The sequence below is a fragment of the Pannonibacter sp. CBAS1226 genome, assembly GCF_055685825.1.
This window is the reverse complement of sequence record NZ_JBVOUO010000006.1, coordinates 167,814-275,639: the sequence shown is the minus strand read 5'-3', so window position 1 is coordinate 275,639 and position 107,826 is coordinate 167,814. Positions and strand designations below refer to the sequence as shown.

Sequence of the window (107,826 nt, the reverse complement as noted above, 5' to 3'; positions counted from 1 at the left end):
TCGCCTGCGGCGCGCGAAATCGCGGCGCTGGCGGCCGAGATCGTGCGCCTCGGCATCGGGAGGGTCGCGCCATGACGATCCTCACCGGCGATTGCCGCGAAGAAATGCCCTGGCACGCACCCTACGACATGATCCTCGCCGATCCTCCCTACGGCGACACCTCGCTTGCCTGGGATCGGCGCGTCGAGGGCTGGGTTGCGCTCGCGCGCGCCGCCCTCCGACCGACCGGCTCGCTCTGGGTTTTCGGCTCACTGCGCAGCTTCATGGCGACTGCCGACCGCTTCGCCGATGCCGGCTTGCGGATCGCCCAGGAGATCGTCTGGGAAAAGCAGAACGGCACCGGCTTTCATGCCGACCGCTTCAAGCGTGTGCATGAACTGGCCGTCCAGTTCTACCCGGCCGAAACGGCATGGCGGGACATCTACAACGACGTCCAGACCACGCCGGACGCGACGGCCCGCACCGTGCGGCGCAAGCAGCGTCCTCCCCATACCGGCCAGATCGACGCCGGCCACTATGTCAGCCACGACGGCGGGCCGCGCCTCATGCGCTCGGTCATCTATTTGCGCAACTGCCATGGCCGCGCCATCCACCCGACCGAGAAGCCGTCGGCTCTGCTGGAAATCCTGATCCGCACGAGCTGCCCGGAAGGCGGTCTGGTCGGTGACTGGTTCGCCGGGTCCGGCGCGGCCGGGGAAGCCTGCCGGCTTTCCGGCCGGCGCTATCTCGGCTGCGAGATAGACCCCGACATGGCCGAGCGTGCGCGGGCGCGCATCGCAACCGTGCTGCCGTTCCATGACGGAGTTTCGTCATGACGGCCCGCAACGGGAAGCGCGGCTTCGCCGCCCGTCCGGTCGATCCTGATGGCTGGATCAGGGCCGATGACACGCCGCCGAAACGCAGCGGCGATGCCGCGGTCTATTCCGCCCGCCTGACGATCGACATCACGCCCGAGCTTCGCGGACGGATCAAGATCGCCGCGATCAGGCGCGGCGGCACCGTCACCGACATGCTGCGCGAGCTGCTCGCGCGCGAATTTCCCGACACATCAGGAGAGCGCTCATGATTGGCGCCGCAGCCCATGAAGATGATCTGACCCGCGTGGAGCTGACGTGGGTGGAAAAGAAGATCGAGTACTGGATCAGGTTCGGCCACGCGACTGGTGAGCAGATTCTCGACCGCAACCGCCGCATCGTTTCCTTCCGCCCCGGCGCCGTCTTCGCATTCGTCCGCTGGGCGGCGAACGACTACGGCACCGTGATCTCGCGGGTCGACATCGTGCGAACCGTCGCGCCGGGCAATGCCTATCAGACGCTACCCTTTGTGCGTCCCGGCGGCGAAATCCTGCTGAAGGCGGAAAGCTGGCGACACGTCGAGGATGTCCTTCGCCATGTCGATGCGATCGAAATCCTCGGCGTCGATCCCGCAGACGCCGATCCGGATCACTGGCGCCATGTCGCCCACTGGATGAACGCAGGCGAGACGCCGCGTCCCTACACGACAGAGCGCCATCAGGCGTGGCTCCGGCGCCGGGAGATCGCACGATGACGCGCGCCCGCCATGTCATTGCGACGGCGGCGGCTGTGTTCGCCGTCATCATCGCCAGCGGCATTGAGACAACGCCCCGGCTGGTCTGGAACGCATCGGCCAGCGTGCCGGTCGGGTTCTACACCATCGCGCCGGCAGACCGGCTTGATGTGCTCGATCTGGTCGCCGTGATGCCGCCCGAACCGTTCGCCTCCTTCATGGTCGAACGCGGCTATGTCGGCCGTGACGTGCCAATCCTGAAGCACGTCGTCGGTCTGCCGGGTCAGCGGGTGTGCCGCGACGGCCGCGCCATCACGGTCGACAACCTTCCACTCGGCGCCGCCCGCGATCGCGACAGCCGGGGCCGCGACCTGCCGGTCTGGCGGGGCTGCCGCGTGATCGCCGACGGCGAACTCTTCCTCATGAATCTTGAAGCCGCCGACAGTCTCGACGGCCGCTACTTCGGCCCGCTCCCTGCCGCGGCGGTGATCGGCCGGGCCACTCCGCTTTTCACCGACGAGGACGGCGATGGCCGCTTCGTCTGGCGCGCGCCGGTGCGGTGACGGCGCGCCCATAGTGGGGCGTGCGAACGGCCCGCGTCTTCTCCACCGCGTAGGAAAGGAACCTCCAATGGCACAGATCGGACAATTCACCCGCACCCCGTCCGGCTATTCCGGGCGTGTGCGCACGCTCGCGCTCGACGTCGAACTGACATTTGTTCCCACCGAGAACACGGATGCCGAGAAGGCTCCCGCCTATCGCATTCACCTCGGCGATGACGATGGGCCGGAAGTCGGCGCGGGCTGGAAACACTCCGGCGAACGCGCGGGCACGTTCATCTCCGTGCTCCTCGATGATCCCGTCTTCGAGCAGCCGATCCGCGCCCGCTTGTTCCAGTCGGACGAAGACGGCCGCGACTGGGGCCTGCATTGGACCCGTCAGAAGAAGCGCGACGAACAGGAATGATCATGCGCAATTCCTGTCCTCGCCCCGTCACCGGGAGATGCGGCGCCCGTCGCCGCATCCTCCTCCTCCTTCTTCTTTCCGGCCTGTTCATCCCGGCTGTCGCCACGCCGCCCGTTCTGGCGCAGACCATCGTGCCGGCGCGCGCGACCGCAGCGCATCCGCATGACACCCACATCGCCGAAGCGGCGCAGCGCTTCGGCATCCCGGTGACATGGATCGCCGCCGTGATGCGGGCCGAAAGCGCGGGCGATGTGCGCGCTTTATCCTCCGCCGGCGCGATGGGCCTGATGCAGGTCATGCCCGACACCTGGGCGGAGTTGCGCAACCACCATCGCCTCGGTCGCGACCCCTACGATCCGCGCGACAACATCCTCGCGGGCACGGCCTATCTGCGCGAGATGTGGGATCGCTACGGCAATGTGGCCGCGATGCTCGCGGCCTACAATGCCGGTCCCGGCCGCTACGACGAATACCGCCTGGCAGATCGTCCGCTGCCCGCCGAGACGCGCGCCTATGTCGCTTCGCTTGCGCCCATCCTGCTCGGCGAGCGGCCCTCGGGCGGCGCTTCTGCTGTCGCCCGGCCGCTCGACTGGCGCGAGGCGGGGATCTTCGTGGTCCGCGAAGATGATGCTTCCGCCGCCGATCCGGCGTTGCCCGATCCCGCGCCGGATGACATCCCTTCGTCCCTTCCGGCGACACCCGACGCCCTCACGGCCTTGCAGCCGGAGGGCCTCTTCGTCGCCCGCAATGCCGGTGGGGACCGGCCATGAGCGGCTCCGCGGTTTTTCGCACTGCATCGGGCTCCGGCGCATCATGGAGGGTGCGGGCGGTGGCGGCAGGCACCACGACCGAAGGATGGCGAGATAAAAGGCCGCACGGTGCGGCTGTGGCGGGCGGTTGTTTTTGTTCAGGTTTCCGGCGCGTTCCGCACCGTGCGGCGCTGGCGCGCACCGTGCGCTGCGCGCCCATCTTCCTGATTTTCCATGATGATTTGCACGGTGCGGGGCAACGCCATGTCAGATGACAGCGAGTTCCGCATCCGTCCTGGGCGCATCCGATCGACCCGCGCGCAGCAGGCCCGGCCGTTCATCGCCCAGGCTCTCGCTGCCGCCCAGAAGGCCGGCGGACGCGTCTCGCGCTCCGGCAAGATCACCTCGGGCAACCGCTCGCGCTTCGGGCGCGGTCAGCGCGCCAGCATCCAGGCCAACCGGCTTCTCACCGGACGTTCGCGCATCGTCGTCATCAAGACCCGCGTGGTTCGCCATACGGTGCGCTCGGCTCCGCTCGGCGCGCACCTCGATTACCTGCGCCGCGATGGCGTGACCCGTGCCGCGAACGAAGTGAGCAATGGGCAGCAGTACGAAAAGGCGCGGATGTTCGGCCCGGAAGGCGACGACATGGACGTACGTGCCTTCGCCGAGCGCTGCCAGGATGACCGGCATCATTTCCGCTTCATTGTCTCGCCCGAGGACGCGCCGGATATGGCCGACCTGAAAGCCCACACCCGCGAGGTGATGGGGCAGATGGAGAAGGATCTCGGCACAAAGCTCGACTGGGTGGCGGTCGATCACTGGAATACCGACAATCCCCACATCCATGTCATCCTGCGCGGCCGCGCCGACGACGGCCAGGACCTCGTGATTTCCCGCGACTACATCAAGGAGGGCATGCGCGCCCGTGCGCAGGATCTTGTCACGCAGGAACTCGGGCCCCGCACCGATCTGGAGCTCCACCGCAATCTGGAGCGGCAGGTCGAGGCGGAACGCTGGACGCAGCTCGACCGGCAGCTTGTGCGCGAAGCCGGCAGGTCCGGCATCATCGACCTTGCCCCGCTCGCCGACCGCAAGCCGGACGAGTTTCATGCGCTGAAGGTGGGGCGGCTGCGCACCCTCGAAATCCGCGGGCTGGCCGGACAGGTCGGGCACGCGCAATGGTTCATCAAGCCCGAAGCCGAGACCGTGCTGCGCGAGATGGGCGAGCGCGGCGACATCATCAAGCGTATGCACCGCGCCCTGACCGAACGCGGCATCGAGCGCGGCTCGGCGAGCTATGTCCTCGCCGGCGAAAGCCTCGACGTTCCCGTCATCGGCCGCCTGGTCGAGCGCGGCCTCGACGACGAACTGAAAGGCACGGCCTATGCCGTGGTCGACGGTGTTGACGGGCGCACCCACCACATCAAGCTGCCGCATCTCGACGCCGCCGGCGACAGCCCGCCCGGTTCCATCGTTGAACTGCGATCCTGGGAGGACCCGCAGGGGCAGCGCCGCGTCGCGCTCGCCGTCCGTGCCGATCTCGATCTTGGCGCACAGGTGGGCGCCACAGGCGCGACCTGGCTCGACCGGCAGGCCGTGGCGCGCGAACCCATCTCTCTTTCGGACAGCGGTTTCGGCGCCGAGGTCCGTCAGGCCCTGGACGAGCGCGCGGAGCATCTGATTGGCGAGGGCTTTGCCGAGCGGCAAGGCGGGCGTGTCGTCTTCGCGCGCCGGCTGCTCAGCACCTTGCGCCAACGCGAACTCGACAGTCTCGGCGAGAAGCTCGCGACCGAGACCGGCATGTCCCTCGAGCGCGCCGCCAGCGGCGAATATGTTGCCGGCTCTTATCGCCAGCGTTTCGCGCTCGCCTCCGGCCGCTTCGCCATGATCGACGACGGCCTCGGCTTCCAGCTCGTGCCCTGGTCGCCCTCTCTCGAAAAGCAGATCGGCCGCCACGTCTCCGGCGTCGCCCGCGACGATGGCGGCGTCGATTGGGAATTCGGGCGCAAGCGCGGTCTCGGTCTCTAGCCTCAATCGGAAAGGAACTACGCCATGTCCGCGACCAAGATTCTCTGGGGACAGATCACAGTGGTCTTCCTCATCATTCTCGCCACCACCTGGGGCGCGACGCAGTATGTCGCCTGGAGCCTCGGCTATCAGGCGCAGCTCGGGCCGTCCTGGTTCGTGCTGTTCGGCACCCCGATCTATTATCCGCCCGCGATCTTCTGGTGGTGGTATTTCTATGAAGCCTATGCGCCGCCGATCTTCGCCAAGGGCGGGATCATCGCGGCCTCGGGCGGCTTCATCGCCATCGCGGTCGCCATCGGCATGTCCGTCTGGCGGGCGCGCGAGGCGAAGAACGTCGCCACCTATGGCTCGGCGCGATGGGCCGGGAAAGGAGAGATCAAGGCGGCGGGCCTGCTCGATCCCGATGGGGTCGTCCTCGGCCGGTATGATCGCGAGTATCTGCGGCACGATGGCCCGGAGCATGTCCTGTGCTTTGCCCCGACACGTTCGGGCAAAGGCGTCGGCCTGGTCGTGCCCTCGCTCCTCACCTGGCCGGGCTCGGCCATCGTTCACGATATCAAGGGCGAGAACTGGCAACTCACCTCCGGCTTTCGTTCACGCCACGGCCGGGTGTTGCTCTTCGACCCGACCAACCCGAACTCCTCCGCCTACAATCCGCTGCTCGAGGTGCGCCGCGGCGAGTGGGAGGTGCGGGATGTCCAGAACATCGCCGACATCCTCGTCGATCCGGAAGGCAGTCTCGACAAGCGCAACCATTGGGAAAAGACCTCCCATAGCCTCCTCGTCGGCGCCATCCTGCATGTGCTTTATGCCGAACCCGACAAGACCCTGGCAGGTGTGGCCAAATTCCTGTCCGATCCGAAGCGCCCGGTGGATTCTACGTTGCGCGCCATGATGAAGACCGCGCATCTGGGCGAAGCAGGGCCGCATCCGGTCGTGGCCAGTGCGGCGCGGGAGTTGCGCAACAAGTCCGAGAACGAGCGGAGCGGCGTCCTGTCGACGGCGATGTCGTTCCTCGGCCTGTATCGCGATCCGGTCGTGGCCGAGGTCACGCGCCGCTCGGACTGGCGCATCAGGGACATTGTGGGAGACGATCAACCGACCACGCTTTATCTCGTCGTGCCGCCCTCCGACATCAACCGCACCAAGCCGCTGATGCGATTGCTGCTCAATCAGATCGGTCGCCGCCTGACCGAGGATCTGCAGGCGAATGCCGGCCGGCACCGCCTGTTGCTGATGCTCGACGAGTTTCCGGCGCTCGGCAGGCTCGATTTCTTCGAGACAGCGCTGGCTTTCATGGCAGGGTACGGCCTGAAATCGTTCCTGATCGCGCAGTCGTTGAACCAGATCGAGAAAGCCTATGGCCCGAACAACTCGATTCTCGACAACTGCCATGTCCGGGTCAGCTTCGCCACCAACGACGAGCGCACCGCGAAACGTGTTTCCGATGCCCTCGGCACCGCCACCGAGATGAAAGCCATGAAAAACTACGCCGGGCACCGGCTGTCGCCCTGGCTCGGGCATCTCATGGTCTCGCGCTCGGAAACGGCGCGCCAGTTGCTGACGCCGGGCGAAATCATGCAGCTTCCCCCACACGAGGAGATCGTCATGGTGGCGGGTATCCCCCCGATCCGGGCGACGAAGGCGCGCTACTACGAGGATGCCCGGTTTCGGGAGCGCGTACTGTCACCGCCTGAATTGAAAGGTCCCGAAGAAACGCGGCCTGACGACTGGACCACGCTTCCGATCCCGGCGCGACCGGAAGGCGCCACGGATCACGATGACCAGAGGACCGATGGCGAAGATCCGACTGAATCCGAACGCCGGTTGCAACCTGAACTCAGCCGCGTAAAGCCCGTGGAGAAGAAAAAGCCGATCGAGAACGAGTTCGAGATCGCGCTGCCCGATGACGTCGATGAAGACGCCGCCCAGAACCGGCGCATGGTTCGGCAGGTGCAGGGCATTGCCCGACAGGTTGCCATGGACCCGAACGACGGCATGGAGTTGTAGCGCCATGGCCAATCACCGGAAGAAGAAAAAACTCACCGTCTATCTGGACCCCGATGTCGAAAAAGCCCTGACCGAGTTTGCCGCGCGGCGGGATCGGTCGCAGTCGATGATCGGCGAGGCGGCCATCGCCTCCTTCCTGTCTCCCGACGATGCCGAACGTCGAGAGGCCATAATCGCCAAGCGCCTCGATCGACTCGATCGCCGCATGGACCGACTTGAACGAGACGTCGGCATCGCCGTCGAAAGCCTGGCGGTCTTCATCCGCTTCTGGATCAACACCACACCGGCCTTGCCTGAGCCGGCGGCAAAGGCCGCAAAGGCCAAATCGGCGGAGCGATACGAGGCGTTCATCACCGCGCTTGGCCGCCGCCTCGCACAGGGACCGAAGCTCCGGCAGGAGGTTTCGGAGGATATGGACGGATCAGAGAGTTGAATTCGGCCGCCTTAGTCGTTGACACGAGTTCCCGCTCCCGGTTGGCTGAGCAGTAACAAGGATCGGCCGGAAGCAGCCTTCGCGACTGTCGCGGTCTTTGGGATTTTCGCGAAATATCCTAAGGTGATGGCTGTATATTCACTCGACTTTGGAGGAACAGCCTTGAGACTTGCCATTGCCAGCCTGTTCGCCATCGGTCTCGCCGTCCCTGCCTTCGCCCAGACGGAACCACCCGCAGATTTTGACGAAGCCGCATGGCAGGCCGAATGGGACGCGGGCGACACGGATGGCGACGGCAAGCTGAGCCGGGAAGAGGCGAAAGCCGGGAATCCGAACATGACCGATGAAGTCTTCGACCAGATCGACACCGATGGCGACGGTTTCATCAGCCCCGCGGAAGACAAGGCCGCGCTCTTCGAAGCACGCGGCAAAACCACAAATGAATAGGGTATGGGCGGGGGCTTTTGGCGCAACGGTGTTTGTCGCGGCAGCATCCGTGGCAGGCGCGGAGACGCCCGACCCCGCAAGACCGGCCGGGTTGCCTGAGAACTATGTTCCTGAAATCCCCTCGCATGAGATGGAGCCGGACACCGGCCCGCTTTCGGCCGCCCTACAGGAGCGTTTCCGCGACCGTATCGCCGGTATCTTCATCGAGCGCGAGCCCGATTTCCATGTCGTCGTCAGGCTAACGGGAGACCGGGATGCGGGCACGCTTCAGTACCAATTGGGCGAAGATCGGGTGCGTGTCGAAGTCCTGACAGGCGCATCCCATACCGTCGATCAACTGGTCGCCGCGTTGGATGACCGCCAGATGATTACGCGCGTTCTTCCCGATGGCTACGGCGGATATGTCGATGAGCGCACCGGATATGTGGTTCTTACGGTTCTCCCCGGAACAGAGCTTGCCGGTGGCAGCGAAGCATCCCTTTCGGCTGCTTTGGGCGTGCCGATCCGCATCATCGAAGGGGAACCCGCTACAATCGGTCCAGCACCACAGCAGCGGGAAGAGCGGTAATCCATTGCGGCCCGGATTCCGGGCCGCGACGTGTCGCAAAAATCAGTCGCACAATTTTGACTTTCGCACGCGACATTTGCGACAGAAATTCCCCTGAAAATTCAACGTTGGCCTGACCTGCTACAAAAATCAGGGATCTTCGTGACGGCTTCTCAAAACTTATCGTTGCTTCCCGCTTCTCCTTTGATCGGCCCCCATAACAGCGCGACGAGGGCGAGATTGGCGATGGCGAGAGCTGCCAGCGCCACAAGAGTTTGATCGGTGCCCCCGACCGAAAGCAGGATCGCACCCACGGTTGGGCCGGCAGCTTGGGCGACGAGACTGGGCCGGGCAAGCCGCCCCATGATCGGCGCATAGCGGGAAGGTCCGAACAGGGCGAGCGGGAGCGCACCCTTGGCGATCGAGAAGATGCCATTGCCGGCCCCGTAGAGGATGAGCGACAGGCCGATGATGGGAAAACCTGCCGCGAGCATCGTCACCCCTGCCGCGCTCAGGACGGAGGCGGCCGCGAGCGTCCAGAAGGGATGATGCCTCCCCCCGCTCGCCATTTCGCCAATTCGGCCGGCGACTTGGGCCGGGCCTATCAGCGCGCCGAGGGCTACAGCTTCGCCCAGCGACAGCCCGCGTTGCTGCAACAGGGTCAGCAGATGCACCGATATGATGGTGACGCCCAATCCGGCCAGCACCACGATCGCCATCATGATCAGATAGGCCCGACGTTCATGGTCGCGCAGCTTGATCGCAGGAGCTTGGTCTTTGCCACCGATCGGCCTGGGCTTGCCGTTGCTCGGAAGGACCAGCAGCACGAGCGGCAGGCAGATCGCGAGATGAATGCCGGCATAGGCCATGCAGGCCCCGCGCCATCCAAGATGCTCCAGAAACAAGGCCGAGAGCGGCCAGCAGACCGTGCTTGCGAAGCCGCCCCACAAGGTCAGTGTAGTGATGGCGGATCGCGCGGAACGGCCATAATAGCCCCCGAGCGTGGCAAATGCCGCATCATAAAGGCCGGCCCCCATGCCGATACCGAGCACGATCCATCCGGCGACGAATACCCATAGGGACGGCGCAGCCGCAAGGACGACGAGACCCGCCGCCAGCAGCAGGCAAGCCAGAGCTAGGATGGGACGCCCGCCGTGCTGGCCAATGGCGTCACCCACGCGCGGGGAAACGACGCCGGCCGCGAGCAGGCCAATGGAGAGAGCGCCGACGATCCATGAAAGCGGCCAACCCGTATCGGCCGCGATCGGGGCGGCGAGAACGGCGAGCAGGTAATAGGAGCTGCCCCATGCAAATATCTGTACGATGCCGAGCGCGGAGATGACGGGCCACCTTCTTGGCCCAGATGACATACCTGTATGCGCCGGCAGGTTCGTCATCACCGGACGCGCTTGAGCGCCATGCGCTCGTCCAGCTTATCGGCCGTTTCCTTGCGTTCGCTGTAGCGATCGGTGAGGTAGGGAGCGACGTCGCGGGTCAGAAGCGTGAACTTCACCAGTTCCTCCATCACATCGACCACCCGGTCGTAATAGGATGAAGGCTTCATTCGACCCGCTTCGTCGAACTCCTGATATGCCTTGGCGACCGAGGACTGGTTGGGGATGGTGATCATCCGCATCCAGCGGCCGAGGACGCGAAGTTGGTTGACGGCGTTGAAACTCTGCGAGCCGCCGGAGACCTGCATTACCGCCAATGTTCGGCCTTGCGTTGGGCGAACTGCGCCGATCGCGAGCGGTATCCAGTCGATTTGCGCTTTGAGGATTCCGCTCATGGCACCGTGGCGTTCTGGGCTGGTCCAGACCTGCCCTTCTGACCATTGCGACAGTTTCCGAAGCTCCTGCACCTTCGGATGATCAACGGGCGCACCATCAGGCAGCGGCAGGCCGTGCGGATCGAACACACGGGTTTCCGCGCCGAAGTGGTTGAGGAGCCGTTCGGCTTCGAGCGTGAGCAGCTTGCTATAGGAGCGTTCACGCAACGAGCCGTAGAGCAGGAGAATGCGCGGCGGATGAGCAGAGGGCGTCGTTCGTAGGCGTTCAGCCGATGGGCTGTCGAGCACCGCGCGGACCACATTAGGAAGGTCGGAAACCGTCATGGCTTGGCCTCGGCCGGAACGGCAACGGGCGTCCCCTTCTCGGGAAACCACTTCGCGCCGAGCCTGAGCGCGACATGGACAAGCAGGATCAGTGCGGGCACTTCCACGAGCGGGCCGATGACGGCGGCGAAGGCCACCGGCGATGCGAGACCGAATGCCGCGATGGCGACCGCGATGGCCAACTCGAAATTATTGCCGGCAGCGGTGAAGGCGATGGCCGTGGTGCGCGGATAATCCGCCTCGATCAGCCGGCCCATCGCGAAGCTGATGAGGAACTGGATGACGAAATAAAGCGCCAGGGGAATGGCTATGCGCAGGACATCGAGAGGCAGCGACACCACGTCCGCGCCCTTGAGGCTGAACATGGCGACAATGGTGAACAGCAGCGCGGCTAGCGTTATCGGGCTGATGCGCGGCAGAAATTCGTGCTCATACCAGCCCGCGCCTTTGCGAGCGATGAGGATGCGGCGCGTCAGGAACCCGGCGAGGAAGGGAATGCCGAGATAGATCAGCACCGCTTCGGTAATGGTCCAGAAGCTCACGTCTATGACGCTGCCCTCAAGGCCGAAGAGGGGCGGCAAGACGGAAAGGAAAAACCACGCATAGGTGGAGAAGAACAGAATCTGGAATATCGAGTTGAAGGCAACCAGACCGGCGACATATTGATTGTCGCCGCGCGCGAGTTGGTTCCAGACCAGCACCATAGCGATGCAGCGGGCGAGTCCGATCAGGATCAGTCCTGTCATGTATTCCGGGTGGTCGCGCAGGAAGATCACCGCCAGGGCGAACATCAATGTCGGGCCGATGATCCAGTTTTGCACCAGCGAGAGGATCAGCACCCGCTTGTCGGAAAAGACCCGGTGCAGTTCTTCGTAGCGGACCTTGGCGAGCGGCGGATACATCATCAGGATCAGGCCGATGGCGATCGGTATGTTGGTCGTGCCGACCGACATGGCGTTAAGAGCTTCCGGCAAGCCGGTGAATATCGTGCCAAGCACGACGCCGAGCGCCATCGCGGCGAAAATCCACACCGTCAGATAGCGGTCGAGGAAACCAAGGCGGGAAGCTGGCTTGAGGGAAGCCATCGGTATTCTCCAATCACAGGCTGAAAGTCAGGCGGAAGCGACGTGCCGTCCATGTTCGTCAATGATCCGCTCGCCGTCCTCTTTCACGAACTCGCCCCGTTGTGGGGGCAGCAGATCAAGAACGGCTTCGGACGGTCGGCAGAGCTTGACCCCTTTGGGGGTGACGACGAGGGGGCGATTGATGAGGATCGGGTGCGCCATCATGGCGTCGAGCAATGCGTCATCGCTCAATTCTGGATCGCCAAGGCCGAGGTCGGCATAGGGCGTTCCTTTCTCCCGCAAGATTGAGCGGACCGTCAGGCTGGCGCGCTCGATGAGTTGCACGAGCAGCGCCCGTGAGGGCGGGGTTTTCAGATATTCGATGATATGCGGTTCGACGCCGGAATTGCGGATCAGGCCGAGCGTATTGCGCGAGGTGCCGCAATCGGGATTGTGGTAGATAATGACATCCATGGATTGCCTCACGCCGCGCCAGAGCGGGGCCAGGTTGCCCCTTCGGATTGACCGATTTCGTTGAGCTTCACCTTGAGCGACGATTTATCGAGGCTGGCGACGGGCAAGGCCACGAAGACTGAAATCCGATTTTTCATGTAGCGAAACGCCGTGACAAAAGCGGCCATGCGCTGAATCTCGGTGCCCTCGACGGCGGCAGGGTCTTCGATACCCCAATGCGCGGTCATCGGCTGGCCCGGCCAGACCGGGCAGGCTTCGCCGGCCGCGTTGTCGCAAACGGTGAACACGAAATCCATTACCGGCCCGGAGAATTCTTCCCATCCTTTCGATCGGAAGCCTTCAGCCGGGTAGTCGTAGCTTTCGAGTACCTTCAGGGCGAGCGGGTTTACTTCGCCTTTGGGCTGGCTTCCAGCCGAGTAGGCCCGGAAGCGACCCGCACCATCCTTGTTCAAGATGCTTTCGGCGAGGATCGAGCGGGCGGAATTTCCGGTGCAAAGAAACAGCACGTTGAAGATTCTATCGGAGTGATTGGTCATAGGCTCAGGCATGGGTGACGCCTTTCGTCGGTTCGCAGCAGGACAGCGCGGCGACTGCCGGGTTGCACACGTCCGGGTGGCCTTGGCAGCAATCGCGCATGAGAAATTCGAGCAGGCCGGACAGCGCCGGATAGGAGGCGCTGTAGATGATCGAGCGCCCGTCGCGCCGCGACTCGATGAGGTCGGCTTGTTCAAGGTGGCTCAGGTGGAAGGACATGCGCGACGACGATGCGCCGTCCATCGCTTCCCCGATCGCGCCGGCCGGCATCCCTTCCGGCCCGGCCGTGACCAGCAAGCGCACGATGCGCAGGCGGGTTTCCTGCGAGAGCGCCGCGAACGCGGAGAGGGCTTGCTTTTCGTTCATGTATGCCTCAACATCTCAAGAGTAATTGAATCATGGATACACGGACATGAACGCTCACGCCAGCCCCTCAATTACAGAATTTCCTGATGATGCCTCGCTCGGGGCGATCCTCGATATATTGGAGGGCCATGCCGACAAGGCTCTTGTGCTCGCCTATGGCGACGGGCAGCAGGTGCAGGCCGGCTATCACATCACGGAGGTCAAGGCCGGTTCCTTCGTCACGCTCGATTGCGGCGGCAATCCCGATGCGTGGCGGGAGACGGTCTTGCAGGTCGAGGATATTCCCCCCGACCGAAGGCAGCATGCCGATGACCGTCGCCAAGTTCCGGTCAATCTTGGGAAAGGTCGGCAGCAGGGTCCAGCTTGACACGGACGTGCGGTTGACATGGGAGGTGAGCCGGCCCGGTAAGCCGATGCAGGTCTATGACGGGGCCGGAATCGAGATCGAGAAAGACCGGACGATTGTGCGTCTCAGCCCACGTTCCGCAATCTGCAAGCCGAGGCATCGCGCGCAGCAGACGAGAGCGTCTGCCTGCTGCGGCTGAGCCCGCCCGAGCCATTGCCATGTCGCACTACTTCTAAAGCCCGCTACGTTGCAGGTTCCGGGAATTTTGCGGCGATAGTTTCGGATAGCTGGCGAGGGCTTCTGTTCATGCAGCCTTTGTTTTGCCTCGTGCCAGAACGCTCTCCACCAGCAAAAGCCCGACCCCACAAACAATCGCCACGTCGGCAAGGTTGAAGGCGGGCCAATGATAGCTGCCAATGTAAAAATCCAGGAAATCCGTCACGGCACCCTGCCGGAGCCGGTCGAGCAGATTGCCGAGCGCCCCCCCAATCACGAGCCCGAGGGCGGATGCCGTCAGGCGGCTGTCGCTTCGATGGATCCAGATAAGGAGGCCGGCGACTATTGCGAGCGTGAACGCCATCAGGAGCCAAGCCGGCGCTTGGCCGAACAATCCGAAGCTCACGCCGGTATTGAAGCCGAGCACGAGATTAAAGAAGCCGGTGACGGGGATGACCTGAGGCGGGTTCATAACATGGTTCAGGACCCACCACTTCGTCGCCTGATCAAAGAAAAATCCGCCAAGGGCGAGGGGGAGGCCGAGTCTGAGCATGTCCAAATGTCCTTTAAACTCCGGCTTAGCCGATCCGACCGAGGGCCGGGAACGTCTGGAGCAGCCATATCGCAAAGCTGGTTAGATGGCCGGTGATCATGGCGATGCCCATCACCACCATCACCCCACCAGCGACGATTTTGAGCACCCGGCCAGTACGGCGCATCGACATCATCCGGGCCATGAACCCGCGCATGAACAAAGCGGCCAAGATGAAAGGGAGGCCAAGGCCGAGCGAGTAGACGGCGAGTAGCGTCGTTCCGCTTGCGACCGTGGCGTTGGCGGCGGACAGGGTCAGAATCGCGCCCAGCACTGGTCCGATGCAGGGAGTCCAGCCGAACGCGAAAGCGAGACCGAGGAGATAAGCCGCCCCGGCGCTTCCGCTGCCCGGATTGGCATGGAACCGCGCTTCACGATTGAGCCAGGGCATTGGTACGAGACCTGTCGTGAACAGACCGAAGAGGACGACGATCACGCCTCCGATCAGGTTCGCTTCGAAAAGATACATGCGCAGGAGCCGGCTCAACACGGTTGCGCTGGCCCCAAGGAGGACGAACACGGTCGTAAAGCCGAGCACGAAGCAGAGGCTGAGGCCGAGAGTTCGGCTTGCCGCCTTGAATTCGGCATCGGCCGCAGTGCCATCCGGGCTAATCGTGCGGCCTGCGACGTAGGAGATATAGCCCGGCACCAGCGGCAGAACGCAGGGCGACAGGAAGGATACGACGCCTGCGGCGAAAGCCGTCGCTATTCCGATACTGGAGAACTCCATCAGCCAATCTCGCCCGCCAGGCGGCGGAGCTTCTGCAATCGAATCTCACGCGGCTCGTGCATGTCGAGCGTGCCGACGAATTGGCTCTCGGCATCCATCAGGTAAACGCCGGCGGTATGATCCATTGTGTATTCGCCCCCTTCCAGAGGCACTTTTCGCGCATAGGCCGCAAAGGCCTTCACCACAGCGTCCGTTTCCTGTCGATTGCCCCGCAGTGCGAGGATGCGATTATCAAAGGCTGTCATGTACTGAGCAAGCAATTCTTGTGTGTCCCGTTCGGGATCGACGGTGAAGAACAGGACGTTGAACTGGTCGGCCACCGGCCCGAGCTCGTTCATGAGATCGCTCAATTCATAGAGCGTCGTCGGGCACACATCGGGACAATGGGTGAAGCCGAAGAAGGCGAGATAAGGCTTTCCGGCCAGCGCAGCATTGTCGATCGTCTCGCCTCGATGGGATGTGAGTTGGAACGGGCCGCCGATGGCTGCCGTGCCTGTCGAGGACGCGACCGTCACGGTTTGCTGTTGCCAAGGCTTGGATACGGACAGGCCGATGAAAAGCCCGCCAACAACGGCGACGGAGACCCATGCAACGAGTCGGAAAAGTTTGACGCCGCTCATTGGGCGGGCTCCCCGTGCCCGTCATGCTCGTTCGCAGATGCCGGACGAGCACCCATGTTCTGCACAGCGAACTCAACGTCGATGGCACCGGCCTGCTCGAACACAAGAGTCGCGCCAAACCGCTCCCCATCCTTCAAAGGGCGCGATGGCTTCAAGAACATGATGTGCATACCGCCAGGTTGAAGCTCGACGGTCTCGCCAGCTCCAATTTCGATGCCAATTTGCACTGGTCTCATGCTGGCAACCCCGTCGCTCACGGTCGACTCGTGGATCTCCACCCGGTCTGACAGGGGTGATGAGATCGAGATCAGGCGGTCGGCAATGTCGCCATCGTTCGTCAGCGTGAGATAGCCGCCGGCTACCGGCGTGACCGGCGGAGTCGCGCGTGACCACGGGTGATTGATGGTGATCGAACCAGCTTGGAAGTCGTGACCCACAGCAGGAGAGATCGACACTGCAAAGGCAAGGAAGGCGGCGGATAGGGCTCGCAAACTAGTCATGTTCCTTTTCTCCTTTTCCAGCTTCGCCGGCCTTCTCAAGGATTTCGAAGCCGCTTCTGACAACGACTACAACCACACCCAAGCCAATGATCAGATCCGGATAAGGCGAATTGAAAAGAATTACTGCAAGACCAGAAACAGCGATCGCCGAGTTCACCAGCATGTCGTTTGTCGTAAAAATCCATGAGGCTTGCAGATGCACGCCGCTTTCCCGATGAGATTTCAGGAACCACATACAGACCATATTCGTCAGGGCGCTCGCGATCGCCACGGCGATCATGACCGGCCCGATCGGATCGGAGCCAGTGAAGAAGCGTCGGCCGACCTCAAACAGAAGCAAACCGGCGAATAATATCAGCAGCATACCCGACAGCCGCGCAACGCGAACCTTCGCCACCAGTCCGCGCCCTACGACAAAAAGGCTGATGGCGTAGACACCTGCATCGCCAAGATTATCGAGCGCAGAGCCCATCAATCCTGTTGACTGAGCCCACCACCCTAATCCTCCCACAATGGCTGCTTGGGCAGTATTGATCGCAAGTACCCATGCGAGCGCCCATTGTTCGCTCTTCTCGGATGAATTGGCACTGCCCTGGGACTGATTACTCATAAATTACACCTCGGCTTTCTTGGCGAGAAGTGGAAGCCGCGACCTGCATGTGCGCACTGTTCAAGCTCATTTGTCGCGGGTGCCGCGCCAGGTCAGCAGGCGCAGCGCATTGGCCGTAACGAGGACCGTAGCGCCCGTATCGGCGAGGATCGCCATCCAGAGTGTGGTAATGCCGAATAAAGTGGTCACGAGGAAGACAGCCTTCAGACCAAGCGCTATTGCGATATTCAGCCAGATATTGCCGAGCGTCGCCTGCGACAATCCGATGAGATCAGCGATACCTGTCACCCGGTTTCTTAGCAGCGCGGCATCGGCGGTCTCCAGAGCAACGTCGGTGCCCGCACCCATGGCAACGCCAACGGAGGCAGCAGCGAGCGCCGGAGCGTCGTTGATACCGTCTCCCACCATGGCAATCGGTCCATCAGCCCTGAGGCGGCCGATCTCGGCGAGCTTGGCGTCGGGCAGAAGTTCGGCGCTCGCCTCAAGGCCAAGATGAGCCGCGATGGCGTCGGCCGTGCGCTTGTTGTCGCCCGTCAGCATCAGAGGGCGCACGCCGCGATCTGTCAGCCGCTTCACACCTTCGATAGCGTCGTCGCGCGGCTCGTCGCGCAATGCGATCAATCCCTCGATGGTCTTGTCCTTCATAAGCACGACGACCGTCTTGCCCTGGCTCTCCAGCTCGGTGATCGTCTCAACGATGCCCTCTTCGAGGCCCGTTTGTTCGGCGGCGTGACGGGGAGACCCGACCGAAGCGAAGCCGTCCTTCAACCGCGCTGTGACCGCTTTGCCAGGTGTGGCAACGCCGCCCCCGAAGGTGGCGGGCAGTTCGAGCCCCCGCACCTTTGCCGCCTCCACGATTGCAATCCCGAGAGGATGGCTGGTGCTGCGCTCGACGGCCGCTGCGGTGGCAAGGACGGAGTTCTCATCACCGTTGATCGGCACAATGTCCGTCACTTGGGGATGGCCACGCGTCAGCGTTCCCGTCTTGTCGAAGGCAACGGTTACGACCTTGCCAAGTGTTTCCAGCGCCGCGCCGCCCTTGATCAACAGTCCCTGACGCGCACCGGCGGCAAGACCCGAGGCAATAGCCGCCGGTGTGGAAATCACGAGCGCGCAGGGACAAGCAATCAGCAACGTCGCGAGACCCCGATACACCCATGTCATCCAGTCACCGCCGAAGGCGAGCGGCGGCACGACAACAATCAGAGCCGCGACGACCATCGCGCCCGGCGTATACCAGCGGCTGAAACGGTCGATCATACGCGCCGTTGGGGCTTTTGATTCCTGGGCTTCCTCGACCATGTGGATAATGCGGGCGATGGTGTTGTCGGCCGCGACATGGCTGATCGCTACGCGCAGCTCTCCATTGGCGTTGATGCTGCCGGCATAGACGTTTGCGCTGGCTTCTTTCAGCACGGGCACGGATTCGCCTGTCACGGGCGCCTCATCGACCTCAGATACACCGTCAATCACCGTGCCGTCAGACGGCACACGGTCCCCTGGCCGAACGACCACGACATCGCCGATGGCCAGATCTTCGGCGTCGATCTTCTCAACGGCACCATCACGTTCGCGGAATGCGACGCGGGGCACCAGATCGATCAGCGCCTCGATGCCAGCACGCGCACGGCCCGCCGCGACCGTTTCAAGCAATTCGCCCACTGCGAACAGGAAGATCACGACAGCAGCTTCTTCGGCCTCGCCAATGGCGACCGCGCCGAGTGCCGCGACCGTCATCAACGTCTCGATGGTGAAGGGTGAGCCTGACATCGCGCCGGCGACCGCCCGCCTCGCAAACGGGATGACGCTGATCAATGCAGCGCCTGAGTATAGCCATTGCTCCGATTCGGGCAGGACACGCGCGAGGGCGAAGGCAAGGATGAACAACGCGCCGGTAAGGAGCACAAGCCGACCCTTGTTGCCTTTCCACCATGCCTCTGTGATGCGTTTCCGAGGTGGGCTCGCCTTTGCCTCGGTCTGCTCGATCACTGGTGTGTAGCCGAGCGATCGGATCTTTTGCTCAATGGTGCCGAGGGCCGTACGGTCTTCATCGAGTTGCAATGCAAGCGTCTCGTTGGCGTAGCTGACATTGATGTCGCTAACGCCCGGCAAGCGTTGCATCGCCGTTTCAATTTTCAACGCGCAAGAGGCGCAGTCCATGCCTTCTACGCGCAGTCTGTAAGGGTTCGCTGCCGCCATGATGTCACCTCGACTTTCCCGATGTGACATTGTAGATAGACCCTGTAGTCACTATAGGGTCAAGAGATGAACGACAGAATTCTGATGATCGGCCAATTGGCTAGACGAACGGGGACCAAGGTCGAGACGATCCGGTTCTACGAGAAGAACGGTCTCCTGCCCGCACCCTCGCGTACCGATGGCAACTACCGTGCATATGAGCCGGGCCACCTCAACCGCCTCAGCTTCATCAGGCGTGCGCGCGAGCTTGGTTTCTCGCTCGATCAGATCAGGGAGTTTCTCAAGCTGGCCGACGATCGTTCGCAGTCCTGCGCGGCGATTGATGCGATCGCAAAGGAGCACCGGAAGGAAGTCGAGCGAAAAATCGAAGACCTAACTGCGCTCAAGTCGGAACTGGACAGGATGATAGACCAGTGTGGATGCGGGCTGGTCGCAGATTGTAGGATAATAGAGAGCCTGTCTCCGCTGCCAGCCAGAACCTAATGACTGCTCACCGCAGCGCCGGGCCTCTCGATGCCAAAATCTTTGCGGCGATCGGTGACGTAATCATCTGGATCACAGCGAAGAAGGCGGCAGGCACGGCGATTTCCGAGGGCAACCCGGACGCCGCTACGAACGCCGCCGCAATGGAGAACTCCTTTTTGCTCACCGTGAACAGGTAGGCGATCAGCTCTTGCCGGTCGGCCACAAAGACTTTTGCGATGGACCCGACCGCATAGCCGATCAGGTTCAGCGTGAGCGCGGCCAGCGCGATTAGGAGGGCGAACCAGCCATAGCCGAGGATTGTTTCGGCGTTTGGACCCACGACCGCCAGAAGCAGGAGCAGGTAGAGCACCGAACCAAGAGAGGGATAGAGGCCATCGTGTCGGCCGACCGCTTCCGGGTATCGCGTGCGTAGGTAGACCCCGATCACGGTCGGCAGCACCACGATCAGCACTAATTCCATGATGACCGCCCCGATGGGAACTTGCAGCTCGATTCCGGTGAGAAGCAGGAACAGGATCGGCACGATGAAGGGCGAAAGCACTGTGTTGACCGCATTGAGGACCGCCGCGAGGGCGACATTGCCGCGTGCGAGCAGGACCAGCAACGGAGCGGAAACGTCAGTCGGCAGAGTGCCGACAAGGGTTTGACCGGCGGCCAGCGGCCCAGAGCCGAAGAACAGCCGCCCGGTGAGCCATCCGGCGAGCGACATGGGACCATAGACGAGGCCAAGCGCCCAAAGCTGCCGGCTCGGCTTCCGGAAAACCAGCTTTACGGCATGAGCGTCAAAGGTCAGGCTGATGACTAGCATCAGCAGGGCCAAAAGCGGGCTTATGCCGCTTTCAAGGATGATTCCGACCGAAGGCACCAGCAGGCCGAGCGCGGCCGTCGCGACGGTCAGCAGCAGAAGGTTGTTTTCAACGAAAGCGAGGATTTTTTGCACGGCCAGTTCTAGTCGCAGCAGATCGGCCCGGTTGGGCGACCCTCGCATTTTGCGAATAGGGCAATCGCTTGATCGCAATATTTGCAGTGGCCCTCGCAGCAGTCGTGCATGAGAAAGGCGACGAGATCGGAGAGCGCCGGCCAGTTGGCGCTGTAGATGATCGACTTGCCATCTCGCCGCCCCTGCACGAGTCCGGCACGCTCCAGTTCCTTGAGATGGAAGGAGACGCGCGACGGCGGCGCATTATCGAGCGCGCCGGCGATGGCACCAGCGGCCATGCCGTCAGCGCCGGCGACGACCAACATGCGGATTATCCGCAAGCGGTCCTCGTGAGAGAGCGCGGCGAAGCCCGCGAGCGCGTCGTTTTCGTCCATATCATTTCAACGTTTCATGTTTTGTTGAAATTATTGCTTATAGATGGAGCGCGCACGCGTCAATCTCGCGCAATTCCTGAAACCCGCAATAGATCGGCTGCACCCGGAAAGTCGCGGCTTTTCGTTTCACAAGTCTTTATCGCAAGTGCTAAGCCACTTGCGACATGATTTCCGAGAGCGGACCACCTGGGGCGAACGCCGGCTCGGTCCCGGCGAGGCGGCCTGACGCCACGAGCCAGTCGAATCAGTCGAGAGCATGCCGGTGTGCCTGCGGATCATCCGACTGCTCAGACACACCGCCGTTCTCCTGTAATTTTATCCCACACTACTACGACGACCGAAACTTGTTGAAACGACCTGTTTTGTGTCTCTTTTAGTGATCCCCATCCGGGGATCGTCTCTCGCCTCCCCGGTGGAACGGGGACGAGATGGCAGGCATCAACCACAAACAGGCAAATGTGGACCGCGGCGCGCGCATGCTCCGGACAGCGCTCGGACCTGCCATCTCAACCTTGCTGCAAGACCCGTCTGTCGTCGAGGTCATGCTGAACCCCGACGGACGCATCTGGGTGGACCGGCTGTCCGAAGGGCTGGCCGATACAGGCGAGATACTGTCCGCCGCTGACGGCGAGCGCATCGTGCGGCTGGTCGCCCACCATGTCGGCGTCGAAGTCCATGCGCGCAGCCCGCGCGTCTCGGCCGAACTGCCCGAAACCGGCGAGCGCTTCGAGGGGTTGCTGCCGCCGGTCGTGTCCGCGCCCGCCTTCGCCATCCGCAAGCCCGCGGTCGCCGTATTCACCCTTGATGACTATGTGGCCGCCGGCATCATGTCCGCCGATCAGGCGGAAACGCTCCGCGCGGCCGTTTCTTCCCGCGCCAACATCCTCGTTGCAGGCGGCACCAGCACCGGCAAGACCACGCTGACCAATGCGCTGCTCGCCGAGGTAGCGAAGACACAGGATCGTGTCGTCATCATCGAGGACACCCGCGAACTGCAATGCGCCGCGCCTAATCTGGTGGCGATGCGGACCAAGGATGGCATCGCCACTCTGTCGGAACTGGTGCGGTCTTCGCTGCGCCTGCGTCCGGATCGTATCCCCATCGGCGAGGTGCGCGGCGCCGAGGCGCTCGATCTCCTCAAAGCCTGGGGCACCGGGCATCCCGGCGGCATCGGCACCATCCATGCCGGTTCCGGCATCGGCGCGCTGCGCCGCCTCGAACAGCTCATCCAGGAAGCCGTCGTCACCGTCCCCCGCGCGATGATCGCGGAGACCATCAACCTCGTGGCCGTCCTCGCAGGTCGCGGGGCTGCGCGCCGCCTGGCCGAGCTTGCCCGCGTCGAAGGGATCGGGCCGGACGGCGACTACCGGATTTCCCCCGCTTTCTCAGAACCAGACACCGCTCACAACACTGGAGAACCTGCATGATCCGTCGTGCCTTCCGTATCCGCCACCATATCGCAACCGCATCGGCCTTCGCCTGGGTGAGCCTCACGACGTCCCCGGCCTGGGCCTCCGGCTCTTCCATGCCATGGGAGGCCCCGCTCGAGTCCATTCTGCAATCCGTCGAGGGCCCAGTGGCGAAGATCGTCGCGGTGATCATCATCATCGTCACCGGATTGACGCTGGCCTTTGGCGATACCGGCGGCGGATTTCGCCGTCTGATCCAGATCGTCTTCGGCATTTCCATCGCCTTCGCCGCCAGCTCCTTCTTCCTCAGTTTCTTCTCCTTCGGCGGCGGGGCGCTGGTCTGATGGCGGTGAGTTTTGAGGCGCTCGACACGGTGCGGGGCTTTTCCGTTCCGGTCCATCGCGCCCTGACCGAGCCGATCCTGCTCGGCGGGGCGCCGCGCTCCGTCGCGATCCTGAACGGTACGCTGGCCGGGGCCGTCGGCCTCGGTCTTCAGCTCTGGCTCGCCGGCATCCTGATCTGGGCGGTAGGCCATATCGCCGCCGTCTGGGCAGCCAAGCGCGATCCGCTCTTCGTCGAGGTCGCGCGCCGCCATCTGCGTATCCCCGGCCATCTCTCGGTGTGAGGCACGAGCCATGATGAACCTTGCAGAGTACCGCCGCACCGCATCCCGCCTCGCGGACTATCTACCTTGGGTCGCGCTGGTCGGGGAGGGGGTTGTCCTCAACAAGGACGGTTCGTTCCAGAGGACCGCCAAGTTTCGCGGTCCCGATCTCGACAGCGCCGTCGCGGCCGAGCTGGTCGCTGTGGCCGGACGGCTGAACAACGCCTTCCGCCGTCTCGGCTCGGGCTGGGCGATCTTTGTCGAGGCGCAGCGGTCGGAAGCCGCGACCTATCCCGCCAGCCAGTTCCCCGATCCGGCCTCCGCGCTGGTCGATGCCGAGCGGAAGGCCGATTTCGAGGAGGAAGGCAGCCACTTCGTCTCGGGCTACTTCCTGACCTTCCTGTGGCTCCCGCCCGCCGAGGATGCCGCCCGCTCCGAGTCCTGGCTCTACGAGGGCCGCGAAACCTCGGGCGTCAATCCCTGGGAACTGGTGCGCGGCTTTATCGACCGCACCGATCGCGTGTTGGCGCTGCTCGACGGCTTCATGCCGGAATGCCGCTGGCTCGATGACGCCGGGACGCTGACCTACCTGCACTCCACCATCTCGACCAATCGGCATCGTGTCTGCGTGCCGGAAACTCCGGTCTATCTCGATGCGCTGCTGGCCGATCAGCCGCTGACCGGCGGCCTGGAGCCGCGCCTGGGCAATCAACATCTCCGGGTGCTGACGATCACAGGCTTCCCGAGCACGACCACCCCCGGCCTGCTCGACGAGATGAACCGGCTGGCCTTTCCCTATCGCTGGTCCACCCGCGCCATCCTCATGGACAAGACCGACGCGACGCGGCTGCTGACGAAGATCAGGCGGCAATGGTTCGCGAAGCGCAAGAGCATTGCGGCGATCATCAAGGAGGTGATGACCAACGAGCAATCCGCGCTCGTGGACACCGATGCCGCGAACAAGGCGGCTGACGCGGACATGGCGTTGCAGGAACTCGGCGCCGACATGGCCGGCATGGCCTATGTCACGGCGACCGTCACGGTCTGGGACGAGGACGCCCGCGGCGCCGACGAAAAGCTGCGGCTGGTCGAGAAGATCATCCAGTCCCGCGACTTCAGTGTCATGGTCGAGACGGTCAATGCCGTCGACGCCTGGCTCGGCAGCTTGCCCGGACATGCCTATGCGAATGTTCGTCAGCCTCCGGTCTCGACGCTCAACCTTGCCCACATGGTTCCCTCAAGCGCCGTGTGGGCGGGGCCGGAACGGGACGATCACTTCAGCTCGCCCCCGCTGCTGTATGGCAGGACCGAAGGATCGACGCCGTTCCGGCTCTCCCTTCATGTCGGCGACGTGGGCCATACCCTCGTCGTCGGCCCGACCGGCGCGGGCAAGTCGGTGTTGCTGGCGCTGATGGCCTTGCAGTTCCGCCGCTATGCGGGATCGCAGGTTTTTGCCTTCGATTTTGGTGGCAGCATCCGCGCCTCCGCTCTGGCCATGGGCGGCGACTGGCACGATCTCGGCGGTGAACTGACCGATGCGACCGAGACCTCGGTTTCGCTGCAACCGCTGGCCCGCATCCACGAGACGGCCGAGCGGGCCTGGGCCGCCGACTGGATCGTCGCTATCCTGATGCGCGAGAACATCCAGATCACGCCCGAGGTGAAGGAACATCTCTGGACGGCGCTGACCTCGCTGGCTTCCGCCCCGGTCGGCGAACGCACCATCACCGGCCTTGCCGTGCTGCTTCAGTCCAATGACCTCAAGCAGGCGCTGCGCTCCTATTGTGTCGGCGGCCCCTATGGACGCCTTCTCGATGCCGAGGCCGAGCATCTCGGCTCAGCCGACGTGCAGGCGTTCGAGATCGAGGGCCTGGTCGGCACTGGCGCGGCGCCCGCTGTCCTGTCCTACCTGTTTCATCGCATCGGCGACCGGCTTGATGGCCGTCCGACGCTGCTCATCATCGACGAAGGCTGGCTCGCGCTGGACGACAAGGGGTTCGCGGATCAGTTGCGGGAATGGCTCAAGACCCTGCGCAAAAAAAACGCCTCCGTCATCTTCGCCACGCAGTCGCTGTCCGACATCGACAATTCCGCCATCGCCCCGGCCATCATCGAAAGCTGCCCGACGCGGCTCTTGCTGCCGAACGAGCGCGCCGTCGAGCCGCAGATCACGGAGATCTATCGCCGGTTCGGCTTGAACGACAGGCAGATTGAAATCTTGGCCCGGGCCACGCCCAAGCGGGATTACTACTGCCAGTCGCGGCGCGGCAATCGCCTGTTCGAGCTGGGCCTGTCCGAAGTCGGCCTCGCGCTCTGCGCCGCGTCCGCCAAATCCGATCAGGCACTCATTGCCGAAATCCTCACCGAGCATGGCCGTGACGGGTTCCTCGCCGCCTGGCTGCGGGCGCGCGATGTCGAATGGGCGGCCGATCTCATCCCCGACCTCAGCAATCTCGCGACCGAAAGCGAGGATCTGCCGTCCGTCATTTTCGATGACGACGCGTTCGAGTTCACCCTGGAAGAAGAGGAAATTACCCCATGACGCGCACAAAGACCCAGATTTCCCGCATGGCCAGCGCTTCGGCGCTCGCCCTTTCGCTCGCCGCGCCGCTGGCGCTCGCGCCGGTCTTCATCACCCCGGCCAATGCCTTCTTTGGCGGATTCGGCAGGATCGTCTATGATCCGACCAACCACGCGGAGAACCTGCTGACCGCCGCCCGTACGCTGGAGCAGATCAACAACCAGATCACCTCGCTTCAGAACGAGGCGCAGATGCTGATCAATCAGGCCCGCAATCTCGCGAGCCTGCCTCACAGCTCGCTTCAGGCGCTTCAGCAGAACGTCCAGCGGACCCAGCAGCTTCTCGGGCAGGCCCAGAACATTGCGTTCGACGTTCAGAACATCGACCAGATGTTCCAGCAGGACTATGGCAACCTGTCCCTCACAGCCACCGATCAGCAGCTCATAGCGAATGCTCGGTCCCGCTGGGAAAACACGGTCGGCGGCTTGCAGGACGCCATGCGGGTGCAGGCCGGCGTCGTCGGCAATATCGACAGCAACCGCGCCGAAATGTCTGCACTTGTCGGCCAGAGCCAGGGCGCGACCGGTGCGCTTCAGGCAACCCAGGCTGGCAACCAGCTTCTCGCCCTCCAGTCGCAGCAGCTTTCCGACCTGATCGCGGTGATCTCGGCCAATGGCCGGGCGGACGCCTTGACCGAGGCCGAACGCGCCACCGCAGCCGAACAGGGACGCATCCAGCGCGAGCGCTTCCTGACCCCGGGGTCCGGCTACCAGCCCGGCAACGCGCGAATGTTCAACTGAGCCGGGAGGGGAAGTCATGGACGGGAAGGTGCTGGCACGGATCGCGGCCATCGTATTTGTCGCCGTGGCCATCACGGCGACCATCATCGAGATGACCCGCGAGGACGTCTCCGTCCCGGCGCCTTCCGCTCCCTCGCTCCAGCCTCCGGTCGATCCCTTGCGCGAGGGGCAGCGCCGCTGCCAGCAGATGGGCGAAGCTGCGGCCAACAACACCGATTGCCTCGCGATCTGGGCCGAGACCCGCAACCGCTTCCTCGGCCGCACACCTGCGCCAGCGACACCCGAACAGAACGGGAGGCCGTGAGCACATGGGCGGAACGGGGGTCATCGACAACTTTCTCGGCATCTTCACCAGCTATATCGATTCCGGCTTCGGCCTGCTCGGCGGCGAAGTAGCCTTTATCGCCACGACGCTGATCGTCATCGACGTGACGCTCGCCGCACTGTTCTGGGCCTGGGGCACCGACGACGACATCATTGCACGACTGGTGAAGAAAACGCTGTTCGTCGGCGTCTTCGCCTATCTCATCAGCAACTGGAACAATCTCGCACAGATCGTCTTCGAGAGCTTCGCCGGGCTCGGGCTCATGGCGTCCGGAACTGGCTTCTCGGTTGCCGATCTGCTGCGCCCCGGCCGCGTTGCCCAAACCGGGCTGGACGCCGGTCGCCCGCTGCTGGAATCCATTTCGGACCTGATGGGCTGGATCGCCTTCTTCGAGAACTTCATCCAGATCGCGTGCCTGCTGTTCGCCTGGGCGCTGGTGGTGCTGGCCTTTTTCATCCTGGCAATCCAGCTTTTCGTCACGCTGATCGAGTTCAAGCTGACCACGCTGGCCGGCTTCGTGCTGATTCCATTCGGCCTGTTCGGAAAGACCGCCTTCATGGCCGAGCGGGTGCTGGGCAATGTGATCTCCAGCGGCATCAAGGTGCTGGTTCTTGCCGTCATCATCGGCATCGGGTCGACACTGTTCGGGCAGTTTACCGCAGGCTTCGGCGGTGCGACCCCGACGATCGACGACGCCATGGCGATTGTGCTCGCCGCACTCTCCCTTCTCGGCCTGGGCATCTTCGGTCCCGGTATCGCCACCGGCCTTGTCTCCGGCGGCCCGCAACTCGGCGCAGGCGCTGCCGTCGGCACTGGCCTTGCGGTTGGCGGCGCGGCCGTTGCCGCAGGCGGTGCGACCATGCTCGCCGCCAAGGGAGGTGCAGCCGCGCTATCGGGCGGTGCAGCGTTGGCGCGTGGTAGTGCTGTGGCAGCCGGTGCGGCTTCGTCCGCCTATACCCTTGGTTCCATGAGCGGCTCCGGCGCGGCCGGGGTCGCCTCCGGCCTTGGAGGTGTGGCACGCGCCGGAGCCTCCGCGACCGTTTCGCCCCTGAAACGCGCCGCCTCCCGAGCCACCGACAGCCTCAAATCCAGCTATTCCGACGGTGCAAGAGCCGGGTTCGCTGCGTCCGGCGGCAGTTCCTCTATGGGCACGGTCGGCGCAAGCGCATCTGCCGAGCCATCAACTTCGCCATCTACCGATGGGCCAGCCTGGGCACAGCAGATCCGCCGCGGCCGGGCCATGAGCCACGGCGTTACCGCTGCTGCTCATGCTGTCCGATCCGGCGACAGCCGCGGCGGCGGCTCCTCCGTCAGCCTTTCCGAAAGTGACCGCTCATGAATCTCTTCAAACGACCGACGACCCATTACGGCAAGGTGCCGGAACCCGAGACCCCCTATCAGCGCGCCGCGCAGGTCTGGGACGAGCGCATCGGCTCGGCCCGCGTGCAGGCGAAGAACTGGCGCTATATGGCCTTCGGCTGCCTGATCCTCGCGGCCGGCTTCGCCGCCGCGCTCGTCTGGCAATCGGCGCGCGGAACCGTCGTGCCTTGGGTGGTGCAGGTCGACAATCTCGGACAGGCGCAGGCAGTCGCGCCGGCAGCGGCCGATTATCGCCCGACCGATCCGCAGATCGCCTTCCATCTCGGCCGCTTCATCGAGCAGGTCCGCGCGATCCCGGCGGACGCGATCATCGTCCGGCAGAACTGGCTTCGCGCCTATGAGTTCACCACCGATCGTGGCGCGGCGGCGCTCAACGACTATGCCCGCGCCAACGACCCGTTCACCAAGGTCGGCCGCCAGCAGATCGCTGTCGAGGTATCGAGCGTCATCCGGGCTTCGCCGGACAGTTTCCGCGTGGCGTGGACGGAACGGCATTACGAGAGCGGCCAGCTTTCTACCACCGAGCGATGGACCGCCATCCTGACCATCGTGATCCAGGCTCCGCGCGACGCCGAGCGGCTGCGCGCCAATCCGTTAGGCATCTATGTCAACGCGATCAACTGGTCGCGGGAGATGAGCCAATGACCCGCACGACTTTCCGTAAAGCCGGGCTACCGGTTTTCCGTAAACCCCCTTTCGCGGCTTTGCTGCTTTCCGCGACCATACTTGCGGGATGCGCGACCAACCGAACACCGCAATTCAGCTACGATGACAACGTTCCGCCGCTGCCCGCCGTGCAGGCGGCCGCCACCGACGACCGGCCCCGGCCGCTGCATGTCCCGCCTGCCTTGACAGTCGCGCGGGGCGGAACCGCTGCCAGCACACCGGCAGGCCGTGTCGAAAACGCCAATGCCGCCGCCCGCGTCGAACCACGCCGCGAAGGCTATTACAACGCCATCCAGATTTATCCGTGGAGCGAAGGCGCGCTCTACCAAGTCTATGCAGCCCCCGGTCAAATCACCAATATCGCGCTGGAGCCGGGCGAAAGCCTGACCGGCGCGGGACCGATTGCGGCCGGGGATACGACACGATGGATCATCGGCGACACCGAATCCGGTTCGGGCGCGACCCGCCGTGTCCACATCCTCGTGAAGCCGACGCGACCGGACATTTCCACGAACCTTGTCGTGACCACCGACCGGCGCACCTACATGATCGAGTTGCGCGCGCGGGAAGCGCTCTACATGCCCTCCCTGGCATGGGCCTATCCCGCGCCACCGGCAGGCCTGCGCCAGAGCGTTCCGACCGCACCCGTCATCCCGGCCGAAGCGGCCCGAAACTATCGCTACGGATTGCAGGTGCGAGGCGATAGCCCGCCATGGCGGCCCGTTTCCGTCTTCGACGATGGACGCCGCGTCTATGTCGTCTTCCCGCGCGGCATCGTGCAGGGCGAGATGCCGCCGATCTTCGTGCTCGGCTCCGATGGCGAGCCGCAGATCGTCAACAGCCGTGTCCACCAGAATGTCCTGATTGTGGACCGCCTGTTCAGCGCGGCCGAACTGCGCCTTGGCAGCGGCGACCGCCAGCAGGTGGTCAGGATCGTTCGCATGGAACAGAGGCAGGCCGCAGCCCAGCCGGCCCGCACGACCACGGGAGCATCGTCCTTATGAGCGATACCGACACCGCCGCGCCCATGCGCCTGCGCGCTGAATCGCCCCGCGTTACCCGACTGTCTCGCAAGGTGCTGGCGGGCGTCGGTGCGATTGCACTTCTCGGCATCGGCGGCGCGCTGATCTACGCGCTCCAGACCCGCGACATGGGACCGGGCGGCGAAGAACTCTATTCGACCGAAAACCGACCTACGGCCGACGGGTTATCCGACCTGCCGCGCGACTATACGGGCCCGATCCTGGGACCGGCGCTGCCGGGCGATCTCGGCCGCCCGATCGTTGAGGCTCAGAACCGGGGCCAGCCCATAGCGACACCTGCCATTACGACGCCTGCCGTCGATCCCGAAGAGGAACGCCGGCGCGCCGAGGAAGAGGCGGCCCGCCTCAGCAACGTGTTCTTCCAGTCCGGCCCGCGCTCTGGCGGGACACCGGGAACGGCCATGCCCGGCCTCGCCGGGCTTGGCGGACAGCAACAGGACGCGTCCGGGCAGAACAGGCACGCGGCTTTCCTCAATGGCCCGGTCGACCGGCAGACCGTTTCCGCGGATCGCGTCACGCCGCCCGCTTCGCCCTATATCCTTCAGGCGGGCGCCGTCATTCCGGCCGCGCTCATCACCGGCATCCGTTCCGATCTTCCCGGCCAGATTACGGCGCAGGTGACCGAAAACGTCTATGACAGCCCAACCGGCAGCCTGCTTCTGATCCCGCAGGGGACACGCATCATCGGCCAATACGATGACGGCGTGACCTTCGGCCAGCGCAGGGTGTTGCTGGTGTGGAATCGCCTGATCCTGCCCGGCGGACGCTCCATCGTTCTGGAGCGCCTGCCGGGCGCGGACGCCAGCGGTTACGCTGGCCTTGAGGATGGCGTCGATTATCACTGGTGGGATCTGATGAAGGCCGCAGGGCTGTCCACGCTGCTCGCGGTCGGCACGGAGCTGGCGACGAGCGACGAGGACCGGCTGATCCGGGCTATCCGCGACGGCGCACAGGATACCGTCAATCAGGCCGGGCAGCAGATCGTGCAGCGCCAGTTGCAGGTCGCGCCGACGCTCACCATCCGGCCGGGCTTCCCGGTCAGGATAATTGTGACCCGAGATTTAGTATTTGACAACGGAGGAGGTTGACCATGACCAAGCTGAAACTCGGCCCGCTGCCCGACGACAAGCCGGTCAAGGTCACGGTGGAGCTGCCGGGGCCGCTCCATCGCGATCTTGCCACCTATGCCGAAGTACTGGCCCGCGAGACGGGCCAGCCCGCCGCTGATCCTGTCAGGCTGATCGCGCCTATGTTGGAGCGCTTTATCGCCACCGACAGGGGATTCACGAAAGCACGGCGCTCCGTCCGGTCTCCGAAGTCGCAGGTCTGACGGCCATTGCTTTCGCCAGACTGAGAAACCGACGGAAGGCGGGATTGTCGTTGCTCGCCGACCAGACGGCCGAAAAGGGCAGGATCTCACCGAGGACCGGCCGGTAAACCACACCCGGAAATTGTGCGACGGTCATGGCTTCGCTCACCAGAGTCAGCCCTCGACCGAGTGCGACAAGCGGCACCAGATTATCCCGACCGACATATTGCACCTGGATCTCGGGATGCCTGCCGAGATCCGCGAGCCGCCGCACCAGATGATCATGGATTTCCTGTCCCGGAGCAGTCTCGCTGACGATAAAGGATTCGTCGGCCAGATCGCGCCACACGACCTCCTCTCTGTTGGCTAAGGCATGATGGCCAGGCAAGACCACGAACACACGCTCCGACCACAAGAGGGCGCGTTCGCAATCCGGCCAGTCTCGTGTTCCAGTGATGAAGGCGACGTCGAGATTGAGTTGCCGGATCGCTGCGACATGCTCTGCGGGGTTCCCGTCAGCCACTTCGATTCTGACCGCGCTATGTCGCCTGCCGTAAACTTCCAGCAACTCCGCCAAAAAGCCGGAAGCGATCGACGAATAAATACCGATTCGGACACGTCCCTTTTCAGAACGACCTGCGGAGGCAACCTCTTGAGCGCCTTCTCCAACAGTCCTGATGACCCTGCGGGCGTGTATGAGGAATCGCTGGCCGGCATAGGTTTGCGATACGCCCCACGTGTGCCGGTGAAACAAGGAGGCGCCGATCTCGTCTTCCAGCTTGGCAATGGACCGACTGATCGCAGCTTGCGACCGCCCAACCGCAGCGCCTGCTTTACGAAAACTGCCATGCTCGGCCGCCGCCACGAAATAACGGAGATGGCGAAGCTCGACTTTATCCGAACACTTGACCCCTTTCCGCATTATGCGGCCACCTTGCTTCTGGTCGCCAACATCAATGTCTGGAGAAAGCCCAAACGAATCCGTATGTCGGCACCATCATCGAGGTCCGCGGCATCATCTGCATAAACGTACCCTTCCGCGATCAGCGAGCCGAATAATTTGTCGACGGACGAACGGTTCTTCGCTTGGTCTTTCATTTCTGCCGCCTTGCATTGACGAAACGGGTATCAAGCAAGATCGTGCGGCCTCCAACCATTGGAAGGTCAAGACCGAAATTGCTTAAGTCATCGGGTAATTTGTGGCCGCTTCCCTCGGAGCTGAAATGGCTCACACTTCTGGCTGTCGAAAGCTGAAGGAAGGAAGCAGCCATGAAACACTATGCCGGACTGGACCTGTCGATGGAAACCACGCAGGTCTGCATTGTCGATGAGAATGGCGGGAAGATCGCCTCGATGAAGGTCGAGAGCGCTCCCGACAAGATCGCACAGGCGTTGCGCGAGGTTGGTGGCGTCAAACGGGCGGTGATCGAAACCGGCCGCATGTCGCCGGCGATCTGTCACGGTCTGCGTTCTCTCGGCGTTCCCGTCGTCTGTATCGATGCACGGCAGGCGCATCAGAGTCTGAAAGCATTGAAGGCGAACAAGACCGATCCTCATGACGCCGCCGGTCTGGCGCAATTGGCCAGGACCGGCTTCTACAAAGAGGTGCATGTCAAATCGCCCGCTGCTCATGGCGTGCGGAGCGTCATCACGGCACGCAACCATCTGGTCGAAGCCCGGGTACGGCTCGACAACATGATCCGGGGCTTGTGCGCGACCTTCGGCTTTAAACCCGGTCCCGGTCAGGGCAAGGCGTTTATCGACCGTGTGATGGAGGCTGCCAATATACCTGGCCTCGGCCAGAGCATTACCGCGTTGCTTGCCGTGAGAACCGGGCTGATGAAGCAGATCAAGGAAATGGATCTGGTGCTGCGTGAGTTCGCCCACCGATCGCAATCCTGCAGGCAGCTCATGAGCATCCCTGGTGTCGGTGTCCAGACTTCAGCAGCATTCGCCGCAGCAGTCGATGAAGCTGGCCGGTTCCGGCAATCACGAACGGCTGGAGCCTACTTCGGACTGGTCCCCCGACGTCATCAATCCGGAGAGGTCGACTGGACAGGCCGCATTACCAAGCAAGGCGACAGTATGGTGCGCAAGCTGCTCTACGAAGCGGCCAACTCGATCCTAACGCGCAGTCGCGGCAGCTTCGCCCTCAAAGGGTGGGCCATGAAGATCGCGAAGCGGCGCGGGCTGAGAAAGGCGCGTGTCGCGCTTGCCCGCCGTCTTGCCGTCATCATGCACGCCATGCTGCGCGATGGCACTTTGTTCGAAGCATGAAGTGAGGTAGAATCTGATTGCCAGCGGTGAAGCCCAGAAGCTGATCCGAGGGCGGTGTCCCGAGAGGGAACGCAGGGACGGACGATCTGCGAAGGTTACCGGATGGGCAAGTGAGCCCGCTTCGAGTCAATGCAACGTTCGGCCTTGTGAAACCCGATACAGCACGACCGCTGCTCGCAGCCGTCAGTGCGGACAGATCCTTGAAACCCTCAAGGGAAACACCGCCAAGCTCTGCAAATTACAGATCCCGGTCTTAACCGCAGCGTGAAGATTGCCGTGTCGGCGATAAGTGCTGCTGCCTGCGTCAACGAACGCATTAGAGGCCCGCTCTTCAGCGGTACAGGCATCACATCGCCAAGAAGCCTTGTTTGTCAGTCATCAAAGTGCTCCTCGTCGATATGGGTCGCCATGTCGATCAGCATGTCGCTCACGTGACTGTCTGCCACTTCGTAGAAAACCTGCTTTGACCGACGCTCCCCCCTGACGAGCCGTGCACCTCTGAGCAGGCGTAAATGGTGGCTAACCAGTGTCTGCGACAGTTCCAGGCTCTCAACAATGTCGCCGACGGACTTTGGACCCGGCAGACAAAAGAGCAGAATTCTCAGCCGTGTGGGATCGCCCAGCAGGCGAAAAGTCTCTGCCAGTACGGTTACGTCGTTCTGCGACAGGGACGGGGCTTGCTTCAACGTTCATGCTCCTGCTTGCTGTGGACATGCTCAGGCCCATGGTTGTGGTGATGCCCATCATGGTCGTGTGGATCCCCATGCGCGTGCCCGGTCAAGGCAGAGGCTTGCGACAGGCTGCACGCGTCCGCATCGTCATTCCAGTCGATGGCGATGGTCGGATGTTCGATCGTAAACTGTGACTTCAACTCACGCTCGACCGCGCGCACCACCGAGCGGGCATCGACATCGGCTTTCGGCCGCACATGTAGGGTGGCCAAGGTCCGCCCGGACGTGATCGACCAGACATGGATGTGGCTCACCGACGCCACGCCAGCGATGTTCTCGACAAGATGGCGTTCGATCTTCTCGGGCGTCGCGTTATCTGGCGCACCTTCAAGCAGGATATGTATCGACTTGCCGAGGAGATTCCACGCGGCGCGCAGGATCAGCAGGGAGACAAACACCGAGAGGATAGGATCGATCGGCGTCCAACCCGTGTACATGATCACGATGGCCGCTGAAACCGCTGCCACAGAGCCGAGGAGGTCGCCCAACACATGAAGGATGGCACCCTTGATGTTCACGTGCTCGGTATCTCCGCGCGTCAGAATCCAGAACACGAGAATATTGATGAGGAGCCCCGCAATGGCGACGCCAAGCATCGGACCCGCGAGGATAACATGCGGTTCCTGAAAGCGCTGCCAGGCTTCATAGACAATCCAGACGACGATCGCGAATAGCGTGATTGCGTTGATAAAACCGGCAAGGACCTCGAAACGCAGATAGCCAAAGGTCCGCTTGGAGTCTGCCGCCCGCCGTCCGAACCGAAAGGCGGCATAAGCTAGCGCCAGCGCAGCCGCGTCGCTCAGCATATGTCCAGCGTCGGCGAGCAGCGCCAGCGATCCTGAGATCAGACCGCCGATCACCTCCACGATCATGAACGTGAGGATCAGGAAGAACGAGAGAAGGACCTTGCGCTCATTATCGCTCGTGACGGTCGGCGCATGGGAGTGATCATGGGAATGGTCATCATGAGAATGACCATGGCTGTGTGAATGGGACATTTCAGGGCTCATGCGGTTGACATACAACACATGAATATGTGTTCATATGTTGTATGTCAACCGCTCCGCTTGCAATTCGTCCAAGCAGGCGTCTGCGCAAGGCCTACGGCGGGTAGCGCGCCACGGAACCGCGCCGTAGGCTTAATGACTATCCTGTCAATGGACAGCGATCGTGCCGGTAGAAACCTGTCCCCTCTTAGCGTTGACCAGAACCGCGGCAATGACTGCGGCAATCACGAGGGCAGCTCCAGCTCCCGCAAGCGCAAGACCATAACCGTGGATCAGCGCATCGCTGGCCGATCTCACTAGCCCGGCGTCACCCGTCTCCCGCCCGCGATAGAGGGCGGCGAGTGCACCCGGCAACCTGCCAGCCGTGGCAGAGACTGCGATGGTCGAAAGGACGGCCAGCCCCAAGGCGACGCCGATCTGTTGCGAGGCGTTGAAGAGCGCCGATGCGATGCCCGTCTCCTGTGTCTGCACGCCTTTGACGGCGGTCAGCGCCAGTGCAATCACGGCCCCCACGAAACCGAAAGCGGTGAGGAAGGCCGCGGGCATGAAGTGCCACATATAGTTGAGTTCCTGTCCGATATTGGCGAGCCAGAACAAGGCAGCGCCACCGATCAGTGCGGCGGGCGCTGCCACCTCGCGCGGCGCAAACCGCGTGACAAGCTTGGAACTGACAATGGCCCCAACGATAATACCCGCACCGAATGGCAGGAACGCCAGCGCGGTCATGATCGGGCTGTAGCCGAGGATGTGCTGCAAATAGAGCGTCAGCAGATAGATCATCCCCATCGGACCGAAGCCCAGCAGCAGCATGGCGAGGTAGGAACCCGCCCGGTTGCGCTCCTTGAACAGACGTAGCGGCAGAAGCGGGTCTTTGCTGCGCGACTGCAAGATCAGGAACAGCGGCAGCAGGATCGCGGCGGTAGCGAACGAGGCGAGCGTGATGCTGTCCGTCCAGCCATGTTCGCCGCCACGGGTGATCCCATAGACGAGCGCGGCCATGCCCACAATGCTGGTGAGCGCGCCGGTGAAGTCCGGGCGGCCTTTGTGCAGTTCCGCCTCGACAAGCGTTCTTGACCCCGCCAGCACAGCCAGGCCGATGGGAATGTTGATGAAGAAGGCCCAGCGCCAGCCCAGCAGCCCCGTCAGCAGCCCGCCGAGGATCAGCCCGGCGATGATACCAAGGCCGGACATTGCTCCGTAAACGGCCATCGCTCCGTTGCGCGCCTTGCCTTCGGGGAAGGTCGTCGCGATCAAGGCAAGAGCATTGGGGGCCGTCAGCGCCGCACCCACGCCCTGTAGACCGCGTGACGCGATTATGCTCATGCTGTCCTGGGCAAGCCCGACGAACAGGGAAGCAATGGTGAAGATCGCCATGCCCGCCTGCAGCATGCGCCGCCGGCCATAGATATCGCCCAACCTGCCGCCGAACAGCAGCAGTCCACCAAAGGCGAGAACGTAGGCGTTGATCACCCAAGGCAGGCTCGCAGCCGACATTCCGAGTTCGTTCTGGAGTGTCGGCAGGGCGATGTTCGCGATGGTATCGTCAAGCACCACCATGAGCTGAGCCGTCGCAATGACGGCCAGCGGCAATGTCGTGCTTGCAGGTGACGAAGCCACCGGAGGCTTCGGCGTTTGGGGGGAGAGCGTAGACATCCGGAGTTCCTGTTATTTTTCATGGGGCGTTCAGATGTCGCAGACCCCTAATCCTTCCAACGGCTGGAAGGTCAAGAACAAATTGCTTCCCAAATCCGCTGAAACTTGATCTATAAGCCGATGAGCTGCACATCGCCCACATTTTGCATGCGAGAAGCGCCGATCAGGCAATGGCGATCAGTGGTCTAGCTGGCCATGACATGACCAGATTCGTCGTTCACGGACGGGCCGAGCGGCCTGGCGCGGCAGGAACGGGCGGCGGTCAGACGGTCCTAGCAGCAAATTCGCCGGAACAAGGTTCGTCTTGACATGCTTCCTTCCTGATCCATTGCACCCCAGATGGGGCTTCCAACAATGGGAAGGTCAAGGCCGCCTTGGCCGCGATATCATTTTTCCTCGTTGACCCTTGACCTTGCCAACGTGGCAAGGACCAGATTTGTCCGTGAACGCCCAACAGAGGAGAGTTCGCATGTTCCGATTCACTGCTCCCGACATGACTTGCGGCGGCTGCGCGCGCCGGGTCAACAACGCGCTTCTGAGCGTCGATCCGGCGGCTGATGTCACCACCAATCCACCCACCCGCGAAGTGACGGTCACCACGAAGGTGGACGAGCAGGTACTCCCCGCCGCCTTAACCGAGGCAGGCTATCCGGCCGAACGCAAGGACCAGTCGGCGGCCGCGTGAGGCTTCTGGGCGCGGTGGCGGCTCGGCTGCGCCCCTTCGTCTCCGCCATTCTCAACAGCTCGACTCGACGTGCAAGTACACTCAAGAACCGCTCCACCAGAGAAATGCGCCGGCGACAAAGAGATAGCGTGCCGCTTTGCCGATCGACACGAATATGAGAAAACGAGAAAGGTCAACTCGCAGTGCTCCTGCCACAACTGTCAGCGGATCGCCGATAATCGGCAGCCAGGACAAGAGTAGAGACCACACGCCATAACGTCCGTACCAATCTGATGCACGGCTAAATGACCTGTCGTCAATCGGAAACCAGCGATGGTCTCGAAACCCTGAGAGGAACCTGCCCAGCGCCCAGTTCACCAAGGAGCCGAGCACATTTCCTGCCGTTGCGACGCCCACTAGGGTGACGAGGTTGGCCTGTCCCATTGTTAGAAGAGTCAGGAGCGCTGCCTCGGACGACCCTGGTAGGAGGGTCGCCGACGTGAACGCGCTTACGAAAAGGGCGGCATATGCGACAAGATCAGTTCCGATGTCTGCAACCAATGCCGTGCTGCCTCGAAGTTCGTCATGCACGCCGGCTCTGCTCATCGACGCCAATAGCTATTCTCAATTCTCAAGTCTGGCGCCAGAGCTGTTTCGCTCCGGCGCCGCGCTGCTTACTGGTTCGATCCGGCGTAGACTATGCCGTTCGGGCGATCGCCGACCGGCACGGTCTTGAGCACTTCCTGGCTCGCCACGTCGATGATCGAAACGCTGTCATCGGCAATGTTCGTTACGAACACGAATGCCCCGTCAGCCGATGCCGAGACGCCGTGGGCGCCGCTCCCGGTGGTGATCGTCTCGATCACGTTTCCGGACTCAATCTCGATCACGGAGACCGTGTCGTTCGGTTCCGCCTCGGTGCCCTGATTGGCCACATAGACGTAGGCTCCATCCGGGGTGGCGAACATCTGGATCGGGTTCGGCCCGACGTCGATCCTGTTCGTCACCTCGCGGGATGCGGTGTCGATGACGGCCACCCGGTTCTCGTCTCGAAGAGAGACGTAGACCTGATCGCCCGAGGGCGTGAACCCGACCTGAACAGGCGCTGCGCCCACCGGAATGCGCGCAACCTCGGTCAGCTCCTGCGTGTCGATGACGGAGACCGAGCCGTCCTCGACATTGGCCACATAGAGCTCGCTCTCATCCGGGTTGAGGCGCAGCCCGTGCGGATAGGCTCCGGTCGTGATGTGCTCGATCACCGAAGCCGCTGCGAGATCAACGACCGCAATCTCGTTCCCGCCGGACAGCGAAACATAGGCGCGGCCGCTACGATCGGCGACGACATGCGCCGGATGCGCACCGACTTCTACAGTGCCGACGGGTTGTGACAGCTGCTGCGGATCGAGCACCACCAGAAGCCCGTTGCCGGCATCGGCATGTCCCTGGTCATCCGATCCGTGAGCGTGATCGGAGGCAGCGCTCCCGACGGCGAGCAACAGCCTCCCGTCCGGTGTCCGATCGACATTGTGCGGTGAGACTCCGATCTGCACCGTCTCGACCGAACCCGTGCCGAGTTCGATGGCGCTGATCGAATTGTCGCCCTCGTTGGCGGAGTACACGGTTCCGCCTGTCTCGACCAAGCCGGCAGGCTGCTGGCCGGCATTCCTGTCCAGCCACGCCTGCATTTCGGCGATCTCACGTTCCTGTGCTTCAATGATCTGAGACGCCCACTCTCTTGTCTGCGGGTCATCTCCGTATCGCTGCACGATCTTCGCCATGTCGACCGCACCCTGATGGTGCGGGATCATGCCCCGGATGAAAGCGACGTCCGGGTCCTCGGCCATGACGCCCTCCATCATCGGACCGTGCATCTCCTCCATCGCATCGACATAGGCCTTGGTGAAGTCGGCGACATCGGCGTCGGCTGGAGCCGACTCTCCGCCTTGGGGAGCGGCCATCCCACCGTGCATCATGCCGCCCTGCATCATCTGCTGCATGGCGTCCATGCACGCTTGGGGCATGGTCTCCATCATGGCCCGGCATTCCTTCGGCATGTCCTGCATCGAAGGCATCTGTCCTGAAGGGGACATGGAGGCAGGGGCCCGTTCCTCTTGGGCCTGCGGCGTCTGAGGGTGATGGGCGTCATGCTCTGCCTGCTGCGCCAGAGCAGCGCCGGAGACTCCCATCAAGAGACTGGCAGAAAGGGCAACTATTGTTCGGTACGTCATGGTTCATCCTTTGGCACCGGAGAGCCGCGTCTAATTTCTGGACGCGCGCCTACCGTGGCTTCGTCTGACTGTTTGCTGCTTGAGTGCCGAGAAGAACACCTCCCGGCCGATGCGTTCACTACGCAGGGGCGGTCAGACGCGGTGGTGTCAGGAGGACTGAAGGATTTCGGCCCAGATCGCTGGCCTGGAAACCGAGCAATGGCTCGCCGTCCGAGGATGGCATCACAGGCGGCGCCTCGGGTAGCAGGGCAACAATGGTGCAGAGCTGGCCGCAATCGCGGTCCGGCGCCGTTTCAGTGTGACAGCATCGTTCGTCCGCAGCCTTGCTTCGGTCGTCGGAGTAATTCGAATGGGCCTCATGCTGTGCACCCGCAACGGTCTGATCCTGATACGAGCCGTGTGTGCCCGGGCTGGCATGCGCCGCTGCCAGGAAAACAAAAGCGCTGAACGCAAGCAGCAGCAGGCCTGTCAGGAACTGGCGGAGCCAGTCGCCTTTCGATCCGAAAGCCGCAGTCGAGCTCCTGCTCATGGCTTGGCTTCTTTGTCGAGGTCGGGATGGAGAGTTGCCACGCACCAGATGACATCCTTGCGGCCGTCAGTATCCGAGCCCAGGCAACCAGAGCTCCTGACAAAGGCAGGGTCTGCCCCGCAGGCCCGGTTCTGGATCGGACTGATGGCGACCGGATGGATCATGAGCACCGTTCCACTCAGATCTCCCGCGCGCCGCGGAAACGCCCGAAGGTTTTCTGGACGGAAGGGCCGAACAGGAACACCTCGTATGGCTCGGGGACCACGCCGGGAAAGTCCATGCCGGGGGAGCCGGCGGGCATTCCGGGAACCGCAAGCCCTGTCGCGAGCGGGCGCGCGGCCAGGAGGCGGCGAAGCGCGGCGGCCGGCACATGTCCTTCGATGACATAGCCGTCCACTTCGGCCGTATGGCAGGAGTACAACGCCGCCGGGACGCCGAGCCGCTGCTTGAGGCTTTCGACCTCGCTCGATTCCACGACGCTCACCGGGAAGCCGGCCGCCTCGATATGCTCGACCCATGCGCCGCAGCACCCGCAATTCGTATCCTTGGTGACGGTCACCAGAGGCAGTCCTGCCGAGCGAACCGTTCCCGCCGTTGAGAGCAGGAGGGGGAACGCGGTGGCGCTGGCGAGGAAGGAGCGCCTGCTGATCATATGGATGGTTTGCATCTCAGTTCCTCCATCTGGGCCGCAACTTCGTCAAAGCTGGATCACCGGAAAAATACGTATTTGATCAAAGCGGCGGCGGTAAGGAGCACGAGCACCAGAAGAACGATGCCCCACATCATCCCGCCCGACATCATGACATTGCATCATGGCCTGTTCTGCCCTTCCGTCGCAAAGATACTCATAGCGGCCCCCTTCGCCGCAGACTTTGACTTAGCGCAAGGATGGGACGGTATCCGGGCTGTTGGCGCCACCATCGTCACCAATTTTTCCAGATGGAGGACCTTCGCCCACGTCAGCCTCCTACAATCTCGTGACCCGCAGCCGGGAGGCGTTCGCGATGACGCTCACCGACGACAGCGCCATGGCGGCGGCCGCGATGATCGGCGACAGCAGGATGTCGAAGAACGGGTAGAGCACCCCGGCCGCCACCGGCACGCCGAGCGCGTTGTAAATGAAGGCGAAGAACAGGTTCTGGCGGATGTTGCGCATGACAGCCTCCGAGAGCCGGCGCGCGCGGACGATGCCCGTGAGATCGCCCTTGAGCAATGTGACGCCTGCGCTTTCCATTGCCACATCGGTACCGGTGCCCATGGCGATGCCCACATCGGCCGCCGCCAGCGCCGGTGCGTCGTTCACGCCGTCGCCTGCCATCGCCACCACCTCGCCTGCCGCCTTGTGACGCTGCACGACCGCGCTTTTCTGGTCGGGCAGGACCTCGGCCTCGACCTCGTCGATGCCGAGCCGGCGGGCGACCGCCTTGGCCGTGGTCCAGTTATCACCCGTAAGCATGACAACGCGGATTCCCTGCGCCTTCAGCGCGGCAAGCGCCTCGGGCGTCGAGGGCTTGACCGGATCGGCGATGGCGAAGATGGCAGCGATGCGGTTGTCCACTCCCATGAAGATCGCGGTTGCCCCGTCCTCGCGCAGCCGGTCGGCCTCATCCGCCAGTGGGGCGACATCAACGCCTTGCTCGGCCAGGAACTTGGCATTTCCAAGGGGAATGCGCTTGCCTTCGACCGTGCCGTAGGCGCCTTTGCCGGTCGGCGAGTCGAAATCCGCGACCGGTGCGGTCACGATCCCCCGCTCCTCGGCAGCGCGAACGATGGCCAGCGCCAGCGGATGCTCGCTGGCCCGCTCCACGCTGGCGGCAAGCCGCAAAGCCTCGTCCTCGGTGAACCCCGGCGCCGGCACGATTGCGGTGACGGCGGGTCGTCCCTCGGTCAGCGTACCGGTCTTGTCGACTATGATGGTATCGACCTTCTCCATATGCTCCAGCGCCTCGGCGTTCTTGATCAGCACGCCCGCCTGTGCGCCACGCCCGACGCCGACCATGATCGACATCGGCGTTGCCAGCCCGAGCGCACAGGGACAGGCGATGATCAGCACGGAAACCGCCGCGATCAGACCGAAGGAGAAGCGCGGCTCCGGACCCCAGATCGACCAGGTTATGAAGGCAAGGATTGCGACCACGATCACCGCCGGCACGAACCAGCCCGACACCTGATCGGCGAGGCGCTGGATCGGCGCGCGACTACGCTGCGCCTCGGCGACGAGCTGGACGATCTGCGACAGCATGGTGTCGCGGCCGACCTTCTTCGCCTCGATCACCAGCGCGCCGGACTGGTTCATGGTGCCGCCGATGGCGGTGGCGCCGACCTCCTTGGTGACCGGCATCGACTCGCCAGTCACCATCGATTCATCGACGGCGCTGCGTCCTTCCAGAACTTCGCCATCGACCGGCACCTTCTCGCCGGGACGCACCCGCAGGCGGTCGCCGACCCGAACGGTGTCGAGTTGAACCTCCTCCTCGGTGCCGTCGTCACGAATGATCCGGGCGGTCTTGGGGGCGAGGTCGAGCAGCGCCCGGATCGCGCCGCTGGTGCTCTCGCGCGCCCGCAATTCCAACACCTGCCCGAGCAGCACGAGCACAGTGATGACCGCGGCCGCCTCGAAATAGACCGCGACCGAGCCGTCATGCTGGCGGAATGCATCTGGGAAGATGCCCGGCGCCAGCGTGGCGACGACGCTGTATATCCACGCCGTTCCCGTGCCCATGGCGATCAGTGTAAACATGTTGAGGCTGCGGTTGACGAGCGACTGCCAGCCACGCTGGAAGAACGGCCAGCCCGCCCAGAGAACGACCGGCGTTGCGAGGATCAGTTGCAGCCAGTTCGAGACCTGCTGCCCGATGGCATGAGTCAGCCCGAACAGATGCCCGCCCATCTCGAGAATGAACACCGGGATCGCCAGAACGAGGCCGATCCAGAAGCGGCGTGTCATGTCGATCAGTTCGACATTGGGCTCGGCCTCAAGGCTGACCAGTACCGGCTCCAGCGCCATGCCGCAGATCGGGCATGATCCGGGGCCGTCCTGCCGGATCTCAGGATGCATCGGGCAGGTATAGACCGTCCCCTCGAGAATCGGTACTACCTCCGCCGCCGCCGGATCGAGATAGCTTTCGGGCTCGGCCAGGAACTTCGCGCGGCACCCGGCCGAGCAGAAATAATAGGGCCGGCCCGCATGCTCGGCCTTGTGCTGGGCCGTGTGGGGATCGACAATCATGCCGCAGACCGGGTCCTTGACCTTGTGCGTGTCGTCCTGCGCGACGGCCCCGTGATCATGCGCATGACCTTGGGCGGAATGAGCGTGACTCTGATTCTGGTGATCGTGTTCGGTCTTGCTGGCCATTTTCACGCCTCCTCGGCGTCTTATCCTAAGCTTGCTCTTCGCCTATTCTGCGCCTTCCAACCGTTGGAAGGTCAAGAGGTGATCGGAATCCGGGGTTCCTGCCAATCAGTGATTGTCGTGGATCTTTCCGATGCTGGTCCGTTCTTGCCCCGTCTGAGACTGCATGATGTCAATCTCGGCCGCAGAGTCCTCGCCGTCGAGGCAGTATTCCTCGATCTGCAACGTCGAGAAGTAGATGTTGAAACGCTCGCGCAGGAGATTGCTTGCTTGTCGCAGCACCCGTTCGCCTTCCTGAAAGTCCCCAACGCAGACGTGGCTTGAGAATACATTGCGCCCGGATGTCAGACTCCAGGCATGGACGTGGTGCACGTCGGTAACCCCCTCTAGCTGCCGTATGGCCTCGATGGCGGCCTCCAAGTCGAGGTCTTCGGGCGTGCCTTGCAGCAGGATGTGCAATGCCTCGCGCATAATACCCCAGGAAGCCCAGAGCAGCAGCAGTCCGAAGGCCATGCCAAGCAGCGGATCGATGGCCACAAAGCCCGTGAATCGGATCACCAGCGCCGAGACGATGATGAGGAAGCTGCCGACGAAGGTCTGCAGGATGTGCCAATACGCACCCCGCATATTCAGGTTGTCCTTCTGGCGCTCGTACATGAGCCAGAGCGCGACAAGCTCGGTGGCGATGCCGCCCGCTGCGGCGATCAACATCGGCGTCGTGGCCAGTTCGATGGGCTCCATGAGGCGCATCGCGCCCATCCACAGCACGTAGAGAGCCATGGCGACGAGGAAGAGGCCGTTGAAGAGGGCCCCCAGGATCTCCGCCCGAATGTAGCCGAAGGTGCGCGAGGGGCTGGATTTTCGCTCACCCAGACGCATGGCGACCAGCGCAATGAGCACGCCGCCCACGGCCGAGAAGGTGTGGAAGGCATCCGACATGACGGCGACTGAGCCCGTCCAGATGCCGATCCCGAGTTCCACGATGAAGTAAAGGCCGGTAAGCCAGCCCGAAATGACGAGCGCTTTGCGATCACCACTCGCCGGCATGTGGCCGGCATGACCGCCGTGAGACATTGACATAGGGTTCACCTCCTTGTTGCACAGGAGGACGCCGGTGCCGGCGTCCTCCTGCCAGCACGCTGCCTATGCGCTGACCGCGAATTCGGTCATCATGCCTGTTTCAAGATGCGGCATGTGATGGCAATGCAGCATCCAGCGCGCGGCTTCTCCGGCATCGAGTGCCACGTCGACCATCGACATCGGCGGCACATACACCGTGTCCCGCTGCGCGCCCGTGACCGCACGTCCATTCAGCCCGACGACCTGGAACACATGGCCGTGGAGATGCATCGGGTGACCCATCATCGACATATTGTGGAAGGACAGCACGATCCGTTCGCCGCGCCTCGCGGTAACCGGGCGATGCTGGCCCCAGACGGCACCGTTGATCGTCCACACATAGGGCTGCATCGAGCCGCCCAGCATCACCATGTGGCTGCGGTCCACCGGCCGCTCCGGCAAGGATTCGGAAGCGATCAGGCGCGTCTCCTGCGCAAGGTCGGTGTCAAAGGCCGGTGCTTCGGTCTCTGCCAAAGCATCAATGTGCCGTATCTCGGCGCCCGGAGTGGCAAGGATCAGACCGGTGCGCTCCCGCGCGCCTTCTCGCAGCGCGAGGATCGGCCAGGCACCGCCCTCCGAAGGCAGGTCGATCTCAAGGTCGAGCCGTTGGCCCATGGCCAGACCGAACCTCGTGCCGGAGAGCGGCTGAACGGCATGGCCATCAACCGCGACGAGCCGGGCCTGCGCTTCGCCGGTGTCGAGCCAGAACACCGTCGCCGCAGCGGCGTTGATGACCCGCAGGCGGATACGCCCGCCGCGCTCGACCTGCACCACTTCCGGGTCCGAGAGCGTACGATCATTGGCAAGATAGGCGTCCCAGTCGTAGTCGTTGAGGTCCATCGTCATGCCGTCCATGGTCCCCATTCCCATCATGCCGCCCTTGGCGCCGTGATCCATGCCAGTCATCGGCATGTTTCCCATCGCGCCGTGGTTCATACCTGACATTCCGCCCGTGCCTGTGCCTGTGCCGCTTCCGTGATTGCCCGTGGCACCATGGCCGGACTTGATCTCCGCCATCACCTCTTCGGGTGCCTTGAATGAGAAATCATGCAGAAACAGTACCACCTCCTGCCGGTCAGCGGCGACATCCTCGGCGCTGCGCACGATCAGGGGCGCGGCCAGAAGGCGCATCTCGTGCAGCGGAACATGCGCGTGCATCCAATAGGTGCCGGGCAGCGGTGCGAAGTCATAGGCGCGAGTCTCGCCGGGGGCGAGCATCGGCAAGGGCATGTCGGGCACGCCATCCTGCGCATTGGGCGGGATCTGGCCGTGCCAGTGGATCAGTGTGGCGGTGTCGAGTTCGTTCGTTAGATCCACCCGGAACGGCATGCCGGGATCGAGTGTCAGGCCCTGTCCGGATGGCCCGGCAAGGCCCCAGACAGTGGCGGCGCGTCCGTCGATGTCGAGCGTGCGGCTGGCGGCGCGAAGCGATAGCGGCGTGGCGTCCTGCGCTGCCGCCATCCGGGGCACCTGAGCGTAGGCCAGCATGGCCGCGCCAGCGGCGAGAAAGCCGCGTCGTGAAAGGGTATTCATGGTCGTCTCCTCGGGACCGCAGTCCCGTTCCTCAAAGCTGTCGGAAGGCCGCGGGCCGAATGCCCGGGCGCGATCAGAGGAGACGGATCTTCGGAGGGCGTTCGTTCAGTCCGAGCGCCCGACCGGGAATGCTGGCATCAGGCGGCAGAACATAGGCGGTTGACGTGTATTGGTTTCCAGAACCACCGCTCGGTGATACGAGAAAGATTGAAAAACCTGCACAAACCAGTTCACAGGTTCCCGCATCCATGTCTGCCGATCCGCAGTGTTTGCTGGTGCATGCAGGCTCAATGCCGGCTGCAGAGTTTGTAATCTCGCCCACATGCACAGCCTGTTCCGGCGGTATGCTCATTCGTGCCGCGTGCGCGGAGAATGCCATCGTCATGACGGCGACGCCGATTATGGCAAGCATGGAGACAACGCGCGCAAACATACTGGAACGATAGGTACTACTCACCGGAATGTCTATTGCAAATGGTGTCGCACCACTGGCAAATCCTCCTTGCCATCTCGTGCGTTGCAATTCCTCGTTACTGAACATGCGTGCCATGCGAAAGAAGCTCCTAAATACATTCTGGGCAGGGTCGCTCCTCGCAGGTGCGATCGTGGCGACATTGGCTGGGTGGCATTACGCCCGTTCCGAATCCATCGCTGCGGCATCAGCGGAGGTCGTCGAGCAGGGCCGACAAGTCTATGCGGATCAATGCGCGTCTTGCCACGGTGCGAATCTCGAAGGGCAGCCGGACTGGCGCTCGCCGCCTCCCTCCGGTCGGCTGCCCGCACCGCCGCACGACGAGAGCGGCCACACCTGGCACCATGCCGATGAGATGCTGTTCCGCATCGTCAAGGAGGGTACAGCGGCCATCGTCGGAGGGAGCTATGAGAGCGACATGCCTGGTTTTGCCGATGCCCTGAGCGACGGCGAGATCCGGGCTGTCCTCGCTTTTATTAAGAGTACCTGGCCGGAACGAGAGCGCGGATATCAGGAGGAGGTCTCCCGCCGCCGCTGAGTTTCGGAGTCCCGCCTACGCGGGCAGTTGTTGACCTGCGAAGTCGGCATTGACCCGTCCCGTTTCCGGCTCATCCATCCTTGGGCCTCATTGAACGGATGATGTCCTAGTGATGCCGCTGACATTTTTTCGGAGGCACAGGAAGTTCTCCGATAGCCAGATAAGCTTGAGACAACGGCTTGTGCGAAGCTGCGACGCCGAGCCCTCGCGCATCAATCAGTTCAAGAGCCTGCAATAGCTTCTCGGCAACTTCCATGTCGCCGTCCGAACATGCCCGTTTGAACAGGTGCAGGATTTCGCCGGCAAGCGTCATGGCTATTGCTCCCTGGCACCGTGACCGCTTCTTTCCGCCTTCGCCGACACGACGGGCCTCGTGTGCTCGAACCTGTTCCCTGTCGCGCCGGAACGATCGCGGGTGTGTGTGGGGCTGGTCTCAGGGTCATCAGTCGTCGCCAACTCATCGATGATCGGGCAGTCCGGCCGGGCATTGCCCCGGCAGTTCTCGGCAAGGTGCTTGAGCGTCATGCTCATCTCCCTGAGTTCACGCGCCTTCCGTTCAAGTTCTTCGACATGCTCGAGCGCCACGCGCTTGACGTCCGCGCTCGCCCGGTCTCGGTCTCGCCAGAGCGCAAGCAGTTCCGTCATTTTCTCGACCGAGAAACCGAGATCGCGCGCACGCCTGATAAAACGCAACGTATGCACGTCCTTATCGGAGTAATCCCGGTATCCGCTATCCGTCCGCGACGCTTCCGCGATCAATCCGATCGATTCGTAGTAGCGGATCATCTTCGCCGAGACGCCTGATGCCGCCGCTGCTTTACCGATGTTCATCGCTGGTTCCTTTCTTCGACTTATGTAGGCGCTTCTTCGGGCGTAAAAAACACGTCCGCATGTATGTCCTCGCCGCGCAAGCCCAGTTCGCGAAGCATGATGCCGGAAGCATCGATCATGGCAGGCGGTCCGGCCATATATGCCTTCCAGCCATTGAGGTCCTGCACGTCACTCACGATCGCATCCGTTACCAGGCCGGTTCGGAAGTGATCGGATCGGCTCACCTCCGAAAGCACGGGCATGAAGGTGAGGTTGTCGTAGGTGCTCGCCAGAAGACTGAAATGATCGACGAGATAGAGATCACGTTCCGTCCGTGCCCCGAAATAGAGATGGATCGGCTGCCGCAGGCCGCTTGCCAGCGCCGTTTCGACAATCGACTTGATCGGCGCCAGTCCCGATCCGCCGGCGACCGCCAGAATTGGACCCGTATGCTGTTCGCGCAGAAACGAACTGCCGAGCGGCCCGCGAACCGAAACCTCGTCGCCGACCTTGAGTGACCTGGCGACGTGTTCGCTCGTCGCTCCACCGGGCACATGCCTGATGTGGAATTCGAGATGGTCTCGACCCGGCTGGTTCGCCATCGAATAGTCGCGCGCCGGAACGCCATCGAACGTCACCTGCGCATACTGGCCCGCCTTGAACGCGACGGCCTCTCCCGTTTCGACCTCCAGCCTGATTTGCCGGATGTCGTGGGTTGCGTCATCGATCGCGACAACCCGCGTGCGATAGGTGCGGACGGGAAGATCAAGCTGTTCTTCCTCCTCATCGAGCCATGCGACCGTGCAATCCGTGAGCGGCTGCGCGCGGCATGCAAGGATCAGTCCCTGAGACCGCTCATCGTCCGTCAGGGCAAAGCGCGTGTGCGGCAGAAGATCGACCTCGCCGCTGACCAGTCGGGACTTGCACGAGCCGCAGCGGCCCGAACGGCATCCATGAGGATATGCGATCCCTTCTTCTAGCGCTCTCTCCAGAATGGTTCGGCCATCCGGCACGTCGATGATGCGCCCCGCCTGCCGAATTTCGATTTGTCTTCCCATGACAATCTCCCTCAGGCGGCGCCCGATGACAGGGCTTCCGCCAGACGAGGTTTCTGGTCAGCAAAGGTGCCATAGAAGACCTGTTCGTTGACAATCGTGATCGGGGCAACGCGCACGCCGGTCCGCGCTTTCGCCTCTTCGGCGATCTGCGGATCTGACAGGTCACGCTCTTCGAATGGGACACCCTGGTCAGCAAGCCATCGCTTGACGGCATGGCAATCGGGGCAGGTTGGCGTGGTATACAGCACCACTGACGGAGTTCCCGTATTGGTCATCGCTTCATTCCTTTACATGTGGCGAGCCTGCCGAAGCAGGCTCGCCTGTTTCTCATTCCGCAGGCGCAAGTTCAGGCTGACGGGGCCGGACTGCGCCGCTTTCCGCCTGCGCGGGCGCGCGGAAGGTCTTGAGCCTCAGCGCGTTGCCGAGGACGAAGACGCTCGACAGGGCCATCGCGCCGGCGGCAAAGACCGGCGACAGCAGGATGCCGTAGGCCGGATAGAGCAGACCGGCGGCAACGGGGATCAGAGCCGTGTTGTAGGCAAAGGCCCAGAACAGGTTCTGCCGGATGTTGCCGATCGTCGCCTTGGACAGTGCGATCGCGTTCGGCACGCCTTGCAGGCTGCCCGACATCAGCACCACGTCGGCTGCCTCGATGGCAATGTCCGTACCCGTGCCGATGGCAAGGCCCACATCCGCTTCGGCCAGCGCCGGAGCGTCGTTGATGCCATCGCCGACGAAAGCGACCTTGCCATGCTGGGCTTTGAGGCGGCGTACAGCGTCGACCTTGCCGTCCGGCAGCACTTCCGCCACCACCTCGTCGATCCCCAGCCGAGCCGCGATGGCTTTTGCCGTGCGGGCATTGTCGCCGGTGATCATCGCGACCTTGAGGCCGAGATCGTGCAGCGCCTTGATCGCTGCGGGCGTCGTCTCCTTGATCGGATCGGCCACGGCGATAATCGCCGCGAGCTTGCCGTCGATGGCGGCATAGAGCGGTGACTTGCCCTCATTGCCGAGACGTTCGGCAATCTTGGCGAAGGCAGCTACGTCGTGGCCGAGGTCTGCCATGTAGCGGTCAGCGCCAATCTCGACTTGGCTGCCGCCGACCATGGCCTTGACGCCGAAACCCGTCACCGACTCGAAGTCCGACACGGCCGGCAGCGGGATGTCCTCCCCGGCGGCCGCATCCACGATCGCACGGGCGATCGGATGCTCCGACTTCGCTTCGACGGCCGCAACCAAACCGAGGACATTTGCCCGGTTGAATCCGATGGCCAGTTCCAGATCGGTGAGCGCAGGCTTGCCTTCGGTCAGTGTGCCCGTCTTGTCGACGGCGACGACCCTGGCGTCCTTGAGCAGCTGCAACGCTTCGCCCTTGCGGAAGAGCACGCCCAGTTCCGCACCGCGGCCCGTGCCCACCATGATCGAGGTCGGCGTCGCCAGACCCATGGCGCAGGGGCAGGCGATGATCAGGACGGCGACGGCATTGACCAGAGCGAAGGTCAGCGCGGGCGACGGGCCGAACCACATCCATGCGGCGAAGGTGAGGATCGCTACCGCAAACACCGCCGGCACAAAATACATCGTGACCTTGTCGACCAGCGCCTGGATCGGTAGCTTTGAGCCTTGCGCTTCCTCGACCATGCGGATGATCTGCGACAGCACCGTGTTGCCGCCGACCGCCGTCGCACGGATGGCAAAGGCGCCCTTCTGGTTCACCGTTCCGGCCACGACCTCGCTGCCATTCGTTTTGGACACCGGGATCGGTTCGCCCGTGATCATCGATTCGTCGACATAGCTCTGGCCTTCGATGACCTCGCCATCCACCGGGATGCGATCGCCGGGACGAACCTCGACGATGTCTCCCGACAGCACGGCGTCGATCGGCAGTTCGATCGTCTTGCCGTCCCTGCGCACGCGCGCCATCTTGGCCTGAAGGCCGACGAGACGCTTGATCGCCTCGGAGGTGCGTCCCTTGGCACGAGCCTCCAGCAAACGGCCGAGCAGGATCAGCGTCACGATGACGGCGGCAGCCTCGAAATAGACGTTCACCGTTCCGGCAGGCAGGAAACCGGGCGCGAAGGTCGCGACCAGCGAATAGCCATAGGCGGCGAGCGTGCCGACCGCGACCAGCGAGTTCATGTCGGGGGCGAGCCGCCACAGGGCGGGCAGCCCCTTGTCGTAAAAGCGGATACCCGGAACGAACAGGACGATGGTCGTCAACACGAACTGGATATACCAGTTCGTCTGCATGCCGATGGTTGAAGCGATCAGGTCATGCATGCCCGGAATGACGTGTGAGCCCATCTCCAGGATGAAGACAGGCACCGTCAGCACCGCCGCGATGGTGAAATCGCGGGTCAGTTCACGACGTTCCGCTTCCTTCTTTTCGGTACGATCATCCGTCTCGCCCTGGCTGGTTCCTGCCGCCGTGGCGATCACCCTGGCGTCGTATCCCGCGCCCTCGATGGCAGCCACCAAAGCCGCCGCATCGGCGCTGCCCTGGATCGTGGCCTTCTCGGTCGCGAGGTTGACGACGGCATTAGTGACGCCGGGTACGGCCTTGAGCGCCTTTTCGACGCGTCCCACGCAGGATGCGCAGGTCATGCCCTCGATCGCCACTTCAAGCGAGGCTGCCGTCGGCGCGGAGAAGCTTGCCGCAACCTCATAGCCTACATCCTCCACGGCCTTGACGAGAGTGGCAGGATCGACCGCAGCGTTCGTGGTGATGCTCGCCTTTTCGGTCGCCAGATTGACGACCGCATCGGCGACGCCAGGCACGGCCTTGAGGGCTCTTTCGACACGACCTACGCAGGATGCATAGGTCATCCCCTCAATGGGGAGTGATATCGTTCCAGACAGGTCTGTTGCTCGAACGGGGGCATTCATAGCCGCCTCCTTTTTTGTCCCGAAATTCCAGTTCGGACAGAAGATGGGATTTCCAACCATGGGAAGGTCAAGAGGACAAACAGAGAAAAATCGCCATTGACCTTCCCATGGTTGGAAGCCCCACATTTGGCAACGTGAGACCAAACAAGGAGAATTCTCATGGAACTCAGAATCGAGAACATGACCTGCGGTGGCTGCGCAAAATCCGTCACCAAGGCGATCCAGTCAGTCGACCCCACCGCCAGGGTGGAGACGAATCCGGAGGCGCGGGCGGTCAAGGTTGAGACGACTGCTAGTGCGGGGGCTATTCAGCAGGTTCTCGAAGAAGCCGGCTATCCTGCAACTGTAAACTGACCAGGAGCTGTGTCATGAACAAGCTCACCCCGATCTTCATTGCCGGCGCGTTCGTCATTGCTGGCGGACTCGCCTACGCACAGTCTCAGATGGACGAGCAAGGCCAAGGAGCGACCATGAATCACGGCGAACATGCCGGACACGGCGCCACCGCGCCTTCGGATAACCCTGTCATTCGCGCCTACCAGCAAGTCAACGACAAGATGCATGCCGATATGGCGATCGAGTTTACGGGCGATGCGGATGAGGATTTCATGCGCGGCATGATCCCCCATCACCAGGGCGCCATCGACATGGCTCGTGTCGTTCTCGAACACGGATCAGACCCCGAGGTGCGAGCACTTGCTGAGGAGGTCATCTCCGCCCAGGAGGCGGAAATCGCGCAGATGCAGGAATGGCTGGCCAAGCGCAGCCAATGAGACGGTGAAGGGCGGATCAATTCCGCCCTTTTCCTTTGCCGGTCATCAGCACGAGGACGGTTGCCACCGCGAAGGCGACAAGCGCCCCATCGGTGCGCCTTCGGTCAAGGCAAACGGCTCGCGTGGACGCTGAACCACGTCTGGAACCCTGTTTCGAAAATGGTGATGCGTCCGCGGGCCTCGACCAGGGATAACAGCGTATCGGCCAGATCCCTGACCGCAAGCAACCCGACCCGAAGCTCTCCAACTGCGGCGATCAGATTCTCGGCTCTGATCTTCATGTCCATCTCCTTCGTTTGGCCCTCCAAGATGAGGGTTCCAACCATTGGAAGGTCAACCCCACTGATGATCGCGACAATGGTGCAAAGCAGACAGAAAGCGCCGGCGAGATTTTTTGATCGGAGGGAACCAAGATGGCTCTCGAACCTTAAATATACCCATACGGGGTATTTTACGGCCATGTGCCAGAAGGACAACAAAGCCCTCCGCGCGAGGCTCAAGCGAATCGAAGGACAGGTGCGAGGGGTCAGCCAGATGGTGGCCGATGACCGTTACTGCATCGATATCCTGCATCAGATCCACGCCATCAAGGCGGCGCTGGCCAAGGTCGAGACCGAAATCCTCAAGACCCACGCCGCTTGCTGTGTCGAGGAAGCGATAGCGGCAGGTGATGCGGACGCGCAACGCCGCAAATTCAGCGAGTTGGTCGAGGTGTTCGCAAAAGCAAAACTCTGAAATCGAAGGACTGACGACATGGCCACTTCCACCGCAAAACGCGCCGACCTGCACAGGATGGTGACCCACGAACATACCTGTCCCTACGGTCTCAAATCGCTCGACCTCCTGAAACGGCAGGGCTACGAGGTCAACGATCATGAGCTGACGTCGCGCGCCGAGATCGATGCTTTCAAGAAAACGCACGGCGTCGACACCACACCGCAGACCTTTATCGGCGGCAATCGCATCGGCGGCTACGACGATCTTCTCGCCTTCTTCGGCAAGGAGGTAAAGGACAAGGACGCCACCACCTATACGCCGGTGATCGCGTTGTTCGCGATGGCTGCGTTGATGGCGCTAGCGACGAGTTGGGCCGCGTTCGGTACCCTTGCGACCGTTGCGGCGGCAGAATGGTTCATTGCCATCGCCATGTGTCTGCTCGCCCTGCAGAAGCTCAAGGACGTGGAAAGCTTCGCTACCATGTTCCTCAACTACGATCTGTTCGCCCAGCGCTGGGTGCGCTACTCCTACGTCTATCCGTTCGCCGAAGCGCTGGCGGGCATCCTGATGATGGCCGGCGCGCTGATGTGGCTGTCGATCCCCGTTGCCCTCTTCATCGGCACTGTCGGAGCCGTATCGGTCTTCAAGGCGGTCTATATCGACAAGCGCGAACTCAAATGCGCCTGCGTTGGCGGTGACAGCAACGTTCCGCTCGGCTTCGTCTCGCTGACGGAGAACCTGATGATGGTCGGAATGGCGATCTGGATGCTACTCAAGCCCATGGGCATCGGTCTCGGACATTAAGCGAAAACCAAGGAGCCACGAGATGACCCAATCGTCCCATAATGGCAAGCACGAACACGCCGATCACGGCGAAGGACGTCCCTACCTGATGTTCTGGATCAACATGGCGCTCGGCCTGATCGTCATGTACGTCGTCATGTTCTCGATGATCGACGGATTTCAAGATTTCCGAAACAATCTCAACATGTTCTACATGGCCGTGACCATGTGGGCGCCGATGGGCATCTTCATGCTGGCAACGATGCCCGGCATGTTTCCGCGAAAAGGGCTCAATATCACCCTCTACGCCGTCTTCCTCGTCTTGACGATCGCCTCATTCGCAGCCACACGAAGCCAAACCCTGATCGGTGACGGGCAGTTCATCGATTCGATGATCCCGCACCACTCGGGCGCGATCCTCATGTGCCGGGAAGCAGACCTGCGCGATGCTGAATTGCTGACGCTTTGCGAAGAAATCATCGCAGCCCAGCGCAGCGAGATCGAGCAGATGGAGACAATTAAGGCTCGTCTCGATCAAAGGCCCTAAGACCTGTTGCCTTGCCCAATAGCGTCCGAGAATGGCAGGCTCAATGAGGATTGCATGACAAAACATCATGAGGATGGTCGCAGCTTCGTCACGGTCGTCAGCAAAAGCCAGCCGTGCCGGACCTGCGGCGGCTATTCGAGACCTTGAATGCCGCTCACGAGGGCTTCTCTTGAGATCTCGCCCATGTGTACCGATTGCAGCGTCCCGTCGCTCTTGAGGAACAACGTAGCCGGCAGGCCCGGTACCTCGTAATGACGACCGAACTCACCGAGTCCGTCGAGCACCACATGCTCAAGCTCAAGATTCTCGGCTGTGAGGTAGCGCTGAATGATCTCCTGGCCTTCACCTTGGTTGACGAAGACAAGTTCGGCAGCGTCCGTATTTGCGGCAACGTCCGCCATCATCGGCATTTCACGGCGGCAGGGCGGGCACCACGTCGCCCACAGGTTGATGACCACAGGTTGACCTTCGAGTTCACTTGGATTGAACCGTTCTCCGGCCAGCGTGCGGTAGATGTCTCCGGTCGGCAGCGGTGTCGCCGGCACGCCGGCGCTGAGCTGCAGTACGAAGAACGCGACATAGGCCGCAGCGGCGCTCGGCAGGGCCGTCCACAATGTGAGCCGCAATTCGCGCCGGAAGCGAAAGAACGTGTAGGCGAACGCCAGCGCAATGCCGGCTTCGATCATGAAGCCGCCCTGCCACATGTAGAATACGCGCAGCGGCTCGGCGAGGAAACTGCTCGCGTGCTGGATGACGTGCCCGACGCGCGCGCCGACCACGAAAGCGACGGTCGCGCCCCAGGCCCAGGACGAAAAGCGCTGATCGACCTTGCGGGCGAGGATCTCGCTCAGCAGGAGAAAGGCGGCGATGGCGAGGATCGCGGCGAAGCGGTCGGGTGCGAAGACGAAAGGCCCGATGGCGACTGCGTTCATCTCACTGCCTCGCCTGAGAGACCGATGTCAGCAACGTATCGGTTGTCACATCGCCGATGAGGCGGGAGCCGTTTGCCTCCGAGGCATTTCGGTTGAAGAAGATCATGGTCGGTGGGCCGACCACAGCAAGATCGCGCATCAGACCCTGACTGGCCTCATCCAGTCCGGTCAGATCCACCTTGACACGCTGGAAGTCGTTCAGTGCGGCAACGATTTCCGTGCTCGAAAAGACGTCGCGTTCGATCGTCTTGCAGATGACGCACCAGTCGGCCGTGAAATAGACCAATGTCGGACGTCCGTTGGCAGAGGCAATCGCTTGCTCGACCTGCGGCGTCGAGTTTGCCTCGATGAATGTCATCTCGGACTGGGCGATCTGCTGGCCCGAACCGGTCATGACGAAGTGGGCGAGCGGACGTAGCGGGTCGGTCCCGCCCGACGCCGCCCCGATCGCCAGGATGACGCCGCCGAGGGAAACCCCAAGTCCGGCGGCTTTGCGGAAACGTGGCCAGGCACCCGCATCGGCCAGGAGCCGATCAGCGACGCCGATGAAGACCGCAACAATCAAGAGGAGGCCCGCCCAAAGCGCCAGCGTCACTTGCGGCGGCAGGATTCGGGAGACCATCCAGATCGCCGCGCCGAGAAAGACGAAGCCGAACGCGTATTTGACCTGCACCATCCACGCCCCCGCACGCGGCAGAGCGCGGCTCCCCATCGTGCCAAAGGCGATCAGCGGAATGCCTTGGCCGAGCCCGAGGGCAAACAGCGCACTCGCGCCGATCCAGGCATCGCCCGTATGTGCGATATAGAGAAGTGCCGCGGCGAGCGGCGCGGTGACGCAGGGACCGACGATCAGCGCGGAAAGGAAGCCCATTCCGGCGGCTCCGCCCACCGAGCCGCGCGTGCCGGCCTGTACCCCTGCCATCCGGCTGACCCAGGTGGTCGGCAGTTGCAGTTCGAACAGGCCGAACATCGCCGTCGCCAGCACGACGAACAGCGCTGCGACGGCGCCAATGGCGTAGGGCGATTGCAGCACCATCTGGAGGTTTTGGCCGGACCACGCGGCAACCACGCCAAGCAGGCCAAACGCTGCGGCCATTGCCAGCACATAGGCCAAAGACAGGATGAAGCCGCGCCGGGCCGTCAATGCCTCGCCCTCGCGCGCCAGGGTCGCGCTCAGGATCGGATACATGGGCAGCACGCAGGGCGTGAAGGCGAGCAACAGCCCGAAGGCGAGGAAACTCACGATCACCCAGATCGCACCGCCGCTGGCGAGAAGCGAGCCGACCATGCCGCCGTCCTGCGTGTCCTCAGCCAGGCTGAAGCCGCCGTTTCCCGTCCCTCCGGCAGGGGCGGCCGGAGTTGGACCTATGCCAAAGCCGACAACGGGTTCGGAAACCTGAAGGTTTGCCGTGTTGACCGTCAGGGTCAGCGGCGGATAGCAGATCGAATCCTTCTTGCAGCCCTGATAGGTGACTGCGACCTGCCCGGGCGCTTCAGTGCCGAGACGTGCCACCGCTTCAAGATAATAGACCTCCGAAGGACCGAAGTTGGCATCCTCTGTCTCCACGACGCCCGGTCCAGTCGACAGCGGGATCGGCTCGCCGGTCGCGGCATCCTTCGCTTCCAGATGATCGCGATAGAGGTAATAGCCTTCCTCGATTTCCCACCGGAGTTGGATCTGCTGATCCGCATTCCGCTCAACCGAGAAACGGAAGGCTTCCTCGGCTTGCAGGAGATCCTCCTGTTGCGCCGCGGCGGGCAGCGACAGGAAGACGAAGAACAGGCCAGCAAGGAGGCGGAGTATGGGCATTGAGGACATGAAATTACTCGGATGATCGCGATCGGGATGCATCAAGACGCTTCGCGAGCGTCTGCGACAACCTGGCGGAAGCCGTCCTCGTCGAGGGCGGAGGCGACGAGAAACCGACCGATCAGAAACACGGGCGTGCCACGCAGACCGAGCCCCTCGGCCTGCGCGTTATTGCGCTGAAGCAAGGCGGTGATCTCGGCGTCGCGGCGGTTGGCTTCGGTCTCGAGACCCGCCGTGTCGAAGCCGGCACCTTCCAATGCCTGTCGCATCTGCTCTTCTGGCACCCGCGACCCTTCGATACCCATCAACGCCAGATAGGCTTCCTCGTAGCGGTTCTGATACCCGGCCGCCAACGCCAGCTTTGCGCCATAGACCGAAGACTGCGCGAGGATCGGCCAGTCCTTGTAGACGTGACGCACATTGCCGTCCGATTCCAGCACCGTATTCAGCGGCTCGACGGTGCGCTTGCAGAAAGGACAGTTATAGTCAAAGAACGAGACGATCGTCAGGTCGCCGTTCGGGTTGCCGCCGACCGGCGCCTCCGGGTCGTTCAGGATCATCTCGGCTGACATGTCGTCGGCACGCACGGGCATGGCAAAGCCGGCGGCAGCGAGCGCCGCCAGGCCCGAGAGCAAGGTCCGCCGACTCAATGCACCGCGGAACGGCGGCCTACCCATAGCGAAAGGATGAGGTCTACGTGTGCAGAGGCGCCGATCGTGCATGGTCTCAAAGCTCCAGATCATGGATATTGAAGCGAGCGCACTCTCCCGAGCTTAAGACAGTCTTAAGGACCGCATTGAGCCGAAGATGCGACGGCAGTTTATCCTGACTCCGGACTATCGGGTGAACGGCCGCAACCGCCGCATGAGATCGCGCCTGCTGAACGGTCCGACCGAACGGGTGCCGTTGTATTCCTGTCCGGTGGCTGCATCCACGACGAAGAATGTCGGCGGGCCGCTCGCTCGAAGGTGGGAGAGGAGCTGGCGGTTTCCCTCGTCCATCGCCGTGACGTCCACCTTGACGAGAGGGACAGCCTCAAGGTGTTGCAGCACAGCAGGGTGGGCGAGGATTTCCCGCTCAATGCGGTGGCACACCGCGCACCAATCCGCACGGATGTCGATGAGCGCGAAGCTATGTGTTCGTGCGATCTGCTCCAGTCTCTCCCGGTAGGAAGCGACGTCCGTGACCATTGCAGCCGGATTGGCGGCGGCCATCCCGCTGGGAGTCGCCAACAATCCTACCGGCACCACCAGGCCCCCGAGCAGAAGCTCGCGGCGGGTCCATTGGTCATTCTTGCGTCGAGCATCAGCATCGATGCCGCATCCAACACCTTCCGCGGACGCTACGGCGTTGTTTCTTAAAAGTCGCGTCCGCATCCTCGTCTCCTTCACAGGACCGGCGGCAAAGCGGGCGTTCCTTAAGGCCCGCTTAAGGGCGGAAAAGTGCTCCTCGCCTGCGACGCAAGCCCGCGTTTCCAACAAAGTGCCCCCACCCAATCGAAAACCTGTTCGGCCGGATCACTTGAGCCGCAGGCCGGCGCCTGAAGTCCCCGCCGCTTCGCTATCTTCGGCCGCGCTTACCTTAAGCTGCTCTTAAGATGGGCATCGTGCTGTGCGGCCTGATTGATCGCAAAGCAGAGAGCGTATGAAACGTGAGCAAGCTACCGACACCCGCAATCGCGCGACGCGCTTTCCTCATTGGCGCCAGCGCAATGACTCTCGCCGGATGCGTTTCCACGAGGCAAACACCGCAAGTCGCGCAGCCGGTCTCGATGCCTCCTCCGCCGCCGACGCCCCCGATGTACTACGCACTGCCGAACGAGCGCTTCCCGATCCCGGAAGTCGACGTTTCCAAGGTCGATCCGAAATGGTGGCGGACGGAAGTCGACTATCCAACCGATGAACGAGCCGGAATCGTCATCGTCGATACGCCAAACCGTTACCTCTACCACGTTCAGCCTCACGGCCGCGCAACCCGATACGGTGTGGGTGTCGGCAGGGACGGTTTTTCGTGGGCTGGTCGAGGGCGTCATATCGCATACAAGCGGGAATGGCCGCGCTGGACACCTCCCGATGAAATGGTTGCGCGCCAACCCGAGTTAGAGCCCTACTCAATCGCCAATGGCGGCATGGACCCGGGGCTGAAAAATCCACTTGGAGCACGCGCCCTCTACATTCATGAAGGAAACCGGGACACGATCTATCGCATCCACGGAAACCCGGAATTCTGGACCATCGGCCAGGCCGTTTCATCAGGATGCATCCGGATGATCAATCAGGATGTCATCCACCTCGCCGACAACGTTCGCGACGGGAGCCCGCTGGTTGTGATAGCAGATCCGGCTATGGGGCATCTTTTGGTGGGATAGCTTCGTCGCGCGGCGAGAAGATCACTCCCTGCGTTGGCGCATCCTGCTGGCACTCCATCTTCTTGAAGATGAGTTGGCTGCGCCCCGCACCATGTATGTGCAACGGGTCACGCGGCGTTCGCCATCACCGCTTGCAGCCCTCCGCAATCGCGATTCTGAAGTCGTAGGTGCCAACCACTCCGCCCGAGCGCCAGTTCGACGATCGCGAGACCGAGACCGCTGCCGACCGGTACTTTGTTGCGGCCGCGAAAGAAGCGTTCGGTGACGCGGGCCAACTCCTCCTCGGGGATACTGGGACCATCATCCTCGATGATCATCTGGCCCTCTTCGGCGGGGCCGGCCACACGACACCTGACGACGCCTCCGGGCGGCGAATGGTTCACAGCGTTCTCCATCAGATTCCGGGCAGCAAGAGCGAACAGATCCGGCTCGATGTCCAGCTCGATGCGGTCAAGATCAGGGGAAACCTCGACCGCAACGCCCCTGGTCGGATCTGCTAATTCGTCCGCGAGCGCTCTCAGTATACTCCCGGGCCATACCTTCCCACTACGCTCGCCCTGGTCGAGCGCCTCAACCGCCGACATATCCAGCAATTGCCGAACGAGCCGGCCGGTGCGGTCTACGCCAACCATGATCTGACGCAATGCCTGCTCGCGGATCGTGCCATCGCCGCTTGCAAGCGCGACCTGCGCCTGCGTCTTGAGGCCGGCCAACGGCGTGCGCAGTTCGTGGGCGGCAAAGGCGGTGAAGTTGCGCTCGCGTTCCCGAAGCCCGGCCACGCGTGCAAACAATCCGTTGAGCGACTGCAAGACCGGCGCAATCTCCTTCGCGGTCTGCACGTCCTCGATCGGGCTGAGGTCGGAGGCGGGTCGTGCTTCCAGGTCGCCTGCGATCTTCCTTAGCGGCTCAAGGCCGCGCCTGACGCTGAGCCAGATCAGGACAGCAAGAACCGGCAACATCAGCAGGACCGGCAGGAGAAGACCGCGGATGACGTCGTTCACCAACCCGTTACGGATACTCAGATTGTCGCCGACCAGAACGCGAACACCGCGCTCGGTATTGGTGATTGCATAAACCCGCCACCGCTCACCATTTATCACGGTTTCGGAGATCCCGTCGGTGTGCTCCGACATTGCTTGATCGGGCGCCGCATCCGATCGCCCGATCAATGTCCCCTGCAGCGACCAGATCTGGCACGAAAGCTGGCGGTCATAGGCGCTGTGGCCGCGCACCGGCAGATCGGACGTGATCGTTTGCGTCGGATCGATGGCGATCTCCTGGCTGACGATCAATGAGGAAACCATCCGGCCGGCTTCCATCAGCCGCGCGTCGAGAACCCGTTCCACCTCCGCGCGCGTGGAAAGGAAAATCCAGACGACCGCCGACAGCCAGACGAGACCGGTGGTCAGGGCGAGGATCAGGAACAGCCGTTTGGAGATCGACGGCATCACGGTTCGTCTCCGAGGCGATAGCCGATCCCACGGACGGTCTGGATCATGCCCGGTCCCAGCTTGCCGCGAAGATGATGGATGTGGACCTCGACAGCATTGCTCTCGACCTCCTCCTGCCAGCCGTAAAGCTTCTCCTCGATCTGGCTCCGCGACAGGATCCGGCCGGGATGGATCATGAGGGCATGCAAAATCGAGTATTCGCGCCGCGACAGGCGGATGGGTTCGCCTTGGTGTTCGACATTCTGGTTTGCAGGATCGAGCCGCAGGCCGCGCCATTCGATAAGCGCCTGCGGCCGGCCAGCGGCACGGCGGACGAGCGCGCGCAGCCGCGCCGCGACCTCGTCGAGGTCGAACGGCTTGCCGAGATAGTCGTCGGCCCCCGCATCCAGTCCGTGAATCCGGTCGGCGACCTGATCACGCGCAGTCAGGAGGAGGACGGGCGTGGCGTCCTGCCGTTCCCGCAGGGATTTCAGCACGTCGAGGCCGGAACCGTCGGGAAGCATCAGGTCAAGCACCAGCGCATCGAACTCATGGTTCGTGAGAGCTGCGCCGGCTTCTTCGCAGGTTTTGACCGCATCGGCGGTGAAGCCGCCAATCGAAAGGCCCACCGTCAATCCGTCTCTGAGGACGGCATCATCTTCGACTATCAGCACGCGCATGGTTATCACCCGAGGTTCCAGGTCGCATTTCTATACGAGGCTTAAGGCAGCCTTAAGGATCGAACTTGAGCGCGCTCGATATCGTTCGGGGATTGGGCGCCTGTGATGTACCTCATCTTACCTGAGCCAAGAGTCGGACGTCTTCGAGACTTGGAATCGCGCCGGCAAAAACGCCGTTCTCGCCCTGATCCTTATGGGCATCTCCAGCCCAGCGCCGAAACAAAACGCTGGCATGGCGGCAGTGTACCCGTCATTCCGGCCCTCCTGTCCATCGGGCTGTTGCTGGTCGCGGTGAAGGAACTCGCCCGGCCTGAAACGATACGCGGGTCCACTTGTCTGCCCGAGCCAGTTGGGCAATGCGCATTGGAGACGGACTCGAATCAGTTCGGCTCGCCGAGGCATCGTCCGGCTGGTGTTCAGGCGATCATCCCGTCCTGCCTGCTCAGGCGTCATTCGTGTTGACCAGGTGTTGGCCAAGCCCAAAAAGGGAAGGGTCACCCGAAGATGGCCCTTACTCAATCCTTTGATTTCCTTTAGAAATCTGAAGAGAGCGAAGGGATTCGAACCCTTGACTCCAACCTTGGCAAGGTTGCTATGCGGCGGCCCGAAACAGCAAGTTATGATGGGTGCGCCCTCCCGCAACCATCTTTACCGGCGTCGATCGCAAGTTATGATCGACGCCGGTCCCCGCAACCATCTTTACTTGCTCGGGGCGCAAGTGAAGATTAGATCCTGCCCCCGCAACCAAATCAAAAAACAAAACAAAAAAACCTCGTCCACAAAACGGGGGTAAAACCATTCAAAAACATCCATATAATCAAAAAAGAACAAAACAAGTACAAAGCAAACGGGCAAAAGGGAAACAGGTCAGCAGGGATACCGAATAGCTGACGGTTTGGCCGCGCCTGGCCGGCGTTGCCTGTCAGGAATTGTGGGCGGGGGCTACTGCTCCACGCGGATCGTGATGGGGTCTTCGTAAAGCATGAACCGATCTTCTCCGGGGCGCGTGGCCGTGAACACGACCGCCCTTGCGGGAGTCGCTCCGCCACATGAGCGGCTGACGCGGTAGCCTACCCCTCCATCTGACCAAATGCCCGTGGAGAGTTCCGGCAGATACTCGAACACCTCTTCCCACGATGGCGGCTGCTCGCCGCAGCGTCCACGCTTGGCGTGGATCACAACCGACTCGCCTACCCTCACCTCGGAACGCTCACGCCAGTAAATGCGCTGGTCAGTCATGTCGATCACACGCGGGCCGGGTTCGGGTCGTTTCCTTTGGATGGCCGCGCTTTCCGACTCCTGCCAACCGCTCAATCCGATCATGCCGCCGCCAGCGGCCAACACCACAAGGGCCACGATTCCGGCAATCTGCCAATGACGGACGCGGCGGGACGCTGCAACAGGGTGGGGCGGTGCTATCCCTTCGGGGATGCCCGTGTGTCCGTTCGCGTCGCCGTTGTCCGGTTCGGTGGCAGGTGTGCGCCGCTGGGCATCTTCATAAAGCCGGTGCCAGTACGGCAGCGCATCGGCCATGTCCTCCACGCGAAGCAGCAAGGTCAGGATGCGGAAGTTTCGGCGGCTGGGGGTGTGCAACCCCCTGCGCCAGTTGTTCAGGCTTTTCAGTGCGCTTTCGTAAGCGCCGCCCGCCTTCTTCTTGGTCAGATTGCAATATTCGCTGGCAAGGTGGTCGTTATCGACATGGCCGCGCTCGATGCACAAAGCATCGAACAGCTGCCACCATTCTGAAAAACTGGCGAACTTGTCCCCCATGCCGTCCCCTCACGCGGCTCTTTTTCTCCTTTCTAGCCAGACCGGAACTCCCGATCAAGCTTTTGAGAGGGATCACCTATTCGTTGCGTTTTCCGATTTTTCCATGCCTTCCAACTTTGCCGGTGACACCTGCCGGTAGCCACCCTTATGAAAATAATCGGGCGGCCCGTCGCGCGGGTCGTAGTCGCGCGCCCGTTCGCATATGAGGCGGGGGGCATGGACAATCGTTACGGAAGCCGGGGGCACCCATGACCAACCAACATAAACATTTCCCGCGGCCTGCCGCACTTCTCTTAGGCGGGCTTATGTTCACCGTGGCGGGGGCGTCCAGCGCACTTGCTTGCCGGGGTACGGCGGAATACCCGGACGTGGCGTCCCGGCTGGCCGCCGCCTCGTTGCCCGCCGACAGGAAAGCCGACCTTACCCGGCAACTCGAAAGGGGCCGCGCCCTGCACGACCGCGCCCATCAACAGAACGACACCGGAGCCATGCGGGAGTCGCTGACGATCCTCGACCGCATCAAAGCCGCGCTACCGAGGTAAACAATGATGTTCCCGAGCTTGTCACGCTGCGGCGCGGTCTTCGCCGCGCTTTTCATGCTGGGCCTGATGGCCTGCCAGACAGCAGCGGCCGATAACGGCAATCGTCTGACGGCTGATCAGGTGCGTAGCACCTTTGTTGGGCGGGCATGGAGTCAGGGAACAGGAACGTTCATGTTCTCGCGGGATGGCACCTATCGGTATGACGATAGCCGTATGAGCGCGCGGGGCACCTATCAGATTGCCAATGACGGCGTGCTCTGCACGACCAACAGCAATTCGGGCGTACGGACTTGTTACACGTTCTACCGCGACGGCAACGGATACCGATACTGGCACGACCGTGAGCGTCGGTACTGGCCTGCATACCTTCGTTGATCCCGCGTTTTGGTTTTGTAATCGAAAAACCCCCCGCCGGGGCGCGGGGGGCGCTGCTAGCGTATGTCGCTGTCTAGCTGCCGCAGGGTGGCGATCTGGATATATACCTCCGGCGAACACCCAATCCTTCCGGCGGCGGCTCTAATCGCGGCCACGGCGGCGGGGGTGAAAAGGCGCTCCCATGTGGGTGCGTTTGATTTCCATTGCACAAGTTCATCTAAGTCCCATTGGCCGCCCGCCTCTGGCTGCTTGGCTAGGATCGCGTCTAGGTCGATTATCTTGCGGGGCTTCTGTTTCGTTTCGTTATCCATCTGTATTGCCTTTCGATGATGTTTTGCCTTACGGCCCGACGACTGCGCCCCATGCGCTGCCGTCAATCATGCCAACCTATTCCCCGGTCGCCGTCGTCCCGCTCGGCGTCGCGGTCACGGTCGCGGCCCTCGGCCTGTACCGTCCAAACATTGCGCTTGGCCTTGATCTCGCGCTCGGTGCCGGCGGCGCGATGCCTGTTCGGCATGGTCGAGCGCGGATCTGGCCGCTTCCAGCCGCGCTGCGGGGGCCGCAGCAAAAACCGGCCAGGGGCCACCGAAAGAGATCGCGCGCCCGTTTGTGATTTCCGCGATCCTGTCAACACATGCAAGCAATGCGCGGCTGGCTGGCCACGATGACGCAGCCACGCCAGCCGCGCAGAAGCTCTGCAATCAGCGTGCGCCCGCCGGCGTCGAGGTTGTTGGTGGGCTCGTCGAGCAGCAGGATATCGGGCGCTTCCAGGAGCACGCGGGCAAGGGCCAGACGTGCGCGCTGCCCGCTGCTGAGCGTGCCGAAAGGGTGCGAGGGGGCGATCCCGGCCAGCCCGGCGCGGGTCAGCGCATCCGTCAACCGGTCCTCCAGCGACCAGTCCGCCGCGCTGGCGTCCTCGGCGCTGCCTTCGCCGCGCAGCAGGCGGCGGATGCAGGCAAGGCCTCCGGCAATCCCCAGTGCCTACGCTATGCTGCCGGACCTCCAGCCGGACCTCCTGCCGCATCCAGCCGACGGTTCCGGCACGCGTGATGGTGCCTGCGCCAGGCTCGACTGCGCCTGCCAGCAGCAGCAAAAGCGTGGATTTGCCACAACCGTTGCGCCCGGCAAGGCCGGTCGGCCCTCCGCCGAAGTTCAGGGTGATTTCAGAGAATAATACCAATGCTCGATGAGCTTGACTCATCGAGCATTGGTTAAGCCCTTGCGGCGCTTGAGCATTTTCAAGGCGTGATGCGTCAGCATCGAAAGCCTTGGTATAACTGGGTGCCGTCAGGGGTGGAAAAGGACAGCCCGGACAGGGACAGGAATGCAGGTATGGAACAGGACCTTTCGCAGCAGAGCCGGATGGATGCGGGCGGCGAGGGGCAGGTCCATGTCACATGCCTCTTGTTGGGGGGAGATGGGCAGCATAGGCGCCGCCCCTTTGGGGCGCAAGCCTGAGAGCACTGGTGTGGCACTCGGGAAGCATTGGGGGGGGGAGCACTGGCGCGCTTAAAGCGCGCGCCAGACCGCCAGCGTAAAGGCCCCAAGGCCAAGGGTGCTGAGCATTGCGCCGGCCGCGATCCCCGGTTCTGCAGCAGTCATGCCCCACAGATAGGCGGTCAGCGCCACCAGCATGATGGGCAGACCCAGATTGTGCAGGATCACATGCCAGCGCGCCAGCGCGCCTTCCGCCAGATGCGGTGCCAACGCGTAAATGGTCCCGGTCAGGGCAAGTGTCACCCAGCCCAGCAGATGCATGTGCCCATGCACACCCTTCAGCGTGAAATCACCGCCTGCGGCCATCACGATGCCCAGCAGAAGGCCGGCCATCAGATAGACCGTGGCCGCGCGGAACTGGAACCGGGCAAGCCCCGGCAGGCAAGCCGGGCGAAAGGGGGCGCCGAACCCGGTCATCGGGCACCCTCCGGTTGCGGGGGCAGCAGCGTCATGCCGGTGGCCTGCGCGACCTGCATGATCCTGGCCATATCGGGCGGGCCATCCTGCGGTTCGGGCAGGCGGCTGTCATCGGCCATCGGGCGGCCCACACCGCGGAAGAAGTCCACATGCATGCGCCCCGGCGCGTTCACGATCAGGAGCCTGCCGGGGGCATCGCCCGTGCAGCGGAAGGTATGCGCTGCTCCGTCGGGAACCACCAGCGTGTCGCCAGCCTTCGCGGCGATGGACTTACCGTCGATCAGGAACAGGAAATCACCGTCCAAAACCTGGAAGGTTTCCGTCTCCCCGGCATGGCAATTCGGCGGTGCGCCCAAGCCGGGGGGCACGATGGCCTCCATCAGGGTGAACTTGCCATCCACTTCCTCTGGCAGGACCCGGAAGCTGACCAGCAGGCCGAAGACATCGTAGTGACGTGCGTCTGTCATTGTTTTCTCCTTGACGGGACTCATTCCCGATATAAGACTTTTATTATCATCATGAGACAAGTGTCTCAACAGGTAAAATGATCGGGAGACGAGATGCGGGACAAAGCCGAGCGAACGAACCAGAAGCAGCGCACCCGCGACGCCATCCTTGACGGCGCGCGACGGCTGATGAGCCGGGGAGAGCCCGTAACTGTCGCCGCGGCGGCGGCCGAACACGGCATCTCGCGCGCGACGGCCTACCGGTATTTTTCGGAGCCCCAGGCGCTTGCGCTGGAAGCGGGCCTTGCCACATTGGTTCCGCCCTATGAGCAGGTCATTGCCGGAACCACTGATCTGCGTGCGCGTCTGGCGGCCATCACGGCGGCCATGATCCGTCTGACCCTGGAAAACGAACCCGCGTTTCGGCAATATCTTGCCCATGCCGTGACCGCGGCAGACGGCACCAGCAGCCGCGGCGCGCGCCGGGTGGGCTACATGCAGCGCGCGTTGGGCGAGTTGCCGCATGATCTGTCGGCTGCGCAGGCCGCCGATCTGGTCGCGTCACTTGCAACAGTCGCCGGGGTTGAGGGGCTGGTCGCGCTGACCGACGTCGCCGGCCGCGACAGCGCCACCGCCGCGCGGCTTCTGGGCGAGATCGCCGATGCCATCCTGACACGGCATCTTGGCCCGGCCCGCGTTGCTGCGGCTGATCAGGCGAAGCCCCGGCAGCGCTGACGGTGGCGCACGTCATGGCCTCGGACCGCGCCAGATATATGGACGGCCCGTTCGCGCCCGCGGCCGCCTGGCGCATGTTCTGTGCAGATCACGCGATCCTGCAGGCGCAGGAGGCGGAGAAGAGCGCTTCCTCAGACCGGTGGATACCGCGGCCTGTAAAGCTTGCTTGACATGCGGGTTGGAACCGATAAGTGTAAAGCAGGCTTTACAGCAGGTGCTCGCATGACCAACAACACTCCCGCCGGCCTGGTCCGAAACATGATCCCGGCCTTTTTGAGCATGCTGGCATATGCAATTACGTTGATGGTCTCGCTTCGTCTTCTGGCCAGTGGCATCGGCAACAGGGGGGCAGCCATCGCGATCACCTTGGCGCCGATGGTCCCTGCAATCTTCCTTTGCTGGTCCATCATCGGTGTCATCCGCCGCCTGGACGAGTTGCAGCGCCGGCTGCAGCTTGAAGCCTTTGCCCTTGCCTTCGCGGGAACGGCGCTGATAACTTTCAGCTACGGTTTCCTGGAAAATGCCGGCTTTCCGAGGCTGTCGGCCTTTGCTGTCTGGCCGGTCATGTGCGGGCTCTGGCTCGCCGGCGTTCTCTTTGGGCGTCTGCGCTACAGATGAACAACCGCATTCAGGAGTTGCGGCTGCAACGAAACTGGTCTCAGTCGGATCTGGCGGCGAAGCTTGATGTGTCGCGTCAGACGGTCAATGCGCTGGAGCGCGGGCGCTACGATCCCAGCCTGCCGCTGGCGTTCAAGATCGCTCGTCTGTTCGCTCTGCCCATCGAAGAGATTTTCCATCCGCATTAACCGGATGTGACAGGTCAATGCGTCTGCATCGCAGAACCTGGTTTCGAAGCGGCCGGAGGGGGCTTTGGCCAAACTATGCCGCTGGTGTGCCGGCCGATTGCCGGGGTGTTTCTCGGTCCTGACCTCATGGCCGGTCAGTGCGGCGAGGGGAGCTAAGCTCTGCATTGGGCTCGCGGTCAAAGCGTCAGCAGGGACCGTTGGCAACCACATAGAACGAGGGAGAAACCGGTGTCCGTTATCAGCCACATCACCTTGGGGACGAACAACAAGGAACGGTCGGCAAAGTTTTACGATGCTGTACTGGGGGCGGTCGGCTTTTCCAGATTGCCCAAGCCGGCGGAAAAGCCTCTCGCTTATGAGCGCGAGGGCCAAATGCCGACGATCTACATCTACACACCGGAGGACGGCCGTCCCGCAACATGGGGGAACGGAACCCACATTGCTTTTGTCGCCGATACCAAAGCCCAGGTTCACGCCTTCCATGAAGAGGCGTTGAAATGGGGCGGCCTCAATGAGGGAGAGCCTGGACCGCGGCCGCACTACGGTTTGAACTATTACGCAGCCTATGTTCGCGACCCTGATGGAAACAAGCTTCAGGCGGTTTGCTACGCACCGGACTGATCGCAGGCCCGGATCGCTACCCTTTGGCGATCAGATAGCCGCCCGTGCCGATCATCAAGGTGCCAGCGGCCATGCGTATGGGCCTTCTGAATGGAAACCCATGTGACGCGGTTACAATCGCGCGTGCTGCGACGGCATATGCCAGTTTCACGCCGCCCACACCAATCAGCGTAATTGCGCCGATCACGCCGATGTCGAAGGCCGAAAGCACGGTGACGTCGATCAAGACCGGGAACAGCGCCGCATAGAACAGGATCGCCTTCACGTCGCCGAGTGTGAGCGCGATGCCGGCGGCAAAGCTCACGGCCATGCCGCCCGCCCGGCGCTCATCCGCCGTCTGGCTGGCTTTGGCGCCGCCACGGATCAGGCTGAAGCCGAACCAGATGAGATAAGCGGCGGCTGCATAACGCAATATGGCGAAAAGCGTGCCCATCACTTCAGCAATTGCCACAAGTCCTGCAATCGCCAGGGCAACGAAGATGAGATCCCCAACCACGATGCCGAGCGCAGCGGCGGCGCCATCGCGGACACCCCGCGTTGCCGAGCGGACGACCACCAGCGCGACGCTCGAACTGGGAATTGCCGCCAGGGCAACCATGATGAGAAGCAGGGACAGTGAATTGGCAAGGGTCATCGGTGGTGTCCGTCTGCAATCAGCGTGGATCGGGAGATTACATCCAGCATCACGGCCGGCACAATCTCCAGCAGGTGACAGTGCCGGCCGGGCGCTGCCCGGCGGCGCTGGTGCTGCGGTCGCGGAACGCGCCGACGCCACGAAACGCACGCTCTGTTGTGATTTTGCAAGCAGGCGCGAACTGATCGCCGCATCCTTCGGGGGGAGCACTCAGCGCAGTTCCAGTCACAGCCGGCGCTTGTTTTCTTCGTTGCGCCTGACGCCATGCTCGCCGCAGGTTTCTGCCAGGATGCCGTGAAACTGGTCGATGACATCGGCCCGCACCGCATTGATGCGTTCGATGAGCCCGATCTGACGGAAGATCTGCGGCTGGCCGAAGGGAAGATAAAGCAGTCCTTCGGCCTGCGGTTCGCGCAGGGCGATGTTGGGCACGATGGATATTCCCATCCCCTCGGCCACGCAATTGATGATGGACGCGATGGAATCCATTCCGGCCACGTCCTGTGTGGTGATCTGCAAGCGGGCCAGTTCCGTGTCGATCAGGCCAGCCAGTGGCACGGGGCTTTGGAACCGCACAAACGGCAAGGTCCGGAGCATTGCGGCCGCGTCGCCTGAGGCCGCGTCCCTACCCATGCTGGCCGGAGCAATGACCCAAAGCGGCTCGCGCAGGAACGGGCTCCAGCGGATGAGCTGCGGGATGCTCATGTTTTCGGCGACGACCGCCGCATCCAGCCGCCCGGCGGCGACTTCCGCAATCAGGCTGGCCGAATTGGCCACCTGCAGGTTGATCCTGAGCTGCGGATAGTGCTCGCGCATCTTCATGATGGCGCGGGGCAGGACCCCCAGCGCACTGGTGCGCACCGACCCCAGCAACAGTGTTCCCGTCACCTGATCGCCGGACAGCGCGGAGCGGGCCTCGCTGACCCGGCGCAGAATGTCCTGGGCCATCTCGACCACCTGCACGCCTTGAGGCGTGAGCGCGGGCGGGCGGGTGCTGCGCTCAAACAGCGTTGCGCCAAGTTCTTGCTCCAGCGCCTGAATCTGCTGGCTGACGGCTGATGGCGTCACATGAACAACCTCTGCCGCCTTGGCAAAGCTGCCATGCTGAACAATCGCCAGAAGGGTGTGAAGTTGTCTTGTGTCCATGATGATGCAGTTTTTCTTAATTTAAGATATCAATATTGGCATTTTTGTAAAGCGCTGCTTTGTCATATGCTCGGCTCGAGGAGTTTGCCTGCCCCCTTGGGAGAGGGGGCAAAAACCTTACCATCAATCCGATTGAAGCCGTCGGGCAGCCTGCTGCCCGCATCGGGGGAATGCTATGTCGAAGTCCATCCTGGTCACCGGACCGGAACTGCATCAAACTGCTGTCGAAATCGCGGAGGCGGCGGGCTATGTGCTGCATTACGCGCCGCCCTATGCTTCGGCCGGGGACCTTCAGGACGCTCTGCGCGGCAGCGGTGCTGTGGCCGTGGTTTCGCGCATGGGCCGGCTGGATGCCGCGGCAATGGATGCGGCTCCCGGCCTGCGGGTGATTTCCAAGCATGGGGCAGGGGTCGATAATATCGATCTTGCCGCCGCCGCGGCCCGGGGCATTCCGGTTCTTGCCGCAACGGGCGCGAATGCGGTCTCGGTTGCCGAACACACCATTGCGCTGGTTCTGGCAACGGTGAAACGCCTGTTGCCGCTGGATGCGGGCCTGCGCGCCGGGCGCTGGGAAAAGCCCGGTTTTGCCGGGCGTGAACTGGCGGGAATGCGGCTGGGGCTGCTCGGGATGGGCGCGATCGCCCAGGCGGCGGCGCAGATGGCGCGCGGGCTGGGGTTGGAGGTGCAGGCTCATGATCCCTTCGCCGCAGATGCGGCATTCACCCGCACAGGCGTCCGCCGCTGCCCGGACCTGCCGGACCTGTTCCGCACCTCGGACATCCTGAGCCTGCATTGCCCGCTGACCGATGCGACGCGGGCCGTGGTCAATGCACAAAGCCTCGCGCAGATGCCCGCTCAGTCCTACATCGTCAACACGGCGCGGGGCGGGCTGATCGACGAGCCGGCCCTGCTGGAGGCGATCCGGTCGGGACATCTGGCCGGTGCGGGGCTGGACACTTTCGCGGTGGAGCCCCCGGCCGCAGACCACCCGTTCCTGACCGAGCCGCGCATTGTGCTGACCCCGCACATCGGCGGCGTGACGCGCGAGGCCAATGCCCGCGTCGGACAGGAAGCATTGCGCGGCATCATAGACATGCTGGAAGGGCGCCATGTTCCCGAACACCGCATCATGAACCGGCAGCTGCTGGCTGAACTCACCCCGGCGACAGGAGAATAAGATGTCTATCGGTTTTCGCATCCTCACCCGTGAGCGCGCGGTGCCTGCCGCTCTGGTGGCGCGTTTCGCTGCGCTTCCCGTTGCCGTTGTCAGCGATTCCATGCACCGCATGTCGGGGGGCGGGCCGCGCCTGATGCGGATGCACCGCAGCGGCGGCATGGCGGGCCCCGCCGTGACGGTGAAGGCGCGTCCGGGCGACAATCTGATGCTGCACAAAGCCATCGACATGGCGGAGCCCGGTGACGTGATCGTGGTAGATGGCGGCGGGGATCTGACAAACTCGCTGATGGGCGAGCTGATGCTGGCCCATGCCATCAACCGGGGCGTAGCGGGGTTTGTGCTGAACGGTGCAGTCCGTGATGCCGATGCAATTGCAGAGGCTAACCTGCCTCTTTGGGCCGCAGGGATCACCCACCGCGGCCCCTACAAGGACGGCCCGGGCGAAATCAACGTGCCGGTCGCGCTGGATGGCATGGTCATCGAACCCGGTGATCTGATCATCGGCGATGGTGATGGCGTTCTGGCCGTACCCTATGCGGCGGCGGAGGAAATTCTCGAAAAGGCGGTGGCCAAGCAGGCCGCTGAGACCCGGCTGATGGCGCAGATTGCCGAACGCAGCAACGACCGCAGCTGGATCGATGATGCCCTGCGCCGGCTTGGCTGTGCCTTGCCGGGCGCGTGACTCAAAACAAGCCATTCATCAAAGGAGGAGACAAGATGAAACATCACCTGACATCGCTGGCCGTGGCCGCATTCCTTGCCTGCGGAGGTGCGGCTTTCGCCCAGTCCTGGCCGAGCGGGAACATCGACTACATCGTGCCCTATCCGCCCGGCGGTGGAACGGATGTGCTGGCACGGCAGCTCAATGACCAGATTGCGCGGAAAACGGGATGGAATTTTGTGGTTCTGAACGTCCCCGGAGCTGGCGGGACGATCGGGATGGACCAGCTGTCGCGCGCTGACGCCAACGGGCAGACCATCGGCATGGGCCAGACGTCGAACCTGGCGGTCAACCCGGCGCTGAACCCGGAAGTGAAATATGACCCGCAGGCGGGCTTTACGCCCATCGCGCTGGTCAATACACAGCCGATGGGGATCATCACCTACAATGACAGCCCCTACGCCGATTTCGGCGCTGTTCTGGACGCCGCACGTGCTGAACCCGGCTCGATCATGTATGGCACGCCCGGGACCGGCACCGTCTCGCATATGGCGGTGGAGCGGCTGATGCTGCAGGGCGGCTTGAAGTTCGAGCATGTTCCCTACACGGGGATCGCGCAGGCGATCTCCGATGTGATGGGGGGCGTGGTCGATATCTATATCGGCTCGTTGCCCAGCGTCATGCAGCATGTGGAGGCTGGCAATGTGCGTCTGCTGGCTGTCACCTCTCTGGAGCCGCACCCTCTGGCGCCAGAGGTGCCGACGGTGGCCTCGCTTGGGTTCGAAGGCTATCAGGCGACGGACTGGAAGGCGGTCGTCGGTCCTGCCGGGATGCCAGAAGAAGCCGTGACCGCGCTGAACACCGCGATCAACGAAGCTCTTGCCGATCCTGATCTGCGTGCAGCGCTGGAGGCACAAGGCAGCGTCGTTCTGGGGGGCACGGCCGAAGAGTTCAAGGCCTATCTCGCCGAGGAAGCCGCAACCTGGGCCGAGGTGGTGCGTGCCGCAGGCCTGCGTTAAGGCCTAAGCAAACCTGCGGGCGGTGGCTGCAAAGCCGTGCCCGCAGGACCTGAAGGGAGGGAGAGATGATCCAGAATGACCGCGCCGATCTGGTTTCCGGCCTGCTGATCGCCTGCGCCGGCGTTGCCGTCACCGTTTACGCCGCCGGCAATTATCCGCTGGGGACGTTGCGCCGGATGGGGCCGGGAATGTTTCCCACCGGGCTGGGGGTGACGCTGGCGCTTCTGGGGCTGGTGCTGGCATTCAACAGCTGGCGCAGCCTGTGCGCGGTATCGGGCGGCGCCAGAATGCCCGTCCGGTTCGAACTTCGCACAGCCTTTCTGAGTGTGGCCGGAGTGGTGGCGTTCGCCCTGCTTCTGCGGCCTCTGGGCCTTGTTCCGGCCGTGCTGGCGGTGGTTGGCATTTCTGCCTTGTCTGACCGGCGCAACACACTGCTGGCCATAGCGGCCCTTGTTCTTTTCCTTTCAGTTCTGGCGGTGCTTATTTTCAAGCTTGGGCTTGGGATGACGTTCCCCCTTTTCGCGTGGAACTGGTCATGAGCTTTGCCGGCAACATCCTGCTGGGGCTGGAAACCGCCCTGTCGCTGAACAACCTGATGTGGTGTTTCGTCGGTGTGTTCATGGGAACCCTGCTGGGCGTCATTCCGGGCATTGGCGTTCTGGCCGCGATCTCCATGTTGTTTCCGCTGACCTTTCAACTGGAACCTACTGCCGCGCTGATCATGCTGGCCGGGATCTGGTACGGCACGACCTATGGCGGAAGCACGGCATCGATCCTGCTGAACGTGCCCGGTACCCCATCGAGCGCCATCACCGCGCTGGACGGCTATCCCATGGCGCAACAAGGCCGTGCGGGCGTGGCGCTGCTGATGACCACGCTGGCCTCCTTCTTCGGCGGATCGGTGGGGATCATCCTGATGATGGGCTTCTCGGGCGTGATCAGCCGGATGGCCCTGCAGTTCTCATCCACCGAGTATTTCGCCCTGATGCTTCTGGGGTTGATCGCCGCGTCCGGCATGTCCAGCGGGGCGATGATCAAGGGCCTGATCATGGTCTGTCTGGGGGTGCTGTTCGGGCTGGTTGGCGCCGATATCTATACCGGCGCCCGCCGCTTCACCTTCGGGATGATCGATCTGGCCGATGGAATTGCCCTGGTGGCGCTGGCGCTGGGATTGTTCGGTGTGTCCGAAGTGATCGCCAGCGTTGGCAAGGTCAGTGCAAAGAGTGTCAGTCCCGAGTCGGTGAGTTTCAAGGCCATGAAGCCCACCCGCGATGATGTGCGCCGCTCGTGGTTCCCCATGCTGCGCGGCTCGGCCGTCGGTTCCTTCTTTGGCACCTTGCCCGGAACCGGCCCGTCGATTGCCGCCTTCATGTCCTATGCGCTGGAAAAACGCGTGGCAAAAGAGCCCGAGCGCTTTGGCAACGGCGCGATCGAGGGGATCATGGGGCCGGAATCGGCAAACAACGCCGCTGACCAGACTGCCTTCATACCGACCCTTGCGCTTGGCATCCCCGGATCGGCGACAATGGCACTGATGCTGGGTGCCCTGATGATCCACGGCATCGCACCGGGCCCGCAACTGATGACCGAACAGCCCGCGCTGTTCTGGGGGCTGGTGATGAGCTTCTGGATCGGCAACCTTTTGCTTCTGGTGCTGAACATCCCTCTGATCGGCCTTTGGGTCAGGCTGCTGACGGTGCCCTATCAATGGCTGTTCCCTGCTGTTCTGATGTTCGTCTGCATCGGCACCTACAGCGTGAACAACAGCGCCTTCGATGTGCTTCTGGTCGCGTTCTTCGGGCTTCTGGGCTACGGGCTGCGGTACCTCTCCTTCCCCGCCGCACCGATGCTGCTGGGCTTTGTCCTGGGACCGCTGATGGAGGAACATTTCCGCCGCGCGATGCTTCTGGGCCGGGGGGATCCGATGACGTTCTTGCAACGTCCGATCAGCGCAACCGTGCTGCTGATCACGCTGGCGCTGCTGCTTTGGGGGATTTATGGCAGCCTGCGCAAACGCAAGCCGGCGGGTGCTCCGGCCGGCAGCGTGGCGCCGTAGCCCAGTCCTGCCGCCGCATTGCAAGAATTACATCGATCCCCGCTACGGTCGAGCGTATCGCAGCGGGGATCGGATGTAAGGGCGTGTGAGGTAAGGGGCTTGCCGGCGTTGACGTCTCTACATGCTGGCGGGAAGCCAAAGCGTTACCTGCGGGAACAGCACGAGGATGAGGATGCGAACGCAATCGGCGAAAAAGAAGGCCAAGACTCCTTTGTAGATTGTTGACAGGGGAATATCCCGCCGCATCGCGTTCAACAGCATCACGTTGATCCCGATTGGCGGTGTCAGCATGCCGACCCCGATCAACGCAACATTCAGGATGCCCCACCAGATGGGATCGTAGCCAAGCGACAGGATGACCGGAAGCACGAAGGGCAAGGTGACGACGACAGCTGCCACTTCATCAAAGAATGCGCCGAGGATCAGGTAAATAAACACCAGCAACAAGATGACGCCGAGCGGCGGGAGCCCGAGATTTTCGATGGCTCCTATCATCTCCTGGCTGACGCCGCTGATGCTCACGAAATATGAGAATATCATCGCGCCGAACACGATGATGTAGATCATGACAGTGGCAGAACTGGCTTCTGACAGGACCGAAAGAAAGGTGGTGCGGTTCAGCTTGCCGCGGCCGAGTGCGAAGAAGAAGGCGAAGACCACACCGACCGCCGCCGCCTCATTCACCGTGAAAACGCCGGAGTAGATCCCTCCCAGAACGATCACCGCGAGAGCGATCGCCCCCCAGGACCGGCCCAATGCACGAACACGGTCGCGCAGGGGCAGTTTGTCCGATCCCGGCATCGCATCAGGATTGCGCCAGGCAACGATCCAGATGGCTGTCAGATACAGCAAGACAGACAAGAGGGCAGGGAGGATTGCAGCGGAGAAGAGTTTCAGGACGGACACTTCGGTCAGGACGCCATAGAGGACCATGATGCTCGAAGGCGGCACGATGATCCCCAACGTGCCCCCGGCCGCAACCGCACCGGTCGAGCTTCCCTTGGAATATCCGCGGGCGATCATTTCCGGCAGGGCGACCCGTCCGAATGTCGCTGTCGTTGCCACCGAAGATCCGCAGACCGCGCCGAACCCGGCGCTGGCAACGATGGTCGTAGCCGCCAGCCCCCCGGGGCGATGGCCAACTAGAGCTTCCGCCGTTTCGAAGATATCTTTCGCCAATCCGCTTGTGGCGGCCAGGCTTCCCATCAACATAAACAGCGGAATGACCGCCAGATCGAGGTTGGCCATTGTTGCCGCCGGCTCGGAGGCCAGGAGTTTGACTGCAGGCGCCCATCCGGCAATCGCGGCAAAGCCGCCGACCCCGACAACTGCCATGGTCACACCAATGGGGACATGCAGCAAAATCAGAACGAACATGCAGATTAGCCCGATGACGGCGATCGTTACAGGATCCATCCTTATGCTCCCCCGCCCGGTGCCGTATCGTTCAGACCGTGAAGATCTTTGGCCGTCCGATGATCGAACAAACTGGCTATGTCCTTGATAACGTTTAAGGCTTGAATGAGCGCCGCGTAGTAAAGGAACGCGGTGGCGACGCTCCACCAGGGCCAGATCGGCCAGGCCAACACCCAGGTCCGCCGTTCGCTTGTGTAAGTGCCTTCCACGAAGGGAATGAACTGCCAAGCCATCACCGTGATGACCATGAAGACGACAAGGCTGGAGAACAGCTGGAGCAGTTTGTTGGCCCGAAATCCAAGCATCGCGCCCAGAACTTCGATCGAGATGTTCCGTCTGTCTGCGAGATTGGCCGGGATACAGCTGGCGATGACCACAGCCATGACGACGGCGCTGACATCGTTCACACCATGGATCGGGGCCGAGAAGAACGATCGCAGCAAGGCATCAACCGTGGTCATGACCGCCAGCATCAACAGTCCCGCGAACCCGAGCAGTGCCAGCCATTTCGCGCCACGGCGCAAATAGGCATCCAGTTTGTTCATCTGTCTCCCTCCCTGAGAACAACCCAACTGCCGCTTTACCGGTCAAACGGATCCCGATTTACCCCTTTCTTGTGTGTGTTCGGACAGCGAACACTTCCAAAACAAGTCAGCCTCCGGCCCGAAGCCGTTTCACCTCGGCCGAGGACAGCCGTCCAACCAGGTCGCGCGTTATCGCATCGGCGGTGCGCAAGAGCTTTTCGCGATAAAGCTGAAGGCCCTTGCTGAAGGGCATTGCACTGGTCAGCCAGATCAGGGTGAGACAGGCGAAAACCTTGTCCTCGTACCAGATCGGGGCTGAAATGCTGCCGGTTTCAGGCGTGAAATCCGCGATCCGGTAGCCCACACCCAGTTCCCGGACTTTCGCCAGAATGGCGTGCAACGGGCCATCCCTGGTCATGAAGGGGGCAGTCCGCCCGTTCGTTTCCGTCAGAAGATTGAGCAGTGCCGTCCGGTCCTCTTCCGGCATGTAGGCAAGAAGCGCCCGTCCGCTGGAAGTTTCGACCAACGGCAGTTGTCTGCCGACCATGCCGTGGTTCACGGAATAGGGGCTGATCTTGTGCGTCGATTCACGGACTTCCATGTGACTGTTTCTCAAGGTCACGAGATCAAGCGGCCAAAGCACGTCACGGCCGAGTTCGATCATATGGGGAACCGCGATCTGGCAAACCCAGTCCTCCTCGCGATACCCGGAACTGAGCGACTTCACATGAAGCGTTGGACGCCAGCGGTTCGAGAAATGGTCTCGCGAGATCAGCTCCATCTCCTCAAGCGTTTTCAGGAGCCTGTAGACGGATGGACGCGGAATCCCGGTTGCCTTCGCAATCTCGCCCGGCTTTGCCCCGTTGAACTGGTTGATGGCCCGAAGCACGGCAACACCGCGCTCTAACGCTTTGATCGATGGTTCAGAAATAGGTTCCTCCCATAACCTGATTTCACTTCCAGCCCGCTCAGCTTGCACGTTGAAAAATGGGGAGTGAAGCGATTTGTTTAGTATGCTGTCAGATCTTGAGGCTCTTTCCGCAAGGTCTGTCCCTGAATAAAAATAACAAAAACATCATGTTAGAAGTTTTCTCCTTTTCAGGGTAGCCGCTTCATGGCCATCAGGATGTCCAAAATGTTCGCTGGCCGGACAAATTCTATTTTGTGAGAGCGTCACGGCGGATGGGGGGCTAGATGTCGCAAGACGGTGCCCGCTACCGCCGGACAGGTTGTTCGGAGCCGGTGGTGCGCAGGGCGATCCATATCCGGCCGCCTGCACACGCGAGGAGGAGACAGCCTATGCCCATCACGTCACTCGGCTACATCGGTATTAACTCCAAGAAACTCGGCGACTGGGACGGCTTCGCCACTGATCTTCTCGGCATGCAGAAAGTGGATCGGGGCGGCAGCATGAGCCTTTACCGTATGGATGACCGCAAACAACGGCTCATCGTGACCGGGGAAGGTGAAGAGGACCTGGCCTTCATGGGCTGGGAAGTGAACACGCCGGACGATCTGGATGCTCTGGCGTCCAGGCTTGAGAACAACAGGGTCAGGGTGACCTGGCACGACGCTGGCCTTGCCGGTCAACGGCACGTTGCCCGCCTCATTTCGTTCTGCGATCCCGACGGCAACCGGCTGGAGGTCTTCTGCGGGCCGGAGATCGCAAGCGACCCGTTTCTCTCGGGCCGCCCGATTTCCGGGTTCAAGACCGGGTCCCTCGGCATGGGGCATGCGGTGCTGCATGTGGCCGATGTCGAAGGCATCCTGAGCTTCTACCGCGACCTGCTGGGGTTTCGCGTCACCGACTTCGGCCTGACGCCCTATCCGCTCTACTTTTTTCACGTGAACGGCCGGCATCACAGCTTTGCGATGGTCGGTTCCGGCCGCAAGGGCATTCACCACTTCATGGTCGAGCTGCTCTCTCTGGATGATGTGGGGCAGGGATACGACCTTGCCCAGGAACGCGAGGAAGGCGTGGCCTATTCGCTTGGCCGCCATTCCAATGACCATATGCTGAGCTTCTACACGCACACCCCTTCCAACTTCTTCGTTGAATACGGCTGGGGGGCGCAAGTCGTCGATCCCGTGACCTGGCAGCCTTTCGAAACACATGAAGGCCCTTCGACCTGGGGGCACGAGCGGCTGTATCTTCCCGAAGATGATGAGATCCGGGCCCGGATGCGCAAGATGCGGCTGGACAATGCCCGCTCGGGCTTTCGCGCTCCAAATCCACGGCCGAACTGTGCGTGGCTCGACACTGTCGTGCACCGCGAATGATGCCGGCATTCACCTGCCATTCCGTGCGACTTCATGAAGGGGAGACCGATCCTTGCGGATTTCATCATATATATTGCCGAACGGCATCCATTCCTACGGCCGCCTCGAAGGCGATACTGCCGTGGACGCGGGCGAGGCCCTGCGCAGACAGTTTGCGGATCTGAGGGCCCTGATCGCGGGCGATGCGCTCACGTTGCTCACATCCGCTGGCGGCGATACCCTGGCCTTGGCGGACGTGACGATGCTGCCGACGATCCCCAATCCGGACAAGATCATCTGCATCGGTCTCAATTATCTGGGACACATCAAGGAAACCGGCCGGGACCGGCCGGAATACCCTTCGATTTTCACACGCTATCCGTCTTCTGTCGTTGGTCATGGCCAGCCCCTCGTGCGTCCTGCCGCCTCACACATGTTCGACTTTGAGGGGGAGTTCGCAGTCGTCATCGGCAAGGCCGGCCGCCATATCTCCAGGGATGCCGCCTTTGAACATGTCGCCGGATACACCTGTTTTAACGACGGCTCGATCCGCGACTTCCAGCGTCATACGACCCAGTTCTGGGGCGGCAAGAACTTCTGGCGTTCCGGTTCGATGGGGCCCTGCCTCACCACTGCCGGCGAACTGGGGGATCCGGCAAAGCCGCGGATGGTGACCCGCCTGAATGGCGAGGTCATGCAAGACACGCCGGTCGGTGACCTGGCGTTCCAGATCCCTGACCTGATTTCCTACCTCTCGGCCATCATCGATCTCGTCCCTGGCGACATCATCGCCACCGGAACGCCCAGCGGGGTCGGAAACTTCCGCGATCCGAAGGTTTTCATGCAGCCCGGCGATCTGGTCGAAGTCGAAATCGATGGGATCGGAACTCTGTCGAACACCATCGTGGACGAGAGCTAAGCCAACAGAATACAGGAGCAGGCCCATGATTGAGGTACGGACCGGCGTCGCCGTCATCGGCGGCGGCCCAGTCGGGCTGAGCGCAGCAAACCTGCTGGGGCATCTCGGGATCTCGTGTGCACTCTATGAAAAGAATGCCACGACCTCGTTTCATCCCCGCGGACATGTTGTAAACACGCGGACAATGGAAATCCTCCGGATGCTCGGCGTGGCCGATGCGGTCGATGCGGTTTCCCTTCAGCTCGAGCGGCACGCAGGCATCGCTTTCGTCACAAGCCTGACTGGTGACGAGATCGGTGTCATCGAGACCCGAAGCAACCCGGAATGGGCAAGGATCGAGCGTTCTCAAAGCCCGGTCTTCAAGCGCTCCTGCCCACAGGACCGGCTGGAGCCGGTGCTGCGCGAGCATGCGGAAACCTGTGACGGCGTCAGTGTCAGCTTCGGGCACACGGTCACCGCTGTTCACCAGGACGGCGCCGGAGTGACCCTGGACTGGACAGACAGTTCCGGCAGGACCGGCCGCACCCGTGCACAATATCTGATTGCCGCCGACGGACCGCGCAGCAGCACGCGGGATGCGGTTGGGATCGAAATGGAGGGAAGGTCGATCGGGCAGCAGATCGGCATCTATTTCCATGCCGATCTCTGGGCGCTGGTCGAAGACCGGCCCTATCTGCTGTGGTGGATCTACAATGCCCGCACGTCCGGGGTTCTCATCTCACTCGATGGCCGCAGCCGCTGGACCTATAATTTCGGCTACAGGGAAGATGAATCCCGTGATGACTTCACGGCTGAACGCTGCCTGAAGATACTTCGGGCGGTCATCGGAGATGAAGACATCCCGATCGAGATTCAGAACATCATGCCGTGGCGCATGCAGTCGCGCATCGCGGATCGGTTTTCTCAGGGGCGCGTCTTCATCGCAGGCGATGCGGCACATCCGCTTCCGCCGACCGGAGGGCAGGGCTTCAACACCGGTGTGGCCGATGTGCACAATCTGATCTGGAAGCTGGGCCTTGTGCTGAACAAGACGGCGCCCGAAGCTCTCCTGGACAGTTACAGCATTGAGCGGCGGCCCGTGGCGAAGTTCAATGTCGAGCAGAGCGCCCGCAATGCCCTGGCCATGGTTGAGCGTGGGCTTTCCGGCATTCTGGCCAACGACAGCCTGCTGCTGGCGAACCTGGAAGGACCGGAGGGGGCCGAAAACCGCGGCAAGCTGGCTGAAGGGATCCCGGAGCAACGCGCGCATTTCGACTATCCGGGCCAGACCTTCGGGTTTCACTACGAGTCCTCCTTGATCACCCCTGATGGCACGCCTGTGCCCGCGTTCTCGGTCACGGCCTATGAACCGTCGGCACGGCCGGGACATCGTGCGCCGCATATGGAGATCGAAGGGCAAGTAGGCCGGTCGCTGATCGACCTTTTCGATTATCGCGGCTTCACGCTGCTCACCGGTCCGGATGGCAATGCCTGGACGGCAGCCGGCCAGTTGGCGGCGCAGGACCTGGGCCTCCCCATCTCCTGCTACGCGATCGGCACAGATGTGGCCGTGAACGCAGACGAATGGTGCAGGCTTTATGGCGTCTCCAAAGACGGCGCCGTCCTTGTCAGGCCTGACGGCCACGTGGCCTGGAGATCGTCCGGCGCCGGAACGCCGGATGAGCTTCGCGCGGCAGCAGCCTGCGCGATCGGACGGTCCGCAGCGGAAAAGCCTGCGGAAAAGGGTCAGTTGGAAGGTGCCGGCTGAGATGACGATACCTGAAACCCAGACAGCTGTTGTCATCACCGCCGCCGGTGGTCCCGATGTTCTCGTGCCGGAGCGCGTCCCGGTCGGAATGCCCGGACCGGGACAGGTTCTGATCCGTGTCACGGCGGCCGGGATAAACCGTCACGATGTGCATCAGCGGGCAGGCGGCCGGCATAGTGACGGTAATGCGGTGCCGGGACTTGAGGTCTGCGGCACGGTCGCCGCGCTCGGCAATGGCGTGGAAGGTCTCCCGGCAGGCGGCCGCGTCATGGCACTGGTCCAGGGCGGCGGCTATGGTCAATATGCGGTTGCCAGTTCCGCGCTGACGATGCCTGTACCGGATGAGCTCACGGACAGTGAGGCCGCCGGCATTCCAGAGGCCGTTTTCACGGCCTGGTGGAACTTTTTCCATCTGATGTCGCTCGGAAAGGACCAGTTCGGGCTGTTCCACGGCGGCACCAGCGGGGTTGGCCATATTGCGCTGCAGGCCATGTCGGCGCTGGGCTACAAGGTGCTTGCCACAGCTGGAAGTGACGGGAAAGTTGCTGCGGCCAAGGCATTTGGCGCCTATGCCGCGTTTTCCTACCGGGATCCGGAATTGGCCGCCAAGGTGATGGATGCAACGGGCGGTGCCGGGATTTCCGCTCTGCTTGACGTGTCCGCCGGCGCACATCTGGAACAGGATCTCAAGATGATGGCCGATGACGGACAGATCGCACACCTGTCCGGTGGCGGCGGAGCGGCGCTCGCCATCCCTCTTCGCGATGTCATGGCCAAACGGATCCGCATCACCGGGTCCTTGCTGCGCCCGCTGCCGCTCGACAGGAAAGCCCTTGTGGCGGAAAGCATTCGCAAAGAGGTTTGGCCCTTCCTTGGCCGCGAGGTACGCCCGGTCATCGCTCAGGAGTTCGACTTCCGGGATGCTGCTGCGGCGCATCGCTTGATGGAGGCCAACAGTCATATCGGCAAGATCATGCTCAGGGTTACTCACGACTGAGAGATAAAGGGAGGCCAGTCATGAAGTTCTATTTTTCGCCCGGAGCCTGTTCGCTCGGCATCCATTTTCTGCTCGAGGAAATTGGTGCCGACTACGAGGGTATCCCGATCCACATCAAGAACGGCGACCAGCTCAAGGAGGACTATGTAAAGGTCAACCCGAAGTCAAAGGTCCCGGCCATCATCCGCGATGATGGCTCGCTTCTGACCGAGTTTGGCGTCATTGCCCACTGGTTGTCACATACCTGCGGCAAGGACAAATTCGCAGCCGGAACCTTCGAGGAAGAGCTCCGGATCATGGAGACACTCGACTATCTGGTGGCGACGGTTCACATGCAGGGCTTTTCACGCTTGCTGCGCCCGCAAAAATTCTCACCAACTGAAGCGGATCTCGATTGGGTTCGTGAGAATGGCAATGCGATCGTCGTGAAAGCATTCAAGCTATTGTCGGAGCAGCTGAAGGACCGCCCATTTATCATGGGTGAGCGGATGACCATCGCAGATGCCGCGATGTTCTACACATTGTTCTGGGGCGTTACGCGCCTGAACCTCGACTTGCCGGAGAACATTGTCGCGTATTTCAATCGTCTATCGATGCGTCCCGCGGCGAAAAGAGCGATGGAGCTGGAAGGCCTGCTCTGATCGCTGAGAATACCGAAGCACGATGCTGCAGGTGGCCGGAAGCCCCGCAGCATCCCTTCCCGCTTTCAAGGCCCGCCCCTGTTCGCATATCGGACAGGTTGTCCAATGTGATTGCTCCCGACAAATTTGATAGCATACTGTCAAAATCAGAGAGGGCATACCGGGGCGCCAATTGCACGGCAACGTGCGGACCGAAGCCGCAGCTCAGCTGCGAGAGATCGTGCGTGCTCTCCCCACTCGTCGAAAAGCCAGCGGAGACATTTCATGCAGACCATGACCGACCGCACGAATGATCTACAGACGCAACGGGACACGTTTCACCGGGAGCTTGATGCCATGAGCATCATTCCATTGTGGCTCAACCTCGGAGCTGCAGCCCAGGCAGAACCCAATGTTGCCGCGGTTCCGTATATCTGGAGGTGGAGCGAGATCAAGCCGATGATGCTGCGCGGCGGTGACCTGATCACGCCTCAAGAGGCCGAGCGGCGGGTCCTGATGCTGATCAACCCAGGCTATGACCGGAAAAGTGCCCGCACCGTGGGGATGATTTTCGGCGGTATCCAGTTTCTGCTACCCGGCGAAATCGCTGACAGTCACCAGCATTCCCCCAATGCCCATCGATTTATCATAGAGGGTGAAGGGGCCTATACGGCCGTGGACGGAGAGCGGACGATCATGCGCAAGGGGGACTTCGTCACGACCCCTGCGTGGAAATGGCATGACCATGGCAACGAGTCCGGGCAGCCCATGGCTTGGCTGGACGGACTGGATTTGCCCTTCGTCAATCTGCTGGATGCCAACTTCTTCGAAGATTACGAAGACGGCAACAGGCAGACCCAACCGGTCTACCGCAAGAATGAAGACAGCCTCTACAGATGGGGGCGCGGAATGAAGCCCGCATGGGAGGTTCCGAAGGATCCGCGCCAGTCGCCGGTTCTGAACTACCGCTGGACGGACTGCCGCTCCAACCTCCATGCCCTGCGGGAGGAAGAAGGCAGCCCCTACGACGGCATCATCATGCAATATGTGAATCCGCATAACGGCGGACCAACGTTGCCGACGATCTCTGCCTATCTCCAGCTTCTGCGCAAAGGCGAGCACACCAGGTCCCACCGGCACACGGCCAGCACGATCTATCACGTGGCCGAAGGCGGAGGCGGTTCTCTCATCGGCGATCAGGTGTTCCACTGGCAGGAAGGCGATACCTTCGTGATCCCGTCATGGATGGAACACGAACACTGGAGCACCGAGGGGGAGGCCGTGCTGTTTTCCTACAGCGACCGCCCAATCCTGCAGGCCTTCGGGTTCTATCGTGAAGCCCATGGCGAACGGCGGGGATGACAATGGCCGGACAGACAGAACGTACCGAAGAAACCACCGTCGTCATCCTCGGTGGGGGACCCGTTGGCCTTTTTCTCGCAAATGAGCTGAGCTACCACGGCATAGATTACATTCTGATCGAGCAGGGCGAGGGAAAGGTCTATTTTCCGGCGGGAGAAAACTTCTTCTCCCGGACCATGGAGCATATGCGCCGATGGGGCATCGCGAGCAGCTTCCGCAATGGCACGGGCTTCCCACCCGGCATGGCGCGGAACGTCGGCTTCTGCACCCGGATCGGCGGCAAGCCGCTGGCGTTCTTCCCCGGAACGTCAAATGCAGGGGCTCCGGCGGCCGATCCCTATTCGCCCGAAGGCGGGTTCTTCTATCCGAAAAAGGAGTTTGACCCGGCTCTGCGCCGCGCAGCCGAGGCCCGGGGTGGCGACCTGCGCTATCAGACGCGGCTTCTGTTCTTCAAGCAGGAGCGGGACGCCGGCCATGTCGATTGCACTGTCGAAGGGCCGGACAAAGAGACCTATGTCATTCGCGGCAAGTGGCTGGCGGCCTGTGATGGTGGCCGCAGCGGCGTGCGCAAGGCGCTCGGTATCCGCTTCGCCGGCACCTTCGGCGAAGGGTACAACTTCGCCACCTATTTCCGCTGTCATGGCCTGAGCGAGCGGCTGAATGCCATGTTCGGCAATCGCATGGCGCAGGTTCATACCCTCTCCGACGACCGGCGCGCCTATCTGACATCCGTGGACGGGGATGCCGAATGGCGTTTGTCGATCTATACGGAGGCGGCCGAAACGCTCGATCCCGCGGAGATCGTGCGCCCGGTCATCGGGCCGGAGCTCGACTTTGAAGTGATCCAGGCCCAGCCCTGGTCTGGCCATCGGGTGGTGGCAGAAAGATATCGGGACGGGCGGGTCTTCCTGTTGGGCGATGCGGCGCACTTGCGCTGGCCCAAGGGCGGCTTCGGGGCCAATACCGGTTTCGGCGATGCGGTGGATTTCGGCTGGAAGGTGGCTGCCGTCTCAGAGGGATGGGCGCCGGAGGCTCTTCTTGACACCTACGAGACCGAGCGGCGGCCGGTTGCCATCCGCAACACAAACGAAGCGGCGAACAACCGGGTTCTCGACCATATGATCCAGCTCAGCCCGCTTCTGGACGAAGAGAGCCCGGCCGGAGAGGCGGCGCGCAAGGCAATGCACGAAAAACTCTTCGCGCTGCGCCTGCGCGAATTCAACACGCCGGGGATTCAGCTGGGGCACCGTTACCGCAATTCTCCGGTCATCGTGCCGGATGGCAGTCTGGAAGGGCCGGACGACCACATGGTTTACATACCCACCACCTATCCCGGAGCGCGTGCACCGCATTTCGAATTCGGGGACGGAAGCTCCATTCTGGATCACTACGGCCAAGGCTATACGCTCGTCGTCACGGGGAATGTCTCCGGAGCCGACGATTTCGTCACGGCTGGAAAGGCACTCGGAATTCCGGTGCGTGCCGTCCATTACACTGATGCGGCCCTGCGCAAGCTGTACGAATGCGCACTTGTTCTGGTTCGTCCGGATGGTCACGTTTGCTGGCGCGGTGACACGCCTCCCGAAAGCGCCGGGAGCGTATGGCTGGCCGTTTCAGGGCGCCTGCTTCAGCCTGATGCGTTTCATCAGACAGGCTGCGATGAGTTATCCTGACTGATCTGGCTGGACGCGTTCCGTTCCAGGATCCCCAGAAGCTTCAGAAACTCTTCGCGCTGGGCCGGTTCCAGCGGAGCGAGGATGATCTCGTTCACATCGGGAACACGCGGCTCGACCTTGGCCAGAAGATCGGATCCTTTCGCTGTTATCCGAAGCTGCTTGGTGCGCCTGTCGATGCTGCCTTCGGTTCGAAGAATAAGGCCCTTGTGCTCAAGCCGGCCGATGACATGGCCGATCGTCGTCCTGTCGAAGCGGATCGCCTCCGCCAGCCGCGTCGCATCTATGCCGGGCGTATCGCGGATATGAAGCAGAGCCGCAAACTGGACGGCGGTCAGATCCACGTCGGCATTGATCTGACCAAATGCCGAGGTTGCAAGCTGATGCGTGCGCCGGAGAAGATAGCCAGGCTGGCCATATATTTCATTCGCCTTCAAGATCAGAGCCTTGCGTTTTGGAAACGATGCCGCGCCGCAATAATGGCATTTGACAGCACGCTGCTCAATGCCCTGTTGCCGTGTGATCAAAGCTTCTGCCCGGACAGCGCCAAAAAAACGGGCGGCGATCAATGTCCGCCGCCCGATTGTCAGATGACCGTTCGCCGGCCGTTGCCTGGCTGACCGCCCCGGCGCCGGTTCCAGCTAGTGAGCCGCCTCTTGCACTGCCTTTGAAAAGGAGTCGTAGAGCTCCTGTCCGTTCGGCGTCTGTGCAATCCAGCTGTCGATGACGGATTGGAGCTTGCCGTTCCACTTCGCCTGATCCTCCTCGGACAGCGCCGTAAAGGTTCGCTTCTCGTCCTTCATCGCCGCAGACCGGAATTTCTCGATGGCCGCATCGAACTGCTCGCCCCAAAGACGGGCGAATGGCTCGCCGGAGTTCTTGTCGATCGCGTCCCGCGCCTCCTTGGGCAGGCTGTCGTATCTCTGCTTGTTGATGGCGACCATGATCGGGGACGTGCCCAGGTTGACGTCGAGATGGTAGTGGGCTGTCTCGGCGACGCCGAAGATCGTCAGGGCGACCCATTCGTTGACCGTGCCGTCCAGAAGTCCCCGCGACATGCTTTCAGCAATCTGTGGCGAGGTAATGCCGCCGACAGGTATCGCGCCGATTGCGGCAATTGAGGCCAGCAGGGTCGGTCCGGCGCCGCGCAGCTTCAATCCGGCAACGTCACTCAGGGTCTCGACCTTCTTGGTCGTGGTCAGCAAAGTCGGCGCTGTCGAGAACATTGCAAGGACCTTCACCCCCTCCATGCCCCGTCCCGGCCAAAGGCCAGTTTCGGCCATCTTGGTCGCGGCCACCGATCCGGCCGTTGCACTCGGTGTGGAGTTCGGCAGTTCGAGAATGGTGGCCTCGTTCATCGCGCCGGGCGTGTAGCCGAGCACGACATATGCAATATCTGTGATCCCTTCGCGCACCATGTCGAGATGTGTCGCAGGATCCCGGCCGAGCGTTCCTGCCGGAAACATCTGAATGTCCAGTGTGCCTTGAGAATCTGCAACGACACGGTCAGCCCAGACGGACAGAATATCAGCGTAGATGAATGACTTCGCAGGAACACTCGTGGTGAAGCGCAGTGTTTCCTTGGCTAAGGTGCTCTGCCCTGACGTCAACGAAAACAACGCAGCCGCGGCACATCCCAGCAGTCCATTTGTGAACGCCCGCCGCCCGAACCTTGTACCCTTGTGCATAGTTTTCTCCCTCCCTCACATGCCCATGAAGTCTGGGCGTGCTTGGAAAAACTCACGCGCTGGCAGTTGCTGCTCGCCGCGCAATATTTCCAAGTCATCGAGCAAGGGTAGACGCTCCCGGCCTCCCTACAAGCACAAATGAAAGAGTGTTCGCTCCTCGGTCACATTCGGGTGTTGTTGTTTTTGCAGCATATTTCTCCAGCTACAGGGGGGAGCTGAACAGCCCTCACCGACGCACACGACCCAATATTCAGGAGGCCGGATCATTCTGTCCGCTGTGAGGGCTGAGGGCAGAGCTGTGCTGTCTCCTTCCCGCGCCATGTTTCACCCGCGCAGCTAACGCCTGCTTGAGGCCGTCAATCCAGATCCTTCAGAGCATCAAGCGGCCCGGTCAAAGCTGTTCGCGGCGGCACGAGCATCGGCTGAACGAGATGCGTCACCACCGGAGGGCGGGTGGTTTCGAGTATCCTGAACCCTTGGGCGATCATCGCTTCGCTGTCCTGGCGGATCATGTAGACGGGGAAGGGCAGAAACGACCCGAACGGGTCATAGTCATAGCAGCCGACAATGATGTCCGCGAAAGTCTCGTGGGGATGCTGCCCCAGGAAGCGCATGAGCCCCTCGAGATTGATGGATGAGTTGACGAAGAAGCAGCGCGGCAGTTTTCCGTGGGCTTCATAGAAAGTCTCGAAAGCCCGTGCCGTCATGGCGGGTGAATAGCCGGTTGGATGAATGCAGGCTTTGGGATCGCCTCCCAGCATGGCCTGCTTCACGTCGCTGAAACCGCGGATACGCTCGCGGCTGGCATGGTCATCGCGGCCGCCGAAGAGATAGACCTCATGCGGCAGGACGGGGCCATCCTGCTGGGCATGTTCTATGATGGCGCGGGTCAGCATGCGCGCGCCTTCGAAATTGTCGGAAATCACCGACGGCGCAAGGGTTCCCGGCAGGTCGATGTTGACGTGCCGGAGACCCGCCTTGAGGCACACCTCGTGCACCCGGTCCGGATCGGTCGCGCCGGCGATGAACAACTCGTCAATCGAATAGGAGATCAATGTCTCGACGATCTGGCGTTCCTCCTCAGGATCGCGGCAGGCGCTGACGACGATCGGGCATTGCCCGCGGCTTTTGGCCTCGGCCTCGAAGGTTTGCGCCATGGACGAGAAATACCGGTTGTCATGGATCGGAAGAAGCAGCCCCACCAGGCCCGAGCGGGAGGAGCGCAGACCCCGCGCCTGCATGTTGGCGGTGTACTGATGTTCCTCTGCAAGCCTTTGTATCAACAGCGCGGTCGCTTCCTTGATACGCCGCTTGCGCCAGCTGCCGTTCAGAACCGCACTCACCGTCGATGCCGAACATCCCGACAGCACGGAAAGATCGTAGATGGTCGCCTTCTTTTTTCCGAACTCGGTCATGTAGGTCTCCTTGACCTGTCTCCATAAGGAAATTGTCCTCTTGACGAAAGTGTATCTCTGACGGATATTGCTTGCACCATCGATTGTGCAAAAACGAAAGATCGATTGTGCAGGATGGTTCGCCGGAGGAGGCGATGGGAGGCAGGGATTTCCCTGACCATGAGGAAACCATGGGTGGCCTGAAGCGGGAGCGCGGGCCGGGGCCGTTCACAGCAACGGTCTGTGAGGAGGATTAAACATGAAAGGCCTTATCGTGGCGGCTCTTGCCGCATCGCTTTCGCTTGCGGGCGCCGTTGCTGCTTATGCGGCTGATGCGCCAAAAGTCGGTGTCGTCGTCAAGATCGGCGGCATCCCGTGGTTCAATGCCATGGATGCGGGCATCAAGGAGCAGGGGCAGAAGCTCGGTCTGGATGCTTTCATGGTTGGTCCGACGAGTGCCGATCCCGCGCTGCAGGTGCGCGCGATCGAGGATCTCATTGCCCAGGGCGTGAAAGTCATTGGCGTCGTTCCGAACGATGCGACGGTTCTCGAGCCGGTTCTGATGAAGGCTCAGGCTGCGGGTATCAAGGTCATCACGCATGAATCGCCCTCGCAGAAGGGCGCGGACTGGAATTTCGAGCTGGCTTCGTCCACCGGCTTCGGCGAGGCGCATGCCAAGCTTCTGGCCGAAAAGATGGGCGGTGAGGGCGAATATGCCGTCTATGTCGGCTCGCTCACCGTGCCGCTTCACAATGCCTGGGCCGATGCGGCAATCGAGTATCTGAAGACGAACCATCCCGGCATGAAGCTCGTCGGCGAGCGTTATGGCGTTGCTGAGGATGTCGACAGGAGCCGCTCGACCGCGCTCGACCTGATTGCCGCCAATCCTGGCCTGAAGGGCTTCCTCGCCTTTGGCAGCCAGGGGCCGATCGGTGCTGGCCGTGCCGTCGAGGAGCGCCGCAAGACCGGCCAGATCTTTGTGGTTGGCCCCTTCTCGCCCGGCCAGGGACAGAAGCTGATCACGTCAGGCGCCATCACGGGCGGTTTCATGTGGAATCCGAAGCAGGCCGGCGAGGTGTTCGTCACCATGGCCGACCGGCTGATCAAGGGCGAAAGCATCAAGGAAGGTGACGATATTCCGGGGCTGGGTGTGATCACACCGACCGGCAATGACATCATCGTCGATCAGCTGCTTGCGATCAACAAGGATACAGTCGCCGAACTCGCGGCCATGGGGCTCTGAAACCAGCGCAAACCTTCAGGGTTTCCGGGCGCGCAGTCCCTGCAGTTCCGGATCGCTGCTGACAAACCGGTGTCCGGCCACCTCAAAGCTGGACACCGGACCCGACCCGACTTGCAAGCAGGCAGGCTTTGTAATGAACACCGCAACGGATCAGGGCGCGGGGGCCCGGCCGCTCCTTTCGCTGCGCGGCATCAACATGACATTTGGCGGCGTGCAAGCGCTCAAGGATGCCGCCTTCGAGGTGATGCCCGGTGAAGTCCACTGTCTTGCCGGAGAGAACGGGTCCGGCAAGAGCACGCTCATCAAGGTGATTACCGGCGTTTACCGCCCGGCGCCGGGAGCCGAGATCATCTTCGACGGTGAAGCTGTTCCGCAGATGAGCCCCGGCAAGGCGCAGGCGCTCGGCATTCAGGTGATCTGGCAGGATCTGGCCCTGTTTCCGGAGATGACGGTGGCCGAGAACATTGCCTTTCAAACGCTGGCGGGTGCCCGGCCGCGACTGGTCAATTATGCGCGGATCCGCCGGACCGCCGAACAGGCGCTGGCCAGGCTCGGTGTTACTCTGGATGTTGACCGGCCGCTCAAGGACTTTGCCATCGCCCAGCGTCAGATCGTTGCCATCGCCCGGGCGTTGGTCGGCGAGGCTCGCATCGTCTTCATGGATGAGCCGACGGCATCACTTACCCAGTCTGAAACCGACCATCTGATCGGGATTGTGCGCCATCTCTCCTCATGCGGCGTGGCTGTGGTCTTTGTCAGCCACCGGCTCGCCGAGGTGCTGGAAATCTCGTCGCGCATAACCGTGCTGCGCGATGGACGGCTTGTGGGTGTCTATCCGGTGGAGGGAATGACCCAGTCGAAGGTGACGGAATTGATGACCGGCCGCACCTTCGATCAGACCGTGCGGGCCCGGGACAAGAGCGCGGAGCCTGTCGTGCTGTCCGTTGAAGGACTTGCCCGCTCCGGCGAATTCTCCGGCGTCAGTTTCGAGCTGCACCGCGGCGAGACGCTCGGGATTACCGGCCTTCTCGGTTCGGGCCGGACGGAACTGGCCCTCACTCTTTTCGGCATGCGCCGCCCCAGCGCCGGGCAGATCCGGCTGGATGGCCAGCCTTGCGCCTTTGCTTCCAACCGGGAGGCGATCGCAGCCGGTATTGCCTATCTGTCCGAGGACCGCCTGTCGCTCGGCCTCAATCAGCCTCAATCCATCGCCGACAATCTGGTCATGGCCTCGCTGGACCGCATCATGCGGGGCGGTCTGATCTCACCTGGTCGTAAAAGAGCGCTGGTTGCCCGGTGGATTGCCGATCTTGGCGTGAAGATCGGCCTGCCGGAAGACGCCATCTCGACCCTTTCAGGCGGTAATCAGCAGCGTGTGGCGATTGCCAAGTGGCTGGCAACCGATCCGCGCGTCCTGATCCTTGATGCGCCCACTGTCGGTGTGGATGTCGGCGCGCGTGCCGGCATCTTCGAGATTGTGGCACGCCTGGCGGAAACAGGCCTCGCGATCATTCTGATCTCGGATGAGGTTCCGGAAGTCTATTTCAATGCAGACCGCGTCCTGCACATGGAAAAGGGACGGATCCGTGCCTGTTACGATCCGCGCTCAATGACCCTCACCGGCATGGAGGCGGCCGTCTATGCGTAAGCTGATGACTTCTCATCCAACCGAGTTTGTCCTGCTTCTGGTGATCGCGGCGATGAGCCTGGCTCTGTCGCTGCTCACGGACCGCTTCTTCACGCTCGGCAATGCCTTCGACCTTCTCAACATCAGTGCGGTCAACATCATCTTTGCGGTGGGGCTGCTCGTGGTGCTGATCGCGGGCGGGATTGACATCTCCTTCGCCGTTGCGGCCTCGGTCGTGCAATATGCTACGGCACTGGCCCTGGCCCAGGCCGGTGGCGGCGGCTGGGTGCCGGGACTGCTGATCGCCGCAGTGTTTGGCATCGGCCTCGGCTTGATCAACGCCTTCCTGATCTACCGGTTCAACATCATCTCCATCGTTGCGACGATCTCGACATTCAATGTCTATTTCGGTCTGCTGATGTTCTTTACCAAAGGCGTGTCGATCTACAATCTGCCGGATTGGCTGACAACGCGTGTCATCTTGTATGAGCGCGAGATGGCAGATGGCAGCTGGGCCGAGATCACGCTGCCGGTTGCTGTCATGCTGGTCTGTGTGCTGGTCACCTGGCTGTTGATCACGCGCACCACCATCGGGCGTCAGCTTTATGCCTTCGGCGACAATCCTGAAGGCGCGCGCCGTTTCGGGATCAATATTGGCGCCATGCAATATATCGCCTTTGGCTGGCTCGGGCTCATGGCCGGGATCGCCGGGCTGATGCAGGCCCACTATGCCCAGGAAGTGGTGCCCAATGCACTCTATGGCCGGGAACTGGACGTTCTCGCCGCCGTGGTTCTGGGCGGGGCGCGTCTCGGCGGAGGCAAGGGAACGGTCCTTGGCTGCGTGCTTGGTGTGCTCCTGGTGTCCATCACGCAGAACGGCCTCAACCTGATGGGGGTCTCCCCCTTCGCCTTCAAGATGATTGTCGGAGCGATCATCCTCGTTGCCATCACGCTGTCGAGCAGCCGCATCGAGGCCCTTTTCGGCTCTGCCGCGCCGCGCCAAAGAAGCCTGTCCGGCCAGGATGCAAGGGAGGGGCGGCATGACTAAGCTCGCCGCACGTTTCAACTCTGTTTTCGGCGCGGACATGGCCGGCCCCCTCTCGGCACTGATCATGGTGCTGGTGATCTTCGGGCTTGCCACGCCGCAGTTCTTCACCGCGGCAACCTTCGGGTCTGTCGCCTTTCAGCTGCCTGAACTCGGCATTCTGACGCTTGCCATGCTGCTGCCGATCCTCACCGGCGGGCTCAATCTGGCTATCACTTTCACGGCCAATATTGCCGGGCTCACACTGGCCTGGGTGCTGCAGGCGCATGGTGGTGCCGATGCCGGACCCATGGCCTTTCTGCTGGGCTCCGCGCTTGCTGTGGGTGCGGGGGCGGCGAGCGGGCTGGTGATGGGGCTCGTCATCGCCTTCACGCGGGCGCATCCCATCCTGGTCTCGCTGTCGATGATGATCTTCCTGCGTGGCCTTGGCGAATTCCTGACGCGCGGCGGAGATATTTCGGGCTTTCCCGCCTTCGTCGTTCCGATCGGCCACGGCAGCATTCTTGGCGTCCCGGTCCCGCTGCTGATCCTGGTTGCCTGCGTCGCCGTCATGCATGTCTTCCTGTCACGGATGCGGCTCGGCTTTGCGGCCTACATGATCGGCTCGAACATCGAATCCGCCCGCTATTCCGGCATCAACACGCGCAAGGTGCTGGTGATGGTCTACGTCCTCTCCGGCGTGATTGCCGCGATTGCCGGCATCATCATGCTGGCGCGCTTCAACTCGGTGCGTGTGGGGCACGGTGAATCCTACCTGCTCATCACCGTGCTGGCGTGTTTCCTTGGCGGCATCAATCCGTTTGGCGGCTTTGGGCGGGTGGTTCCGGTCTTCGTCGCCCTGATCGTCCTGCAATTGCTGTCATCCGGGCTGAATCTTCTGGGTGCCAACCAGCACCTGGCAACCGCCTTCTGGGGCCTGCTGCTCATCGCCGTGATGATACTGCGCTGGGTGTCGGTCAAGTTCATCAAGACAAGCAGATAGGGAGTACGATTATGGAAGGCTTCGGCGTTCACACAAGCATGTGGACCATGAACTGGGATCGTGCAGGCGCGGAGAAGGCGATTGCGGGCGCTGTCCGCTACAAGATGGACTTCATCGAGATCGCACTCCTCAATGCCCCTGCGGTTGATGCCAGGCATACCCGTGACCTGCTGGAAAAGAACAAGCTAAGGGCGGTCTGCTCCCTTGGGTTGCCGGAAGCTGCCTGGGCCTCGGTGCGCCCTGATGCGGCAATCGAGCATCTCAAGGCCGCGATCGAGAAGACAGCAGAGATGAGCGGGGAGGCGCTTTCCGGTGTCATCTACGGCGGGATTGGCGAGCGCACCGGCGTGCCGCCGACGCAGGCAGAGTATGACAACATCACCCGGGTTCTCGACACCGCTGCCAAACACGCCAAACGCTTCGGCATCCAGCTCGGCGTCGAAGCCGTCAACCGTTACGAAAACCATCTGGTGAACTCGGCGCAGCAGGCGGTGGATGTGGTCGAGCGGGTCGGGGCGGACAATGTCTTCGTCCATCTCGATACCTATCACATGAACATTGAGGAAAAGGGTGCCGCGAACGGCATTCTCATTGCTCGCAACCATCTGAAATACATTCACCTTTCGGAGAGCGACCGCGGAACCCCCGGCTACGGCAACGTGCCGTGGGATGAGATCTATGCGACCCTTGCCGCGATCGGCTTCAAGGGCGGGCTCGCGATGGAAAGCTTCATCAACATGCCGCCTGAGGTGGCCTATGGACTTGCCGTCTGGCGTCCGGTGGCGCGGGACATGGAGGAAGTGATGGGCAATGGCCTTCCCTTCCTGCGCAACAAGGCCGAGCAATACGGTCTGATCTGACCGGCTTCCGGTGCCCGGCCCTTGGCCGGGCCCATGCGCGCCGGGGAGCGTGGCTGATGACAACGCTGGATGAAAATGCAGAGAGGCTGGGCCGGGAGGCTCTGGCGCGCCGTGAAGCCAAGGGCGGAGCCCGCGTGCTGCTGGCCATTGCCGGCGCACCGGGATCGGGCAAGTCCACCGCCGCTGAGGCGGTTGCGGCCTGGATCAACCGGAGACAGCCGGGTCTTGCTGCGGTGCTGCCGATGGATGGTTATCACTATGATGATCAGGTGCTGGAGGCCATGGGCCGCCGCGCGCACAAGGGGGCGCCTGATACGTTCGATGTTCACGGGCTCCGGCACATGCTGCTGCGGCTCAAGGAGAATGCCGAAGACACGATCGCGGTGCCGGTATTCGATCGCGGGATCGAGATCGCGCGGGCCGGGGCGCTGCTGATACCACGTCAGACCGGCATCATCATCTGCGAGGGCAACTATCTGCTGCTGCGCCAGCCGCCCTGGGACGGACTGAAGCCGCTCTTCGACTTTTCCGTCTTTGCCGATGTGCCGCCAGAGGAGCTGAAGCGCCGGCTGACGGAACGGTGGCGGAGCTACGGCCTGCCGGAGGATCAGATCCGGTTCAAGGTTGAGCAGAACGACGTGCCGAATGGAATTGCGGTCATTGAGGGCAGTGCCGAGCCGGATATCCGCCTCATGAACTGATGCAGGAGACTGGCCGCGGTGCCGTCCAGGAGGAATGTCAATGGCTGAACCGGAGCCCCTTGCCAGCATCTGCGTCCTCGATATTGGCAAGACCAACGTGAAGCTGAATGCCATGACTGCCACAGGCGGTGTGGTGGAGACCGTGGCCATTGCAAATCCGGTTCGTCCGGGCCCGCCATGGCAGCATCATGACCTGGCCGGGCTCGGCGGCTGGATCTTTGAAGAACTGGCGGCGCTCACCCGGCGTCATCCGCTCCAGACATTCGTCTGCACCGCGCATGGTTCCGGCGGAGTTCTGACCGGTCCGGATCCTGATGCAGGAGATGGCGCTGCCCTGCCGATGATCGACTACGAGCAGCCCCTGCCGTCCGCGGTCCGCGAGGCCTATGTGCCTTTGGCCGGCTCCTTTCGTGATCGCGGCAGCGCCATCATGCACGGTGCCACGCACCAGGCCCGGCAGCTTCTGTGGATGGAAACCGCCGAGCCGGAGCGGTTTGCCGCAGGCCGCTGGTTTCTGTCCCTGCCGCAATATTGGGCGTGGCGGATGACCGGGGTTGCGGTTTCGGAGAAGACCTGTCTCGGCGCGCAGTCCCATCTCTGGAACACGCCGGACAATTGCCACACACCGATTGTCGCCATGCGCGGCTGGGAGCGGCTGCTGCCGCCCTTTGCTCCGGCCTGGGCCAGTCTTGGGACGGTGCGTCCCGGCCTTGCACGCCGTTTCGGTTTGCCGGAGGGACTGGATGTGCTGGCCGGCATTCACGACAGCAGCGCCAATTTCTACCGCTATCAGGCCGCCGGGCTTTCCGGGGCTGCCATTCTCTCGACCGGCACCTGGATCGCAGGCATGAGCCGCATGACGCCGCTCGACGGGCTCGATGAGATGGCCGGCATGACGATCAACAGCGACGTCCACGGCTGCCCTGTCGCAGGCGCCCTTGCCATGGGTGGCCGTGAGTTTGCGCTTCTTGCGGGCGAGGGTGGGGGAACCGCCGTTGATCCGGATGTGGCGATGGCGCTGATCGCACGCGGCACCATGGCACTGCCGAGCTTCGGCGACGGTGACGGGTTCTTCCCCGGCAGTGCGGGACGAGGACATATTGCCGGTCCTCCGCCGCAGAATGCGGCCGAGCGGCGCGCCCTTGCCCTGATCTTCGTTGCGCAGCTGTCAGCCGAATGCCTCGATGCGTTGAAGGCCCAGGGGACGGCGGTGCTCGACGGAAGCTACCTCGGGGATCCGCTGTTTGCCGGACTGGTTGCCGCATTCCGGGGCTGCGGCGAAACCCTCTTCAACCTCGATGCCTATGGCGTTGCAACAGGTGCGGCGCTGCTGGCGTCTCACGGCACGGCGCGGGCTCTGGACAGTCTGCATCTGCGGACCGCTGCCGCCGTTACGGCACCAGCTGGCCTCATGAGGTCTTACCATCAACGCTGGCGTGAACAGGCCCGCCAGGCCGGCAACTCTTCCAGAAAGGACATGTCATGAGCGAAACTGATATCCACGATCTGCGCCGTAATATGGTCGGCATCTGCCGCGGGATGAACTCCAGCGGCATAAACCAGGGCACGGCAGGCAACCTGTCGGTCCGGACCGGCGGCGGCTTCCTGATCACGCCATCTTCCCTGCCATATGATCTCATGACACCGGACGATCTGGTGGAGATGGACTTTGACGGCACTTATGCTGGCCGGAGGCCGTCCTCCGAATGGCGCTTCCACCGGGATATCCTGAAGAACCGGCCTGACATCAATGTCGTGCTGCATTGCCATTCGATGTATGCCACGACGCTTGCCTGCCACCACAAGACCATTCCGGCCTTTCACTACATGGTTGGTGTTGCCGGGGGCACGACGATCCGCTGTGCGGAATATGCAACTTTCGGCACACAGGAGCTTTCCGATCACGCCCTGAAAGCACTCGACGGCCGGCTTGCCTGCTTGCTCGGCCAGCATGGCCAGATCTCGCTGGGTCAGGATCTGGAGCAGGCGTTGTGGCTCGCGATCGAGGTGGAAACCTTGTCGCGCATGTATGTGCAGGTGCTGACGCTCGGGACGCCGCCGGTTCTGTCCGACGATGAAATGGAGCGGGTGATCGGCCAGATGAAGCGGATGAGCTATGGTCTTGGCCCTGAGGCGGAGGGCTCGAATGACGTTGCGCGGCCCCGTACCCAGAGCTGAACACCCGCCGCGGAGAAGAGAACCATGACACCAGCACATACCCCGTCCGAGGGGCGCCCGCGTTACGTCATCGGTATTGATGTGGGGACGGCAAGCGCCCGTGCAGGTGTTTTTGACCTGAGTGGTCATATGGTGTCGGCCGCCAAACGCGACATTTCGCTGTTCCGGGAAGCCGGCTCGATCGCCGAACAGTCGAGCACGGAGATCTGGGATGCGGTTTGCGCCGTCATCCGTGAAGCCGTTTCCACGGCTCGCATAGATCCGGCGCATGTCGCCGGGCTCGGGTTTGATGCCACTTGCTCGCTGGTTGTTCTGGGTGAGGGCGGCAGGCCGCTTGCCGCCGGTCCTTCCGGAGATGGGGAACGGGACATCATTGTCTGGATGGACCACCGCGCCATAGCCCAGGCCGAGCGCATCAACGCAACCGGACATGACGTTCTTCGCTACACCGGCGGCCGCATTTCACCGGAAATGCAAACGCCGAAGATCCTGTGGCTGAAGGAAAACCGCCCTGAGACCTTCGCAGCCGCCTGGCAGTTCTTCGACCTTGCGGACTTTCTGACGTGGAAGGCGGCGGGCAGCTTGGCCCGTTCGACCTGCACGGTCACCTGCAAGTGGACCTATCTTGCCCATGAACGCCGCTGGGATGGTGATTACTTCCGGAAGATCGGGCTGGGTGAACTGGCCGATGAGGGCTTTGCCCGCATCGGTACGGATATCGTGGACCCGGGCAGCAGGCTGGGCGCCGGTCTGACCGTGGACGCTGCTGCCGCAATGGGGCTGAGGCCTGGCACCGCGGTTGCCGCCGGAATGATCGACGCCCATGCGGGCGGGATTGGCACGGTCGGGGCCGGCGGCAACCCGGCTGACACTCTGGCCTATGTCTTCGGAACGTCCTCCTGCACCATGACGTCGACTGCCGGGCCGGTCTTCGTGCCCGGTATATGGGGGCCGTATTACTCCGCCATGGTGCCCGGCATGTGGCTGAACGAGGGCGGGCAGAGTGCCGCGGGAGCCGCGATCGACCAGTTGCTCTCCTTCCACCCGGCTGCCGGTGAGGCGGCGATGAAGGCGCGCGAACTGGGTAAACCCCTCCCGGCCTTCATGGCTGCTGCGGCTGCTGAGAGGGTATCCGATGCATCCGCAGCCGTGACCCTTGCCACCGGTCTGCATGTCGTTCCGGAGTTCCTGGGAAACCGCGCTCCCTTCGCAGATCCGCATGCCCGCGCCATCATTGCCGGGCTTGGCATGGAACGGGACTTCGAAAGCCTGATTGCGCTCTATATCGCCGGTCTCTGCGGGATCGGCTATGGGCTGCGCCAGATCATCGAAACGCAGGCGAGGGCAGGTGCACCGGTGCAGCGTGCCGTCATCAGCGGCGGGGCGGGTGCAAGTCCGCTGGTCCGGCAGATCCTGGCCGATACGTGCCGCAAGCCGGTTCTGAGCCCTGCCGCTGCCGAGCCGGTCCTCCTCGGCGCCGCCATGCTGGGGAGCGTTGCTTCCGGGGCATTTCCCGACATTCGCCATGCGATGGGGGCAATGTCAGCCATTGATGCCGTCTACGAGCCGGTTATCTGCGATTGGGCCGAGATCCACGAACACCGCTATCAAGCTTTCCTCAGTCTGCAGGCGGCCACGCGAACCATAAGGCACTTCTGAATGGTTCAGTGCTCTTCGGCCCGGGCCTGATGGTTCCCCATGTTTCAGGGCGCAACTGTTTGAAGCTCTGCGTCTCGGCCGAGGTTTGGATCCTTTGCGGCGGCAAGGATTTGCATGGCGGGGCGATGAACAGATTTTCACTGGACCGATAGGCGCAGGTCCAGCCCCGAATGCTGGGTGCAGGCGCTGTACTGGGCCCTGCGGGGAAATGCAGGCGGTGAAATGCCGATGGGAAAATGCCGGCCTGGCGTGATCCTTCAAGACAAATCTGCCGCTCATGTTCAGATGTCCCTCTGGCACCACATGCCTTGGAGGAACTGAATGATCCTGAGATATACGATCCTTTATGTCGAAGATGTCGCGGCAACGCTTGATTTCTACGAGCGCGCGTTCGGTCTGAAGCGGAGCTTCCTGCACGCATCGGGGGATTATGGGGAACTGGCGACAGGGGGCACGAAACTCGCGTTTTCGTCGGTTGAACTGATGAAACAGCTCGGCAAGAAGCCCGGAAAGCCAGTGCTGCAAGCGCCTGTGTTCGAAATCGCCTTTGAGACAGATGATGTCCAGGCGGCATTCGACCGTGCGGTTGCAGCAGGGGCAAAGCCGGTGCAGCAGGTTCGCGACGAGCCGTGGGGGCAGACTACCGCCTATGCCGGCGACCTGAACGGTTATCTTGTCGAGATCTGTTCGCCGGTCCAGTTGCCGAGCGCGGGCTGAGACAGCAGACCGATGACCGCCGTGTTGCGGCGCAGATGACCCGGGCTCAGCCCGAACCACCTGACGAGCTCCCGGGTCATGTGGGCCTGATCGCTGAAGCCGCATCTGTCAGCGATGTCCGCAAGCGGCGCAGTGGTGGCGAGCAGGGTGGCCGCATGACGCGCCCGGGCGAGCAGACGCCAGAAGTCCGGTGGCGGCAAGTGCTTGTTCAGAAAGAGCCTCTGCATGGTCCGGAGGGAAACGCCTAGATCCCGCGCGGCGGACCCGGCGGTGGCGCAAGGGGCGGCGAGTGCCGCAATGGCGTCATCCAGACCGGTGTGCCCGCCGCATTCCTCTTCCACGATGGCTTGTGCGCGGCTGGCATCGGCGGCAACAGCCTCAAAGGCCTTGGGCGACAGGGCAGCACCCGGGCGCAGGCGGTAGCCCGTGATCCGGACGCCGGGACGCAGAGCGGCAATGCGGGGCCGGAAATCCAGTCCGGTCAAGACGATGTCTGCAGGCCCGTCCGTATTCCGGATGATCAGCAGGTCGCGGCATCCATCCGGAAATATGGGCGCTTTCTCCGGCCCTTCCGCATGATGCTGCCACTCGATGAACCGGGTTTCATTCTGCATCCCAAACCAATAGCAACTGTCTGCCCGGCCTGTCAGCAGGGAATGCTGCAAAGGGCTGATCCCTTCAGACGGGATCAGCCCCGTTCCCGGCGGCTGCCTTCAGCTTGTGGCCGACCGCGACGATGGCATCCAGCGCCGGGACCAGTTCCTCGCCAAGGGGCGTCAGCGCATATTCGACGGAAGGCGGCGAGGTGGGCTGGATGGTGCGGGTGAGCACGCCCTTGCTCTCCAGCTCACGCAGGCGCTGCGACAGAACCTTGGCGGAGACCGGCGGGATATCCAGCCGCAACTCGCTGAACCGCCGCGGCCCGGCGCGCAGATGCCAGATCACATTCGGCGCCCAGGCCCCGGCGATGATGGCCATGCACTCGGTCAGGGCGCAGGGTGTGGGCGGCCGTGCGCTGTGGTTCTTGCGAAGTTTCAGGCTCATGTCTGGAACCGGTCCCTGCCATGACTGTTCATGGGGTTACTGCGGAGAAACCTGATAATCAGGTAACTGATGGAAACCAGGTTGGCAAGGGAAACTGGAATGCCTACCCTCCAGCCATCAACAGCAAGGACCCTTCTCATGAAGCTCTATTACAAGCCCGGCGCCTGTTCCATGTCATCGCGGATCGTACTGCATGAACTCGGACTGCCCTTTACGGCCGAAAAGGTCGATACCGAAGCCGGGCTGACCGGCTCTGGTGCCGACTACCGCCAGATCAATCCGAAGGGCTATGTGCCCGCGCTGGAGATCGAGGGCGGTGTGGTGCTGACGGAAAACCCTGCGATCCTGCAGTTTCTGGCCGACAGCCATCCTGAGGCCGGACTTGCGCCTGCGCCGGGCACCGTGGAGCGCGCGCGCCTGCAGGAATGGCTGAACTTCACCGCCTCGGAACTGCACAAGGCATTCAGCCCCTATTTCCGTGGCAAGCCGCTCGCAGACGGGGAGAAGGCGGCGGCCTCAGCCCAGCTGGAGCGGCGCATCGGCGATGTCGAGCACGGGCTGGCCGATGGCCGCAGCTTCGTTCTGGGCAGCCGGTTCAGCGTGGCAGACGCCTATCTGGCCGTGGTGCTGAACTGGACCCGTTTCATCGGGGTGGATCTGGCACGCTGGCCGCATGCGGCCGCCTATCTCGCCCGGATTGCGGAGCGTGCATCGGTGCGGCAGGCGATGCAGGAAGAAGGCCTTCTGGACGGAGAAGCCGCATGACACGGGCTTTTCACGAGATCACTGCGGTCCTGCAGGACTATTTCGATGCGCTGTATTTCTGCGACACAGGCATCCTGCAGCGCGTCTTTCATCCCAGGGCAATCTATGCCACCGCCGATGAGACGCCGCTGCTTTACCGCACCATGGAAGAATATGTCCCGGTTGTCGCGGCCCGGCAGTCACCGGCGTTGCGGGGCGAGCCGCGCCGCGACCACATCGATGCCATCGATCTGGCCGGGGGCAACACCGCCTTTGCCCGGGTGCGCTGCTCGATCGGGCAGCGGGACTTCGTGGATTTTCTCACCCTTGTGCGCAGCGAGGGGCAGTGGCGGATCATCGCCAAGGTCTTTCAGATCATCGAACGCCAGCCTTAATCCCTGATTTCGTTTTCTGTCCGGGAAAACTCAAAGGAGCAGCCATGCCTTATGTGAACATCAAGATCACCCGCGAAGGGGCAACGGCCGGCCAGAAGGCCCGTCTCATCGCAGGCGTCACCCGCCTGCTCGCCGATGTGCTGGACAAGAACCCGGCAACGACCTTTGTCGTCATCGACGAGGTGGCAATGGAAGACTGGGGCATCGGCGGTCTTCCGGTTGCCGAATACCGCAAGACCCTCGCCAGCGGCCCTGCCTGAGCGTCGTCCTCTGCTCCCGTGCTGCTTCCTCCCGGTCGTAGGCCTTGCGGCAGGTCCGGTGATAGGCCCGGTGATAGGCAAAGCCCCCGATCTGTGGTGAACTGGGCAGGTTGAAGGGCTTTGCGGAAACGGGGAGGACGCCATGGAGCCGCTGACGACGCCTCAGCACCGGCAGGTGCCTGTCGAGGAACTGCAGGCGGACCTGAACAGGGTCTGCGGCGCCTTTTTCCTGCAAACCAGGCGGCCGGGCGGCGTCATCCATGGCGCGGTCTCGGGCCGCCGCACCGGGCCATTCGACACAGCCGCCGTTGCTCTCGATGCATCGGCCGTCGTGCGTGATGCCCGGGCGATCCGGCAGGCGCCGGGCGAGTATTTCTTCCTGATCGTGCAGGAGAGCGGTTGCTGCCGGATCGCTCAGGAAAGCCACTCCACCTTGCTCTCGGCCGGGGACATGGTCCTGGTCGATGCGGCAAGGCCCTCGGAATTCTCATACGGCGCCGTGCAGTCCCGGCAGATTTCCCTGCATTTGCCGAAGGAGGAGATTGCCGGGCGTTTCGGCCATGCCTGCGATGGCGGCCTGCCCATCTCCCGCAGCGATCCGCTCTGGCTGGCGATGCGGGCGGTTCTTTCCAAGATGTCGGCCGGTTCGGGTGCCCAGACGGAACTGGGCGAGGCGATGTTCAGCCTGCTGGGTGCCTATGTCAGTTCCCTGCGGACAGGCGGCCTGCCGGAACGCGGCACCGGGCTTTTGTCCCGTGCCCTGCAACTGATCGACCGCTACAGATCCGATCCGGCCTTCGGGCCGCGGGAATTGGCGATGCGGCTCAATGTGTCCGAACGCACGCTTCAGCGCCATTTTCAGCCGCTTGGAGAAACGCCGGGCCGGCGCCTGCTTGAGCGCCGTCTTGAGCTAGCCCATGCAAGGCTGACCGGTGGGCGCCGCCGTCCGGGCGAGACAGTCACCTCGATTGCCCTGGATTGCGGCTTTAACGACCTGTCCTATTTCCACCGCGAGTTCCGCAGGAAATACGGCGCAACTCCAAGGACTGCCGCCAACGGCAGCTGACGGTTTTTTTCAATGGCCCTGTCGGCTTCGTCCAAGTCTGACGGCCAGCCCGCTTGCACAATCGGATCCCTGAAGCCTTCCGGGGTGCGGAAGCTTGAGCTTTTCAAGGCGTGATGCGCCAGCATCAGCGGCCTTGGGACAACAGCAAAAAACAAGAGGGAACACGGATGAAACTGACAAGACATCTGGCGTCCGGAGCATTGGCTCAGGGACTGGGCGCGGGGCTTTGGGCCTCAGGAGCTGCTGCCCATCCACTCGACGGGCTGACGGCGGAGGAATATCAGAAGATCAACCAGATCCTGCGCGAGCAGAAGGTTACGGACGATGACACGCTCTATCCGCTGATCGAGCTGAAGGAGCCGCCCAAAGCGGATGTTCTGGCCTGGACCGAAGGCTCCAGCCTCGACCGCAAGGCAACCGTCTACTTCACCAACGCCGGCGGCTTTGGCGAGGCGGTCGTCAACATCACGCAAGGCACGGTCGAAAGCAATGAGCAGGCGGCAGGCCAGCCGATGGTGCTCTTCACGGAGTTCATCGACGCGCTGGAGGGCGCTCTCAGCCATCCGGAGATGGTGGCGGGCCTTGCCCGGCGCGGGGTGACGCCGGAAGAGGCCTTCTGCCTGCCGCTGACGGGCGGGAACTTCTTTACCGAGGAATACACGAACTCCCGTCTGATGAAGGTGCCCTGCTACAAGGTGCCGGATGGATCCAACTTCTATGCCAAGCCGATCGAGGGGCTTTTCGCCATCTACGATATCGGCAAGAAGGAGGTGCAGCGCGTCATCGACACCGGCACCATTGCGCTGCCTCAGGATGGCTGGGGCTATACGGAGGAGGAAGTGGCCGCGCGCCTGCCGCTGCGCCCGCAGTCCAATCCCGCCACGCTGTCGCAGGAAGGCGGCCCGAACTTCACGGTCAAGGGCAGTCATCTTGAATGGGACATCTGGCGCTTCAATTTCCGCATCGACAAGCGCCCGGGCCTCGTGATCTCGAACCTTGATGTCAACGATCAGGGAACATGGCGGTCCGTCATCTATCAGGCGCATCTGTCCGAGGTCTTCGTGCCCTATATGGACCCGACCGAGGGCTGGTACTGGCGCACCTACATGGACAGCGGCGAATATGGCTTCGGCCTGTTCCTGAGCCCGCTGCGGGCCGGGATCGATTGCCCCAGGCACGCCACCTTCCTCCCGGCGACCATTGCCGATGACAAGGGGGAGCCGCTGGTCATTCCCGATGCCATCTGCGTCTTCGAGCGCAACACCGGTGATCCGGCCTGGCGGCATTTCGAGGTCTTTGCCCAGACCCCGGAAACATCTGTTCCGGCGGAAGGGCGTCCCGCGACCGAGCTCGTGGTGCGCACCGCCTCGGAAGTGGGCAACTACGACTACCTCATCGACTACCGCCTGCAGCAGAACGGGCAGATCAACATCTATGTCGGGGCCACCGGGCTAGATGCCGTGAAGGGCGTTGTCTCAACCTCGATGAAGGATGCTACGGCAAAAGAAGATACGGCTTACGGCACGCTGATCGCACCGAACCTCGTTGCGGCCAATCACGATCACTATTTCAACTTCCGCATCGATTTTGACGTCGATCAGCCGGTGAACCACTTCTCCACCATGGACATCGTGCCTGCGAAGCTTGACCCGTCCTCACCGCGCAAGTCGATGTGGACGGTCGAGCACAACATGCCGCACACGGAGCTGGAGGCGCGCTACAAGATCTCGGCCATGCAGCCGCGCTACTTCCATATCTCGAACCCCTCACGCGAGGGCTATCTCGGCCATGAGCCGGGCTGGATGATCCATCACGGCAATGTTGCCTACGGGCCGTTCGACTTTGCCAACGATCCGCCGATGAAGCGCAATGCCTACATCGAATATTCGGTCTGGAACACGGTCTATGATCCGGAGCAGCGCTATGCAGGCGGCAAGTTCGCCATGCAGAGCGACGGTTCGGATACGCTGGCCGAATGGGTGAAGCAGGACAGGAGCCTGATGGGGCAGGACATCGTGACCTGGTTCTCCGCCGGCTTCCACCACATTCCCCGCATGGAAGACTGGCCGGTCATGTCGACGGAGTGGAAGACCGTCCACATCATGCCACACAACTTCTTTGCCCATAATCCGGCCCTGACGCTCAGAAAGGACTGAGTTCAGGACCTGACCGGATGCATGAACGAAGAACCGGGCCCCGGAGAGACAATCCTCCGGGGTCCGGCTCTCAAGCGCTTCCGGACATCATCACGGCAGGCTGCGTTCCTCGATGCTGCTGCCGGCGGCGGATTTGCGGATGTGGAAGCCGTTGGGAATGGCCTCCTGCACCTGCGGCACGTGGGAAATCAGGCCGACGGCCCGGTTCTGGCTGACCAGCGCGCCCAGCACCTGCAGCACCTGATCGAGTGTGCCCGAGCCATTTTCCGTATCGAGACTGCCAAAGCCTTCGTCGATGAAGATCGTGTCGAGCCGCACCTTGCCGCTGGCGCCTTCCACCACATCGGCAAGACCAAGTGCAAGGGCGAGGGCGGCGATGAAGCTTTCGCCGCCCGAGAGCGTGCCTGTGCCCCGCGCCTTGCCCGTGTGCATGTCGAAGACCTGAATGCCGAGGCCGCGCTTGCCGGCGCCCGTGCCGTCCATGTCGCGCTCCAGCCGGTAGCGGCTCGCCGTCATCGGCGCCAGCCGCAGGTTGGCCGCCTCCAACACCTGATCGAACATGGCGCCGATGGCAAAGGTCTCGAGTGTCAGCTTTTGCGGGTTGGCGCCATTCACCAGCGCTGCAAGCGCCCGCAAGGGGGCTGTTTCAGCCTCCGCAGTCTTCGCCTTCTCGACCATCCCAGACAGGGAGGTCTTGACGCGCTCGAGGTGGGCCGCCCGGCTGGCAGCTGCGGCGCGCTCTTCGGATGCCAGCGTCAGTTTTTCAGCAAAGGCGGCATGCGCCTCACGCAAGGAGGCAGTATCCGGGCGGCTGGCATCG

Annotated in this window: 122 protein-coding genes, 1 tRNA gene and 1 pseudogene (2 of these 124 running past the window's edge); 67 read left to right on the top strand and 57 right to left on the bottom strand. The window is 62.5% G+C overall.

The annotated features are described in order from the left end of the window. From parA to AC0CMF_RS17890, 12 genes are all read left to right on the top strand, one after another. Positions 1 to 75: the 3' end of a ParA family partition ATPase gene (gene parA / locus AC0CMF_RS17945; protein ID WP_122520985.1), read on the top strand. It extends 579 nt beyond the left edge of the window; 75 of the gene's 654 nt are visible here — the last part of the coding sequence; its start codon lies off the left edge, out of view; it ends in the stop codon at positions 73 to 75. Then, positions 72 to 815 (top strand): DNA-methyltransferase, encoded by a 744-nt coding sequence (locus AC0CMF_RS17940; protein WP_122520983.1) that lies wholly within the window; start codon positions 72 to 74, stop codon positions 813 to 815. Before parA ends, AC0CMF_RS17940 begins: the two co-directional genes overlap by 4 nt. After that, positions 812 to 1,066, top strand: a complete 255-nt coding sequence (locus AC0CMF_RS17935; RefSeq protein WP_122520981.1) for a hypothetical protein — start codon at positions 812 to 814, stop codon at positions 1,064 to 1,066. Before AC0CMF_RS17940 ends, AC0CMF_RS17935 begins: the two co-directional genes overlap by 4 nt. Then, positions 1,063 to 1,548: a DUF2840 domain-containing protein gene (locus AC0CMF_RS17930; RefSeq protein WP_122520979.1), complete on the top strand. Its 486-nt coding sequence runs from the start codon at positions 1,063 to 1,065 to the stop codon at positions 1,546 to 1,548. Before AC0CMF_RS17935 ends, AC0CMF_RS17930 begins: the two co-directional genes overlap by 4 nt. Then, positions 1,545 to 2,090: a S26 family signal peptidase gene (locus AC0CMF_RS17925; protein ID WP_122520977.1), complete on the top strand. Its 546-nt coding sequence runs from the start codon at positions 1,545 to 1,547 to the stop codon at positions 2,088 to 2,090. The genes AC0CMF_RS17930 and AC0CMF_RS17925 overlap by 4 nt, the downstream gene beginning before the upstream one ends. Positions 2,091 to 2,157: 67 nt before the next feature. After that, positions 2,158 to 2,493, top strand: coding sequence for a DUF736 domain-containing protein (locus AC0CMF_RS17920; protein ID WP_122520966.1), 336 nt, complete (start codon positions 2,158 to 2,160; stop codon positions 2,491 to 2,493). A gap of 2 nt (positions 2,494 to 2,495) precedes the next feature. Beyond that, positions 2,496 to 3,263 (top strand): lytic transglycosylase domain-containing protein, encoded by a 768-nt coding sequence (locus AC0CMF_RS17915; protein ID WP_209004975.1) that lies wholly within the window; start codon positions 2,496 to 2,498, stop codon positions 3,261 to 3,263. Positions 3,264 to 3,506: 243 nt separating this feature from the next. Continuing rightward, complete coding sequence (locus AC0CMF_RS17910; protein ID WP_122520962.1) at positions 3,507 to 5,273, top strand: relaxase/mobilization nuclease domain-containing protein; 1,767 nt, start codon at positions 3,507 to 3,509, stop codon at positions 5,271 to 5,273. 24 nt (positions 5,274 to 5,297) lie between these two features. Then, positions 5,298 to 7,283 (top strand): conjugal transfer protein TraG, encoded by a 1,986-nt coding sequence (locus tag AC0CMF_RS17905; protein ID WP_122520960.1) that lies wholly within the window; start codon positions 5,298 to 5,300, stop codon positions 7,281 to 7,283. 4 nt (positions 7,284 to 7,287) lie between these two features. Continuing rightward, positions 7,288 to 7,716 carry a ribbon-helix-helix domain-containing protein gene (locus AC0CMF_RS17900; RefSeq protein ID WP_122520958.1) on the top strand — a complete coding sequence of 143 codons (429 nt, stop codon included), beginning with the start codon at positions 7,288 to 7,290 and terminating at the stop codon, positions 7,714 to 7,716. A gap of 162 nt (positions 7,717 to 7,878) precedes the next feature. After that, a complete protein-coding gene (locus AC0CMF_RS17895) occupies positions 7,879 to 8,163 on the top strand; it encodes an EF-hand domain-containing protein (RefSeq protein ID WP_036749074.1) in 285 nt (94 codons plus the stop codon). Further along, positions 8,156 to 8,731: a hypothetical protein gene (locus AC0CMF_RS17890; protein ID WP_122520956.1), complete on the top strand. Its 576-nt coding sequence runs from the start codon at positions 8,156 to 8,158 to the stop codon at positions 8,729 to 8,731. The genes AC0CMF_RS17895 and AC0CMF_RS17890 overlap by 8 nt, the downstream gene beginning before the upstream one ends. Before the next feature lie 152 nt (positions 8,732 to 8,883). On the opposite strand, the gene AC0CMF_RS17885 is transcribed toward AC0CMF_RS17890, so the two are convergent. The 6 genes from AC0CMF_RS17885 to AC0CMF_RS17860 are packed head-to-tail and all read right to left on the bottom strand — an operon-like array spanning position 8,884 to position 13,261. Beyond that, entirely contained in the window at positions 8,884 to 10,107 is a 1,224-nt protein-coding gene (locus AC0CMF_RS17885; protein ID WP_247648030.1) for an MFS transporter, read from the bottom strand. Further along, entirely contained in the window at positions 10,107 to 10,823 is a 717-nt protein-coding gene (arsH, locus tag AC0CMF_RS17880) for an arsenical resistance protein ArsH (protein WP_122520954.1), read from the bottom strand. The genes AC0CMF_RS17885 and arsH overlap by 1 nt, the downstream gene beginning before the upstream one ends. Then, positions 10,820 to 11,908 (bottom strand): ACR3 family arsenite efflux transporter, encoded by a 1,089-nt coding sequence (gene arsB, locus AC0CMF_RS17875; RefSeq protein WP_012092641.1) that lies wholly within the window; start codon positions 11,906 to 11,908, stop codon positions 10,820 to 10,822. Before arsB ends, arsH begins: the two co-directional genes overlap by 4 nt. A 27-nt stretch (positions 11,909 to 11,935) precedes the next feature. Continuing rightward, complete coding sequence (arsC, locus tag AC0CMF_RS17870) at positions 11,936 to 12,361, bottom strand: arsenate reductase (glutaredoxin) (protein ID WP_122520952.1); 426 nt, start codon at positions 12,359 to 12,361, stop codon at positions 11,936 to 11,938. An 8-nt stretch (positions 12,362 to 12,369) separates the two neighbouring features. Then, positions 12,370 to 12,909: an arsenate reductase ArsC gene (locus tag AC0CMF_RS17865; RefSeq protein WP_206110631.1), complete on the bottom strand. Its 540-nt coding sequence runs from the start codon at positions 12,907 to 12,909 to the stop codon at positions 12,370 to 12,372. Further along, the gene (locus AC0CMF_RS17860) at positions 12,902 to 13,261 is read right to left on the bottom strand and encodes an ArsR/SmtB family transcription factor (protein ID WP_122520949.1); all 360 of its coding nucleotides are present in this window, start codon (positions 13,259 to 13,261) and stop codon (positions 12,902 to 12,904) included. Before AC0CMF_RS17860 ends, AC0CMF_RS17865 begins: the two co-directional genes overlap by 8 nt. A 46-nt stretch (positions 13,262 to 13,307) precedes the next feature. On the opposite strand from AC0CMF_RS17860, the gene AC0CMF_RS17855 reads away from it, so the two are divergent. Beyond that, a complete protein-coding gene (locus tag AC0CMF_RS17855) occupies positions 13,308 to 13,628 on the top strand; it encodes a DUF6428 family protein (protein ID WP_206110630.1) in 321 nt (106 codons plus the stop codon). A 283-nt stretch (positions 13,629 to 13,911) separates the two neighbouring features. Here AC0CMF_RS17855 and lspA read toward each other — a convergent pair whose 3' ends face one another. The 6 genes from lspA to AC0CMF_RS17825 form a co-directional block, all read right to left on the bottom strand. Beyond that, positions 13,912 to 14,376 carry a signal peptidase II gene (gene lspA, locus AC0CMF_RS17850; RefSeq protein WP_122520947.1) on the bottom strand — a complete coding sequence of 155 codons (465 nt, stop codon included), beginning with the start codon at positions 14,374 to 14,376 and terminating at the stop codon, positions 13,912 to 13,914. 25 nt (positions 14,377 to 14,401) lie between these two features. Then, entirely contained in the window at positions 14,402 to 15,145 is a 744-nt protein-coding gene (locus AC0CMF_RS17845) for a cytochrome c biogenesis CcdA family protein (protein ID WP_012092647.1), read from the bottom strand. Continuing rightward, a complete protein-coding gene (locus AC0CMF_RS17840) occupies positions 15,145 to 15,765 on the bottom strand; it encodes an SCO family protein (RefSeq protein ID WP_122520945.1) in 621 nt (206 codons plus the stop codon). The genes AC0CMF_RS17845 and AC0CMF_RS17840 overlap by 1 nt, the downstream gene beginning before the upstream one ends. Next, positions 15,762 to 16,265 carry a copper chaperone PCu(A)C gene (locus AC0CMF_RS17835; RefSeq protein ID WP_122520943.1) on the bottom strand — a complete coding sequence of 168 codons (504 nt, stop codon included), beginning with the start codon at positions 16,263 to 16,265 and terminating at the stop codon, positions 15,762 to 15,764. The genes AC0CMF_RS17840 and AC0CMF_RS17835 overlap by 4 nt, the downstream gene beginning before the upstream one ends. Next, on the bottom strand, positions 16,258 to 16,875 hold the full coding sequence (locus AC0CMF_RS17830; protein WP_122520941.1) for a cation efflux transmembrane domain-containing protein: 618 nt from the start codon (positions 16,873 to 16,875) through the stop codon (positions 16,258 to 16,260). The genes AC0CMF_RS17835 and AC0CMF_RS17830 overlap by 8 nt, the downstream gene beginning before the upstream one ends. A gap of 66 nt (positions 16,876 to 16,941) precedes the next feature. After that, positions 16,942 to 19,074 carry a heavy metal translocating P-type ATPase gene (locus tag AC0CMF_RS17825; protein WP_122520939.1) on the bottom strand — a complete coding sequence of 711 codons (2,133 nt, stop codon included), beginning with the start codon at positions 19,072 to 19,074 and terminating at the stop codon, positions 16,942 to 16,944. Positions 19,075 to 19,140: 66 nt separating this feature from the next. On the opposite strand from AC0CMF_RS17825, the gene AC0CMF_RS17820 reads away from it, so the two are divergent. Further along, entirely contained in the window at positions 19,141 to 19,557 is a 417-nt protein-coding gene (locus AC0CMF_RS17820) for a MerR family transcriptional regulator (protein ID WP_012092652.1), read from the top strand. Positions 19,558 to 19,564: 7 nt separating this feature from the next. Here AC0CMF_RS17820 and AC0CMF_RS17815 read toward each other — a convergent pair whose 3' ends face one another. Both AC0CMF_RS17815 and AC0CMF_RS17810 read right to left on the bottom strand, forming a co-directional pair. After that, complete coding sequence (locus AC0CMF_RS17815; RefSeq protein ID WP_122520937.1) at positions 19,565 to 20,500, bottom strand: bile acid:sodium symporter family protein; 936 nt, start codon at positions 20,498 to 20,500, stop codon at positions 19,565 to 19,567. Between the two features lie 8 nt (positions 20,501 to 20,508). Next, complete coding sequence (locus AC0CMF_RS17810; protein WP_122520935.1) at positions 20,509 to 20,874, bottom strand: ArsR/SmtB family transcription factor; 366 nt, start codon at positions 20,872 to 20,874, stop codon at positions 20,509 to 20,511. A 428-nt stretch (positions 20,875 to 21,302) separates the two neighbouring features. Here AC0CMF_RS17810 and trbB point away from each other — a divergent pair, with 428 nt between their 5' ends. The 11 genes from trbB to AC0CMF_RS17755 are packed head-to-tail and all read left to right on the top strand — an operon-like array spanning position 21,303 to position 30,952. Beyond that, complete coding sequence (gene trbB / locus AC0CMF_RS17805) at positions 21,303 to 22,301, top strand: P-type conjugative transfer ATPase TrbB (RefSeq protein ID WP_122520933.1); 999 nt, start codon at positions 21,303 to 21,305, stop codon at positions 22,299 to 22,301. Further along, positions 22,298 to 22,627, top strand: coding sequence for a TrbC/VirB2 family type IV secretion system protein (locus AC0CMF_RS17800; RefSeq protein WP_122520931.1), 330 nt, complete (start codon positions 22,298 to 22,300; stop codon positions 22,625 to 22,627). The genes trbB and AC0CMF_RS17800 overlap by 4 nt, the downstream gene beginning before the upstream one ends. Then, positions 22,627 to 22,908, top strand: coding sequence for a VirB3 family type IV secretion system protein (locus AC0CMF_RS17795; RefSeq protein ID WP_122520929.1), 282 nt, complete (start codon positions 22,627 to 22,629; stop codon positions 22,906 to 22,908). Before AC0CMF_RS17800 ends, AC0CMF_RS17795 begins: the two co-directional genes overlap by 1 nt. Before the next feature lie 10 nt (positions 22,909 to 22,918). Further along, complete coding sequence (gene trbE, locus AC0CMF_RS17790; protein WP_353392189.1) at positions 22,919 to 25,429, top strand: conjugal transfer protein TrbE; 2,511 nt, start codon at positions 22,919 to 22,921, stop codon at positions 25,427 to 25,429. After that, entirely contained in the window at positions 25,426 to 26,208 is a 783-nt protein-coding gene (gene trbJ, locus AC0CMF_RS17785) for a P-type conjugative transfer protein TrbJ (RefSeq protein ID WP_122520925.1), read from the top strand. Before trbE ends, trbJ begins: the two co-directional genes overlap by 4 nt. A gap of 16 nt (positions 26,209 to 26,224) precedes the next feature. Beyond that, positions 26,225 to 26,512, top strand: coding sequence for a putative entry exclusion protein TrbK-alt (gene trbK-alt, locus AC0CMF_RS17780; RefSeq protein WP_122520923.1), 288 nt, complete (start codon positions 26,225 to 26,227; stop codon positions 26,510 to 26,512). A 4-nt stretch (positions 26,513 to 26,516) separates the two neighbouring features. Beyond that, a complete protein-coding gene (gene trbL / locus AC0CMF_RS17775) occupies positions 26,517 to 27,872 on the top strand; it encodes a P-type conjugative transfer protein TrbL (protein WP_122520921.1) in 1,356 nt (451 codons plus the stop codon). Next, positions 27,869 to 28,558, top strand: a complete 690-nt coding sequence (gene trbF / locus AC0CMF_RS17770) for a conjugal transfer protein TrbF (RefSeq protein ID WP_122520919.1) — start codon at positions 27,869 to 27,871, stop codon at positions 28,556 to 28,558. Before trbL ends, trbF begins: the two co-directional genes overlap by 4 nt. Then, the gene (trbG, locus tag AC0CMF_RS17765) at positions 28,555 to 29,583 is read left to right on the top strand and encodes a P-type conjugative transfer protein TrbG (RefSeq protein WP_122520916.1); all 1,029 of its coding nucleotides are present in this window, start codon (positions 28,555 to 28,557) and stop codon (positions 29,581 to 29,583) included. Before trbF ends, trbG begins: the two co-directional genes overlap by 4 nt. After that, the gene (locus AC0CMF_RS17760) at positions 29,580 to 30,710 is read left to right on the top strand and encodes a TraB/TrbI/VirB10 family type IV secretion system protein (protein ID WP_122520914.1); all 1,131 of its coding nucleotides are present in this window, start codon (positions 29,580 to 29,582) and stop codon (positions 30,708 to 30,710) included. The genes trbG and AC0CMF_RS17760 overlap by 4 nt, the downstream gene beginning before the upstream one ends. Before the next feature lie 2 nt (positions 30,711 to 30,712). Further along, the gene (locus tag AC0CMF_RS17755) at positions 30,713 to 30,952 is read left to right on the top strand and encodes a DUF2274 domain-containing protein (RefSeq protein ID WP_353392194.1); all 240 of its coding nucleotides are present in this window, start codon (positions 30,713 to 30,715) and stop codon (positions 30,950 to 30,952) included. Here the strand turns inward: AC0CMF_RS17755 and AC0CMF_RS17750 are convergent. Continuing rightward, positions 30,906 to 31,853: a LysR family transcriptional regulator gene (locus AC0CMF_RS17750; RefSeq protein WP_122520910.1), complete on the bottom strand. Its 948-nt coding sequence runs from the start codon at positions 31,851 to 31,853 to the stop codon at positions 30,906 to 30,908. The two genes, AC0CMF_RS17755 and AC0CMF_RS17750, sit on opposite strands and share 47 nt — an antisense overlap. Beyond that, on the bottom strand, positions 31,853 to 32,029 hold the full coding sequence (locus tag AC0CMF_RS17745) for a hypothetical protein (protein ID WP_012092667.1): 177 nt from the start codon (positions 32,027 to 32,029) through the stop codon (positions 31,853 to 31,855). Before AC0CMF_RS17745 ends, AC0CMF_RS17750 begins: the two co-directional genes overlap by 1 nt. A gap of 171 nt (positions 32,030 to 32,200) precedes the next feature. Between AC0CMF_RS17745 and AC0CMF_RS17740 the strand changes: the two genes are divergently transcribed. Then, entirely contained in the window at positions 32,201 to 33,208 is a 1,008-nt protein-coding gene (locus tag AC0CMF_RS17740) for an IS110 family RNA-guided transposase (protein ID WP_122520908.1), read from the top strand. A gap of 371 nt (positions 33,209 to 33,579) precedes the next feature. Here AC0CMF_RS17740 and AC0CMF_RS17735 read toward each other — a convergent pair whose 3' ends face one another. From AC0CMF_RS17735 to AC0CMF_RS17725, 3 genes are all read right to left on the bottom strand, one after another. Beyond that, positions 33,580 to 33,894: an ArsR/SmtB family transcription factor gene (locus AC0CMF_RS17735; protein ID WP_122520906.1), complete on the bottom strand. Its 315-nt coding sequence runs from the start codon at positions 33,892 to 33,894 to the stop codon at positions 33,580 to 33,582. Continuing rightward, on the bottom strand, positions 33,891 to 34,937 hold the full coding sequence (locus AC0CMF_RS17730; RefSeq protein ID WP_122520904.1) for a cation diffusion facilitator family transporter: 1,047 nt from the start codon (positions 34,935 to 34,937) through the stop codon (positions 33,891 to 33,893). Before AC0CMF_RS17730 ends, AC0CMF_RS17735 begins: the two co-directional genes overlap by 4 nt. Positions 34,938 to 35,093: 156 nt before the next feature. Continuing rightward, positions 35,094 to 36,599: an MFS transporter gene (locus AC0CMF_RS17725; RefSeq protein WP_374628863.1), complete on the bottom strand. Its 1,506-nt coding sequence runs from the start codon at positions 36,597 to 36,599 to the stop codon at positions 35,094 to 35,096. 469 nt (positions 36,600 to 37,068) lie between these two features. Here AC0CMF_RS17725 and AC0CMF_RS17720 point away from each other — a divergent pair, with 469 nt between their 5' ends. Beyond that, a complete protein-coding gene (locus tag AC0CMF_RS17720; RefSeq protein ID WP_012092671.1) occupies positions 37,069 to 37,284 on the top strand; it encodes a heavy-metal-associated domain-containing protein in 216 nt (71 codons plus the stop codon). 81 nt (positions 37,285 to 37,365) lie between these two features. On the opposite strand, the gene AC0CMF_RS17715 is transcribed toward AC0CMF_RS17720, so the two are convergent. The 8 genes from AC0CMF_RS17715 to AC0CMF_RS17680 all read right to left on the bottom strand — a co-directional run bounded on the left by AC0CMF_RS17715 (position 37,366) and on the right by AC0CMF_RS17680 (position 46,574). Next, entirely contained in the window at positions 37,366 to 37,854 is a 489-nt protein-coding gene (locus tag AC0CMF_RS17715; RefSeq protein WP_231771508.1) for a YqaA family protein, read from the bottom strand. An 83-nt stretch (positions 37,855 to 37,937) separates the two neighbouring features. Next, the gene (gene copM / locus AC0CMF_RS17710) at positions 37,938 to 39,326 is read right to left on the bottom strand and encodes a CopM family metallochaperone (RefSeq protein WP_197465310.1); all 1,389 of its coding nucleotides are present in this window, start codon (positions 39,324 to 39,326) and stop codon (positions 37,938 to 37,940) included. A 283-nt stretch (positions 39,327 to 39,609) separates the two neighbouring features. Continuing rightward, complete coding sequence (locus tag AC0CMF_RS17705; RefSeq protein ID WP_028034404.1) at positions 39,610 to 40,020, bottom strand: hypothetical protein; 411 nt, start codon at positions 40,018 to 40,020, stop codon at positions 39,610 to 39,612. Between the two features lie 178 nt (positions 40,021 to 40,198). Next, the gene (locus AC0CMF_RS17700) at positions 40,199 to 40,687 is read right to left on the bottom strand and encodes a DUF411 domain-containing protein (RefSeq protein WP_012092675.1); all 489 of its coding nucleotides are present in this window, start codon (positions 40,685 to 40,687) and stop codon (positions 40,199 to 40,201) included. A gap of 300 nt (positions 40,688 to 40,987) precedes the next feature. After that, complete coding sequence (locus tag AC0CMF_RS17695; RefSeq protein ID WP_012092676.1) at positions 40,988 to 43,375, bottom strand: heavy metal translocating P-type ATPase; 2,388 nt, start codon at positions 43,373 to 43,375, stop codon at positions 40,988 to 40,990. Positions 43,376 to 43,480: 105 nt separating this feature from the next. Further along, positions 43,481 to 44,452, bottom strand: a complete 972-nt coding sequence (locus tag AC0CMF_RS17690) for a cation diffusion facilitator family transporter (protein WP_012092677.1) — start codon at positions 44,450 to 44,452, stop codon at positions 43,481 to 43,483. Positions 44,453 to 44,515: 63 nt separating this feature from the next. Next, complete coding sequence (locus AC0CMF_RS17685; protein WP_012092678.1) at positions 44,516 to 46,024, bottom strand: multicopper oxidase family protein; 1,509 nt, start codon at positions 46,022 to 46,024, stop codon at positions 44,516 to 44,518. A 73-nt stretch (positions 46,025 to 46,097) separates the two neighbouring features. After that, positions 46,098 to 46,574, bottom strand: coding sequence for a hypothetical protein (locus AC0CMF_RS17680; RefSeq protein WP_197057541.1), 477 nt, complete (start codon positions 46,572 to 46,574; stop codon positions 46,098 to 46,100). Here AC0CMF_RS17680 and AC0CMF_RS17675 point away from each other — a divergent pair. Beyond that, on the top strand, positions 46,573 to 47,034 hold the full coding sequence (locus tag AC0CMF_RS17675) for a c-type cytochrome (protein WP_028034407.1): 462 nt from the start codon (positions 46,573 to 46,575) through the stop codon (positions 47,032 to 47,034). The two genes, AC0CMF_RS17680 and AC0CMF_RS17675, sit on opposite strands and share 2 nt — an antisense overlap. 106 nt (positions 47,035 to 47,140) lie before the next feature. Here the strand turns inward: AC0CMF_RS17675 and AC0CMF_RS17670 are convergent, their stop codons facing one another. The 5 genes from AC0CMF_RS17670 to AC0CMF_RS17650 are packed head-to-tail and all read right to left on the bottom strand — an operon-like array spanning position 47,141 to position 51,788. Then, positions 47,141 to 47,347: a hypothetical protein gene (locus AC0CMF_RS17670; protein ID WP_028034408.1), complete on the bottom strand. Its 207-nt coding sequence runs from the start codon at positions 47,345 to 47,347 to the stop codon at positions 47,141 to 47,143. A 2-nt stretch (positions 47,348 to 47,349) separates the two neighbouring features. After that, positions 47,350 to 47,865, bottom strand: a complete 516-nt coding sequence (gene cueR, locus AC0CMF_RS17665) for a Cu(I)-responsive transcriptional regulator (protein WP_012092680.1) — start codon at positions 47,863 to 47,865, stop codon at positions 47,350 to 47,352. Positions 47,866 to 47,885: 20 nt separating this feature from the next. Beyond that, positions 47,886 to 48,902 carry a 2Fe-2S iron-sulfur cluster-binding protein gene (locus AC0CMF_RS17660; protein ID WP_012092681.1) on the bottom strand — a complete coding sequence of 339 codons (1,017 nt, stop codon included), beginning with the start codon at positions 48,900 to 48,902 and terminating at the stop codon, positions 47,886 to 47,888. 11 nt (positions 48,903 to 48,913) lie between these two features. Then, on the bottom strand, positions 48,914 to 49,177 hold the full coding sequence (locus AC0CMF_RS17655; protein ID WP_012092682.1) for a glutaredoxin family protein: 264 nt from the start codon (positions 49,175 to 49,177) through the stop codon (positions 48,914 to 48,916). Between the two features lie 52 nt (positions 49,178 to 49,229). Next, positions 49,230 to 51,788, bottom strand: coding sequence for a heavy metal translocating P-type ATPase (locus tag AC0CMF_RS17650; RefSeq protein WP_472482292.1), 2,559 nt, complete (start codon positions 51,786 to 51,788; stop codon positions 49,230 to 49,232). A gap of 159 nt (positions 51,789 to 51,947) precedes the next feature. On the opposite strand from AC0CMF_RS17650, the gene AC0CMF_RS17645 reads away from it, so the two are divergent. Further along, entirely contained in the window at positions 51,948 to 52,142 is a 195-nt protein-coding gene (locus AC0CMF_RS17645) for a heavy-metal-associated domain-containing protein (RefSeq protein WP_012092684.1), read from the top strand. A 14-nt stretch (positions 52,143 to 52,156) separates the two neighbouring features. Further along, entirely contained in the window at positions 52,157 to 52,561 is a 405-nt protein-coding gene (copM, locus tag AC0CMF_RS17640) for a CopM family metallochaperone (RefSeq protein ID WP_012092685.1), read from the top strand. A gap of 104 nt (positions 52,562 to 52,665) precedes the next feature. On the opposite strand, the gene AC0CMF_RS17635 is transcribed toward copM (AC0CMF_RS17640), so the two are convergent. Continuing rightward, positions 52,666 to 52,842, bottom strand: a complete 177-nt coding sequence (locus AC0CMF_RS17635) for a hypothetical protein (protein ID WP_156122387.1) — start codon at positions 52,840 to 52,842, stop codon at positions 52,666 to 52,668. A 178-nt stretch (positions 52,843 to 53,020) separates the two neighbouring features. Here AC0CMF_RS17635 and AC0CMF_RS17630 point away from each other — a divergent pair, with 178 nt between their 5' ends. The 3 genes from AC0CMF_RS17630 to AC0CMF_RS17620 are packed head-to-tail and all read left to right on the top strand — an operon-like array spanning position 53,021 to position 54,608. Further along, positions 53,021 to 53,296 (top strand): metal-sensitive transcriptional regulator, encoded by a 276-nt coding sequence (locus AC0CMF_RS17630; protein ID WP_028034411.1) that lies wholly within the window; start codon positions 53,021 to 53,023, stop codon positions 53,294 to 53,296. Positions 53,297 to 53,314: 18 nt separating this feature from the next. Further along, positions 53,315 to 54,082, top strand: a complete 768-nt coding sequence (locus AC0CMF_RS17625; RefSeq protein WP_012092687.1) for a glutaredoxin family protein — start codon at positions 53,315 to 53,317, stop codon at positions 54,080 to 54,082. Positions 54,083 to 54,104: 22 nt separating this feature from the next. Further along, the gene (locus AC0CMF_RS17620; RefSeq protein WP_012092688.1) at positions 54,105 to 54,608 is read left to right on the top strand and encodes a DUF305 domain-containing protein; all 504 of its coding nucleotides are present in this window, start codon (positions 54,105 to 54,107) and stop codon (positions 54,606 to 54,608) included. Between the two features lie 131 nt (positions 54,609 to 54,739). On the opposite strand, the gene AC0CMF_RS17615 is transcribed toward AC0CMF_RS17620, so the two are convergent. From AC0CMF_RS17615 to AC0CMF_RS17600, 4 genes are all read right to left on the bottom strand, one after another. Beyond that, positions 54,740 to 55,540, bottom strand: coding sequence for a TlpA disulfide reductase family protein (locus AC0CMF_RS17615; protein ID WP_012092689.1), 801 nt, complete (start codon positions 55,538 to 55,540; stop codon positions 54,740 to 54,742). Between the two features lies 1 nt (position 55,541). Next, positions 55,542 to 57,392, bottom strand: coding sequence for a protein-disulfide reductase DsbD (dsbD, locus tag AC0CMF_RS17610; RefSeq protein ID WP_012092690.1), 1,851 nt, complete (start codon positions 57,390 to 57,392; stop codon positions 55,542 to 55,544). Beyond that, entirely contained in the window at positions 57,392 to 58,000 is a 609-nt protein-coding gene (locus tag AC0CMF_RS17605) for a DsbA family protein (RefSeq protein ID WP_037092232.1), read from the bottom strand. The genes dsbD and AC0CMF_RS17605 overlap by 1 nt, the downstream gene beginning before the upstream one ends. Before the next feature lie 186 nt (positions 58,001 to 58,186). Next, a complete protein-coding gene (locus AC0CMF_RS17600; RefSeq protein WP_012092692.1) occupies positions 58,187 to 58,726 on the bottom strand; it encodes a thioredoxin family protein in 540 nt (179 codons plus the stop codon). Between the two features lie 335 nt (positions 58,727 to 59,061). Here AC0CMF_RS17600 and AC0CMF_RS17595 point away from each other — a divergent pair, with 335 nt between their 5' ends. Then, positions 59,062 to 59,718, top strand: a complete 657-nt coding sequence (locus AC0CMF_RS17595) for a L,D-transpeptidase (RefSeq protein ID WP_109707754.1) — start codon at positions 59,062 to 59,064, stop codon at positions 59,716 to 59,718. A gap of 107 nt (positions 59,719 to 59,825) precedes the next feature. On the opposite strand, the gene AC0CMF_RS17590 is transcribed toward AC0CMF_RS17595, so the two are convergent. The 4 genes from AC0CMF_RS17590 to AC0CMF_RS17575 all read right to left on the bottom strand — a co-directional run bounded on the left by AC0CMF_RS17590 (position 59,826) and on the right by AC0CMF_RS17575 (position 63,598). Continuing rightward, positions 59,826 to 61,166 (bottom strand): ATP-binding protein, encoded by a 1,341-nt coding sequence (locus tag AC0CMF_RS17590; RefSeq protein ID WP_374628859.1) that lies wholly within the window; start codon positions 61,164 to 61,166, stop codon positions 59,826 to 59,828. Beyond that, on the bottom strand, positions 61,166 to 61,828 hold the full coding sequence (locus AC0CMF_RS17585) for a response regulator (RefSeq protein WP_012092695.1): 663 nt from the start codon (positions 61,826 to 61,828) through the stop codon (positions 61,166 to 61,168). Before AC0CMF_RS17585 ends, AC0CMF_RS17590 begins: the two co-directional genes overlap by 1 nt. 545 nt (positions 61,829 to 62,373) lie before the next feature. Then, positions 62,374 to 62,464 (bottom strand) — tRNA-OTHER (locus tag AC0CMF_RS17580). 306 nt (positions 62,465 to 62,770) lie between these two features. Next, entirely contained in the window at positions 62,771 to 63,598 is an 828-nt protein-coding gene (locus tag AC0CMF_RS17575) for a hypothetical protein (protein WP_374628858.1), read from the bottom strand. Between the two features lie 248 nt (positions 63,599 to 63,846). Between AC0CMF_RS17575 and AC0CMF_RS17570 the strand changes: the two genes are divergently transcribed. Together AC0CMF_RS17570 and AC0CMF_RS17565 are read left to right on the top strand one after the other, a co-directional pair. Continuing rightward, entirely contained in the window at positions 63,847 to 64,140 is a 294-nt protein-coding gene (locus AC0CMF_RS17570) for a hypothetical protein (RefSeq protein ID WP_374628857.1), read from the top strand. Positions 64,141 to 64,143: 3 nt separating this feature from the next. Then, a complete protein-coding gene (locus AC0CMF_RS17565) occupies positions 64,144 to 64,515 on the top strand; it encodes a hypothetical protein (RefSeq protein ID WP_374628856.1) in 372 nt (123 codons plus the stop codon). 373 nt (positions 64,516 to 64,888) lie between these two features. Here AC0CMF_RS17565 and AC0CMF_RS17560 read toward each other — a convergent pair whose 3' ends face one another. The 5 genes and pseudogenes from AC0CMF_RS17560 to AC0CMF_RS17540 all read right to left on the bottom strand — a co-directional run bounded on the left by AC0CMF_RS17560 (position 64,889) and on the right by AC0CMF_RS17540 (position 66,896). Next, a complete protein-coding gene (locus AC0CMF_RS17560) occupies positions 64,889 to 65,032 on the bottom strand; it encodes a hypothetical protein (protein WP_374628945.1) in 144 nt (47 codons plus the stop codon). A 110-nt stretch (positions 65,033 to 65,142) separates the two neighbouring features. Next, positions 65,143 to 65,406 carry an ATP-binding cassette domain-containing protein gene (locus AC0CMF_RS17555; RefSeq protein WP_374628940.1) on the bottom strand — a complete coding sequence of 88 codons (264 nt, stop codon included), beginning with the start codon at positions 65,404 to 65,406 and terminating at the stop codon, positions 65,143 to 65,145. Positions 65,407 to 65,560: 154 nt separating this feature from the next. Beyond that, a pseudogene (locus AC0CMF_RS17550) lies at positions 65,561 to 65,716 on the bottom strand (ATP-binding cassette domain-containing protein); the annotation flags it as partial. A gap of 308 nt (positions 65,717 to 66,024) precedes the next feature. Continuing rightward, positions 66,025 to 66,429 (bottom strand): hypothetical protein, encoded by a 405-nt coding sequence (locus tag AC0CMF_RS17545; protein ID WP_374628855.1) that lies wholly within the window; start codon positions 66,427 to 66,429, stop codon positions 66,025 to 66,027. Further along, positions 66,426 to 66,896: a cupin domain-containing protein gene (locus AC0CMF_RS17540; protein ID WP_208991478.1), complete on the bottom strand. Its 471-nt coding sequence runs from the start codon at positions 66,894 to 66,896 to the stop codon at positions 66,426 to 66,428. The genes AC0CMF_RS17545 and AC0CMF_RS17540 overlap by 4 nt, the downstream gene beginning before the upstream one ends. Before the next feature lie 93 nt (positions 66,897 to 66,989). Here AC0CMF_RS17540 and AC0CMF_RS17535 point away from each other — a divergent pair, with 93 nt between their 5' ends. The 4 genes from AC0CMF_RS17535 (at position 66,990) to AC0CMF_RS17520 (ending at position 69,037) form a co-directional block, all read left to right on the top strand. Continuing rightward, positions 66,990 to 67,610 (top strand): TetR/AcrR family transcriptional regulator, encoded by a 621-nt coding sequence (locus AC0CMF_RS17535; RefSeq protein WP_374628854.1) that lies wholly within the window; start codon positions 66,990 to 66,992, stop codon positions 67,608 to 67,610. Between the two features lie 171 nt (positions 67,611 to 67,781). Further along, complete coding sequence (locus AC0CMF_RS17530) at positions 67,782 to 68,228, top strand: hypothetical protein (protein WP_374628853.1); 447 nt, start codon at positions 67,782 to 67,784, stop codon at positions 68,226 to 68,228. After that, complete coding sequence (locus AC0CMF_RS17525; RefSeq protein WP_058898917.1) at positions 68,225 to 68,416, top strand: helix-turn-helix transcriptional regulator; 192 nt, start codon at positions 68,225 to 68,227, stop codon at positions 68,414 to 68,416. The genes AC0CMF_RS17530 and AC0CMF_RS17525 overlap by 4 nt, the downstream gene beginning before the upstream one ends. A gap of 228 nt (positions 68,417 to 68,644) precedes the next feature. Further along, positions 68,645 to 69,037 carry a VOC family protein gene (locus AC0CMF_RS17520; RefSeq protein ID WP_374628852.1) on the top strand — a complete coding sequence of 131 codons (393 nt, stop codon included), beginning with the start codon at positions 68,645 to 68,647 and terminating at the stop codon, positions 69,035 to 69,037. A 16-nt stretch (positions 69,038 to 69,053) separates the two neighbouring features. Here AC0CMF_RS17520 and AC0CMF_RS17515 read toward each other — a convergent pair whose 3' ends face one another. Continuing rightward, positions 69,054 to 69,671, bottom strand: coding sequence for a LysE family translocator (locus AC0CMF_RS17515; RefSeq protein WP_197717527.1), 618 nt, complete (start codon positions 69,669 to 69,671; stop codon positions 69,054 to 69,056). 225 nt (positions 69,672 to 69,896) lie between these two features. Further along, positions 69,897 to 70,817, bottom strand: coding sequence for a LysR family transcriptional regulator (locus AC0CMF_RS17510; protein WP_374628850.1), 921 nt, complete (start codon positions 70,815 to 70,817; stop codon positions 69,897 to 69,899). 175 nt (positions 70,818 to 70,992) lie between these two features. Between AC0CMF_RS17510 and AC0CMF_RS17505 the strand changes: the two genes are divergently transcribed. From AC0CMF_RS17505 to AC0CMF_RS17485, 5 genes are all read left to right on the top strand, one after another. Next, complete coding sequence (locus AC0CMF_RS17505) at positions 70,993 to 71,994, top strand: hydroxyacid dehydrogenase (protein ID WP_374628849.1); 1,002 nt, start codon at positions 70,993 to 70,995, stop codon at positions 71,992 to 71,994. Position 71,995: 1 nt separating this feature from the next. After that, entirely contained in the window at positions 71,996 to 72,676 is a 681-nt protein-coding gene (locus AC0CMF_RS17500; RefSeq protein ID WP_123195085.1) for an RraA family protein, read from the top strand. A gap of 35 nt (positions 72,677 to 72,711) precedes the next feature. Beyond that, on the top strand, positions 72,712 to 73,674 hold the full coding sequence (locus AC0CMF_RS17495; RefSeq protein WP_374628848.1) for a Bug family tripartite tricarboxylate transporter substrate binding protein: 963 nt from the start codon (positions 72,712 to 72,714) through the stop codon (positions 73,672 to 73,674). Between the two features lie 65 nt (positions 73,675 to 73,739). Then, positions 73,740 to 74,213, top strand: a complete 474-nt coding sequence (locus AC0CMF_RS17490; RefSeq protein ID WP_050472944.1) for a tripartite tricarboxylate transporter TctB family protein — start codon at positions 73,740 to 73,742, stop codon at positions 74,211 to 74,213. Continuing rightward, positions 74,210 to 75,730: a tripartite tricarboxylate transporter permease gene (locus AC0CMF_RS17485; protein ID WP_186392726.1), complete on the top strand. Its 1,521-nt coding sequence runs from the start codon at positions 74,210 to 74,212 to the stop codon at positions 75,728 to 75,730. The genes AC0CMF_RS17490 and AC0CMF_RS17485 overlap by 4 nt, the downstream gene beginning before the upstream one ends. 117 nt (positions 75,731 to 75,847) lie before the next feature. Here the strand turns inward: AC0CMF_RS17485 and AC0CMF_RS17480 are convergent, their stop codons facing one another. From AC0CMF_RS17480 to AC0CMF_RS17470, 3 genes are all read right to left on the bottom strand, one after another. Further along, the gene (locus AC0CMF_RS17480) at positions 75,848 to 77,146 is read right to left on the bottom strand and encodes a TRAP transporter large permease (RefSeq protein WP_472482280.1); all 1,299 of its coding nucleotides are present in this window, start codon (positions 77,144 to 77,146) and stop codon (positions 75,848 to 75,850) included. 2 nt (positions 77,147 to 77,148) lie between these two features. Beyond that, complete coding sequence (locus tag AC0CMF_RS17475) at positions 77,149 to 77,691, bottom strand: TRAP transporter small permease (RefSeq protein WP_374628847.1); 543 nt, start codon at positions 77,689 to 77,691, stop codon at positions 77,149 to 77,151. Positions 77,692 to 77,797: 106 nt separating this feature from the next. Further along, on the bottom strand, positions 77,798 to 78,586 hold the full coding sequence (locus AC0CMF_RS17470) for a helix-turn-helix domain-containing protein (RefSeq protein ID WP_122521524.1): 789 nt from the start codon (positions 78,584 to 78,586) through the stop codon (positions 77,798 to 77,800). Positions 78,587 to 78,969: 383 nt separating this feature from the next. On the opposite strand from AC0CMF_RS17470, the gene AC0CMF_RS17465 reads away from it, so the two are divergent. From AC0CMF_RS17465 to AC0CMF_RS17435, 7 genes are all read left to right on the top strand, one after another. Then, positions 78,970 to 79,950, top strand: coding sequence for a VOC family protein (locus tag AC0CMF_RS17465; protein ID WP_374628846.1), 981 nt, complete (start codon positions 78,970 to 78,972; stop codon positions 79,948 to 79,950). A 52-nt stretch (positions 79,951 to 80,002) separates the two neighbouring features. Further along, on the top strand, positions 80,003 to 80,848 hold the full coding sequence (locus AC0CMF_RS17460) for a fumarylacetoacetate hydrolase family protein (RefSeq protein ID WP_374628845.1): 846 nt from the start codon (positions 80,003 to 80,005) through the stop codon (positions 80,846 to 80,848). A 25-nt stretch (positions 80,849 to 80,873) separates the two neighbouring features. Then, positions 80,874 to 82,595, top strand: coding sequence for an FAD-dependent monooxygenase (locus AC0CMF_RS17455; protein WP_472482277.1), 1,722 nt, complete (start codon positions 80,874 to 80,876; stop codon positions 82,593 to 82,595). A 1-nt stretch (position 82,596) separates the two neighbouring features. After that, complete coding sequence (locus AC0CMF_RS17450) at positions 82,597 to 83,592, top strand: NAD(P)H-quinone oxidoreductase (protein ID WP_374628842.1); 996 nt, start codon at positions 82,597 to 82,599, stop codon at positions 83,590 to 83,592. 20 nt (positions 83,593 to 83,612) lie between these two features. Next, the gene (locus AC0CMF_RS17445) at positions 83,613 to 84,233 is read left to right on the top strand and encodes a glutathione S-transferase family protein (RefSeq protein ID WP_374628841.1); all 621 of its coding nucleotides are present in this window, start codon (positions 83,613 to 83,615) and stop codon (positions 84,231 to 84,233) included. A 264-nt stretch (positions 84,234 to 84,497) separates the two neighbouring features. After that, the gene (locus AC0CMF_RS17440; protein WP_374628840.1) at positions 84,498 to 85,574 is read left to right on the top strand and encodes a cupin domain-containing protein; all 1,077 of its coding nucleotides are present in this window, start codon (positions 84,498 to 84,500) and stop codon (positions 85,572 to 85,574) included. A 2-nt stretch (positions 85,575 to 85,576) separates the two neighbouring features. Then, positions 85,577 to 87,247, top strand: a complete 1,671-nt coding sequence (locus AC0CMF_RS17435) for an FAD-dependent monooxygenase (protein ID WP_374628839.1) — start codon at positions 85,577 to 85,579, stop codon at positions 87,245 to 87,247. Here AC0CMF_RS17435 and AC0CMF_RS17430 read toward each other — a convergent pair. From AC0CMF_RS17430 to AC0CMF_RS17420, 3 genes are all read right to left on the bottom strand, one after another. Further along, entirely contained in the window at positions 87,220 to 87,816 is a 597-nt protein-coding gene (locus AC0CMF_RS17430; protein WP_374628838.1) for a MarR family winged helix-turn-helix transcriptional regulator, read from the bottom strand. The genes AC0CMF_RS17435 and AC0CMF_RS17430 overlap by 28 nt on opposite strands. 72 nt (positions 87,817 to 87,888) lie before the next feature. Further along, on the bottom strand, positions 87,889 to 88,935 hold the full coding sequence (locus AC0CMF_RS17425; protein WP_374628837.1) for a TRAP transporter substrate-binding protein: 1,047 nt from the start codon (positions 88,933 to 88,935) through the stop codon (positions 87,889 to 87,891). A 356-nt stretch (positions 88,936 to 89,291) separates the two neighbouring features. Then, entirely contained in the window at positions 89,292 to 90,350 is a 1,059-nt protein-coding gene (locus AC0CMF_RS17420) for a LacI family DNA-binding transcriptional regulator (RefSeq protein ID WP_058898931.1), read from the bottom strand. A 238-nt stretch (positions 90,351 to 90,588) separates the two neighbouring features. On the opposite strand from AC0CMF_RS17420, the gene AC0CMF_RS17415 reads away from it, so the two are divergent. The 10 genes from AC0CMF_RS17415 (at position 90,589) to AC0CMF_RS17370 (ending at position 101,341) form a co-directional block, all read left to right on the top strand. Further along, on the top strand, positions 90,589 to 91,572 hold the full coding sequence (locus tag AC0CMF_RS17415) for a substrate-binding domain-containing protein (RefSeq protein ID WP_050472957.1): 984 nt from the start codon (positions 90,589 to 90,591) through the stop codon (positions 91,570 to 91,572). A gap of 133 nt (positions 91,573 to 91,705) precedes the next feature. Then, on the top strand, positions 91,706 to 93,220 hold the full coding sequence (locus AC0CMF_RS17410; RefSeq protein WP_374628834.1) for a sugar ABC transporter ATP-binding protein: 1,515 nt from the start codon (positions 91,706 to 91,708) through the stop codon (positions 93,218 to 93,220). Beyond that, positions 93,213 to 94,247 (top strand): ABC transporter permease, encoded by a 1,035-nt coding sequence (locus AC0CMF_RS17405; RefSeq protein ID WP_374628833.1) that lies wholly within the window; start codon positions 93,213 to 93,215, stop codon positions 94,245 to 94,247. The genes AC0CMF_RS17410 and AC0CMF_RS17405 overlap by 8 nt, the downstream gene beginning before the upstream one ends. Continuing rightward, positions 94,240 to 95,226, top strand: coding sequence for an ABC transporter permease (locus AC0CMF_RS17400; protein WP_374628832.1), 987 nt, complete (start codon positions 94,240 to 94,242; stop codon positions 95,224 to 95,226). The genes AC0CMF_RS17405 and AC0CMF_RS17400 overlap by 8 nt, the downstream gene beginning before the upstream one ends. Positions 95,227 to 95,237: 11 nt before the next feature. After that, positions 95,238 to 96,086, top strand: coding sequence for a sugar phosphate isomerase/epimerase family protein (locus AC0CMF_RS17395; protein ID WP_050472961.1), 849 nt, complete (start codon positions 95,238 to 95,240; stop codon positions 96,084 to 96,086). Between the two features lie 56 nt (positions 96,087 to 96,142). After that, positions 96,143 to 96,787, top strand: a complete 645-nt coding sequence (locus AC0CMF_RS17390; protein ID WP_374628831.1) for a nucleoside/nucleotide kinase family protein — start codon at positions 96,143 to 96,145, stop codon at positions 96,785 to 96,787. A 40-nt stretch (positions 96,788 to 96,827) separates the two neighbouring features. Continuing rightward, on the top strand, positions 96,828 to 98,273 hold the full coding sequence (locus AC0CMF_RS17385; RefSeq protein ID WP_374628830.1) for an FGGY family carbohydrate kinase: 1,446 nt from the start codon (positions 96,828 to 96,830) through the stop codon (positions 98,271 to 98,273). Further along, positions 98,270 to 98,965 carry a class II aldolase/adducin family protein gene (locus tag AC0CMF_RS17380; RefSeq protein ID WP_374628829.1) on the top strand — a complete coding sequence of 232 codons (696 nt, stop codon included), beginning with the start codon at positions 98,270 to 98,272 and terminating at the stop codon, positions 98,963 to 98,965. The genes AC0CMF_RS17385 and AC0CMF_RS17380 overlap by 4 nt, the downstream gene beginning before the upstream one ends. 24 nt (positions 98,966 to 98,989) lie before the next feature. After that, the gene (locus AC0CMF_RS17375) at positions 98,990 to 100,624 is read left to right on the top strand and encodes an FGGY-family carbohydrate kinase (protein WP_374628828.1); all 1,635 of its coding nucleotides are present in this window, start codon (positions 98,990 to 98,992) and stop codon (positions 100,622 to 100,624) included. A 321-nt stretch (positions 100,625 to 100,945) separates the two neighbouring features. Further along, positions 100,946 to 101,341, top strand: coding sequence for a VOC family protein (locus AC0CMF_RS17370; protein ID WP_050472966.1), 396 nt, complete (start codon positions 100,946 to 100,948; stop codon positions 101,339 to 101,341). Here AC0CMF_RS17370 and AC0CMF_RS17365 read toward each other — a convergent pair. Together AC0CMF_RS17365 and AC0CMF_RS17360 are read right to left on the bottom strand one after the other, a co-directional pair. Then, positions 101,293 to 101,826 carry a helix-turn-helix domain-containing protein gene (locus AC0CMF_RS17365; protein WP_374628826.1) on the bottom strand — a complete coding sequence of 178 codons (534 nt, stop codon included), beginning with the start codon at positions 101,824 to 101,826 and terminating at the stop codon, positions 101,293 to 101,295. The two genes, AC0CMF_RS17370 and AC0CMF_RS17365, sit on opposite strands and share 49 nt — an antisense overlap. 193 nt (positions 101,827 to 102,019) lie before the next feature. Beyond that, the gene (locus AC0CMF_RS17360; protein WP_058898947.1) at positions 102,020 to 102,385 is read right to left on the bottom strand and encodes a winged helix-turn-helix transcriptional regulator; all 366 of its coding nucleotides are present in this window, start codon (positions 102,383 to 102,385) and stop codon (positions 102,020 to 102,022) included. Positions 102,386 to 102,523: 138 nt separating this feature from the next. On the opposite strand from AC0CMF_RS17360, the gene gstA reads away from it, so the two are divergent. From gstA to AC0CMF_RS17335, 5 genes are all read left to right on the top strand, one after another. After that, positions 102,524 to 103,150 carry a glutathione transferase GstA gene (gene gstA, locus AC0CMF_RS17355; RefSeq protein ID WP_122520854.1) on the top strand — a complete coding sequence of 209 codons (627 nt, stop codon included), beginning with the start codon at positions 102,524 to 102,526 and terminating at the stop codon, positions 103,148 to 103,150. Then, positions 103,147 to 103,524 carry a nuclear transport factor 2 family protein gene (locus tag AC0CMF_RS17350; RefSeq protein ID WP_374628825.1) on the top strand — a complete coding sequence of 126 codons (378 nt, stop codon included), beginning with the start codon at positions 103,147 to 103,149 and terminating at the stop codon, positions 103,522 to 103,524. The genes gstA and AC0CMF_RS17350 overlap by 4 nt, the downstream gene beginning before the upstream one ends. Positions 103,525 to 103,568: 44 nt before the next feature. Then, the gene (locus AC0CMF_RS17345) at positions 103,569 to 103,784 is read left to right on the top strand and encodes a tautomerase family protein (RefSeq protein WP_374628824.1); all 216 of its coding nucleotides are present in this window, start codon (positions 103,569 to 103,571) and stop codon (positions 103,782 to 103,784) included. 142 nt (positions 103,785 to 103,926) lie between these two features. After that, positions 103,927 to 104,850, top strand: coding sequence for a helix-turn-helix domain-containing protein (locus AC0CMF_RS17340; RefSeq protein WP_374628823.1), 924 nt, complete (start codon positions 103,927 to 103,929; stop codon positions 104,848 to 104,850). A 167-nt stretch (positions 104,851 to 105,017) separates the two neighbouring features. After that, positions 105,018 to 107,006, top strand: coding sequence for a copper amine oxidase (locus tag AC0CMF_RS17335; RefSeq protein ID WP_374628821.1), 1,989 nt, complete (start codon positions 105,018 to 105,020; stop codon positions 107,004 to 107,006). A 90-nt stretch (positions 107,007 to 107,096) separates the two neighbouring features. Here AC0CMF_RS17335 and AC0CMF_RS17330 read toward each other — a convergent pair whose 3' ends face one another. After that, on the bottom strand, positions 107,097 to 107,826 hold the 3' portion of the coding sequence (locus tag AC0CMF_RS17330) for an AAA family ATPase (RefSeq protein WP_374628820.1). 2,345 nt of this gene lie beyond the right edge of the window; only the last 730 of its 3,075 coding nucleotides appear in the window; the start codon falls outside the window, past its right edge; it ends in the stop codon at positions 107,097 to 107,099.

Bases quoted from the DNA above. Each gene is read 5' to 3' on its own strand.
- AC0CMF_RS17625 (WP_012092687.1), top strand. From the start codon at position 53,315: ATGGCCACTTCCACCGCAAAACGCGCCGACCTGCACAGGATGGTGACC.
- trbE (WP_353392189.1), top strand. From the start codon at position 22,919: ATGATGAACCTTGCAGAGTACCGCCGCACCGCATCCCGCCTCGCGGAC.
- AC0CMF_RS17590 (WP_374628859.1), bottom strand. From the start codon at position 61,166: ATGCCGTCGATCTCCAAACGGCTGTTCCTGATCCTCGCCCTGACCACC.
- AC0CMF_RS17905 (WP_122520960.1), top strand. From the start codon at position 5,298: ATGTCCGCGACCAAGATTCTCTGGGGACAGATCACAGTGGTCTTCCTC.
- gstA (WP_122520854.1), top strand. From the start codon at position 102,524: ATGAAGCTCTATTACAAGCCCGGCGCCTGTTCCATGTCATCGCGGATC.
- AC0CMF_RS17495 (WP_374628848.1), top strand. From the start codon at position 72,712: ATGAAACATCACCTGACATCGCTGGCCGTGGCCGCATTCCTTGCCTGC.
- AC0CMF_RS17655 (WP_012092682.1), bottom strand. From the start codon at position 49,177: ATGACCAATACGGGAACTCCGTCAGTGGTGCTGTATACCACGCCAACC.
- lspA (WP_122520947.1), bottom strand. From the start codon at position 14,376: ATGCTCAGACTCGGCCTCCCCCTCGCCCTTGGCGGATTTTTCTTTGAT.
- AC0CMF_RS17915 (WP_209004975.1), top strand. From the start codon at position 2,496: ATGCGCAATTCCTGTCCTCGCCCCGTCACCGGGAGATGCGGCGCCCGT.
- AC0CMF_RS17890 (WP_122520956.1), top strand. From the start codon at position 8,156: ATGAATAGGGTATGGGCGGGGGCTTTTGGCGCAACGGTGTTTGTCGCG.
- AC0CMF_RS17930 (WP_122520979.1), top strand. From the start codon at position 1,063: ATGATTGGCGCCGCAGCCCATGAAGATGATCTGACCCGCGTGGAGCTG.
- AC0CMF_RS17885 (WP_247648030.1), bottom strand. From the start codon at position 10,107: ATGACGAACCTGCCGGCGCATACAGGTATGTCATCTGGGCCAAGAAGG.
- trbJ (WP_122520925.1), top strand. From the start codon at position 25,426: ATGACGCGCACAAAGACCCAGATTTCCCGCATGGCCAGCGCTTCGGCG.
- AC0CMF_RS17740 (WP_122520908.1), top strand. From the start codon at position 32,201: ATGAAACACTATGCCGGACTGGACCTGTCGATGGAAACCACGCAGGTC.
- AC0CMF_RS17445 (WP_374628841.1), top strand. From the start codon at position 83,613: ATGAAGTTCTATTTTTCGCCCGGAGCCTGTTCGCTCGGCATCCATTTT.
- arsH (WP_122520954.1), bottom strand. From the start codon at position 10,823: ATGACGGTTTCCGACCTTCCTAATGTGGTCCGCGCGGTGCTCGACAGC.
- AC0CMF_RS17475 (WP_374628847.1), bottom strand. From the start codon at position 77,691: ATGAACAAACTGGATGCCTATTTGCGCCGTGGCGCGAAATGGCTGGCA.
- AC0CMF_RS17620 (WP_012092688.1), top strand. From the start codon at position 54,105: ATGACCCAATCGTCCCATAATGGCAAGCACGAACACGCCGATCACGGC.
- AC0CMF_RS17845 (WP_012092647.1), bottom strand. From the start codon at position 15,145: ATGGAGTTCTCCAGTATCGGAATAGCGACGGCTTTCGCCGCAGGCGTC.
- AC0CMF_RS17635 (WP_156122387.1), bottom strand. From the start codon at position 52,842: ATGAAGATCAGAGCCGAGAATCTGATCGCCGCAGTTGGAGAGCTTCGG.
- AC0CMF_RS17370 (WP_050472966.1), top strand. From the start codon at position 100,946: ATGATCCTGAGATATACGATCCTTTATGTCGAAGATGTCGCGGCAACG.
- AC0CMF_RS17565 (WP_374628856.1), top strand. From the start codon at position 64,144: ATGATGTTCCCGAGCTTGTCACGCTGCGGCGCGGTCTTCGCCGCGCTT.
- cueR (WP_012092680.1), bottom strand. From the start codon at position 47,865: ATGAACATCGGTAAAGCAGCGGCGGCATCAGGCGTCTCGGCGAAGATG.
- AC0CMF_RS17415 (WP_050472957.1), top strand. From the start codon at position 90,589: ATGAAAGGCCTTATCGTGGCGGCTCTTGCCGCATCGCTTTCGCTTGCG.
- AC0CMF_RS17490 (WP_050472944.1), top strand. From the start codon at position 73,740: ATGATCCAGAATGACCGCGCCGATCTGGTTTCCGGCCTGCTGATCGCC.
- AC0CMF_RS17540 (WP_208991478.1), bottom strand. From the start codon at position 66,896: ATGACAGACGCACGTCACTACGATGTCTTCGGCCTGCTGGTCAGCTTC.
- AC0CMF_RS17800 (WP_122520931.1), top strand. From the start codon at position 22,298: ATGATCCGTCGTGCCTTCCGTATCCGCCACCATATCGCAACCGCATCG.
- AC0CMF_RS17595 (WP_109707754.1), top strand. From the start codon at position 59,062: ATGACTCTCGCCGGATGCGTTTCCACGAGGCAAACACCGCAAGTCGCG.
- AC0CMF_RS17900 (WP_122520958.1), top strand. From the start codon at position 7,288: ATGGCCAATCACCGGAAGAAGAAAAAACTCACCGTCTATCTGGACCCC.
- AC0CMF_RS17695 (WP_012092676.1), bottom strand. From the start codon at position 43,375: ATGGCCAGCAAGACCGAACACGATCACCAGAATCAGAGTCACGCTCAT.
- AC0CMF_RS17560 (WP_374628945.1), bottom strand. From the start codon at position 65,032: ATGCCGAACAGGCATCGCGCCGCCGGCACCGAGCGCGAGATCAAGGCC.
- AC0CMF_RS17435 (WP_374628839.1), top strand. From the start codon at position 85,577: ATGGCCGGACAGACAGAACGTACCGAAGAAACCACCGTCGTCATCCTC.
- AC0CMF_RS17825 (WP_122520939.1), bottom strand. From the start codon at position 19,074: ATGGCGGCAGCGAACCCTTACAGACTGCGCGTAGAAGGCATGGACTGC.
- AC0CMF_RS17925 (WP_122520977.1), top strand. From the start codon at position 1,545: ATGACGCGCGCCCGCCATGTCATTGCGACGGCGGCGGCTGTGTTCGCC.
- AC0CMF_RS17405 (WP_374628833.1), top strand. From the start codon at position 93,213: ATGCGTAAGCTGATGACTTCTCATCCAACCGAGTTTGTCCTGCTTCTG.
- AC0CMF_RS17755 (WP_353392194.1), top strand. From the start codon at position 30,713: ATGACCAAGCTGAAACTCGGCCCGCTGCCCGACGACAAGCCGGTCAAG.
- AC0CMF_RS17575 (WP_374628858.1), bottom strand. From the start codon at position 63,598: ATGGGGGACAAGTTCGCCAGTTTTTCAGAATGGTGGCAGCTGTTCGAT.
- copM (WP_012092685.1), top strand. From the start codon at position 52,157: ATGAACAAGCTCACCCCGATCTTCATTGCCGGCGCGTTCGTCATTGCT.
- AC0CMF_RS17385 (WP_374628830.1), top strand. From the start codon at position 96,828: ATGGCTGAACCGGAGCCCCTTGCCAGCATCTGCGTCCTCGATATTGGC.
- AC0CMF_RS17650 (WP_472482292.1), bottom strand. From the start codon at position 51,788: ATGAATGCCCCCGTTCGAGCAACAGACCTGTCTGGAACGATATCACTC.
- AC0CMF_RS17855 (WP_206110630.1), top strand. From the start codon at position 13,308: ATGAACGCTCACGCCAGCCCCTCAATTACAGAATTTCCTGATGATGCC.
- AC0CMF_RS17645 (WP_012092684.1), top strand. From the start codon at position 51,948: ATGGAACTCAGAATCGAGAACATGACCTGCGGTGGCTGCGCAAAATCC.
- AC0CMF_RS17530 (WP_374628853.1), top strand. From the start codon at position 67,782: ATGCGGGTTGGAACCGATAAGTGTAAAGCAGGCTTTACAGCAGGTGCT.
- AC0CMF_RS17615 (WP_012092689.1), bottom strand. From the start codon at position 55,540: ATGAACGCAGTCGCCATCGGGCCTTTCGTCTTCGCACCCGACCGCTTC.
- AC0CMF_RS17705 (WP_028034404.1), bottom strand. From the start codon at position 40,020: ATGAGCAGGAGCTCGACTGCGGCTTTCGGATCGAAAGGCGACTGGCTC.
- AC0CMF_RS17545 (WP_374628855.1), bottom strand. From the start codon at position 66,429: ATGACCGGGTTCGGCGCCCCCTTTCGCCCGGCTTGCCTGCCGGGGCTT.
- AC0CMF_RS17810 (WP_122520935.1), bottom strand. From the start codon at position 20,874: ATGGACGAAAACGACGCGCTCGCGGGCTTCGCCGCGCTCTCTCACGAG.
- AC0CMF_RS17585 (WP_012092695.1), bottom strand. From the start codon at position 61,828: ATGCGCGTGCTGATAGTCGAAGATGATGCCGTCCTCAGAGACGGATTG.
- AC0CMF_RS17840 (WP_122520945.1), bottom strand. From the start codon at position 15,765: ATGAGCGGCGTCAAACTTTTCCGACTCGTTGCATGGGTCTCCGTCGCC.
- AC0CMF_RS17570 (WP_374628857.1), top strand. From the start codon at position 63,847: ATGACCAACCAACATAAACATTTCCCGCGGCCTGCCGCACTTCTCTTA.
- copM (WP_197465310.1), bottom strand. From the start codon at position 39,326: ATGCAGGACATGCCGAAGGAATGCCGGGCCATGATGGAGACCATGCCC.
- AC0CMF_RS17525 (WP_058898917.1), top strand. From the start codon at position 68,225: ATGAACAACCGCATTCAGGAGTTGCGGCTGCAACGAAACTGGTCTCAG.
- AC0CMF_RS17535 (WP_374628854.1), top strand. From the start codon at position 66,990: ATGCGGGACAAAGCCGAGCGAACGAACCAGAAGCAGCGCACCCGCGAC.
- AC0CMF_RS17685 (WP_012092678.1), bottom strand. From the start codon at position 46,024: ATGAATACCCTTTCACGACGCGGCTTTCTCGCCGCTGGCGCGGCCATG.
- AC0CMF_RS17795 (WP_122520929.1), top strand. From the start codon at position 22,627: ATGGCGGTGAGTTTTGAGGCGCTCGACACGGTGCGGGGCTTTTCCGTT.
- AC0CMF_RS17465 (WP_374628846.1), top strand. From the start codon at position 78,970: ATGCCCATCACGTCACTCGGCTACATCGGTATTAACTCCAAGAAACTC.
- dsbD (WP_012092690.1), bottom strand. From the start codon at position 57,392: ATGCATCCCGATCGCGATCATCCGAGTAATTTCATGTCCTCAATGCCC.
- AC0CMF_RS17920 (WP_122520966.1), top strand. From the start codon at position 2,158: ATGGCACAGATCGGACAATTCACCCGCACCCCGTCCGGCTATTCCGGG.
- AC0CMF_RS17935 (WP_122520981.1), top strand. From the start codon at position 812: ATGACGGCCCGCAACGGGAAGCGCGGCTTCGCCGCCCGTCCGGTCGAT.
- AC0CMF_RS17505 (WP_374628849.1), top strand. From the start codon at position 70,993: ATGTCGAAGTCCATCCTGGTCACCGGACCGGAACTGCATCAAACTGCT.
- AC0CMF_RS17450 (WP_374628842.1), top strand. From the start codon at position 82,597: ATGACGATACCTGAAACCCAGACAGCTGTTGTCATCACCGCCGCCGGT.
- AC0CMF_RS17700 (WP_012092675.1), bottom strand. From the start codon at position 40,687: ATGCAAACCATCCATATGATCAGCAGGCGCTCCTTCCTCGCCAGCGCC.
- AC0CMF_RS17660 (WP_012092681.1), bottom strand. From the start codon at position 48,902: ATGGGAAGACAAATCGAAATTCGGCAGGCGGGGCGCATCATCGACGTG.
- trbK-alt (WP_122520923.1), top strand. From the start codon at position 26,225: ATGGACGGGAAGGTGCTGGCACGGATCGCGGCCATCGTATTTGTCGCC.
- AC0CMF_RS17500 (WP_123195085.1), top strand. From the start codon at position 71,996: ATGTCTATCGGTTTTCGCATCCTCACCCGTGAGCGCGCGGTGCCTGCC.
- AC0CMF_RS17690 (WP_012092677.1), bottom strand. From the start codon at position 44,452: ATGTCAATGTCTCACGGCGGTCATGCCGGCCACATGCCGGCGAGTGGT.
- AC0CMF_RS17390 (WP_374628831.1), top strand. From the start codon at position 96,143: ATGACAACGCTGGATGAAAATGCAGAGAGGCTGGGCCGGGAGGCTCTG.
- AC0CMF_RS17380 (WP_374628829.1), top strand. From the start codon at position 98,270: ATGAGCGAAACTGATATCCACGATCTGCGCCGTAATATGGTCGGCATC.
- AC0CMF_RS17395 (WP_050472961.1), top strand. From the start codon at position 95,238: ATGGAAGGCTTCGGCGTTCACACAAGCATGTGGACCATGAACTGGGAT.
- arsB (WP_012092641.1), bottom strand. From the start codon at position 11,908: ATGGCTTCCCTCAAGCCAGCTTCCCGCCTTGGTTTCCTCGACCGCTAT.
- AC0CMF_RS17910 (WP_122520962.1), top strand. From the start codon at position 3,507: ATGTCAGATGACAGCGAGTTCCGCATCCGTCCTGGGCGCATCCGATCG.
- trbB (WP_122520933.1), top strand. From the start codon at position 21,303: ATGGCAGGCATCAACCACAAACAGGCAAATGTGGACCGCGGCGCGCGC.
- trbL (WP_122520921.1), top strand. From the start codon at position 26,517: ATGGGCGGAACGGGGGTCATCGACAACTTTCTCGGCATCTTCACCAGC.
- AC0CMF_RS17425 (WP_374628837.1), bottom strand. From the start codon at position 88,935: ATGCACAAGGGTACAAGGTTCGGGCGGCGGGCGTTCACAAATGGACTG.
- AC0CMF_RS17455 (WP_472482277.1), top strand. From the start codon at position 80,874: ATGATTGAGGTACGGACCGGCGTCGCCGTCATCGGCGGCGGCCCAGTC.
- AC0CMF_RS17680 (WP_197057541.1), bottom strand. From the start codon at position 46,574: ATGGCACGCATGTTCAGTAACGAGGAATTGCAACGCACGAGATGGCAA.
- AC0CMF_RS17865 (WP_206110631.1), bottom strand. From the start codon at position 12,909: ATGCCTGAGCCTATGACCAATCACTCCGATAGAATCTTCAACGTGCTG.
- AC0CMF_RS17725 (WP_374628863.1), bottom strand. From the start codon at position 36,599: ATGTCTACGCTCTCCCCCCAAACGCCGAAGCCTCCGGTGGCTTCGTCA.
- AC0CMF_RS17440 (WP_374628840.1), top strand. From the start codon at position 84,498: ATGCAGACCATGACCGACCGCACGAATGATCTACAGACGCAACGGGAC.
- AC0CMF_RS17510 (WP_374628850.1), bottom strand. From the start codon at position 70,817: ATGGACACAAGACAACTTCACACCCTTCTGGCGATTGTTCAGCATGGC.
- AC0CMF_RS17375 (WP_374628828.1), top strand. From the start codon at position 98,990: ATGACACCAGCACATACCCCGTCCGAGGGGCGCCCGCGTTACGTCATC.
- AC0CMF_RS17675 (WP_028034407.1), top strand. From the start codon at position 46,573: ATGCGAAAGAAGCTCCTAAATACATTCTGGGCAGGGTCGCTCCTCGCA.
- AC0CMF_RS17830 (WP_122520941.1), bottom strand. From the start codon at position 16,875: ATGAGTAATCAGTCCCAGGGCAGTGCCAATTCATCCGAGAAGAGCGAA.
- AC0CMF_RS17835 (WP_122520943.1), bottom strand. From the start codon at position 16,265: ATGACTAGTTTGCGAGCCCTATCCGCCGCCTTCCTTGCCTTTGCAGTG.
- AC0CMF_RS17360 (WP_058898947.1), bottom strand. From the start codon at position 102,385: ATGAGCCTGAAACTTCGCAAGAACCACAGCGCACGGCCGCCCACACCC.
- AC0CMF_RS17630 (WP_028034411.1), top strand. From the start codon at position 53,021: ATGTGCCAGAAGGACAACAAAGCCCTCCGCGCGAGGCTCAAGCGAATC.
- AC0CMF_RS17730 (WP_122520904.1), bottom strand. From the start codon at position 34,937: ATGTCCCATTCACACAGCCATGGTCATTCTCATGATGACCATTCCCAT.
- AC0CMF_RS17515 (WP_197717527.1), bottom strand. From the start codon at position 69,671: ATGACCCTTGCCAATTCACTGTCCCTGCTTCTCATCATGGTTGCCCTG.
- AC0CMF_RS17745 (WP_012092667.1), bottom strand. From the start codon at position 32,029: ATGAAAGACCAAGCGAAGAACCGTTCGTCCGTCGACAAATTATTCGGC.
- AC0CMF_RS17335 (WP_374628821.1), top strand. From the start codon at position 105,018: ATGAAACTGACAAGACATCTGGCGTCCGGAGCATTGGCTCAGGGACTG.
- AC0CMF_RS17750 (WP_122520910.1), bottom strand. From the start codon at position 31,853: ATGCGGAAAGGGGTCAAGTGTTCGGATAAAGTCGAGCTTCGCCATCTC.
- AC0CMF_RS17480 (WP_472482280.1), bottom strand. From the start codon at position 77,146: ATGGATCCTGTAACGATCGCCGTCATCGGGCTAATCTGCATGTTCGTT.
- AC0CMF_RS17400 (WP_374628832.1), top strand. From the start codon at position 94,240: ATGACTAAGCTCGCCGCACGTTTCAACTCTGTTTTCGGCGCGGACATG.
- arsC (WP_122520952.1), bottom strand. From the start codon at position 12,361: ATGGATGTCATTATCTACCACAATCCCGATTGCGGCACCTCGCGCAAT.
- AC0CMF_RS17720 (WP_012092671.1), top strand. From the start codon at position 37,069: ATGTTCCGATTCACTGCTCCCGACATGACTTGCGGCGGCTGCGCGCGC.
- AC0CMF_RS17760 (WP_122520914.1), top strand. From the start codon at position 29,580: ATGAGCGATACCGACACCGCCGCGCCCATGCGCCTGCGCGCTGAATCG.
- AC0CMF_RS17940 (WP_122520983.1), top strand. From the start codon at position 72: ATGACGATCCTCACCGGCGATTGCCGCGAAGAAATGCCCTGGCACGCA.
- AC0CMF_RS17820 (WP_012092652.1), top strand. From the start codon at position 19,141: ATGAACGACAGAATTCTGATGATCGGCCAATTGGCTAGACGAACGGGG.
- AC0CMF_RS17410 (WP_374628834.1), top strand. From the start codon at position 91,706: ATGAACACCGCAACGGATCAGGGCGCGGGGGCCCGGCCGCTCCTTTCG.
- AC0CMF_RS17670 (WP_028034408.1), bottom strand. From the start codon at position 47,347: ATGACGCTTGCCGGCGAAATCCTGCACCTGTTCAAACGGGCATGTTCG.
- AC0CMF_RS17350 (WP_374628825.1), top strand. From the start codon at position 103,147: ATGACACGGGCTTTTCACGAGATCACTGCGGTCCTGCAGGACTATTTC.
- AC0CMF_RS17420 (WP_058898931.1), bottom strand. From the start codon at position 90,350: ATGACCGAGTTCGGAAAAAAGAAGGCGACCATCTACGATCTTTCCGTG.
- AC0CMF_RS17345 (WP_374628824.1), top strand. From the start codon at position 103,569: ATGCCTTATGTGAACATCAAGATCACCCGCGAAGGGGCAACGGCCGGC.
- trbG (WP_122520916.1), top strand. From the start codon at position 28,555: ATGACCCGCACGACTTTCCGTAAAGCCGGGCTACCGGTTTTCCGTAAA.
- AC0CMF_RS17485 (WP_186392726.1), top strand. From the start codon at position 74,210: ATGAGCTTTGCCGGCAACATCCTGCTGGGGCTGGAAACCGCCCTGTCG.
- AC0CMF_RS17860 (WP_122520949.1), bottom strand. From the start codon at position 13,261: ATGAACGAAAAGCAAGCCCTCTCCGCGTTCGCGGCGCTCTCGCAGGAA.
- AC0CMF_RS17600 (WP_012092692.1), bottom strand. From the start codon at position 58,726: ATGCGGACGCGACTTTTAAGAAACAACGCCGTAGCGTCCGCGGAAGGT.
- AC0CMF_RS17340 (WP_374628823.1), top strand. From the start codon at position 103,927: ATGGAGCCGCTGACGACGCCTCAGCACCGGCAGGTGCCTGTCGAGGAA.
- trbF (WP_122520919.1), top strand. From the start codon at position 27,869: ATGAATCTCTTCAAACGACCGACGACCCATTACGGCAAGGTGCCGGAA.